General features: G+C 61.0%; 93 protein-coding genes, 1 tRNA gene, 3 pseudogenes and 1 riboswitch (1 of these 98 running past the window's edge). Of the genes and pseudogenes, 53 read left to right on the top strand and 44 right to left on the bottom strand.

Features of this window, described 5'->3' with window-relative positions; genetic code table 11:
• From FB009_RS15850 to exoR, 4 genes are all read left to right on the top strand, one after another.
• Positions 1 to 473: the 3' portion of a PopZ family protein gene (locus tag FB009_RS15850; protein WP_011975320.1), read on the top strand. 310 nt of this gene lie to the left of the window's left edge; only the last 473 of its 783 coding nucleotides appear in the window; its start codon lies beyond the left edge, outside the window; the stop codon is at positions 471 to 473.
• A 306-nt stretch (positions 474 to 779) separates the two neighbouring features.
• Positions 780 to 3,623 (top strand): valine--tRNA ligase, encoded by a 2,844-nt coding sequence (locus FB009_RS15845; RefSeq protein WP_127580998.1) that lies wholly within the window; start codon positions 780 to 782, stop codon positions 3,621 to 3,623.
• Between the two features lie 430 nt (positions 3,624 to 4,053).
• A complete protein-coding gene (locus tag FB009_RS15840; RefSeq protein WP_011975322.1) occupies positions 4,054 to 5,301 on the top strand; it encodes an OmpP1/FadL family transporter in 1,248 nt (415 codons plus the stop codon).
• Between the two features lie 457 nt (positions 5,302 to 5,758).
• Complete coding sequence (exoR, locus tag FB009_RS15835; RefSeq protein WP_011975323.1) at positions 5,759 to 6,562, top strand: two-component system ChvIG regulator ExoR; 804 nt, start codon at positions 5,759 to 5,761, stop codon at positions 6,560 to 6,562.
• Between the two features lie 34 nt (positions 6,563 to 6,596).
• Here the strand turns inward: exoR and xth are convergent, their stop codons facing one another.
• Positions 6,597 to 7,388 (bottom strand): exodeoxyribonuclease III, encoded by a 792-nt coding sequence (xth, locus tag FB009_RS15830; RefSeq protein WP_011975324.1) that lies wholly within the window; start codon positions 7,386 to 7,388, stop codon positions 6,597 to 6,599.
• A gap of 185 nt (positions 7,389 to 7,573) precedes the next feature.
• Between xth and FB009_RS15825 the strand changes: the two genes are divergently transcribed.
• Positions 7,574 to 9,037, top strand: coding sequence for a phospholipase D-like domain-containing protein (locus FB009_RS15825; RefSeq protein ID WP_011975325.1), 1,464 nt, complete (start codon positions 7,574 to 7,576; stop codon positions 9,035 to 9,037).
• 15 nt (positions 9,038 to 9,052) lie between these two features.
• On the opposite strand, the gene erpA is transcribed toward FB009_RS15825, so the two are convergent.
• Positions 9,053 to 9,382 (bottom strand): iron-sulfur cluster insertion protein ErpA, encoded by a 330-nt coding sequence (gene erpA / locus FB009_RS15820; RefSeq protein ID WP_011975326.1) that lies wholly within the window; start codon positions 9,380 to 9,382, stop codon positions 9,053 to 9,055.
• Between the two features lie 215 nt (positions 9,383 to 9,597).
• Here erpA and FB009_RS15815 point away from each other — a divergent pair, with 215 nt between their 5' ends.
• The 15 genes from FB009_RS15815 to FB009_RS15740 all read left to right on the top strand — a co-directional run bounded on the left by FB009_RS15815 (position 9,598) and on the right by FB009_RS15740 (position 27,157).
• Positions 9,598 to 10,815: a deoxyguanosinetriphosphate triphosphohydrolase gene (locus tag FB009_RS15815; RefSeq protein ID WP_011975327.1), complete on the top strand. Its 1,218-nt coding sequence runs from the start codon at positions 9,598 to 9,600 to the stop codon at positions 10,813 to 10,815.
• 98 nt (positions 10,816 to 10,913) lie between these two features.
• Positions 10,914 to 12,671, top strand: a complete 1,758-nt coding sequence (gene argS, locus FB009_RS15810; RefSeq protein ID WP_011975328.1) for an arginine--tRNA ligase — start codon at positions 10,914 to 10,916, stop codon at positions 12,669 to 12,671.
• 63 nt (positions 12,672 to 12,734) lie between these two features.
• Positions 12,735 to 15,635 (top strand): SPOR domain-containing protein, encoded by a 2,901-nt coding sequence (locus tag FB009_RS15805; RefSeq protein ID WP_011975329.1) that lies wholly within the window; start codon positions 12,735 to 12,737, stop codon positions 15,633 to 15,635.
• A gap of 120 nt (positions 15,636 to 15,755) precedes the next feature.
• Entirely contained in the window at positions 15,756 to 16,790 is a 1,035-nt protein-coding gene (gene nagZ, locus FB009_RS15800) for a beta-N-acetylhexosaminidase (protein WP_011975330.1), read from the top strand.
• Positions 16,791 to 16,891: 101 nt separating this feature from the next.
• Positions 16,892 to 17,710 (top strand): segregation and condensation protein A, encoded by an 819-nt coding sequence (locus tag FB009_RS15795; RefSeq protein ID WP_011975331.1) that lies wholly within the window; start codon positions 16,892 to 16,894, stop codon positions 17,708 to 17,710.
• Positions 17,703 to 18,431, top strand: a complete 729-nt coding sequence (scpB, locus tag FB009_RS15790) for an SMC-Scp complex subunit ScpB (protein ID WP_018011134.1) — start codon at positions 17,703 to 17,705, stop codon at positions 18,429 to 18,431. The genes FB009_RS15795 and scpB overlap by 8 nt, the downstream gene beginning before the upstream one ends.
• A gap of 76 nt (positions 18,432 to 18,507) precedes the next feature.
• Entirely contained in the window at positions 18,508 to 19,617 is a 1,110-nt protein-coding gene (locus FB009_RS15785) for an ABC transporter ATP-binding protein (protein ID WP_020487294.1), read from the top strand.
• Between the two features lie 238 nt (positions 19,618 to 19,855).
• A complete protein-coding gene (locus FB009_RS15775) occupies positions 19,856 to 20,062 on the top strand; it encodes a twin-arginine translocase TatA/TatE family subunit (protein ID WP_011975334.1) in 207 nt (68 codons plus the stop codon).
• Positions 20,063 to 20,134: 72 nt separating this feature from the next.
• Positions 20,135 to 20,803: a Sec-independent protein translocase protein TatB gene (gene tatB, locus FB009_RS15770; RefSeq protein ID WP_011975335.1), complete on the top strand. Its 669-nt coding sequence runs from the start codon at positions 20,135 to 20,137 to the stop codon at positions 20,801 to 20,803.
• Positions 20,800 to 21,642 carry a twin-arginine translocase subunit TatC gene (gene tatC, locus FB009_RS15765; RefSeq protein ID WP_011975336.1) on the top strand — a complete coding sequence of 281 codons (843 nt, stop codon included), beginning with the start codon at positions 20,800 to 20,802 and terminating at the stop codon, positions 21,640 to 21,642. Before tatB ends, tatC begins: the two co-directional genes overlap by 4 nt.
• A 131-nt stretch (positions 21,643 to 21,773) precedes the next feature.
• A complete protein-coding gene (gene serS / locus FB009_RS15760; RefSeq protein WP_011975337.1) occupies positions 21,774 to 23,057 on the top strand; it encodes a serine--tRNA ligase in 1,284 nt (427 codons plus the stop codon).
• A gap of 101 nt (positions 23,058 to 23,158) precedes the next feature.
• Positions 23,159 to 23,929, top strand: a complete 771-nt coding sequence (gene surE, locus FB009_RS15755; RefSeq protein WP_011975338.1) for a 5'/3'-nucleotidase SurE — start codon at positions 23,159 to 23,161, stop codon at positions 23,927 to 23,929.
• Entirely contained in the window at positions 23,926 to 24,579 is a 654-nt protein-coding gene (locus FB009_RS15750) for a protein-L-isoaspartate(D-aspartate) O-methyltransferase (RefSeq protein ID WP_011975339.1), read from the top strand. Before surE ends, FB009_RS15750 begins: the two co-directional genes overlap by 4 nt.
• A 162-nt stretch (positions 24,580 to 24,741) precedes the next feature.
• Positions 24,742 to 25,392 (top strand): biotin biosynthesis protein BioC, encoded by a 651-nt coding sequence (locus FB009_RS15745; RefSeq protein WP_011975340.1) that lies wholly within the window; start codon positions 24,742 to 24,744, stop codon positions 25,390 to 25,392.
• Between the two features lie 235 nt (positions 25,393 to 25,627).
• Positions 25,628 to 27,157 carry a LysM peptidoglycan-binding domain-containing protein gene (locus FB009_RS15740; protein WP_011975341.1) on the top strand — a complete coding sequence of 510 codons (1,530 nt, stop codon included), beginning with the start codon at positions 25,628 to 25,630 and terminating at the stop codon, positions 27,155 to 27,157.
• Positions 27,158 to 27,560: 403 nt separating this feature from the next.
• Here FB009_RS15740 and FB009_RS15730 read toward each other — a convergent pair whose 3' ends face one another.
• Positions 27,561 to 28,436: an ATP-binding protein gene (locus tag FB009_RS15730; protein ID WP_145161674.1), complete on the bottom strand. Its 876-nt coding sequence runs from the start codon at positions 28,434 to 28,436 to the stop codon at positions 27,561 to 27,563.
• A gap of 336 nt (positions 28,437 to 28,772) precedes the next feature.
• Between FB009_RS15730 and yajC the strand changes: the two genes are divergently transcribed.
• The 5 genes from yajC to FB009_RS15705 all read left to right on the top strand — a co-directional run bounded on the left by yajC (position 28,773) and on the right by FB009_RS15705 (position 33,632).
• On the top strand, positions 28,773 to 29,105 hold the full coding sequence (gene yajC / locus FB009_RS15725; protein ID WP_011975343.1) for a preprotein translocase subunit YajC: 333 nt from the start codon (positions 28,773 to 28,775) through the stop codon (positions 29,103 to 29,105).
• Positions 29,106 to 29,265: 160 nt separating this feature from the next.
• Positions 29,266 to 31,842 carry a protein translocase subunit SecDF gene (gene secDF / locus FB009_RS15720; protein ID WP_011975344.1) on the top strand — a complete coding sequence of 859 codons (2,577 nt, stop codon included), beginning with the start codon at positions 29,266 to 29,268 and terminating at the stop codon, positions 31,840 to 31,842.
• A gap of 2 nt (positions 31,843 to 31,844) precedes the next feature.
• The gene (locus FB009_RS15715) at positions 31,845 to 32,231 is read left to right on the top strand and encodes an Mth938-like domain-containing protein (protein WP_011975345.1); all 387 of its coding nucleotides are present in this window, start codon (positions 31,845 to 31,847) and stop codon (positions 32,229 to 32,231) included.
• A 21-nt stretch (positions 32,232 to 32,252) separates the two neighbouring features.
• Complete coding sequence (locus FB009_RS15710; RefSeq protein WP_011975346.1) at positions 32,253 to 33,095, top strand: phytoene/squalene synthase family protein; 843 nt, start codon at positions 32,253 to 32,255, stop codon at positions 33,093 to 33,095.
• Between the two features lie 81 nt (positions 33,096 to 33,176).
• The gene (locus FB009_RS15705) at positions 33,177 to 33,632 is read left to right on the top strand and encodes a hypothetical protein (RefSeq protein ID WP_011975347.1); all 456 of its coding nucleotides are present in this window, start codon (positions 33,177 to 33,179) and stop codon (positions 33,630 to 33,632) included.
• A gap of 9 nt (positions 33,633 to 33,641) precedes the next feature.
• On the opposite strand, the gene trmFO is transcribed toward FB009_RS15705, so the two are convergent.
• The 3 genes from trmFO to FB009_RS15690 all read right to left on the bottom strand — a co-directional run bounded on the left by trmFO (position 33,642) and on the right by FB009_RS15690 (position 35,758).
• A complete protein-coding gene (trmFO, locus tag FB009_RS15700) occupies positions 33,642 to 35,084 on the bottom strand; it encodes a methylenetetrahydrofolate--tRNA-(uracil(54)-C(5))-methyltransferase (FADH(2)-oxidizing) TrmFO (protein WP_018011009.1) in 1,443 nt (480 codons plus the stop codon).
• Between the two features lie 91 nt (positions 35,085 to 35,175).
• Entirely contained in the window at positions 35,176 to 35,319 is a 144-nt protein-coding gene (locus FB009_RS15695; protein ID WP_003529520.1) for a DUF1127 domain-containing protein, read from the bottom strand.
• A gap of 295 nt (positions 35,320 to 35,614) precedes the next feature.
• Positions 35,615 to 35,758 carry a DUF1127 domain-containing protein gene (locus FB009_RS15690; RefSeq protein WP_003529522.1) on the bottom strand — a complete coding sequence of 48 codons (144 nt, stop codon included), beginning with the start codon at positions 35,756 to 35,758 and terminating at the stop codon, positions 35,615 to 35,617.
• A gap of 1,001 nt (positions 35,759 to 36,759) precedes the next feature.
• Here FB009_RS15690 and FB009_RS15680 point away from each other — a divergent pair.
• Positions 36,760 to 36,844 (top strand) — tRNA-Leu (locus FB009_RS15680).
• Positions 36,845 to 37,019: 175 nt separating this feature from the next.
• On the top strand, positions 37,020 to 38,495 hold the full coding sequence (tig, locus tag FB009_RS15675) for a trigger factor (protein ID WP_011975350.1): 1,476 nt from the start codon (positions 37,020 to 37,022) through the stop codon (positions 38,493 to 38,495).
• Between the two features lie 389 nt (positions 38,496 to 38,884).
• On the opposite strand, the gene gcvP is transcribed toward tig, so the two are convergent.
• The 3 genes from gcvP to gcvT are packed head-to-tail and all read right to left on the bottom strand — an operon-like array spanning position 38,885 to position 43,267.
• Complete coding sequence (gcvP, locus tag FB009_RS15670) at positions 38,885 to 41,749, bottom strand: aminomethyl-transferring glycine dehydrogenase (RefSeq protein ID WP_011975351.1); 2,865 nt, start codon at positions 41,747 to 41,749, stop codon at positions 38,885 to 38,887.
• Entirely contained in the window at positions 41,749 to 42,111 is a 363-nt protein-coding gene (gene gcvH / locus FB009_RS15665; protein ID WP_011975352.1) for a glycine cleavage system protein GcvH, read from the bottom strand. The genes gcvP and gcvH overlap by 1 nt, the downstream gene beginning before the upstream one ends.
• 16 nt (positions 42,112 to 42,127) lie before the next feature.
• Positions 42,128 to 43,267 carry a glycine cleavage system aminomethyltransferase GcvT gene (gene gcvT, locus FB009_RS15660; RefSeq protein WP_011975353.1) on the bottom strand — a complete coding sequence of 380 codons (1,140 nt, stop codon included), beginning with the start codon at positions 43,265 to 43,267 and terminating at the stop codon, positions 42,128 to 42,130.
• Between the two features lie 142 nt (positions 43,268 to 43,409).
• Positions 43,410 to 43,497: riboswitch (glycine riboswitch) on the bottom strand.
• A gap of 154 nt (positions 43,498 to 43,651) precedes the next feature.
• Between gcvT and FB009_RS15655 the strand changes: the two genes are divergently transcribed.
• Together FB009_RS15655 and FB009_RS15650 are read left to right on the top strand one after the other, a co-directional pair.
• Positions 43,652 to 44,044 (top strand): hypothetical protein, encoded by a 393-nt coding sequence (locus FB009_RS15655; RefSeq protein ID WP_011975354.1) that lies wholly within the window; start codon positions 43,652 to 43,654, stop codon positions 44,042 to 44,044.
• Positions 44,045 to 44,132: 88 nt separating this feature from the next.
• Positions 44,133 to 45,116, top strand: coding sequence for a DUF1775 domain-containing protein (locus FB009_RS15650; protein WP_011975355.1), 984 nt, complete (start codon positions 44,133 to 44,135; stop codon positions 45,114 to 45,116).
• 94 nt (positions 45,117 to 45,210) lie between these two features.
• On the opposite strand, the gene FB009_RS15645 is transcribed toward FB009_RS15650, so the two are convergent.
• Both FB009_RS15645 and FB009_RS15640 read right to left on the bottom strand, forming a co-directional pair.
• A complete protein-coding gene (locus FB009_RS15645; RefSeq protein WP_024311826.1) occupies positions 45,211 to 45,576 on the bottom strand; it encodes a hypothetical protein in 366 nt (121 codons plus the stop codon).
• A 1,098-nt stretch (positions 45,577 to 46,674) separates the two neighbouring features.
• Positions 46,675 to 46,836, bottom strand: coding sequence for a hypothetical protein (locus tag FB009_RS15640; RefSeq protein ID WP_011975357.1), 162 nt, complete (start codon positions 46,834 to 46,836; stop codon positions 46,675 to 46,677).
• Positions 46,837 to 47,011: 175 nt separating this feature from the next.
• Between FB009_RS15640 and FB009_RS15635 the strand changes: the two are divergent.
• Positions 47,012 to 47,649 (top strand): annotated as a pseudogene (locus tag FB009_RS15635) (glutathione S-transferase family protein).
• 93 nt (positions 47,650 to 47,742) lie between these two features.
• Here the strand turns inward: FB009_RS15635 and FB009_RS15630 are convergent.
• From FB009_RS15630 to uvrA, 3 genes are all read right to left on the bottom strand, one after another.
• Positions 47,743 to 51,534 (bottom strand): vitamin B12-dependent ribonucleotide reductase, encoded by a 3,792-nt coding sequence (locus FB009_RS15630; RefSeq protein ID WP_011975395.1) that lies wholly within the window; start codon positions 51,532 to 51,534, stop codon positions 47,743 to 47,745.
• 700 nt (positions 51,535 to 52,234) lie between these two features.
• Positions 52,235 to 53,038 (bottom strand): DUF72 domain-containing protein, encoded by an 804-nt coding sequence (locus tag FB009_RS15625; RefSeq protein ID WP_011975396.1) that lies wholly within the window; start codon positions 53,036 to 53,038, stop codon positions 52,235 to 52,237.
• A gap of 131 nt (positions 53,039 to 53,169) precedes the next feature.
• Positions 53,170 to 56,091, bottom strand: a complete 2,922-nt coding sequence (gene uvrA, locus FB009_RS15620) for an excinuclease ABC subunit UvrA (RefSeq protein WP_145161672.1) — start codon at positions 56,089 to 56,091, stop codon at positions 53,170 to 53,172.
• 286 nt (positions 56,092 to 56,377) lie between these two features.
• Between uvrA and FB009_RS15615 the strand changes: the two genes are divergently transcribed.
• Entirely contained in the window at positions 56,378 to 56,890 is a 513-nt protein-coding gene (locus tag FB009_RS15615) for a single-stranded DNA-binding protein (protein ID WP_011975398.1), read from the top strand.
• 72 nt (positions 56,891 to 56,962) lie between these two features.
• Here the strand turns inward: FB009_RS15615 and FB009_RS15610 are convergent, their stop codons facing one another.
• The 4 genes from FB009_RS15610 to FB009_RS15595 form a co-directional block, all read right to left on the bottom strand.
• A complete protein-coding gene (locus tag FB009_RS15610) occupies positions 56,963 to 59,215 on the bottom strand; it encodes a tetratricopeptide repeat protein (RefSeq protein WP_164889854.1) in 2,253 nt (750 codons plus the stop codon).
• Positions 59,216 to 59,414: 199 nt separating this feature from the next.
• Positions 59,415 to 60,428: an HAD family hydrolase gene (locus FB009_RS15605; RefSeq protein WP_011975400.1), complete on the bottom strand. Its 1,014-nt coding sequence runs from the start codon at positions 60,426 to 60,428 to the stop codon at positions 59,415 to 59,417.
• 95 nt (positions 60,429 to 60,523) lie between these two features.
• Positions 60,524 to 62,188 carry an arylsulfatase gene (locus FB009_RS15600; RefSeq protein WP_011975401.1) on the bottom strand — a complete coding sequence of 555 codons (1,665 nt, stop codon included), beginning with the start codon at positions 62,186 to 62,188 and terminating at the stop codon, positions 60,524 to 60,526.
• A 333-nt stretch (positions 62,189 to 62,521) separates the two neighbouring features.
• On the bottom strand, positions 62,522 to 63,151 hold the full coding sequence (locus tag FB009_RS15595) for a MarC family protein (RefSeq protein ID WP_011975402.1): 630 nt from the start codon (positions 63,149 to 63,151) through the stop codon (positions 62,522 to 62,524).
• Positions 63,152 to 63,446: 295 nt separating this feature from the next.
• On the opposite strand from FB009_RS15595, the gene gyrA reads away from it, so the two are divergent.
• Entirely contained in the window at positions 63,447 to 66,242 is a 2,796-nt protein-coding gene (gene gyrA, locus FB009_RS15590; RefSeq protein WP_145161668.1) for a DNA gyrase subunit A, read from the top strand.
• 170 nt (positions 66,243 to 66,412) lie between these two features.
• On the opposite strand, the gene FB009_RS15585 is transcribed toward gyrA, so the two are convergent.
• From FB009_RS15585 to trxB, 7 genes are all read right to left on the bottom strand, one after another.
• Entirely contained in the window at positions 66,413 to 67,426 is a 1,014-nt protein-coding gene (locus FB009_RS15585) for a transglycosylase SLT domain-containing protein (protein ID WP_018010997.1), read from the bottom strand.
• A 45-nt stretch (positions 67,427 to 67,471) separates the two neighbouring features.
• A complete protein-coding gene (locus FB009_RS15580) occupies positions 67,472 to 67,981 on the bottom strand; it encodes a GNAT family N-acetyltransferase (RefSeq protein ID WP_011975405.1) in 510 nt (169 codons plus the stop codon).
• A 35-nt stretch (positions 67,982 to 68,016) separates the two neighbouring features.
• A complete protein-coding gene (locus FB009_RS15575; protein WP_028054097.1) occupies positions 68,017 to 68,811 on the bottom strand; it encodes an aminoglycoside phosphotransferase family protein in 795 nt (264 codons plus the stop codon).
• A gap of 81 nt (positions 68,812 to 68,892) precedes the next feature.
• Entirely contained in the window at positions 68,893 to 70,014 is a 1,122-nt protein-coding gene (locus FB009_RS15570; RefSeq protein WP_011975407.1) for an alkene reductase, read from the bottom strand.
• Between the two features lie 50 nt (positions 70,015 to 70,064).
• A complete protein-coding gene (locus FB009_RS15565; RefSeq protein ID WP_011975408.1) occupies positions 70,065 to 70,355 on the bottom strand; it encodes an ArsR/SmtB family transcription factor in 291 nt (96 codons plus the stop codon).
• A 638-nt stretch (positions 70,356 to 70,993) separates the two neighbouring features.
• The gene (locus FB009_RS15560; RefSeq protein ID WP_011975409.1) at positions 70,994 to 71,890 is read right to left on the bottom strand and encodes a LysR family transcriptional regulator VtlR; all 897 of its coding nucleotides are present in this window, start codon (positions 71,888 to 71,890) and stop codon (positions 70,994 to 70,996) included.
• A gap of 231 nt (positions 71,891 to 72,121) precedes the next feature.
• Positions 72,122 to 73,096: a thioredoxin-disulfide reductase gene (gene trxB, locus FB009_RS15555; protein ID WP_011975410.1), complete on the bottom strand. Its 975-nt coding sequence runs from the start codon at positions 73,094 to 73,096 to the stop codon at positions 72,122 to 72,124.
• A 438-nt stretch (positions 73,097 to 73,534) separates the two neighbouring features.
• Between trxB and FB009_RS15550 the strand changes: the two genes are divergently transcribed.
• The 4 genes from FB009_RS15550 (at position 73,535) to FB009_RS15535 (ending at position 76,984) form a co-directional block, all read left to right on the top strand.
• Positions 73,535 to 74,005 (top strand): Lrp/AsnC family transcriptional regulator, encoded by a 471-nt coding sequence (locus FB009_RS15550; RefSeq protein ID WP_011975411.1) that lies wholly within the window; start codon positions 73,535 to 73,537, stop codon positions 74,003 to 74,005.
• A 97-nt stretch (positions 74,006 to 74,102) separates the two neighbouring features.
• Positions 74,103 to 74,915 (top strand): glycosyltransferase family 2 protein, encoded by an 813-nt coding sequence (locus tag FB009_RS15545; protein ID WP_011975412.1) that lies wholly within the window; start codon positions 74,103 to 74,105, stop codon positions 74,913 to 74,915.
• Between the two features lie 18 nt (positions 74,916 to 74,933).
• On the top strand, positions 74,934 to 75,965 hold the full coding sequence (locus FB009_RS15540; protein WP_011975413.1) for a glycosyltransferase: 1,032 nt from the start codon (positions 74,934 to 74,936) through the stop codon (positions 75,963 to 75,965).
• Positions 75,962 to 76,984 (top strand): glycosyltransferase, encoded by a 1,023-nt coding sequence (locus tag FB009_RS15535; protein WP_011975414.1) that lies wholly within the window; start codon positions 75,962 to 75,964, stop codon positions 76,982 to 76,984. The genes FB009_RS15540 and FB009_RS15535 overlap by 4 nt, the downstream gene beginning before the upstream one ends.
• Before the next feature lie 29 nt (positions 76,985 to 77,013).
• Here the strand turns inward: FB009_RS15535 and FB009_RS15530 are convergent, their stop codons facing one another.
• Together FB009_RS15530 and greA are read right to left on the bottom strand one after the other, a co-directional pair.
• The gene (locus FB009_RS15530) at positions 77,014 to 78,069 is read right to left on the bottom strand and encodes a glycosyltransferase family 4 protein (protein WP_011975415.1); all 1,056 of its coding nucleotides are present in this window, start codon (positions 78,067 to 78,069) and stop codon (positions 77,014 to 77,016) included.
• Between the two features lie 85 nt (positions 78,070 to 78,154).
• Entirely contained in the window at positions 78,155 to 78,631 is a 477-nt protein-coding gene (gene greA, locus FB009_RS15525) for a transcription elongation factor GreA (protein ID WP_003529568.1), read from the bottom strand.
• A gap of 316 nt (positions 78,632 to 78,947) precedes the next feature.
• Between greA and FB009_RS15520 the strand changes: the two genes are divergently transcribed.
• Complete coding sequence (locus FB009_RS15520; protein ID WP_024311834.1) at positions 78,948 to 80,399, top strand: MFS transporter; 1,452 nt, start codon at positions 78,948 to 78,950, stop codon at positions 80,397 to 80,399.
• On the opposite strand, the gene FB009_RS15515 is transcribed toward FB009_RS15520, so the two are convergent.
• The 3 genes from FB009_RS15515 to FB009_RS15505 form a co-directional block, all read right to left on the bottom strand.
• Positions 80,344 to 80,655: a hypothetical protein gene (locus FB009_RS15515; RefSeq protein ID WP_011975417.1), complete on the bottom strand. Its 312-nt coding sequence runs from the start codon at positions 80,653 to 80,655 to the stop codon at positions 80,344 to 80,346. The two genes, FB009_RS15520 and FB009_RS15515, sit on opposite strands and share 56 nt — an antisense overlap.
• 131 nt (positions 80,656 to 80,786) lie before the next feature.
• Positions 80,787 to 84,278, bottom strand: a complete 3,492-nt coding sequence (gene carB / locus FB009_RS15510; protein WP_018010866.1) for a carbamoyl-phosphate synthase large subunit — start codon at positions 84,276 to 84,278, stop codon at positions 80,787 to 80,789.
• 209 nt (positions 84,279 to 84,487) lie between these two features.
• A complete protein-coding gene (locus FB009_RS15505) occupies positions 84,488 to 85,522 on the bottom strand; it encodes a zinc-dependent alcohol dehydrogenase family protein (RefSeq protein WP_011975419.1) in 1,035 nt (344 codons plus the stop codon).
• A 218-nt stretch (positions 85,523 to 85,740) separates the two neighbouring features.
• Here FB009_RS15505 and ypfJ point away from each other — a divergent pair, with 218 nt between their 5' ends.
• Positions 85,741 to 86,676 (top strand): KPN_02809 family neutral zinc metallopeptidase, encoded by a 936-nt coding sequence (ypfJ, locus tag FB009_RS15500; protein WP_145161665.1) that lies wholly within the window; start codon positions 85,741 to 85,743, stop codon positions 86,674 to 86,676.
• A gap of 43 nt (positions 86,677 to 86,719) precedes the next feature.
• On the opposite strand, the gene FB009_RS15495 is transcribed toward ypfJ, so the two are convergent.
• Complete coding sequence (locus tag FB009_RS15495) at positions 86,720 to 87,718, bottom strand: aldo/keto reductase (protein ID WP_011975421.1); 999 nt, start codon at positions 87,716 to 87,718, stop codon at positions 86,720 to 86,722.
• A gap of 117 nt (positions 87,719 to 87,835) precedes the next feature.
• Between FB009_RS15495 and FB009_RS15490 the strand changes: the two genes are divergently transcribed.
• The 3 genes and pseudogenes from FB009_RS15490 (at position 87,836) to FB009_RS15480 (ending at position 91,725) form a co-directional block, all read left to right on the top strand.
• Positions 87,836 to 88,744, top strand: coding sequence for a LysR family transcriptional regulator (locus FB009_RS15490; RefSeq protein WP_011975422.1), 909 nt, complete (start codon positions 87,836 to 87,838; stop codon positions 88,742 to 88,744).
• A gap of 156 nt (positions 88,745 to 88,900) precedes the next feature.
• On the top strand, positions 88,901 to 90,166 hold the full coding sequence (locus FB009_RS15485; protein WP_011975423.1) for a TCR/Tet family MFS transporter: 1,266 nt from the start codon (positions 88,901 to 88,903) through the stop codon (positions 90,164 to 90,166).
• Positions 90,167 to 90,323: 157 nt separating this feature from the next.
• Positions 90,324 to 91,725 (top strand): annotated as a pseudogene (locus FB009_RS15480) (MATE family efflux transporter).
• 225 nt (positions 91,726 to 91,950) lie between these two features.
• On the opposite strand, the gene FB009_RS32725 reads toward FB009_RS15480, so the two are convergent.
• On the bottom strand, positions 91,951 to 92,109 hold the full coding sequence (locus FB009_RS32725) for a hypothetical protein (protein WP_018208578.1): 159 nt from the start codon (positions 92,107 to 92,109) through the stop codon (positions 91,951 to 91,953).
• Between the two features lie 222 nt (positions 92,110 to 92,331).
• Between FB009_RS32725 and coaD the strand changes: the two genes are divergently transcribed.
• The 5 genes from coaD (at position 92,332) to tgt (ending at position 96,263) form a co-directional block, all read left to right on the top strand.
• The gene (coaD, locus tag FB009_RS15475) at positions 92,332 to 92,823 is read left to right on the top strand and encodes a pantetheine-phosphate adenylyltransferase (RefSeq protein ID WP_024311835.1); all 492 of its coding nucleotides are present in this window, start codon (positions 92,332 to 92,334) and stop codon (positions 92,821 to 92,823) included.
• A gap of 24 nt (positions 92,824 to 92,847) precedes the next feature.
• A complete protein-coding gene (locus tag FB009_RS15470) occupies positions 92,848 to 93,438 on the top strand; it encodes a peptidylprolyl isomerase (protein ID WP_011975426.1) in 591 nt (196 codons plus the stop codon).
• A 24-nt stretch (positions 93,439 to 93,462) separates the two neighbouring features.
• Positions 93,463 to 93,972 (top strand): peptidylprolyl isomerase, encoded by a 510-nt coding sequence (locus FB009_RS15465; protein ID WP_011975427.1) that lies wholly within the window; start codon positions 93,463 to 93,465, stop codon positions 93,970 to 93,972.
• 77 nt (positions 93,973 to 94,049) lie between these two features.
• A complete protein-coding gene (gene queA, locus FB009_RS15460) occupies positions 94,050 to 95,132 on the top strand; it encodes a tRNA preQ1(34) S-adenosylmethionine ribosyltransferase-isomerase QueA (RefSeq protein ID WP_011975428.1) in 1,083 nt (360 codons plus the stop codon).
• Entirely contained in the window at positions 95,133 to 96,263 is a 1,131-nt protein-coding gene (gene tgt, locus FB009_RS15455; protein WP_011975429.1) for a tRNA guanosine(34) transglycosylase Tgt, read from the top strand.
• 107 nt (positions 96,264 to 96,370) lie between these two features.
• Here the strand turns inward: tgt and FB009_RS15450 are convergent, their stop codons facing one another.
• The 6 genes from FB009_RS15450 to FB009_RS15425 all read right to left on the bottom strand — a co-directional run bounded on the left by FB009_RS15450 (position 96,371) and on the right by FB009_RS15425 (position 100,461).
• The gene (locus FB009_RS15450; RefSeq protein ID WP_011975430.1) at positions 96,371 to 97,255 is read right to left on the bottom strand and encodes an SDR family NAD(P)-dependent oxidoreductase; all 885 of its coding nucleotides are present in this window, start codon (positions 97,253 to 97,255) and stop codon (positions 96,371 to 96,373) included.
• On the bottom strand, positions 97,252 to 98,037 hold the full coding sequence (locus FB009_RS15445; RefSeq protein ID WP_011975431.1) for a hypothetical protein: 786 nt from the start codon (positions 98,035 to 98,037) through the stop codon (positions 97,252 to 97,254). Before FB009_RS15445 ends, FB009_RS15450 begins: the two co-directional genes overlap by 4 nt.
• 10 nt (positions 98,038 to 98,047) lie before the next feature.
• Complete coding sequence (locus tag FB009_RS15440; RefSeq protein WP_011975432.1) at positions 98,048 to 98,635, bottom strand: protein-S-isoprenylcysteine O-methyltransferase; 588 nt, start codon at positions 98,633 to 98,635, stop codon at positions 98,048 to 98,050.
• A 169-nt stretch (positions 98,636 to 98,804) separates the two neighbouring features.
• Positions 98,805 to 99,389, bottom strand: a complete 585-nt coding sequence (locus tag FB009_RS15435; RefSeq protein ID WP_011975433.1) for a hypothetical protein — start codon at positions 99,387 to 99,389, stop codon at positions 98,805 to 98,807.
• A gap of 160 nt (positions 99,390 to 99,549) precedes the next feature.
• Positions 99,550 to 99,690 (bottom strand): hypothetical protein, encoded by a 141-nt coding sequence (locus FB009_RS33155; protein WP_018010877.1) that lies wholly within the window; start codon positions 99,688 to 99,690, stop codon positions 99,550 to 99,552.
• Positions 99,691 to 99,879: 189 nt separating this feature from the next.
• Entirely contained in the window at positions 99,880 to 100,461 is a 582-nt protein-coding gene (locus tag FB009_RS15425) for a L,D-transpeptidase (protein WP_011975434.1), read from the bottom strand.
• Positions 100,462 to 100,628: 167 nt separating this feature from the next.
• Here FB009_RS15425 and FB009_RS15420 point away from each other — a divergent pair, with 167 nt between their 5' ends.
• The gene (locus tag FB009_RS15420) at positions 100,629 to 101,384 is read left to right on the top strand and encodes an SDR family NAD(P)-dependent oxidoreductase (RefSeq protein WP_011975435.1); all 756 of its coding nucleotides are present in this window, start codon (positions 100,629 to 100,631) and stop codon (positions 101,382 to 101,384) included.
• Positions 101,385 to 101,467: 83 nt separating this feature from the next.
• Here FB009_RS15420 and FB009_RS15415 read toward each other — a convergent pair whose 3' ends face one another.
• Entirely contained in the window at positions 101,468 to 102,634 is a 1,167-nt protein-coding gene (locus FB009_RS15415; RefSeq protein WP_011975436.1) for an MFS transporter, read from the bottom strand.
• Between the two features lie 228 nt (positions 102,635 to 102,862).
• On the opposite strand from FB009_RS15415, the gene FB009_RS15410 reads away from it, so the two are divergent.
• The gene (locus FB009_RS15410) at positions 102,863 to 104,371 is read left to right on the top strand and encodes a winged helix-turn-helix domain-containing tetratricopeptide repeat protein (RefSeq protein WP_028054099.1); all 1,509 of its coding nucleotides are present in this window, start codon (positions 102,863 to 102,865) and stop codon (positions 104,369 to 104,371) included.
• Positions 104,372 to 104,408: 37 nt separating this feature from the next.
• Here FB009_RS15410 and FB009_RS15405 read toward each other — a convergent pair whose 3' ends face one another.
• On the bottom strand, positions 104,409 to 104,801 hold the full coding sequence (locus FB009_RS15405; protein ID WP_018010880.1) for a GFA family protein: 393 nt from the start codon (positions 104,799 to 104,801) through the stop codon (positions 104,409 to 104,411).
• 265 nt (positions 104,802 to 105,066) lie between these two features.
• On the opposite strand from FB009_RS15405, the gene apnL reads away from it, so the two are divergent.
• From apnL to FB009_RS15390, 3 genes are all read left to right on the top strand, one after another.
• Positions 105,067 to 106,881: a D-apionate lactonase gene (gene apnL, locus FB009_RS15400; RefSeq protein WP_011975439.1), complete on the top strand. Its 1,815-nt coding sequence runs from the start codon at positions 105,067 to 105,069 to the stop codon at positions 106,879 to 106,881.
• A complete protein-coding gene (locus tag FB009_RS15395) occupies positions 106,878 to 108,176 on the top strand; it encodes a four-carbon acid sugar kinase family protein (RefSeq protein WP_011975440.1) in 1,299 nt (432 codons plus the stop codon). The genes apnL and FB009_RS15395 overlap by 4 nt, the downstream gene beginning before the upstream one ends.
• Before the next feature lie 230 nt (positions 108,177 to 108,406).
• Complete coding sequence (locus tag FB009_RS15390; protein ID WP_011975441.1) at positions 108,407 to 109,168, top strand: DUF899 domain-containing protein; 762 nt, start codon at positions 108,407 to 108,409, stop codon at positions 109,166 to 109,168.
• A gap of 71 nt (positions 109,169 to 109,239) precedes the next feature.
• On the opposite strand, the gene groL is transcribed toward FB009_RS15390, so the two are convergent.
• Positions 109,240 to 110,868, bottom strand: a complete 1,629-nt coding sequence (groL, locus tag FB009_RS15385) for a chaperonin GroEL (RefSeq protein WP_011975442.1) — start codon at positions 110,866 to 110,868, stop codon at positions 109,240 to 109,242.
• Positions 110,869 to 110,913: 45 nt separating this feature from the next.
• Entirely contained in the window at positions 110,914 to 111,228 is a 315-nt protein-coding gene (gene groES / locus FB009_RS15380) for a co-chaperone GroES (RefSeq protein WP_011975443.1), read from the bottom strand.
• Between the two features lie 272 nt (positions 111,229 to 111,500).
• Between groES and FB009_RS15375 the strand changes: the two genes are divergently transcribed.
• The gene (locus FB009_RS15375; RefSeq protein ID WP_011975444.1) at positions 111,501 to 111,773 is read left to right on the top strand and encodes an usg protein; all 273 of its coding nucleotides are present in this window, start codon (positions 111,501 to 111,503) and stop codon (positions 111,771 to 111,773) included.
• Between the two features lie 96 nt (positions 111,774 to 111,869).
• A complete protein-coding gene (locus tag FB009_RS15370; RefSeq protein ID WP_018208569.1) occupies positions 111,870 to 112,160 on the top strand; it encodes a hypothetical protein in 291 nt (96 codons plus the stop codon).
• A 95-nt stretch (positions 112,161 to 112,255) separates the two neighbouring features.
• Here the strand turns inward: FB009_RS15370 and FB009_RS15365 are convergent, their stop codons facing one another.
• A complete protein-coding gene (locus tag FB009_RS15365) occupies positions 112,256 to 114,349 on the bottom strand; it encodes an oxidoreductase (RefSeq protein WP_011975446.1) in 2,094 nt (697 codons plus the stop codon).
• A 639-nt stretch (positions 114,350 to 114,988) separates the two neighbouring features.
• Positions 114,989 to 115,343 (bottom strand): annotated as a pseudogene (locus tag FB009_RS15360) (ISNCY family transposase); the annotation flags it as partial.

Below are 115,343 nucleotides of genomic sequence, written 5' to 3'. Positions count from 1 at the left end.
CCGAGCGGCAGGCGGTGCATACGCCACAGAGAGAGCAAACAGGGGGAGCGGATGCGCGTTCGCCAGAGGATAGCCCTGTGATTTCACGCGTTGCGGCGTTCCCTTCTTCGGCTGCCCTCGCGTCGAATGCGGCCACAGGAGGTTCTGTGAGCCGCTTCCCGGCGCATGGCGACCCGGCCCCTGCAACCGGGGAGCCGGCAGTGGATGCGCATGCGGCCGCACCGGAAGAGCCAGCCGAGCCGGAAAGCGCGCCAGGCTCGATCGTTTCCCCGGCTGTCAGCCGCCAGGTGGCGCGCGCCTTCGACGAACTGGCGCATGCCGTGGAGAACGGTCCTCGCCGTTCCTTCGACGAAATCGCCGAGGCGATGCTGCGCCCGATGCTGCAGGAATGGTTGGACGACAACCTGCCGACTCTGGTGGAGAGACTGGTGCGCGAGGAAATCGAACGGGTGGCCCGCGGGCCGCGGCGCTGAATCGGTGCATAGCACCTCAGGGCTGGCAAGCCGCCTGTGTGCAAGCTGAATTGACCGTTCGATTTTGCCTGGCGTTTTCGCGCTTGTCATCGGCACCGCCGCGTCTGCTGTGCGAAGGGTTCTTTCAACCAAGGACCTGCGATGGCTGGACGTCCGAACGGAAACCGTTACCATCACTGATCGAAAGTGTTTCAACGAGGAGGCCGCGTTCGCGATGAAAGCGGCTTTTTCCCCGTTCAGGTTGACTCGCCCCGGGCGTTCCGGTTTACAAACGCTGACATCAATCTCCAAAAAATCGGCTGAAGAATGCTTGATAAAACCTACGATTCCGCAGCGGTAGAACCGAAGATCGCCAAAGCCTGGGACGAGGCGGACGCCTTCCGTGCCGGTGCGAATGCGAAGCCCGGGGCAGAGACCTTCACGATCGTGATCCCGCCGCCGAACGTGACGGGTTCGCTGCATATGGGTCATGCGCTCAACAATACGCTGCAGGACCTCATGGTCCGCTTCGAACGCATGCGCGGCAAGGACGTACTCTGGCAGCCGGGTATGGACCATGCGGGTATCGCCACCCAGATGGTCGTCGAGCGCCAGCTCAGGGAACGGCAGCTTCCGGGCCGCCGCGAGATGGGACGCGAGGCCTTCATTGAGAAGGTCTGGGAGTGGAAGGCCGAATCCGGTGGCCTGATCTTCAATCAATTGAAGCGGCTCGGTGCCTCCTGCGACTGGTCGCGTGAGCGCTTCACGATGGACGAGGGGCTTTCCGACGCCGTCATCGAGGTTTTCGTCAGCCTTTACAAGGAAGGCCTCATCTATCGCGACAAGCGCCTGGTCAACTGGGATCCGAAGCTGCAAACGGCGATTTCCGACATAGAGGTAGAGCAGGTCGAGATCAATGGGCATCTCTGGCACCTGCGCTACCCGCTCGAAGATGGCGTGACCTATGAGCACCCGGTTTCCTTCGATGAAGACGGCAATGCGACGGAATGGGAGACCCGCGACTATCTGGTCGTCGCGACCACGCGCCCTGAGACCATGCTCGGCGATACCGGCGTTGCCGTTCATCCCGACGACGCGCGCTACAAAGGGATTGTCGGCAAGCATGTCATTTTGCCGATCGTCGGGCGCCGCATCCCGATCGTCGCCGACGAGTATCCTGATCCGACGACCGGCACCGGCGCGGTGAAGATGACGCCTGCCCACGACTTCAACGATTTCGACGTCGGCAAGCGCAGGGGGCTGCGCCAGGTCAATGTTCTGACAGCGGACGGCCGGATCACGATCAAGAACAACGAGGATTTCCTCGAGGGCCTCGACCATCCGGCTGCGCTCCATGGCGCCTGGGACCAGCTGGAGGGCAAGGATCGCTTCGAGGCCCGTAAGCTCATCGTGGAGATGCTCGAAGAGGCTGGCCTCGTCGACCATATCGAACCACACAAGCATATGGTGCCCCATGGCGACCGCGGCGGCGTTCCCATCGAGCCGCGCCTGACCGAGCAATGGTATGTCGACGCCAAGACCCTGGCGAAGCCTGCCATTGCAGCCGTCAAGGAAGGCAGGACCAACTTCGTTCCGAAGAATTGGGAAAAGACCTATTTCGAGTGGATGGAGAACATTCAGCCCTGGTGTATTTCGCGCCAGCTCTGGTGGGGGCATCAGATTCCGGCCTGGTACGGTCCCGACGGGCAGATTTTCGTCGAGCGAACCGAGGAGGAAGCACTGCATGCGGCGATTCAGCATTATATCGCCCATGAAGGACCGATGAAGGCCTATGTCGAGGACTTGCTCGAAAACTTCAAGCCGGGTGAGATCCTGACGCGTGACGAGGACGTTCTCGACACCTGGTTCTCCTCCGCGCTCTGGCCCTTCTCCACGCTCGGTTGGCCGAAGGAGACGCCGGAGCTCGACAAATACTATCAGACCGATGTGCTGGTAACGGGCTTCGACATCATCTTCTTCTGGGTCGCTCGGATGATGATGATGGGCCTTCATTTCATGAAGGATGCGGACGGCACGCCGGTCGAGCCGTTCCACACGGTTTATGTTCATGCGCTCGTTCGGGACAAGAACGGTCAGAAGATGTCGAAGTCCAAGGGCAACGTCATCGACCCCCTCGAGCTCATCGACGAATACGGCGCCGACGCGCTGCGCTTCACGCTGGCGATAATGGCGGCTCAGGGGCGCGACGTGAAGCTCGATCCGGCCCGGATTGCGGGCTACCGCAACTTCGGAACCAAACTCTGGAACGCAACCCGTTTTGCCGAGATGAACGGTGCAACGAGCAGCGAAGGCTTCATCCCGGAGGCGGCTTCGCTCACGACCAATCGCTGGATTCTGACGGAGCTGTCGCGGACCATCCGCGATGTGAGCGAAGCAATCGAGGACTACCGCTTCAACGATGCGGCCGGAACCCTCTACCGCTTCGTCTGGAACCAGTTCTGCGACTGGTATCTCGAACTCCTGAAGCCCGTCTTCAATGGCGACGACGAGGCGGCCAAACGGGAGTCCCAGGCCTGCACTGCCTATGTTCTGGACGAAACCTACAAGCTCCTGCATCCATTCATGCCCTTCATGACGGAAGAGCTTTGGGACAAGACGAGCGGCCCAGGGCGCGAGCGCGCCACGCTTCTTTGTCACGCCGAATGGCCTGCGGCCTTCTATGCGGATGATGCGGCGGCGGACGAGATCAACTGGCTGATCGACCTCGTCTCGGGCATTCGTTCCGTTCGGGCCGAAATGAACGTCCCCCCGGCGGCGATGGCCCCCCTTGTGGTGGTCGGGGCGAAGGCGCAAACGCGCGAGCGTCTCGATCGGCACGCTTCCGCCATAAAGCGTCTGGCGAGGGTGGAGAAGATCGAACCTGCTGCTGTGGCCCCGCGCGGCAGCGCGCAGATCGTCATCGGCGAGGCGACGGCTTGCCTTCCGCTTGGCAGCCTCATCGATCTCGCAGCCGAGAAACTGCGCCTGGAAAAGGCGATCGCGAAAGTCGACGTCGAGCGGGAGCGGATCCTCGGCAAGCTGGCCAACGAGAAATTCGTTGCCAACGCCAGGCCCGAGCTGGTGGAGGCCGAACGCGAGCGGCTGGTCGAACTCGACGCGCAGAAGGACTCGCTCGGCATTGCTTTGTCCCGCGTTTCAGAAGCGGGCTGAAGGTCACCACGAGGCGAGACCATGATCCGCGGCAGCATTGCCGCGGATTTTTTATAGCGGCTTCCATGTGATTCGGTTGGCCGGAGAGGAAAGACGACAATACACGCATGGGTTTTGCCCGGTCGGATTTCAACGGTGCTTGGGTGACCTAATTTGCAAAAAGCAACATTGTTGTTCCAGCGTCACAGTTCGGTTTGACACTAGGATGCTTTTCTTGCTGGCCTCTGTTTTCCCTCCATTTGAGGAATAAAAATCCGGAATTTACGAATTGCGGCCAAAAGATGAAGGTCTTACGTAAATTTGGCGGAGGTCTCCGCCAAGGCGGTTCGGGGCCCGGCGGTTTGCCATTTCACGCAATCGTGAGGATACTCACCTCAAGCGCGGCACGAGGTGAATGGTCGCATCATTTGGAATGCAGGGGAGGAGCTTTATGGCTCGGATTGGATTGAAGCGGGGTGTTCTGGCTGCGGTTGCCGGAATGCTCGTGGCCTCGGCTGCGCAGGCGGGAGGGCTGGAGCGCAGCGGCTATAATATCGATCTTCTGTTCGACCCGTCGGACTATGCGGCCGAAGCGACGGCGACCTACGTTAATCCGCAGCGTGAGCTGAAGAATGTCGCCGATATCAACCCGGCAAATGGGATCGGCTCCAACGGGATCGGTGGGGGAAGCACAAGCGTTCGGGACACGGAGAGTTATTGGGCGCCCCGTATTGGAGTAAAGGCTGGTCTGGGTGACAGCATTGACTGTATGGCGGACTACTCCCAGCCTTGGGGCGCCCACACCAATCCAGGCAAGAATTGGATGGGTGCGAACGACAACATCGAAACGAAAGTCGAAAGCGACAATTATGCGGCCACCTGCTCCTATAAGTGGGACGTAGGCCCCGGTGTCGTGCGCATCATCGGCGGTGGTTTCTACCAGGAAATCGGCGGCTTCAAAGATAGGCTCGTCGCCCCCGAAATCGCGGTAGCGCCGCTTACCGGTGTTGGCCGACTTGAACTCGAAGGCGAGGCGTGGGGTTGGCGCACCGGTATCGCCTATGAGATTCCGGAATATGCAATGCGGGCAAGTCTCGTCTACAACAGCAAGGTCGACTATGACGATTTGTCCGGATTCATTGACCTGACGCAGTTCGCATTCCCGACGCCAGGTGGACCGATCCGTGGCACCAAATACGATGTTTCGGGTTCCGCCTCGATGCCGGACTCGCTGGAACTAAAGGTGCAGTCCGGTATTGCTCCTGGTTGGTTGGCTTTCGGCTCGGTCAAGTGGACGGACTGGAGCCAATTGCAAGTCCTCGAGTTCTGCCCGGCGACCGCCTCACCGCTTACGCCGTGCACCACCCTTGATCTCCTTTATCGCGACGGTTGGACCGTTACCGGCGGCGTCGGCCATAAGTTCAACGATCAGTGGAGCGGCGCGGTCAGCCTCACCTGGGACCGCGGTACGAGTCACGGCTATGGCACCCAGACCGACACGTGGCTGCTGGGATCCGGCGTCTCCTATACTCCGACGGAGAACGTCGAACTTCGCCTCGCTGGCAGTGTCGGTATTTTGACCAGCGGGAGTTCCGGCCCGGTCAGTTTCAATGGCGAGAGGATCGGCAATGAGGTCACCTACGATTTCGACAACGACTTCGTCGGGGCGATCTCGACATCGCTGAAGGTCAGGTTCTGACCCTCTCGCATCGAGTGCTCTGGGCCCGGCTTGCGCCGGGCCTTTTTTGTATCTGGTAACCAAGCTTATAAGCAGTTCTGAATGTGACGATTCAGCAACACATTTCCTGCTACGTTTTGCTACTGTCCGGGCGGGGTCGATTATGTCCATTTCCCGCCACAAAATGAGAGCAGCGATATAGGGGCGGAAGCGTAGTCGAGTTCCATGCCCCGCGTTGAGGTGAAGTGAGTTTGAGTGCCGTCATGACATCCCCAAGCATTTGGCGCCAGGCGCGCAGCCGGAGCACCGGTGGCGCAGATGCCGGGGCGCGCCTGCGAGGATCGCGCCGGCCGCGTGCGGGGCGATTGACCTGCGTCAACTCGATCAGTTCGCTGGTGACGAGCGGTTGTGCATGGATCGATCTTTGCGACGGTGATGGGGTCGGCTTGGCCGGCTCGAACGAAAGAAACTGATTGTTATGCGCGCGGGTGAAATGAAGTCGCTGAGAGTTGCGGTGCTGGGCCTGTCGATGGCGGTTGGTGCCACGGCCGGCCCTGCACGAGCTTTCGACCCCGGAGCCGGGGTAACGAAGGAGTCTGGTCCCTTCGCGCTCTTCAAGTTCGGTTTTTCGGCCTATAAGGACGGCAGGAAGGACGAAGCAGTCGAGGCCTATCGATATGCTGCCGAGAAGGGTCATACGGGTTCCCGTTGGGCTCTCGCCAATATGTATGCCTATGGCGATGGTGTCGCGGAGAATGACCTCGAGGCATTCAAGATCTACAGCGAAATCGCGCAACAGGGTGTCGAGCCCGGATCGGAAGACACGGGCTATTTCGTCAACGCTCTAATCTCGCTTGCCGGCTATTACCGGCGCGGCATTCCCGATACCCCCGTCGGATCCGACCTGTCGCAGGCCAGGCAGCTGTATTTCCAGGCGGCCTCCACCTTCGGCGTGGCGGAAGCGCAGTTCCAACTGGCGCGCATGCTGCTTTCGGGCGAGGGCGGCAGCGTCAATGTCCAGCAGGCCAAGAAATGGCTGAACCGGGCGCGCAAGAATGGACATGCCGGTGCCATGGGCGTTTTCGGCAACGTCATTTTCCAGGAAGGCCAGACCGCACGCGGTCTCGCTTATATGACCGCCGCGCTCGATCAATGTTCGCCCAAGGACAGGCCCTGGCTTCAGGCGATGCAGGAACAGGCATTCTCGCTCGCAACCGAAGACGACCGCCGCGTCGCGATAACGATGTCCCAGAATATGCATCTGCAGAGCGACGACGATTGAGTCGTTTCGGGTTTCGGGTATTCCCGATACCCCCCTAAGCGATCTCGAATGCGAATTCAGCCGTCACAGGTACGTGGTCGGACGGCTTTTCCCAGGATCGGACGTGCTTCTCGATAGAGGTCGACACGAGCTTGTCGGCCGCCTCCGGCGACAGCATCAGGTGGTCGATGCGGATGCCGAGATTCTTCGGCCAGCAGCCGGCCTGATAATCCCAGAACGAATAGAGCGGCGCCTCGTCGGAGGTCGCGCGCACGGCGTCGGTGAAACCAAGATTGCGCAGACGGCGGAAGGCGGCGCGGGTCTCGGGCAGGTACAGGGCGTCGTTACGCCAGACCTTGACGTCCCAGCAGTCATGAGGCTCCGGAATGACATTGTAGTCACCGGCGAGGATGAGTGGTTCCTCGAGCATGAGCCTTTGTTCCGCAAAGGCGGCGAGGCGCCGCATCCATGCAAGCTTGTAGGGGTATTTTTCCGTCTCTACCGGATTTCCGTTCGGCAAATAGAGGCAGCAGACGCGTAGCGCACCGCCGTTGACCGAGAACACGCCTTCGATAAAGCGTGACTGTTCGTCGGAAGCGTCCCCCGGCAATCCGCGATTGACCTCGTCCGGTCGCAGCTTGGAAAGCAGCGCAACGCCATTGAATCCCTTCTGACCGTGCGTTTCGACATGATAGCCGAGCGACTCGATCTCACCTCTCGGAAATGCGTCGTCAATGGACTTGATCTCCTGCAGACAGGCGATGTCGGGATTTGATTCCTTTAGCCAGCCCACGAGGCCGTCGAGACGCGCCTTGACGCCGTTGATGTTCCATGTGGCAATCTTCATTGGACGGCCTTGCCTCTCATGCGCGTTTTGAGTCTTCCTCGGTGACGTCGTTCTAGCCGCTGAAAATTCTTTTGACAAATCCGGGGTCTGCGACATCGTCGGGCGCCAGGCCGACTGCTTTTAAGGCCTGTATACCCTTGAACACCCGAATTGATTCCGTTCGGCGTCCGTCTATAGTCCCGCGCATGATCGCTTTCGTAGAGAGTTATTGGCCGCATTTTCTGGCACTGCTGTCCATCGCCCTGGGCGTTCCGGCGATCATCCATGCCGCTATGACGAAGGATGACGTGCGTGCGGCCGCCGGCTGGGTCGGGGTCGTCCTCCTGTCACCGGTCATCGGTGCAGTCATCTACGCGGTCGCCGGTATCAACCGGATGCGCCGCTCGTCCATCGGCCTGCAGCGTTCCTTGCTGCGCTCGACGGAGCGGGACCCGTTCGGGCGCTTCGATATCACGCATGATCAGGTGGTGGCGCGCTTCGGGCAGCGTTTTGCGGCAATGAAGATGCTTGGGGACCGGGTCGCACGCTTTACGATGTCAGCCGGAAACCGCATCACCATGCTCGAGGGCGGCGACGCGGTCTATGCGGCGATGCTCGACGCGATTTCGTCCGCCCGCCGAAGTATTCTCATCGAGAGCTATATTTTCGACCGTGATGCCATCGGCATGCGTTTTGCCGACGCCCTGATCGCCGCAGTCAAACGCGGTGTCAGCGTGCGCGTCCTGATTGACGCCGTCGGCGCTCGCTACTCCGTGCCGAGTATCGTGGGCTACCTCAAGGAAGGGGGCGTGCCGACCGCCGTCTTCAACGGCAATATCATCATGGGTCTGAGGCTGCCCTATGCAAATCTCAGGACCCACCGCAAGATCGTGGTCATCGATGGCGCGGTCGCCTTCGCCGGGGGCATGAACATTCGCGCAGGTTTTGCCGCTGAAATCGTAGGCAGCGCGGCTTCTTTCGACACGCATTTCCAAGTAACCGGGCCGGTCGTCTCCGACATCTTTCAGGTTGCCGCGGAAGACTGGCAGTTTTCGAGCGAAGAGGTGCTGGCGGGTGACGCCTGGCGCCTTGCCGACCTCCCGGTTGAGCCGGATGTGGGGTCGGTGCTGATGCGAGCAGTTCCCTCGGGGCCTGACAACACCAATGAGACCAATCACAAGATGCTTATGGGCGCTTTTTCGATTGCGCGAAAGCATATCCGGTTGATGTCGCCATATTTCCTGCCGGACAAGGAATTGGTCAGCGCGTTGGTGACTGCTGCAAGGAAAGGCGTCGAGGTCGACATCATCGTACCCTCCGTCAACAATCTGACACTCGTCGACCGAGCGATGACGGCACAGTTCGACCAGGTGCTGAAAGGCCATTGCCGAGTGTGGAGGGCGAAAGGTGCCTTCAACCATTCCAAGCTGCTGGTCATCGACGATCGCTGGGCCTATGTCGGTTCGACCAATCTGGATCCCCGTTCCCTGCGCCTCAATTTCGAGTTCGATCTCGAAATACTCGACGAAGCCTTCGCCCGTGCGATCGGTGAAAAGGTCTGTGCAATACGAGCGACCGCGGACGAGGTGACGCTTGCAGGTCTGCGCGCGCAGCCGCTCGTCAACCGCCTGGCGAATCGCTTGCTCTGGCTCGGATCGCCATATCTTTAGCGGTGGCGCGCAGTGTCAGACCGAAAAACTTGTCCCACACCCGCAGCTTGCGACGGCGTTCGGGTTTTTGATCTGGAAGGACTGTCCAAGCAGGTTGTCGACGAAATCGATCTCGGAGCCGCCCATATAGACCAGCGAGAGACTGTCGATCAGGACTTTGGCATCATGTTTTTCGAGGATGAGGTCGTCGGCATTTTCCGCGTCAACCAGATCGAACTTGTAGGAGAAGCCCGAGCAACCGCCGCCTTCAACGGAGACGCGCATCGCGCTCTTGTCCTTCTCCGCCTGGAGAATGGCGGCAATGCGCCTCGCGGCCGCATCGGAAAGGGTCACTGTTTCGTGCATTTTCTTTGCCTCCTGCCGGGGTCAAGATCCGGAGAGATTCATCTTCGCTCTCGCGCTACAATCGCATGCTGTGACAGGCGAACTTCGGGCTCGCGGCCAAGCGATGGCTCTGTCCGAGGGGCGGAGTCACTGGCCGGCGTCGCTTTCCTGTAGCGTCTTCTATAGGTATGAAGGCTTGAATGTCCCGTCAATGGGATGAGTCACGCAGGTGTGAAATGACAGTCGACAGGCAGGCCCTTGGTTTCGGTTACGGTGAACATGCAGCGTATGCTTCGAACCCGTGGGCTTCGCGTGGCAGGCTCTATCCCGAGGCGTCGAGCCCGACGCGTTCGGATTTCCAGCGCGACCGCGACAGGATCGTGCATACAACGGCATTCCGGCGGTTGAAGCATAAGACGCAGGTCTTCATTGCCGCCGACGGTGATCACTACCGCACCCGGCTAACCCATACGATCGAAGTCGCCCAGATCGCGCGCGCACTCGCCAGAGCGTTGAACCTGGACGAGGATCTCGCAGAAGGCGTGGCGCTCGTCCACGACTTCGGCCACACTCCCTTCGGGCACACCGGCGAGGACGCGCTTGACGAGGTCCTGAAGCCCTATGGAGGGTTCGACCATAACGCGCAGTCGCTGAGAATCGTCACCAAGCTGGAGCGGCGCTATGCGGAGTTCGATGGCCTCAATCTCACTTGGGAGAGTCTCGAGGGGCTCGTCAAACATAACGGCCCCCTGACGACGGCGGACGGCCAGGGGCTTCGCGGCCCGGTCTCGCAGCCGATCCTCGACTACTGTGCTCTTCACGATCTCGAACTCGCGAGCTTTGCAAGCCTCGAAGCGCAGGTTGCGGCAATCGCCGATGATATCGCCTATAATACCCACGATATCGATGACGGTCTGCGCGCCGGCTATCTCACCTTCGAAATGCTGGAGGAGATACCGTTTCTCGCCCGGTTGATGTACGAGGTTCGCGACCGCTATCCGGGCCTTGAAAGCAGCCGGTTCACGCATGAGATCATGCGGCGGCAGATCACCGCCATGGTGGAAGACGTCATCGGCGTTTCGCAGAGAGGGCTTGCGGACGTCCGGCCCGCAAGCGCAAGGGACGTGCGTTGCGCCGGCAGGGTCATCGCGACCTTCTCGGACGAAATGAGCGAGACGGACCGTCAGATCAAAAATCTGCTGATGACGCGCATTTACCGGCATCCGGAGGTCATGCGGGTACGAGAGGGAGCGGCATCGATCGTGACGGACCTCTACCGTGCCTTCATGGACGATCCTTCGCTCATGAAGGAACACTATTGGATCGATCAGATCGCGGGGATGGAGGAGCCGGCCCGGGCCCGCCATGTGGGGGATTATCTCGCCGGTATGACGGATACTTTCGCGATCAGCGTGCATAGGCGTTTGTTTGACCACACGCCCGATTTGCGCTAGTGACGCCCCCGCGTGGAGGCCGCGGGTTTTCGATTGACCCGGCCTCCTTTTGAATTTGCGCCATTCTCCAGTGTGGCTGGAAAAAGCGGACGGATTAAATGAACCTTTTCACCGACTTCGAAGCGAGAATTAATAGAATTCTGGAATCGATTGATGTTATTCGTGAAAAGCGATCCGAGTTGGACTTTCGGCGCATCAATGTGGAGCCGCCGCGCGATGCGAGTCACGGTGATGTGGCGACCAATGCGGCAATGGTGCTTGCCAAGCCGCTCGGCATGAACCCACGCGCGCTGGCGGACCTTATTGGCGACAAGCTGGCACAGGATCCGGAAGTCGCCGAGGTTTCCGTTGCCGGTCCCGGGTTCATCAATGTCCGCCTGTCGGTTTCCTATTGGCAGAAGCTTCTGGCGGTCATAACGCGCGCCGGCGTCGATTACGGTCGCAGCGCATTAGGCGCCGGCCGCAAGATCAACGTGGAATATGTCTCGGCCAATCCGACCGGCCCTATGCATGTCGGCCACTGCCGCGGTGCGGTCGTCGGAGACGCGCTTGCCAATCTTTTGGCCTTTTCGGGTTTCGACGTAACCAAGGAATACTACATCAACGATGCGGGTTCGCAGATCGAAGTGCTCGCCCGGTCGGCATTCCTGCGTTATCGTCAGGCGCTTGGCGAGGACATAGGCGAGATTCCGGCGGGCCTCTACCCCGGCGACTATCTCGTACCGGCGGGAGAGGCGCTCGCGGACGAGTACGGCACGAGCCTCAGGATCATGCCGGAGGACAAATGGATGCCGCTCGTCAAGGAGCGCGTCATCGACGCAATGATGGCGATGATCCGGGAGGATCTTGCGGCACTCAATGTCAATCACGACGTGTTCTTTTCCGAGCGGGCCTTGCACGACAACGGTGCAGCGCGAATCCGCACGGCGATCAACGATCTGACTTTTAAGGGGCATGTCTACAAAGGCATGCTGCCGCCGCCGAAAGGCCAGTTGCCGGAAGATTGGGAAGACAGGGAGCAGACGCTCTTCCGCTCGACCGAGGTCGGTGACGACATCGATCGCCCGCTTATCAAATCCGACGGCAGCTATACCTACTTCGCAGCCGACGTCGCCTACTTCAAGGACAAGTTCGACCGCGGTTTCGACGAAATGATCTACGTGCTCGGCGCCGACCACGGCGGCTATGTAAAGCGGCTGGAGGCGCTTGCGCGTGCGATCTCTGGCGGATCGGCAAAGTTGACCGTGCTGCTGTGCCAGCTCGTGAAGCTCTACCGCAATGGCGAGCCGGTGAAGATGTCCAAGCGCTCGGGCGATTTCGTGACGCTGCGCGAAGTCGTGGACGAAGTCGGGCGCGATCCCGTCCGGTTCATGATGCTGTACCGCAAGAGCTCCGAGCCTCTCGATTTCGACTTTGCCAAGGTGACGGAACAGTCGAAGGACAACCCTGTCTTTTACGTGCAATACGCCCATGCGCGCTGCCGTTCCGTTTTCCGCCAGGCTGCTGAAGCATTTCCTGACCTGGATCTGTCGTCCATCGATCTCGCCGGCGCGGCGGGCGCTATTGCCGATCCCACGGAAATGCAGCTCGTCGCCAAGCTCGCAGAATATCCCCGTGTAGTGGAGGCCGCAGCATTCTCGCATGAGCCGCACCGAATCGCTTTTTACCTGTATGATCTTGCGGCGGTCTTCCATGGCCACTGGAACAAAGGTAAGGAAAACCCGGCATTACGTTTTGTTAACGATAAGAATAGAGAATTAAGCATTGCCAGACTCGGGCTGGTGCATGCTGTCGCCTCGGTATTGAAGTCGGGCCTGTCGATTACAGGGACTTCGGCACCGGATGAGATGCGGTAAGTAGTGTCACCAATTCCCCACAATGCACTGGCAATTCAACGCAGGCAGTTGTGAGTGGAGAGTATGGCAGACAAACAATTCGCACGAAGCGGACCGGCGGAATTCGATAGGTTAGCCGATGATGATCCGTTGAGCGAACTTGCCCGCATTGTCGGTTACGATGCTCGGCCAGCCGTTCAGCAATTGCAGGAGTTGCAGCGCCATCAGGAGGCGATGCGGCGCGAGCCGGTTTTCGATCTCGAGGAGGAGCTCCTTCGCGCGTTCGACAGTTACGATGCTCCCCAGGCACTGCCCGTCCGGCCCGATAGCGGCCTTGTCGGGCATCCTTCGGACGGCATGTCCGATGATCGGGAGCATGCCGTATTCGAAGAACAGTTCGCTCCGGATTCAGCCGCCACCGATGCCGTTCCGGCCGTCGAAAAGGTCGCCGTCGGTGCCGAGTATGCATCCATCGAGACGCCGATCGAAGAGGCGCCGAGTGACGATGCAGCATTTGCGTCAGAGCGGTATTCCCCTGCATCCAATGCCGATGTGGCCGAACGCGCAATGGCATCGCATCAGGAGCCTGCCGTCGACCTAGAGCGCGAGCTCGAATTGTCGCTGGGCTACGATGCGTCACCTGATGACACGGACGCCGTGCAGTCGGTTGTTGTCCCGGCTGACGCAAACCCTGCTGCCGGCCTAAGTGATGAGCCGGTTTTCGCCGATTGGCAGGAGCCGCTCTCCTCAAAGCTGGCCGTCGCCGGCAAACTCGCCGAGCGGGCCGGGCTGGCGGAACCGGTCTATGTCGACATGGCCGGTCATTTCGAGGGTGTTGAGCGTGCGGATATTGCCGCGGCGCCTGCAGAAATGCTTCCGCAGCAGGCGGCTTCAGCAGACGCCGACCGGCTCCTGGCCGATGTCGAGCGCTTCCCGGTCCCGGCGGCAGCAGAGGCTGCGGCCCCCGTCGTGGCCGAAATTCAGGATCGGCCTGCTCCGGTCGTGAAGAAGAATAACTTCCCCTTTACGCCGACATTCAGCCGCGCGACGCCGGTGGCGTCACCTGGCGGTGTTTCGCAGCAGCGCGCTTTTGCAACGCCGGCTGTCGATGCGGTCATCGCGAGTGCGGCCGCTGTTGGCCCGGTGTCTGCCGTGCCGAGCCAACCCCCGGAAGATGCACGCGCACTGCGTGCGGAAGAGGCGCCTCCGGTGCTTCAGGACAGCTCGCCTGAAGCGGAAGTCGAGCCGAGCTTCGACATCGAAGACTTCGAACTGGAGTTGGCCGACATAGCGCTCGATCTTGCGGACGGCCCTGTTGATGAGGCTCCTGCGAGCGTCGTCGCTGCGCACCCGGCCGTCTCCCACCCGGCGCTCGTCGAAACGCCTGCACAGCCCTATCTGCAGGCTCTGAACATGCCGGGCGATCCGGAGACAATCGTCCGCAGGCCGCAAAACCCGGCGCCTGAGCCTTTTGTGCCCGTGGAGCCCGAAATGAAGCCTGCCGAGGTCGTATTGCCTTTCGACCCGGCGATGATCGGCGAGACGGAGACGGGGGTCGCGCCTATCGCCGAACTGGACGTCCCGCAATTGCCCGCGGTCGAGGCAGAGGGGAAGGCGGCCGGATATCCCGCCGACTACGATCTCGACATCGATGCCGAGATGGCTCAACTGTTCAGTGCGCCTGCTTCCCCCGCCCGGAGCGCCGCAGACCACGCATCCGCGCCTGTTTCGGCGGATAAAGCGGGATCTACATTCGCTTCGGCTGATGATTTCGACGAGTTCGAGAAGGCTATGGAGGAGGATTTCCAGCGATCCATGGCAGAGCGACGGACCTCGGTTCCGGAAGCCGAAGGCATGACGGTGATGCCCCATGCGCAGGCCGAAGAATATGTTGAAGAAGGTTATGGCCGCCGCTCCCAGCGCATGATGATGCTCGCCGCGAGTGTAGCCGGCGTCATCATCATCGGCGGCGCTGCAGTCTACGCCTGGATGGGCGGCAGTCACGCTGTCCTTTCCGGCGATGGTCCGAAGATAATCCTTGCGGATAAGGCGCCGGTGAAGGTCGTACCCGAAGAGAAGGGCGGCAAGACTGTGCCGAACCAGGACAAGGCAGTTTACGACCGCGTTGCCGGTGTCTCGGGCAAGGCGCCGCTCCAGCAGAGCCTGGTCTCCTCGACCGAGGAGCCGATGGATGTGGTGCAACGTACGCTGACCCCGGAGACCTTACCGCTGGAAGGTCGCGCAGAAGAGGGCGCATTGCAGGGTGCGTTGCCCGGCGAGGAGGACGAAGTCGCTCGCCTGCTGCCGGATGGAGATGCCGGCAATGCGACGGCGGATGCAGAGGAGGCGGTTCCAGCCGTTGCGCCGCGCAAGGTCCGCACCATGATCGTCAAGCCGGACGGCACGCTCGTCCCGCGTGAAGAGCCGGCGCAGCAGCCGGAAAGCGTGGCGGTTGCGCAGCCGATTCCGGCTCGTGCCTCCGGCGAAGCCGTTGCGGCCGGCTCACAAGGCGAAGCAACCGTGGCCGGAGCCGGAGCCGATCTTCGGGCAGCCGCGCTGCCGGATCCGTCCAACGCAGCGGCTGACGGGGCGACCCCTGTTCGGAGTGTGAAAACGTCCGCGCTGCCTCAGGCACGCCCGGCCGCTCAGCCGCAAGCGGCTGCCTCCAACGCGACTCCCGCGGAGAACCAGCCCGCCACCGAAACGGCAGCCTCGCCGCTGGCGACGGCTTCGGTTCCGGCCGGCAGCTACGTGATTCAGATTGCTTCTCTGCCTTCGGAGGCCGAGGCGCAGAAGAGCTATAACAATCTTTCCTCCAGGTATGCGAGCGTGATCGGCGGTCGCGGCGTGGACATCCGCAAGGCGGAGATCGCTGGCAAGGGCACGTATTACCGGGTCAGGATACCGGTCGGTACGCGGGAGGAGGCCAATTCGCTTTGCTCTCGCTACAAAAGCGCGGGCGGAAGCTGCCTCGTAACGAAGTAATGCGTAAGCGGGGCAACGAAAACGGGCGCGGCAGGAATGCCGCGCCCTTTCTCGTTGTCAGGAGATTTTCGCTGTGCACGACTCCGTAAAGGCTCAAAGCCGGCTACGCTTCGGGAAAACATGCAGTATGCTTTTCGCATGAGCGAATCAAAAGCATTCATTTCCGGCTGCAAGGGCCTTACGCTGACGCAGGAAGAGCGCGACTTCTTCGCCGGCGAGCGCCCATGGGGCTTCATTCTCTTCGGACGGAATATCGGCGAGGAAGAGCAGATCTGCGACCTGGTGGCGAGCCTGCGCGACAGCATAGGTAACCCGGGAGCACCGGTGTTGATCGATCAGGAGGGCGGCCGTGTTCAGCGCATACGCCCGCCGCTCGTCGCGCAATATCCCAATGGCGCGGCGATCGGCGAAATCTATCGCCGGGATCGTGAACTCGGTGTGCGTGCCGCGTGGCTCATGGGACGCCTGCATGCGTTCGACCTGATGCGCTTCGGCATCACGGTCGATTGCCTGCCGGTACTCGACGTACCGGTTCCCGGGAGCCACGACGTGATCGGCAACCGCGCCTATGGGCATGATCCGGCGACGGTCACTGAGATCGGCCGCGCCATGAGCGAAGGGTTGAAGGCTGGGGGCATGCTGCCGGTCATGAAGCATATGCCCGGTCACGGCCGAACCTTCGTCGATTCGCATCACAGCCTGCCGGTCGTCAGCGCCGGCCTCGATGAATTGAAGAGTAGCGATTTTCTTCCCTTTGCGGCGATGAAGGATGAAGCGATGGCCATGTCCGCGCACATGGTCTTCACTGCAATCGACCCGGACAACCCCGCAACGACCTCCACAAAGGTCGTTCGCGAGATCATTCGAGGCCATATTGGCTTCGACGGCCTGTTGATGTCCGACGACGTTTCCATGAATGCCCTTGCCGGGGACATGGCCGCACGCGCCCGCGGAATAATCGCCGCCGGTCTTGATCTCGTATTGCATTGTCATGGCATTATGGAGGAAATGAAAGCTGTGGCAGATGTCGTTCCGGTCATCTCCGGGGAGAGGCTCCGCCGGGCTAAGGCTGCCGAGGCAGCCTTCCGGGAACCGGACAGTTCGGTCGAAGCTGCACTGCGCACAGAGTTTAACGCAATGTTCGCGCTCGCCTAGGCTGCTGAGCCTGAGTGAATGGGACCGTTGTTGAAAGGGCAAGGGTCGGGGTCGTGACCAATTCGGGCGAAAGGCAAGTACAGTCTTCCGTGAAGGCGCCAATGGAGCCTTTGTGGCAGGACGAGTCTGCGCGTCGCGGATTGCACGAGGACGAGCTCGTCATCGACATTGCCGGTTTTGAAGGTCCGCTGGACCTCTTGCTGCACCTCGCGCGCAGCCAACGCGTCGATCTTTCGCGTATCTCGGTGCTGGCTCTCGCGGAACAATATATCGCCTTTGTGGAGCGGGCACGGTCCATCCGGATCGAACTTGCGGCCGACTATCTCGTCATGGCCGCATGGCTTGCCTATCTCAAGTCTCGCCTGCTTATCCCGCAGCAGGCGAAGGACGAAGGGCCATCGGGCGAGGAACTGGCCTCGGCGCTTGCTTATCGTCTGAAGCGCCTGGAAGCGATGCGCGACGCTGCGACGAAGCTCGTAAACAGGAATCGCCTTGGCCGGGACATCTTCGTGCGCGGCGCCCCCGAGCACATCCTCACGGAAAGAAAGTCAGAATACGAAGCTTCGCTTTACGACCTGTTGACGGCCTATGCGACGCTCAGGCAGCGCGAGGCGATAACCCAGGTCACGATCGAGAGACGGCATGTCTGGTCGCTCGGCGATGCGCGTTTGATCCTGGCGCGGATGGTCGGCAGCCTTGACGACTGGACGGCGCTGGATCACTTCCTGATCCGCTACATGACGAGCCCGCAGGAGCGCGCGACGGCAATCGCAAGCTCTTTCGCTGCATCGCTCGAAATGGTGCGCGAGGGGCAATTGGAAATCCGCCAGGAGGGCGCTTTCACGCCGATTTATCTGCGGCGCGGACCAAATCCGATCGATGCGGCAACCCTTGCGGAGATGGAGGCGGCGCGTGGCTGAAGCCCAGAAGATCCTGCCGGTGTTACCGGATGGAGAGGACGATGCCGAAGAAGCTTCGGTCGCGCCAAGGCTCGAGCGGGAGGCAGAGCGGATCGCCGAAGCGCTCGTCTTCGCCTCCGCTCAACCGGTCTCGGAAACCTATATTGCCGGCCGGCTGCCGCGTGGCACCGACGTCGGAAGCGTTATGGCGCGGCTCAAAAGCCGGTATGCAGGCAGCGGCGTAAACCTCGTTCAAGTCGCGGACCATTGGGCCTTCCGTACCGCCGCGGATCTGTCCTTCGTCGTCCAGACGGAGGAGCAAGAAGTCCGAAAGCTGTCGCGCGCCGCGCTGGAAGTGCTGGCGATCATCGCTTATCACCAGCCGGTGACACGCGCCGAGATCGAGGACATACGCGGCGTCCAGACCTCGAAGGGTACCTTGGACGTGCTGATGGAGGCAGGGTGGGTTCGGTTCCGCGGTCGCAGGCGATCGCCAGGGCGTCCGGTGACTTTCGGGACGACGAGAGATTTTCTCGATCATTTCGGCCTCGAAGAGATCCGCGATCTTCCGGGGATCGAGGAGTTGAAGGGAGCCGGGCTTCTATCGGGACGTGTTCCCTCCAGCCTGAATATTCCGGTTCCCGTCGGCGAGGATGAATTTTCCGATAACGAGGATCCGATAACCCAGATGGACTTGGAAGAGCTGGGCCTCTTGACACCGAAGGCTGAAGAAGACGATTAGAAATCCTGAGTATGGGTATCGTCTTTAGGTCTAGAGCACCGACGGCATGACGTCTTCGGGTCGAGGAATGCAAAGCATGGCTTCAGATGCGCGCAACGGCGCCGTCATGATGACGAGGCGCTCTGGAGTGTCGTTCGCGGCGAATCTTGCATTCGAGAATATCAGCCATCGCTACCATTCCAAGGATACGATAAAGGGCGTCACGCTCAAGGCTGAAGCCGGCGAGGTTCTCTGCCTGCTCGGACCCTCCGGCTCAGGCAAGACAACGCTGTTGCGTATTGCCGCGGGCATCGAGATGCAAACGGGCGGGCGCCTTCTGCTGAACGGGCAGGAGATATCAGGTCCTTCCGTTTTCGTCCCGCCGGAAAAACGCGGCGTCGGATTGATGTTCCAGGACTTCGCGCTCTTCCCTCATATGACCATCCGCGAGAACGTTTGTTTCGGCTTGACCGAACTGCCGAAGAACAAGGCGTTGATGCAAGCCGATACTGCCCTGGAGCGGGTGGGCCTTCTGCACTATGCCGAGCGGTATCCACATGTGCTCTCGGGCGGCGAGCAGCAGCGCGTAGCGCTCGCCCGTGCCCTTGCGCCGCGGCCGGCGGTTCTCCTGATGGATGAACCCTTTTCCGGCCTTGATTCGCGCCTGAAGGATTCCATTCGCGCCGACACGCTTGCGATCCTGCGCGAAACGCGGGCGACCGCCATCGTGGTAACGCATGATGCCGAGGAGGCGATGCGCATGGCTGACCGGATCGCGCTTTTGAGAGACGGCCGGCTGATACAGGTCGGCACGGCTGACGAGCTCTATCGCCGCCCATGCGATCTTTTCACTGCCGGATTCTTTTCGGAGATAAACGTCTTCGACGGTCGCGTGCGCGATGGCCGTGTCGAAACACCGCTGGGAGTTGTGGCTGCGGGACAATATGCGGAAGGCCAGTTGCTGAACGTAGCGGTTCGGCTCTCCGGCATCCATCTTGACGAGGAGGGCGGAGAAATTCCGGCGCGGATCGTGTCCAGGCGCTTCCTCGGGGTCGTTGAGCTTCTGGAACTTGCCGTGCCGCAGTCCGAACGAACGGTCAGGGCTCGCATCCGTGCCGATTTGCTGCCGCAAGGATTGCGTGACATCACGCTTTCCGTTAACGAGCGCGATATATTGGTGTTTGAAAAAGACGCATCAACACCTTAGGGTCCGCCTAGCGCATCGGCCCGAAAATTGGAATCGGTTCGATGCATGGCGCTACTGCATGTTTCCTTCAATCGGATCCGATTGAAGGACAAAACGTGCAGCAGATCAAAGTGCTACAGCGACCTTGGTGCGTCTGATAAGACGCACGGCGCCGTAGAGTGTGGCTGCCCCTGGGTGCGCCTGAAAAATGACAACGTAGCGGGCTCTAATGCGTTTAGGGTCTCGAGGGAGTAAGTGGATGGGTTCCTTTAGTATCTGGCACTGGTTGATCGTCCTTGCGGTGGTCCTGCTGCTGTTTGGCCGCGGCAAGATTCCGGAGTTGATGGGCGACGTTGCCAAGGGCATCAAGAACTTCAAGAAAGGCATGAGCGACGAAGACGCCGCTGCGGCCGATAAATCGATCGACGGCAAGACCGTCGACCACAAGTCTGACGAAGTCCGCTGACGGTCGAAAGTGGCGGAGCCGGGTGCGACAAGCGCCCGGTAGGCCGCATCACGGGTATGTAGGGCGCGTCGGATGCTTGATATCGGCTGGACCGAGCTTGTTGTTATCGCAATCGTCTTGATTATCGTCGTCGGGCCGAAGGACCTTCCGCCGATGCTGCGCGCGTTTGGGCGGATGACGTCCAAGATGCGCGGCATGGCGTCTGATTTCCGGCGACAGTTCGATGAGGCTTTGCGTGAAGCCGATCTCGACGAGGTTCGAAAGACGATCAGCGACGCGCAAAGCCTTAACCCGACGACGGCGTTGCGAGATGCGATGAACCCGCTGCGGCAGCTCGGAAACGAAATCAAGTCCGATCTTCAGAAGGCGACCACGCCCGATAAAGCGTCAGAACCGCCTGCTCCGGAGCCGTTGGTCGAGCCGGCTAGGACCGAGGCGGTCGGCGAGACGGCTGCGAAGGGAACGGATAAAGTGACGGCGGCTGCCGTAAGCTCTGCATCCAGACAGATGGACCGCGCCGCCGAGGCTTCGAAGGCAAGCGAACCGAAAGCTGCCGCCAAGCCCAAAACGGCGTCGAAGAAGTCGGCCGCCCCGTTGAAGAAGCCACGCGCTTCGGCCGCGGCGGACGCCGCTGGCGAGGCGCGCCCGAAGAAGTCGCCGGCGCGCAAGGCGCCGAGCGAGGCGTCTCCCGTGAGCAAAGCGAAGACGCGTGCGGTTTCGCGTAAGAAAGGTGATGCATGAGCCGCGAGATCGAGGACCGGCCGCAGCCGCTTTTGGAGCACCTGATCGAGCTGCGCACACGTTTGATGTGGGCGGTAGGTGCCTTCTTTGGCGCCTTCCTTGTCTGCTTCTATTTTGCCAAGCAGCTGTTCAACCTTCTTGTTCTGCCGTTCAAATGGGCCGTGAGCTGGGCAGGGCTCAGCCATCGGAACGTCGAACTTATCTACACCGCGCCGCAGGAGTTCTTTTTTACCCAGATCAAGGTCGCAATGTTTGGTGCGCTGGTGATCGCGTTTCCCGTCATCGCCTCACAGGTCTACAAGTTCGTCGCACCTGGTCTCTATAAGAACGAGCGCGCTGCTTTCCTTCCGTTTCTCGTCGCTTCGCCGCTCCTGTTTCTGCTTGGCGGCGCGCTGGTCTATTTCTTCTTCACGCCCATGGTCATGTGGTTCTTCCTGGCGATGGAGCAGGGCGGCGGCGAGGGGGAGGTGGCGATCCAGCTCCTGCCGAAGGTATCCGAGTATCTTAGCCTCATCATGTCACTGGTCTTCGCCTTCGGGCTGGTGTTCCAGCTGCCTGTGGTGACGACACTTCTGGCACGTGTCGGCTTCGTCACGTCCCAAGGGCTCGCCGAAAAGCGCAAATACGCGATCGTGATCGCCTTCGTAGTTGCGGCGGTTCTGACGCCGCCGGATCCGGTTTCCCAGATCGGCCTTGCGCTGCCAGCCATCCTTCTCTACGAAATTTCAATCTATACGGCGCGAATCGTTGAAAGGCGACGGGCTGCCGAGGCCGTCGAGCGCGAGGCTGCCACAGAGCAGGAAAGCTCATCCGAGACGGCCGACGCCGCCAAGAGCTGACCGCCGAGTTCTTGCGCCGTTTACTGCAGCGCTCCGCTCCGAACGGGCAGGGCGCGCTGCGGCATTCTGAATGACTGTATGATCTCGTCGATCGACCCGAGGAAATGCAGTAACCAACGCGTGGAACGACTATGCTCGATATCAAATGGATCCGTGAGAATGCAGACGTCCTCGATAGCGCCCTGGCGAAACGGGGTGCGGGGCCATTGTCGGCATCCCTGATCGCTCTTGACGAGCGCCGCCGGACAATTCTGCAGTCGCTGCAGGACATGCAGTCCCGCCGCAATGCCGCGTCCAAGGAAATCGGCGCCGCAATGGCCCAGAAGAACAGCGAGTTGGCAGACAGGCTCAAGGCCGAAGTCGCCGAGCTCAAGACCACGCTGCCGGCCGCCGAAGAGGAAAGCCGACGGATCGAAGCCGAGCTTACCGATGCGCTGTCGCGCATTCCCAATGCACCGCTCGACGATGTTCCCGTCGGAGCGGACGAAAGCGCAAACGTCGTAACACGTGTGGTCGGGGCCAAGCCCACATGGAACCACAAGCCGCTCGAGCATTTTGAGATCGGCGAAGCGCTGGGACTGATGGACTTCGAAGGAGCGGCGAGAATCGCCGGGTCGCGCTTCACGATCCTCAAAGGTCAGCTCGCGCGCCTGGAACGCGCGCTCGGCCAGTTCATGCTCGACCTACACACAGGGGAACATGGGTACATCGAGGTTCAGCCTCCGTTGCTCGTCCGCGACGATGCGATGTATGGCACCGGCCAGCTGCCGAAATTCACTGATGATCTCTTCCGCACGACTGATGGACGCTGGTTGATCCCGACGGCTGAAGTCCCGCTGACGAACATGGTCCGGGAACAGATCCTCGACGGCGAAAAGCTGCCGCTGCGCTTTACGGCCTTGACCCCATGCTTCCGCTCCGAGGCCGGCTCCGCCGGCCGTGACACCCGAGGTATGTTGCGCCAGCATCAGTTCAATAAAGTCGAACTGGTGTCGATCACGGATGCCGAGAGCGCGCTCGACGAACACGAGCGGATGACTGCTTGTGCCGAGGAGGTACTTAAGCGTCTCGGCCTGCATTACCGTGTGATGACGCTTTGCACCGGCGACATGGGATTTAGCGCTCGCAAGACGTACGATCTCGAGGTCTGGCTGCCGGGACAGGACGCCTATCGCGAGATTTCTTCGTGCTCGGTCTGCGGCGATTTTCAAGGCCGCCGAATGAACGCGCGTTACCGCGGAAAAGAAGAAAAGGGGACGAAGTTCGCCCACACGCTGAACGGTTCCGGCGTCGCCCTCGGCCGGGCGCTGATCGCCGTCATCGAGAATTACCTGAATGAGGACGGCTCTATCACCGTGCCAGACGCCCTCATAGCCTACATGGGCGGCCTGCGACGGATCGAGAAGGCTGCTTAGGGCAGGCCCAGCTTTGTGAAATCGAGACCTGCCGGAGCAGAGAACCCGTTAGACGGTTTTCCGGGAAGTGCTCCGGCACCATAAATGGAAGAAGACCGGCAATGCGCATCCTGCTGACGAACGACGATGGCATTCACGCGGAAGGTCTTTCCGTGCTCGAACGGATCGCTCGAACGATAACCGACGATGTTTGGGTCGTCGCGCCGGAAGTGGACCAGAGCGGGCTTGCCCATTCGCTGACGCTTTCGGAGCCCTTGCGCCTGCGCCCGGTTTCAGAACGGCGGTTTGCGCTCCGGGGCACACCGACGGATTGCGTGATCATGGCGGTGAAGAAGATCCTCGACCGAAAGCCCGATCTCGTTCTTTCCGGCGTCAATATCGGCGCCAACCTTGCAGACGACGTAACCTATTCCGGAACCGTGGCGGGCGCGATCGAAGGCACGTTGCAGGGGATTCGCTCGATGGCCCTCAGCCAGGCATATCACTACGCCGTCGGCCGGGAGGTTCCCTGGGATGTGGCGGAGACGCACGCGCCGGCTCTCATCCGCACATTGATGGATGTCGACCTGCCGGATGGAACGCTTGTCAATTTGAACTTCCCGAATTGCGCCGTCGATTCCGTTGCGGGAGTTGAGGTCACATCGCAAGGCAAGCTCGATTTCGGTCTCAGCATCGACGAGCGGACGGATGGACGCGGCTTTCCCTATTTCTGGCTGCGTTTCGGCGAGCGTGCCGGCGATTTCCGTTCCGGCACCGACATTCGGGCGTTGCGGGATAACAAGATATCGGTAACCCCGCTTAAACTAGATATGACCGATCATGCCGTTCAGGATCTTATAGCGCGCGCATTGCGGAAAGGGACGGTCGCTTGAACGCACGGGTTTCCCAACAGGAGGGGTTTGCAGCGATGGTGCTGCGGCTTCGCTCGGGCGGCATCGTCAACCATGAGCTTCTGAAGGCCGTGGAGCAGACGCCCCGGCTGCTTTTCGCTCCGCCGCAATATCAGGACGAAGTCTACTCCAAGCGGCTGATCCCGCTCGATTGCGGTTCCTTCATGGAAGGCTGCGACATGGCCGTCCGGCTTTTGCACTGTCTCAACCTGAAGTCCGGCCAGCGTATACTCGAGGTCGGAACCGGCAGCGGCTTTACGGCGGCCGTTATGGGGCGGATCGCCGAGCGCGTGCTGACGATCGACCGATATCAGACGCTGGTCGCATCGGCGCAAAAGAACCTGGAGAAGGCGGGCATCCGCAACGTCGTCGTCCGGCAGGCGGATGGTAGCGCAGGCGTTCCGGGCGAGGGCACGTTCGACCGCATCCTCATTACCGCTGCGTTCAACAGCCTTCCGCGGATGTTCTCTGATCACCTCGTTTCCGGTGGTACCCTGCTTGTGCCGATCATGATGAGCGAAACGCATTGCCGGATCGTTCGCGTCAACCGCACCGGCAGCCGTTTCGACCGGGAAGATCTGTTCGATGCGCCTTACCTTCCGATCGTCCCCCAGGTAGCGTCGTTCCTTTAGAGCGGCTCGGCGTGTTCAGAACAAGCGCACCATACGATCTTAATAGAATCTTAACTCGCTCCAGCTCCGCGCAAGCTTGCAGTCCTAGGCCGGACAGCATGATCATGTCGCGTGTGGGCATTCCTTCCGCATCGCGCGTCATGCGAACGGCGGAGACGGCATATGCAGGTCGGGAACAGATTGAACGCTGCCGCTGCGGCTGGAGACGGCTTGGGCAATCTCGCCGGGCGGCCGGCCGACCAGACCGGTGCCGCAAGCAAGAGCGAGAGCGGGGCGCAGCTTCCGCCGGCAAGCTTTCTCGATCCAACGCCCCGGATTTCGCTTTCCGCTGATGCGCTGCTTTACCTCGGCCGGACCAAGAGAACGCTCGAGAAATTGCCGCCTCTCACAAAAGACGAGTGGAACAACCATCTTTCGCCGCAGCTTGCGGCGCGCGAACATCAGGCGTTCGGCAAGTTCGCCCAAACCGCTGATTACAGGGCCTATTATAGGGGCTTCATCGACTACTATGACAACCTTCGGCCGGAGGACCAGAATAGCCTGCGCTATTTCGGAACGCGCGAGGCGGCGGTCGCGGGTTTGCGCTCGCTTGAATATGATGTGGAAAGCGGCCTCGATATCGGCGCCAACTTCGAAGGCCTGGTCAGCGTTTTCCTCGAAGAGAATAAGACTGCCCTCTCGCCGGCAACCGCGCCGCCGCCGGCCGAACGCGCGTATTTCGCTTGGGATGCATCCAACATCAGCTATGAGCACGAGGCGCCGGAGCCCAGGCTGATGACCGAAATAGAACGGTTGTATTCCGAGCTGATCTAGAGCACGAACGTGATTGGTTCCAATGGGGGATGCGGGCGGAAAGGCCGCGATATTTTTCTCATCCCGCTCCAGCGTTTCATCTTCGCGTCCTGCGTGCTGCATCTGGCTGGAAAGCGCCTGTTTGGACGCCCTATGGTTAGCATTTCGCCAGAATCGTGCCGCCCTTAACCGGGCGGTAACTCTAATGCGCTTTAATCATTCTACAGCGAGTTGCGTTCGGAGTGGGTAAAGCGTCATGCGTAAATTTGAATCTCCCCAGGCAGGCAAGTCTATGATCCGTCTCTGCGCGGCTATATTGCTTGCGGGTGTAGCGACCGGTTGCAGTTCTGACGCCAGCCGCTTCGGCGGGCTCTTCTCGCGGTCTGACGACATAATGACAGGCTCGATCCCGCAGGGTTCGAGTACGATGCCGAGAGGCGATGTCGCAAGTGGCGATGCAGCGCCCTCCTATGGAAACAGCGCGTCGGTCGGTCAATCCTATCCCGCTGGCGGCGGCTACAATGCGGCAGCGGCGCCGGTCTCCAGTGCTCGTGTCGCATCCACGCCTATGGCCGTCCAGCGTACGAGCCTCGACGAGCCGTCCGCCACATCCGGGCAGCAGCAGGTTCGGACCGCTTCTCTCGACTCGCAGGCCGCCGCCCTTCCGAGGTCGCAGCCGCAGTCGGGGGGCGCCAGGGATATTCCGAGCAAGGGGGGGTGGAGTGCCTCCAACGCGCCGACGATCTTGGTCCGTCAGGGCGACACGGTGACCGTTCTCGCCAGACGGTTCGGCGTCCCCGAGAAGGAGATCCTGAGGGCGAACGGATTGAAATCGTCAAGCCAGGTAGAGCCGGGCCAGCGCCTGGTCATTCCGACGTTTGGCGCCGCGGGCAGCGCCGCGAAGGCGGCTGCATCGGGGTCGATCGCCGACGTGGAAGGTGGTAAGAGGCGCCCGTCGCCGCTGCCGACTGATCAGCGCGAGGTCGCAATCCTCCCCGGTCAGTCCCAATCTCGCGAAAAGAACGAAAGCCGCAGCGATGTGGCCGCAGGCAAGCTCAACAGCGCTGGCGAGGGCGGCGGCACTGGCGGTTATGCGGTCAAGCCGGGCGACTCGCTGAACCGGATCGCCAAGGCGAACGGTGTCTCGGTCGCTGCTCTGAAGCAGGCAAACGGGCTTACGACGGAAGCCATCCGCATCGGACAAAAACTCAATATCCCCAGCGCTTCGGCCAATACGCCAGCGACCGACGCTGTCGTCACGGCTTCTGTCTCGCCCAAGAAGAACGAAGCCAAGGTTGCCGCAACGGAGCAGTCCAAGCCGGCCGAAGCCAAGGCGGCTGCCGCCAAGGAGAGCGTGTCCGAAGTCGCCATCAAGTCGGATGTCAACGAAGATCTCCCGAAGTCGACCGGCATCGGGAAATACCGCTGGCCGGTCCGTGGCGCGGTCGTCGCTGCCTATGGCGCCAATGTCGATGGCAACCGGAATGACGGTATCAACATATCGGTTCCGGAGGGTACGCCTATCAAGGCGGCTGAGAACGGCGTCGTGATCTACTCGGGCAGCAGCCTCAAGGAGCTCGGCAATGCCGTTCTGGTGCGCCACGATGACGGTACCGTAACGGTCTACGGCAATGCTGCCGAACTGAAGGTGCAACGCGGTCAGAAGGTCCAGCGCGGGCAGACGCTCGCATCATCAGGCATGACGGGCAGGGCATCGCGGCCGCAGGTGCACTTCGAGGTGCGCAAGAATGCGACCCCGGTCAACCCGGTGACCTATCTCGAATAGGTATAGCAGGCGCGTATCCCGAACCGTACGGGACTTAAGAGCAAACACGAGACGATCGAAAACGCCGCGCGGCTGACAGGCCGCGCGGCGTTTTCGATCGTTGCAGCCTTGCTACGGCAGCCTTGGTGGCAGCTACCGCTGCATCGATCTGATCGAAGTCAAGTGACCTAAGCCGCTAGCAAAATGCAGTGGCGGACGCACAGCGGAGAGGCGTTCAGGTGACTTTTCCGGATGGTGCAATTGAGGCCATTGCGCGGGCGAACGGTTCGGCTGCCATCGCGACGCGCAATGAGGGTCCGTTCGAAGCCATTGGCATCCGGGCCGTCAATCCATGAAGGGTAGCTTAGTCTAGCGCGGGGTGAGGAAAGGCGGGCGTGGTTCTCTGCCCGCATCCCCGCGTGTATCAGGCCGGCGTGTCGAGCTGCCTGCGCAGGCGGCCGGCCAGATCCTGGATGAATTGCCAGGCGACGCGGCCGGACCTCGATCCCCGTGTCGTCGCCCATTCAAGAGCTTCGGCATGCAGCTTTTCGGGCTCGACCGGCAATTTGAAGTATTGGGCATATCCGTCCACCATCGCCAGATAATCGTCCTGGCTGCATTTGTAGAAACCCAGCCAAAGACCGAAGCGGTCGGACAGCGACACCTTTTCTTCGACGGCCTCCGAGGGGTTGATGGCGGTGGATTGCTCGTTTTCCATCATGTTGCGGGGTAGCAGGTGTCTGCGATTGGATGTCGCATAGAGCAGGACATTTGCCGGACGTCCTTCGACGCCGCCGTCGAGGACTGCCTTCAGCGACTTGTAAGACGTATCGTCATGGTCGAATGAGAGATCGTCGCAGAATACGATCACCGGCACAGGCGCCGCCTTGAGGATTTCCATGAGCACGGGCAGAGTGGCTATGTCCTCCCGGTGCACTTCGACGAGTTTGAGCGCGCTGTCCGCGTCATGTGCGACCTTTGCATGGACTGCCTTGACCAGGGATGATTTGCCCATGCCGCGCGCGCCCCACAAGAGCACGTTGTTGGCGGGATAGCCTTGGGCGAAGCGGAGGGTATTGTCGAAGAGAATGTCGCGTACGTGGTCGACGCCGGAAATGAGTGCGAGATCGATACGGTTCGGCTTCGGTACGGGCTGGAGATGGCGCGTCGCCGGAGCCCAGACGAAGCAGTCGGCCTCATTCCAGTCGTTGACGGCATATGCCGGTCCGGCGATACGCTCCAGCGCCGCCGAAAGCCTGTGTATTTCGTCGAGCAGGACGTCGATTTTGCTTTCGGGCATTTCATACTTCTCCGGCAGGCTGAACTTCAAAATCGGCAGTTGACCCGCGCAATGACGGGCAAGCGCCAGGCTTAGGCAAATTCTTGAAACGCCGCGACATCCGTCTTCCGGTCGAATCCATTGAGGCTGCCCGGCGGCGTTTTTCTCGGTAGCACGGCGGTTTACGCTGGAAAAGACCGGCAGCCTGCAACCAAGGGGTTCTCCTGCTGCGGAATTTGTGCCAGAGGCAGGAGAAACGGGGAAGAGTGCAGGTGATTTGTGTTGCGGCACGGCTTTCCTATATTCCTGCAGGTTTGCCGCGGGGGCAAGCGCGCAATTGAACTCAAGGAGTGATCGATGTTTATTACCGAAGCTTTCGCGCAGACGGCGGCCCCTGGGGGCGGCGGCGCCGATATTCTGATGTCCATCCTGCCATTCCTGCTGATTTTCGTGGTCATGTATTTCCTGATCATCCGGCCGCAGCGTGCACAGATGAAGCGCCGCGAAGAACTGCTGAAGAACATCCGGCGCGGCGATCAGGTCGTCACCGGCGGTGGTATCGTCGGCAAGGTGACCAAGGTCGTCGACGATACCGAACTCGAGGTGGAAATCGCCGAGGGCACTAAGGTCCGCGTCGTCCGCAGCGGCGTTTCCGAAGTTCGCGTGAAGGGCGAGCCCGTCAAGGAATAGCCCGTCGCGGGACTGAGAAGCGTGCGCGGATTTTTCGCCCGCATCCGCGCTTGCTATCGGCATGGATCACGTTTGATTTTGGATCTGTCTGAGGCCAAAATCACCTGATTAGGGCAGGGGTCGCGACCGGCTGAGACCGGCGGATGGAGCATTTCGACGTATGCCCAGGTTTTCGCCGTTCAAGAACATTCTGATTTGGCTGGTCGTCCTGGCGGGCTTTGCCTGTGCGCTGCCAAATCTTCTTTCCAGGGAGCAGCTTGCCGATTGGCCGACATGGCTGCCGCACCGGCAGGTACCGCTCGGCCTCGATCTCAGTGGCGGCTCTCATATTGTCCTGCAGGTCAACCGCGAAGACATCGTTGCGGAGCGCCTGCATTCAACGATCGATGCCATCGCCGATGCGTTGAGGCAGGCGGATATCCACTATACGGGTCTGTCAGGTAGCGGGCGGAGCCTGCAGTTTCGTCTCCGCGACGGAACGAAGGCGCCTGCCGCGCGTGAGGCGTTGAAGGCTTTGTCCGCTCCCGTTCAGCAGGACGGCCTCTTTGGGAAGTCCATCCAGGAATTGGTCTACGAAGAAAGCGCGACCAACGACACGCTTCGGCTTCGCCTGACCGACGAAGGCATCGACTTCAGGGTCTCCGCCGCGGTTGCCCGTTCCGTCGAGGTCGTGCGCCGGCGCGTCGGCGAGGTCATCGCAGTTGCACCATCGATAGAGCGTCGGGAAAATGACCGCCTCAGCGTGCAGGTGCCCGGTTTGGACGAGCCGCAAAGGCTCAAAGATCTTCTTGCCCAGCGGGGCGACGTCGCTCTGAGGTGGCTGGACCTGTCGATGCCGGCACAGCAGGCCGTCGACACCAGGCCGCCGGCAGCTTCCGAGGTCCTCTATTCGCTCGACGATCCACCCATCCCCTACCTCGTGGAGCGACGAGCCTTCGCTGCAGCACCGGACTTCGTCGAGGCACAGCCGGGCTTCGACCCCGCAACGGCCGAACCTGTCGTAGATGTAAGGATCGCGGCGGGCGCAACCGAGCGGATTGCTCCGATCCTGCAGTCGGATCCAAGGAAGCAGTTTGCGATCGTACTCGACGGGCAGGTCATCTCGACCTCCGTTCTGGACAGCGCCGTCTCTGGTGATGCCGTCCGGATTTCCGGAAATCTCTCGGAAGATGGTGCCAACGATCTCGCCGCTTTGATCCGTGCCGGTCCGCTTCCCGTTTCGCTGACCGTCATCGAGGAACGTACTGTCGGCCCGGAGGACGGGGCCGACGCAGTTGCAAATGGCCTCACGGCCGGCCTGATCGCCGCCCTTGCGGTCGCGGCCTGTATGATCGGCTTTTACGGCTTCTTCGGCCTCGTCGCAGTCGTCGCCGTCATCGTCAACGTCGTACTGATAATCGCGGTATTGTCCGTCACCGGCGCCACGCTGACCTTGCCCGGAATTGCCGGGATTATCCTCACGATCGGAATTGCGGTCGACTCGAACGTTCTCATCTACGAGCGTCTCAGGGAAGAGGCACGCAGCAGTGACAAGCCGTTGCGACGGGCGCTGGACGATGGCTTCGAACGCGTCTTGAGAAGCATCGTCGACTCGAACCTTACGATATTCATCGCGGGCGTTATCCTGCTCTCTCTCGGCTCCGGCGCCTTCAGCGGGTTTGCGGTCACGCTTGCCGTCGGCAGCCTTACCACCATTCTAACCGCGCACAGCCTGACGCGCCGGCTTATCCGCGGCTGGTATCGCCGTCGTCGGCCGCACCGGCTGCCACGGGGCATTCGGACGGGATTTTTCAGTCGGGCAGACTTCCGTTTCATGGCGATCCGTAATCCGGTTTTCATTTTGATGACAGCTTTGTCGCTTGCTTCGCTGGTCCTCCTGACAAGCCTCGGGCTCAACATGGGAGCAGATTTCAGAGGTGGCTCCGTTATCGAGCTGCGGGCGCGAACCGGGGTGGCTGACCGTGCCGACATCCGTGCCCGCCTCGACGAACTGAACCTCGGAGAGGTTCAAATCGAGGAACTTGGTTCGGCGCGAGACGTTCTCATCCGTATCCCCTCGCAGGAAGCGGGCGACAATGCCGAGCAGACGGCAGTTGGTCTCGTTCGCGCAGAGCTCGAGGATCAGTATGACTTCCGGCGTGTCGCGGTGGTCGGTCCCGGCGTTTCCGGGGAGCTGACGCGGGCAGGATCGCTTGCTCTTGCTGCTGCGGTGCTGAGCGTTCTGCTTTATGTCTGGCTTCGTTTCGGCCGGCGATTTGCGTTAGGAGCCGTTGTCGCGACCTTGCACGATGTGCTGCTGACCCTCGGATTCCTTGGGCTGACAGGCATTGAATTCAATCTCGCCAGCATTGCGGCGCTGCTGACGATCGTGTGCTATTCGCTGAGCGATACCATGGTGATTTATGATCGAGTTCGGGAAAATCTGGTGCGCTATCGAAGGATGCCGCTTTCAGTCCTGATCGACACGTCGATCAATCAGACCCTCTCGCGAACCGTTCTGACGTCCTTGACGACGATGCTTGCTCTCGTCGCGCTCTATCTGTTCGGGGGCAGCGTTCTTGTTCAGACCTTCAGTGCGACGCTCATATTCGGCGTACTTGTGGGCACAGTCTCTTCGATCTATGTCGCCGGACCGCTGCTCATTCTCTTCAACCGCCGAAACAGTCGGCTTGGTGGCACGGAGGACCCGAACAATCCGGATTCGCCGTCGAAGACAGAAGCAAAGGGTGCCGTCTGATCATGGCAAAAGGGATCGAAATGCGCGAAGCGCACTTTCCGGGACGGGCGCCTGTCGACGCTTACGGCAATGGCGGGTTCCGCTTCGCCGACATGTCGCATCGCGGCTCCGTTCTGATGCTGCCTTCCGGTATCTACGCCTGGGGCGTGGCCGAAGGCGATCTGCTTGCGGTCGCGAAGTTCCAGCGTGTTTTCGATGAGGCGCCCGGAATCGAGGTGCTGCTCGTCGGAACCGGCCTGGAAATCCGCCCGTTGCCGGTCGAGCTGAAAGCGGCGCTTAGGGCCGCCGGCATCTCGTCCGATCCGATGAGCACGGGTGCGGCGGTGCGAACCTACAACGTGATGCTGGCGGAATCGCGCGCCGTCGCCGCGGCATTGATCGCGGTGTGAGGCGTTCCAAGGAAACTCGGCGTGCAACAGTCCGATGACCAAATTCTCGCGACCCTGCGGGACACCGACCGCGATCGTTACCTGGCCTGTCTGCTTTCTCCGGTAGAGAAGCGGCATTCGCTCGCGGCACTTTATGCCTTCTACGCCGAGATCGCCCGCGTCCGTGACATGGTCAAGGAGCCGCTACCCGGTGAGATCCGGCTGCAGTGGTGGCGCGACATTCTCGAAAACGAAAAGTCGGACGGCGGGGGGCATCCTTTAGCCGAAGCGCTCCTGCGATGCGTTCGCGAGCATCAGCTGCCTGTTCGCGTTCTGCAGGACATGATCGACGCACGCATTTTCGATCTTTACGAGGATCCGATGCAGGACAGGGCGGCGCTCGAAGGCTATGCCGGTGAAACCGCATCGGCGCTCATCCAGCTCTCTTCGCTGATCCTCGACCCGGTCAACGCGGCGGAATCCGCAGACGCGGCCGGTCATGCCGGTGTCGCTCAGACGATCGCCGGTCTCCTGCTTCTTCTGCCTGTTCATGTCGGGCGTGGCCAGGTCTATTTGCCTGCTGAGATTTTGAGCGCAACGGGGCTCGACAGGGAGGCTCTCCTTGCGGTGAACGACGAGGGCGCCGTCGAAAACGCCATCCGCGCATTTTGCGGTCTCGGCCGCGATCATCTTGCCAGGGCGCGCAAGAGTGCCAGTTCGATTTCGGCCCGGAATTTCTCCGCCTTCATACCCGTCGCCCTGGCCGAACCTGTGTTCGACCGTGCCGAGGCCGCCGGAGCGCGAATCCTTCGTCAGCCACTGCAGGCACCGCAATGGCAGCGGCAATGGCGGATGTGGCGGGCGAGCCGGCGTCGGAAATTTTAGCGGATAGCCGTTCGGCCGTCATCCTGGCGCAAGTCTCCCATTGTTCTATCGGATTCCCGTCGCTCTCAAGGGACCCACGCGATGCTTTGGTTACTGTTCCCGGCTGCGATTGCCGCCGTCTGCGTGTTTTATATCAGGATGAACGCACGCGCCGAGCGCGATGCAGACAATCCGGACGCGGGTTCGGCGATCGTGGAATTCGGCCGGGCATTTCCCGACGAGGCCATCCGGGCGCTGCATTCAAGCGTTGACGGAACAGCGATCTTCCTGCGTCTCCATGACGGTAAGGCGGGCTTCATACAGTCGCATGGCACGCATTATGTCTGTCATGTCGTTCAACCGGACAAGGTGCGGGTCAATACATCAGACAGTGGGCGCGGGTTGATCGTCCACTTCCCGGATTTCGCCTATCTCGACAATGCTTTCGAATTTCGGACCGCGGCCGAGGCGGCCGAGGTCTCGCTATGGCTGCTCGGCAGTTTCAGGACGAAACTCGAGAAGGAAGCGTCGGGCAACGCGGCGCCTGGACCGGATTGACCGTTGACGTCAACGGGTCGCTGCCCCGCCGATCAATAGATTTTTGTCGAGCCAGGTTGCACAGTCGCTCAGCGCTCGTGAGGCCATCGCCTGCTTCTTGGCGCTTGCCTTTTCCTTGCCGCGAAAGCGCTTCGCCCCCTCCGGCCTTGTGAGGGCCCCGGGATCGAGCGGCGGAAACAGCCCGAAATTGACATTCATCGGCTGGAAGGAGCGCTTGCCCGGTTCATCGTCGGAGACGATGTGCCCTCCGGTGATGTGATTGAGGAGAGCGCCGAAGGCGGTCGTCACTGGCGGAATGGCGGGAGAGGCGCCCTTGCGTTCCGCCGCGGCGAAGCGGCCGGCCAGAAGTCCGATACTCGCGCTTTCTACATAGCCCTCGCAGCCGGTGATCTGGCCGGCGAAGCGCAGTCCCGCACGCGATTTGAGGGTCAGCGACTGGTCGAGCAGGGTCGGCGAATTGATATAGGTATTGCGGTGCAGACCGCCGAGTCTTGCAAACTCTGCCTTCTCGAGCCCCGGGATCATCCGGAAGACCTCTCCTTGCGCGCCATATTTCAGTTTCGTTTGAAAGCCGACCATGTTGTAGAGCGTGCCGAGCGCATTGTCCTGCCGAAGCTGTACGACCGCATAGGGCTTGACCGACGGATTATGGGCGTTGGTAAGCCCCATCGGCTTCATTGGCCCGTGACGCAGGGTCTCACGTCCGCGTTCTGCCATCACTTCGATTGGAAGGCACCCGTCGAAATAGGGTGTGCCTTCCCATTCCTTGAAGCCGGTCTTGTCGCCGGCGATGAGCGCATCGACGAAGGCGTTGTATTCCTCCTGCGTCAGCGGACAGTTGATGTAATCCTTGCCCGTGCCGCCGGGGCCTACCTTGTCGTAGCGCGACTGATGCCAGCAGATATCCATGTCTATCGTATCCGCATGGACGATCGGCGCGATGGCGTCGAAAAAGGCGAGGGCGTCAGCGCCGGTTTCCGCCCGGATCGCGTCGGCGAGATCCGGTGCCGTAAGCGGACCGGTCGCAATGATGGCGAGATCCCATTCCTTCGGCGGCAGGCCGCGGATTTCCTCCCGCAGGACGGTGATCAGCGGATGGGCCGCGATCGCCGCGCTGACAGCCTCGGCGAAGCCTTCGCGATCAACGGCCAGCGCGCCGCCGGCAGGAACCTGATTGAGATCGGCGCATCGCATGATAATCGACCCCGCGAGGCGCATCTCCGCATGAAGAACGCCGACGGCATTGCTGGTCGCATCGTCGGAACGGAAAGAATTGGAGCAGACGAGTTCGGCAAGGCTGTCGGTCTTGTGAGCGTCCGTGCCGCGCACGCCGCGCATCTCATGCAGGATGACCGGGACGCCCGCTTCCGCGATCTGCCAGGCGGCTTCCGATCCGGCAAGGCCGCCGCCAATAACGTGGACGGGGGAATAGGAGGATGTGAGTTTGTTCATGCGCGGCTTCCTACCACAGCCGATCTTCGCTTCCAAGAAACGAAAACGGCGCCCGAGGGCGCCGTTTTCAAGCTGTGCAATGCTCGTCCAGTTAACGGAAGGAGCGGGCCGCGATGTTGCGGATATCGTAGCGAGTGATGCCGATATCGTTCAGGGCGTGGTTCGAAAGGCTGCCGAGTTCGGCAACGGTGCGGCGGTAGTTGATCCAGCTCTTTGCAATGCGAATCGGGTTCATGGTCGTTTCCTCAAGAAGATCGCTCGCGACAGTGATTGTCTGCGTCGTTGAGGTTCTTATACGCCTGTCTAATTGGGAGATGGAGTGCAAAGTAGATGCATCTGCTATGCATTTGTGCAGTGCATCGATCATTTGATGAGCATGAATACAGCCTCGGCTGAAAATGCGCCATCGCTTGAGATTCAAACTCCCGGGGTCACTGCATGAGACCAGAAAGCAGCAGATAAAGAAAAACGCCCGCCGGCAGAGCCGGAAGGCGTTTGAAAGGCCAAGATCTGGCGAAAAGCTATTCTGCTTACTTGATTGCCTGACGCGCAACGTAGGGAATGTCTGCCCGGCCGATGCCGAGGTCAGTCAGTTCCCGATCGCTCATGCGGCCGAGTTCGTTGCAGGTCTGACGATACTTGCGCCAGTTGTTGAAAGAACGTGCGAGGTTCATGATCCTATTCCTTTCTAGGTCGTTCGCCAGCGCTCTATCTCTCTTGCTGGCCATCATCTGATGACCCGGAATATAATCGATTTGACCCAAAATTACAGAGATAATGCTGCATCGCACCCATGCATGTCTTGCAAAGCTTTGTCCGATATTAATTCCGACTTAACCTTTTGGTGCCGGTCCGCCTTCCAGATTTTTGCAGCGAGCTTTTGCGCGCTTCTGAGAGGCGCCGCGTTTAGCGCAGATGCGCGGTGTAGCTGTAATGGAATAAGAAAGCAGAAATAAACAACGCCCGCTGGGGGAGGAGGTCCAGCAGGCGTCGCTTGTTCTGATTGGCAACTGGGAGGAGGAGTGCTGCCAATCCGTATCGGGTGCGCTGGGAGGAGGAGTGCGCTGCCCGATCGATGAGTGGAATATAGGCAGCATACCCGTAGCTTGGTAGGGGTCTCTCCGAATGGCACCTATGCGAACAGTGCATAGCTAAGGAGCCGGAAAGTGAACATGTGCCAAAATAGTAGGCAGGTGGATCACTTGAAGAGTGCAGTGCGGGAGAGGAAGAGAACGCCCGCCGGGGGAGGACCGGCGGGCGTCACAAAGGCGATTGGCAACCGGGAGGAGGAGTGCTGCCAATCCTATCAAAGCGGCGCTGGGAGGAGGAGTGCGCTGCTTCGAATTCCATGAGGTGAATATAGGACGCTTAAATCGATTTGTGCAGTGCAATGTCCACATGGAAGATATGCAGTTTGCGCAACGCATCGGCATGCGCCGCCGCATCGCGTTTCTGTCGGCACCCGGCTGTAAAGAGGGCAATCCTCCCGTTCGGAGACAAGCCGGATAAGGGCAACGGGCGCGAGCATTTTCCCTTTGATCCGATGAAAACGAGTGATATAGAGACGCCGCGCTCGGGAAGCCCCTGAACCTTTCGCACGGCCCAAGAAATATCTGCGGCATTCCGCTGGTGAGATCTTGTGAGGAATGCGATTGGGCGGTGCGATCGTCTGAATGCGGGTATGGTGAAATTGGTAGACACGCCAGATTTAGGTTCTGGTGCCGCAAGGCGTGGGAGTTCAAGTCTCTCTACCCGCACCAGGACGATATAGCAGTCACGCGTCGTTTTCGGCGCTGAGGAAGGCCGGCAAGGCGCCATTTTGCTTGCAAAGCGGTCGGAATTGCGTAAAGCCACTCCCGGCAAATGGATCGGCTCACGTGCTCGCCTAGCCTTATCAAGGGAAGAGCACCGTCAACGTGAAGTGAAGGTTTGAACATGCAGGTTATCGAAACGCTCGCTCAAGGGCTGAAGCGCGAACTCAAGGTCGTCATTCCGGCCGACGAAATGGAAGCTCGGATGAACGAGCGTCTCGTCGAGGTGAAGGATCGTGTTCGCATCAATGGCTTCCGCCCCGGCAAGGTGCCGGTTGCGCATCTGAAGAAGGTTTACGGCAAGTCGATCATGGCCGATCTCGTCAACGAGATCGTTCGTGAAAAGCCGACGGAAATCCTCACCAGCCGCGGCGAGAAGTCTGCGACCCAGCCGGAAATCGGGATGACCGAGGACGAGGCGGAAGCTGACAAGATCCTGAAGGCCGAAGCGGATTTCGAATTCACCGTCGCCTACGAAATCATTCCGCCGATCGAACTCAAGGACGCGAGCGGCATCAAGGTCACTCGCGAAGTCGTTGATGTCGGCGAAGACGAAGTCAACGAGCAGATCGAGCGCATCGCTGAAAGCGCCCGTACTTATGAATCGAAGAAGGGCAAGGCCGCCAATGGTGACCGCGTCACGATCGACTACCTGGGCAAGGTCGACGGCGAAGCCTTTGACGGCGGCAAGGACGAGGATGCGGAACTCGTGCTCGGCTCCAACCGCTTCATCCCCGGCTTCGAAGAGCAGCTCGTTGGCGCGAAGGCCGGCGATGAAAAGACCATCACGGTCACGTTCCCGGCCGACTACCCGGCAGCCAATCTCGCCGGCAAGGAAGCAACCTTCGACGTCACGGTGAAGGACGTCGCTGCCGCGGCTCCGATCGAGATCAATGATGAGCTGGCAACGAAGCTCGGCCTCGAATCCGTCGACAAGCTGAAGGAAATCGTTCGCGGCCAGATCGAAAGCCAGTTCGGCTCGATAACCCGCCAGAAGGTCAAGCGCCAGCTTCTAGACCAGCTCGACGAACTCTACCAGTTCGATACGCCCGAGCGCCTCGTCGACGCCGAATTCGAGAACATCTGGCGCCAGATCAACACCGATCTGCAGCAGGCCGGCAAAACCTTTGCCGATGAAGACACGACGGAAGAGGAAGCCCGCGCCGAATACCGCAAGCTTGCCCAGCGTCGCGTCCGCCTTGGACTGGTTCTCTCCGAAATAGGCGAGAAGGCCGGTGTCCAGGTCAGCGATGACGAGATGCAGAATTCACTGTTCCAGCAGCTGCGTCAGTTCCCCGGCCAGGAAAAGGAAATCATCGAATATTTCCGCAATACGCCCGGCGCTGCCGCCTCTCTGCGCGCACCGCTCTTCGAGGAGAAGGTCGTCGACCATCTGCTCACCGAGGTCTCGGTGACCGACAAGAAGGTGTCCAAGGAAGAGCTGACCGCGGAAGACGACGCCGACGAAAAACCGGCCAAGAAGACGGCTTCCAAGAAGAAGGCAGCTGCCAAGGCCGATGCCGCCGAGGGCGAAGAAGCCGCAGCGCCGAAAAGGAAGGCTCCGGCCAAGAAAAAGGCTTCGGACGAGAGCGCCGAGTAAATCGAGTGTCTTGCAATGAATTGAAAAAGCCGCCCTCCGGGCGGCTTTTTCTATGCGCTGATGCCGGGCGCCAACCCTGACGTTCGCCCAACCCTGACGTTCGCCGCGCTTGCTGGGAGCTCTCGCGCCGTCGACGCGCTGAACTGATGTGGAGCGAACGCCCCTCATCCGCCTGCCGGCACCTTCTCCCCGCGAGCGGGGGGAAGGGACAAGCGGCATGCTCCTGTTGCTTCCGAGCCGTTGCGGAGTATTGAGCGGTTGCGGCAAGTCCCTTCTCCCGATGGGAGAAGGTGCCGGCAGGCGGATGAGGGGCCGAACGCGCCTGGTGTCCTCTACGCCAAGAGACGATCGTCGAGCCGGACGCCTGACCAGCGCCCGGTCCGATCATCTCATTCAGCAGCTTCCGCATAGCTTTCGATCGGCGGGCAGGTGCAGACGAGATTGCGGTCGCCATAGACATTGTCGACGCGGTTGACCGGCGACCAATATTTGTCGACGCGGAATGCGCCGGGCGGGAAGCAGGCTTGCTCGCGCGAATAGGGCCGGTCCCAGTCGCCGACGAGGTCCTCGACCGTATGCGGGGCGTTCTTCAGCGGATTGTTGATCTTGTCCATCCGGCCTTCCGCTATGGCGCGGGCTTCCTCTCGGATCGCCAGCAAGGCATCGCAGAAGCGGTCGAGCTCGGCCTTGGTCTCCGATTCCGTCGGCTCTATCATCAAGGTTCCGGCAACCGGCCAGCTCATCGTCGGCGCATGGAAACCGCAGTCGATCAGCCGTTTGGCAACGTCGTCAACGGTCACACCGGCGCTCTCGGCAAGGGGGCGGGTATCGATGATGCATTCATGCGCAACGCGGCCTTTGGCCGACTTGTAGAGCACGTCAAAGGCACCCTTCAGCCGGGCGGCGACATAATTGGCATTGAGGATCGCCACCTTGGTCGCTTGCGTCAGGCCTTCGCCGCCCATCATCAGGCAATAGCTCCAGGAGATAGGCAGGATCGAAGCCGACCCGAACGGTGCGGCGGAAACGGCGCCCTTATGTTCGCCGCTTTCCGGATGCCCCGGAAGGAAGGGTGCGAGGTGGGCTTTGACCCCGATCGGACCCATGCCGGGCCCGCCGCCGCCATGCGGAATGCAGAAGGTCTTGTGCAGGTTCAAGTGGCTGACATCCGAGCCGATATCGCCGGGACGGGAAAGGCCGACCATCGCATTCATGTTGGCGCCGTCCAGGTAGACTTGGCCGCCATGCTTATGGACGATCTCGCAGACCTCGCGCACGTTCTCCTCGAATACGCCGTGGGTCGAGGGATAGGTGATCATGCAGCAGGAGAGCGTTTCCGCATATTGCTCGGCTTTGGCGCGGAAGTCGTCCATGGCGATCTCGCCGGCGTCGCTCACCTTGACGACCACCACCTTCATGCCGGCCATCTGCGCCGAGGCGGGATTGGTGCCGTGCGCCGAAGTCGGGATCAGGCAGACGTCACGATGTTCGTTGCCATTGGCAATATGGTAGGCGCGGATAGCGAGCAGACCTGCATATTCGCCCTGGGCGCCCGAGTTCGGCTGCATGGAGATCGCGTCGTAGCCGGTGATCGCGCAGAGTTTCTGCGACAGGTCTTCGATCAGATGGTGATATCCCATCGCCTGGTCGGCGGGCACGAACGGGTGGATCTCCGAGAATTCCGGCCAGGTTATTGGCAGCATCTCCGCCGTCGCGTTGAGCTTCATCGTGCAGGAGCCGAGCGGGATCATTGCCCGATCGAGCGCAAGATCGCGATCGGCGAGGCGTCGCATGTAACGCGTCATCTCGCTTTCAGCCCGGTTCATGTGGAAGATCGGATGGGTGAGATAGTCGCTGGTGCGCAGCAATTCCTTCGGCAGGCGGTAGTCCGGCTCGAACTGATCGACGCTGAAATCGCCGCCGAAAGCCCGCCAGACGGCCTCGAGGGTGATTGGCCGGGAGCGCTCGTCGAGACTGATGCCGATCTTCGTCGTCCCGATCTTGCGAAGGTTCACGTCCTCGGCGACGGCAGCCTTGAGGATGATGCCTTGTAGTTTGCCGACCTCGACGGTGATCGTATCGAAGAAGACGTCCGGCTCGACGGTATAGCCGAGTTTTTCGAGGCCGAGCGCAAGGCGGACCGTCTTCTGGTGGACGCTCTGGGCGATCGCCTTGATGCCCTCGGGCCCGTGGAAGACGGCATACATGGAGGCCATGACGGCAAGCAGCACCTGCGCGGTACAGATGTTGGATGTCGCCTTTTCGCGCCGTATATGCTGCTCCCGCGTCTGCAGCGAAAGCCGATAGGCGCGGTTTCCGCGCGCGTCGACCGACACGCCCACGAGACGGCCGGGCATCGAGCGCTTGTAGGCGTCCCTGACCGCCATGTAGGCGGCGTGCGGCCCGCCATAGCCCACCGGAACGCCGAAGCGCTGGGTTGAGCCGACGGCGATGTCTGCGCCCATCTCACCCGGCGACTTCAAAAGCGCCAGCGCCAGCGGATCGGCTGCGACGGCGGCGATTGCGCCCAGTTCGTGGAGCCTGGCGATCAGGCCCGAGAAATCGCGAACATGACCATAAGTGCCGGGATACTGGAAAATCGCGCCGAAAACGATTGCGGCGTCCAGATCCTCGAAGGGATTGCCGACGACGATCTGCCAGCCGAGCGGCTCTGCCCGGGTCTTCAACAGTGCGATCGTCTGGGGGTGGCAGTTCTCGTCGACGAAAAAGGCCTTCGCTTTGGACTTTGCGACGCGCTCCGCAATGGCCATCGCTTCCGCCGCCGCCGTCGCCTCGTCCAGCAGCGAGGCGTTTGCGACGTCAAGTCCGGTCAGGTCGCAAACCATCGTCTGAAAATTGAGCAGGGCTTCGAGACGCCCCTGGCTGATCTCCGGCTGATAGGGCGTATAGGCGGTGTACCAGGCGGGATTCTCGAGAATATTACGCTGGATGACCGGGGGCGTGATGGTTCCGTAATAGCCCTGGCCGATCAGAGAAACGACCTTCCGGTTGCGGTTCGCCGTCTCGCGCAGCTTGTCGAGCGCCTCGCGTTCCGTCATCGGCGCACCCCAGGCGAGTGGAGTCTGCTGCCGGATCGACGGCGGAACGGTGTCGTCGATGAGCGCATCGAGGCTCGGATAGCCGACGACCTTCAGCATTTCGTCCATTTCGGCCGGCGAGGGGCCGATGTGACGGCGATTGGCGAAGTCGTAGGGCTTGTAGTCGGTAAAGGTAAAGTCCTTGGGCATGCTCATCAGGCGACGAGCTCCTTATAGGCCGCTTCGTCCAGGAGCGCCTTGGCGGCGTCCGGATCGGCGAGTTTCAGCTTGAAGAACCAGGCAGCGCCTTGCGGATCGCTGTTGACGAGTGAGGGGTCGTCGACGATCGCCTGGTTGGCCTCGACGATTTCGCCGTCAAGCGGACAATAGACGTCCGATGCCGCCTTGACCGACTCGACGGTCGCTGCCGTATCGCCCTTGGAGAAGGTGCTCCCGGCTTCCGGCAGTTCCACGAAGACAAGATCGCCGAGCTGGCCCGCTGCATGCTCGGTGATGCCGACGGTCGCGACATCGCCATCGATCTTCAGCCACTCATGTTCCTCGGTGAATTTAAGCATATGCAGGTTCTCCTGATCAGCGTTTATACGTTTGTTTGATGAAGGGCAGGGCGGAGACGGCGACCGGCAGAAACTTGCCGCGCACCTCCGCAAACAGTCTGGTACCGGTTTCCGCGTGTTCGGCGTCGACATAGCCCATGGCAATCGGTCCATCGACACTCGGGCCAAAACCGCCGGAGGTGACCGTTCCTGCTGCCGTGTTGCCTTCCGCATCGGCAAATAGCCGCACGCCACCTCGAACGGGCGCACGGCCCTCGGGCTTCAAGCCGACACGCCGCCTGGAAACCCCGTGGGTGAACTCGGCCAGAATTCTGTCGGCGCCGGGAAAGCCGCCTGCGCGCTCACCGTCGGCGCGGCGGCTTTTCTGGATTGCCCATTCGAGTCCCGCTTCGATAGGGCTGGTGCTCGTGTCGATATCGTTGCCGTAGAGACAAAGGCCCGCTTCGAGGCGGAGCGAGTCGCGCGCGCCGAGGCCGATCGGCAGGACGTCGGGGTGTTCGAGAAGACGTTGAGTGACATCAACGGCCGCTTCGGTGGGAATGGAAATCTCGAAGCCATCCTCGCCGGTGTAACCGGAGCGGGATATGATGCAGCTTACGTCGTGAAGGTCGGCTTCGGCGACATCCATGAAGCGCATCGACGCGACGTCTGCCCACAGTTCGCAGAGAACCGCCCCCGCCCGAGGGCCTTGAAGGGCAATCAGGGCGCGGTCGGTCAACATGGTCACGTCGCAGAGACTGCCAAGACCATTCTTGAGATGCGCGAAATCGGCGTCCTTGCAGGCTGCATTAACGACGAGGAAAAGATGATCGCCGCGATTGACGATCATCAGGTCGTCGAGAATGCCGCCTGTCGCATTGGTGAACAGGCCATAGCGTTGCCGGCCTTCCGCGAGGCTGAGCACGTCCACCGGCACGAGCTTTTCCAGAGCCAGTGCCGCGTCCTCGATCTTTCCGGACTTCGGCCGCACGAGGATCTGACCCATGTGGGACACGTCGAAAACACCGGCCGCGGTACGGGTATGAAGGTGTTCCTTCAGCACGCCCTCCGGGTACTGAACCGGCATGTCATAGCCGGCGAAAGGCACCATTCGCGCCCCGCGCGAAAGATGCAGCGCGTGCAGCGGCGTGTGTTTCAGGGGGGAAACGTCTTCCAAGTCCGGCCTCCAGGTCTGGCGCGTCGTCGCGCCGGCTCACAATACCGGCGTCATGCGCCGACAAATTCGAGCCCCCTCTGTCCCTTTGCCTGAGATTGTTATCCCTTCGGCGAGCGCGAACGCTTCTCTCCAGAGTCCTACCGGCACCTTGCTGGTCCTTTGGCCTGAGAGTTTCCGGGGCGGTTGCTCCTTCGGCACCGGATCGAACCGGTTTCTCCCAACAAGGTCGTCTCCAGATAACGGCGAAGGCCGGATCTTGGCAAGGGCCTATGTCGCGACCGAACATCTTTTTGTCGCCCTGGCTTCATCCACCGTCATGCGTGCGGCAAATCGGCCTTTGCAATTTGGTTGGGCAGCCGCTAGGAAAACCTGCGAGAGGTGACGATGACGGGGCGCGAGCGGAAATGGGGAATTGCGGTGCGGCTGCTTGCAGCATTCGCACTCGTATTCCTTTCCTTTGCCCACCGGCCAGCCTTGGCAGAGGGGATCAGCCCGGCGGTCGCGGCCGAATACGTTCTTCCCGACGGCACTTTCGCCGATATCTGCTTCGGCGCGGACGGCGTCGATCTTGATACCGGCCACGGCAAACTGTCCTTCGCTCCCGTTTGCGAAGCCTGCCGGCTTGCCGCCTCCGTGCTGCTGCCGGTGGCGCCCGATGAGAGCCTGCCTGCACGCAACGGCAACTGGGCTGCCGGCACACCGATCATCGTAACCGAGGCCGTCCTTCTGCCCCTGCGTCTGGTGCCGCCGCCGCGCGGTCCGCCAGCTCAATCGTAATCCTCCTGAACCGATTGCAGAATTCATTCCGCCGCTCAGCGGCGTTGACCCACAAAGCCGATTGAGGCGCGTGGTTGGAGATTACGACATGAACAAGATCAGACTTTCTCTTCTTACGGCAGGGCTGACGCTTTCCGCCGCGGGCTTCGCCCATGCGCATGCGACATTCGAGAAGGGCAGTGCTTCCGCCGGAGAAACCTTCAACGCCACCCTTCAGGTGCCCCATGGCTGCGACGGCAAGGCGACGACCGAAGTGCGGGTGCGGCTGCCCGAGGGTTTCGTGTTCGCCAAGCCTCAGCCAAAGCCGGGTTGGGAACTTGAGATCATTGAGGGCGACTACGGGAATACGTACGACAACCATGGCACCAAGGTCTCGGCCGGTCCCGTCGAGATCCGCTGGAAAGGCGGCAATCTGCCAGACGCGTACTACGACACCTTTGTCGTACGCGGCAAATTCGCGGGCTTCGAAAAGGAGACCGTGCTCGCCTTCCCGACGACGCAGCTTTGCGGCGAGGACGGCAAGGTGGTCTGGGATCAGGTGCCGGCAGAGGGCCAGGACCCCCATTCCCTCGATCAGCCTGCACCGACCATCACGATCACAATGGCCGGAGGCGACGATCCGCATGTCGGCCACGGGAGCCTGCCTCAATCCGCGGCCGAAACGGTCAAGCTCGGCGATCTCGATATCTCGGGAGGAGCTGTGAAGGCTATGTTGCCCGGCGCCAAGGTCGGCGGCGGCGGCTTCCTCGTCAAGAACAACGGCAGTGTCGACGACCGCCTGATTGCCGTCGAGAGCCCCGCTGCCGGCCGTGTCGAACTCCATGAAATGACGATGGAGAACGACGTCATGAAAATGCGCAAGCTCGACGAAGGCATTGCCGTCCCCGCCGGCGAAACGGTCGAACTGAAAAATGGCGGCCTGCATCTCATGTTCATGGAGGTGGAGAAGCCCTTTGCCGAAGGCGACACCGTGCCGGTGACGCTTACCTTCGAGAAGGCCGGGAAGGTCGAATATGTCCTGCCCGTCGGCACCGCAGCGGGCGGCGCTCATTCCGGGCACAGCCATCAATAAAGCACGTCCAGGAAAAGTGCGTAGCCGTTTCGATGCGGACATACGCAGTTCGAAAAGTTGAGGATTGAGCTTCGCGGGATCGCGGCGGCGCCGCTCAACTTCCCTGGATGATCCGATCGAGCATTTCGGCGATCTCGCCTTGCTCTGTTTCATCGCCGGCAGAGTTGTCGTCCTGCCGGCGATCCTCTCTGCCGTCGTCGCCATCCCCGTTCTCCAGATACCGGCGTAACGTTTCGGCCTGCGTCTGTTGCGGCAGGCGACGCTCTGCACCGATCAGCATGAGGTGCAGCGGCAGCAAACTTCCGATTTTCGAAGGCATCGTGATCCGTTCCAGCCGACCGGCGGAGAGAAGCGTGATTGCCTCGTCGACGAGCCCACCGCCACGCATGTGCGTGGACGGCTTCGCTGCTTCCGCCGCATATGCCGCCGTCGTCGCGGAAATGGTGACGACCTGGGTCAAACTGTCAGTCCTTGGGCACGATAGTGCATTCCTGTGCCAGACGTCGCTTTCGATCGGGTGAAAACGGGCGATCGGATTTTAAGAGAATGCTAACGATTCGACTGTGCAGAACTGAGAGCCGCGCAATTTTGTGTACCGTCGGTTGAACGGCATGTACAATCATGGCCGTAATGAAGAACCGATGCAGTTGCTGCGTCGACAGATACCGCATTCATGAAATTCATATTGAAGACAATTTCACTCACGAAAGGACGTAATCTATGCGCGCGATCGTATTGTTGTTGGCGATCTCTGTCCTTAGCGCGTGCTCGCAAACAGCCAGGCCCAGCGCCGAACGGTATTATGCGGGAGAAGGGCAATATTATTCCGGGGTCGTACCTCCAACGCCTTTCTGACGCAGGCCGGCTCAAGCCCATGTCGGTTTGAGAAGACATGCATAAGCAAAACTCTGAAGTGAGGCGCGTGGACCGGTTTCAGTCGCGATGCCCATGGGTTGTCGCCGTGTGGTTCAGGGGGCATTTGTAAACCGCCATCCTCTACCTGCCGGTGATGACAACGGGTCGTTGCGCTGAAGCAGCGCTATAGACTCTGCCGTCATTCCCGGACGAAGCCTGAATATGACTTCCGGAGCGGAGAAAGTGATCAACCAGATCCTCCACCAGACAATAGAGCAACGAACGACACGTAGCCGTCTGGGGCCAGCACGTTTACGCCTCAGAAGTTGCAGATCGGCAGGTTGGGAATTGATCCTGCGCGAATGGCAGAATATCAATGGCCGTCAAATCGTTAGGAAAGGTACGGGGCCTATGCGCAAGATCGTGATGTTGCTTGCACTCGCAACCCTCGCGGCGTGCTCGCACACGGGAGACCGGGTGGTCGGAGGAGATGGGGACTACTATTACGGCCTTGTTCCGCCGAGGTGACCTTCACCATCGCGGCGGCAAAGTCTGTTGCGTGCCGGTACCGGCGTGTGGACGCGCATAACGGACGGCGAGGCGCGTCGCGTATGCGCCGCCCTCGTCGAACTCAACGTCTCGACGGACAGCCTTCGCCGACGAATGCGGCCGGCCCCCTCAGATCTCGCGGGTGTGCCGGTGCCTAATAGCCTACGCGCACGCCGCCGGGGCTTGTTGCGCTGAAGTTCGGTACCGGATTCGGCCCGTACCACTGAGCATAGGTCGTGTTGTTTGCGCCGGTGCTGGAGCACCCGGACAGAACGACAAGCGCCAACATGGTGGCGGCCAGATATTTGATGGGCATGAACTCTCCGATTCTGCTTCCTCAGATACGCGTAAATTGCGGTATCCTGAGCCGCCAGTCCATCGCTTTCACATTGACTCTTTTGCTTTTTCTTTCGGGGTGACAAGCAGCGCCCCGGGCCATTTGATGGGTTTGCATCGGCAGGTCGAGATCTCCAGGGACCAGGAGGGCCTCAATGACGGAAAAACCGCGACTGTTCGGAGCGGACTACAGTGTCTATGTCCGGATCGTTCGGCTGGTGCTGGCAGAAAAAGGAATCGACTGCGACCTCGTTCCCGTCGACATCTTCGCGGAGAGCGGTCCTCCGCCCGGATACCTGGACCGGCATCCCTTCGGTCGCATTCCCGCATTTGAACATGAAGGCTTCAGGCTTTACGAGACCGGCGCCATAGCGCGCTATATCGATGAGGCATTTCCTGGAATCAGTCTTCAGCCCCCGAAGCACGGGAGCGCGCCCGCTGCAATCAACTGATCAGCATCGCCGACAACTATGCCTATCCCATTTTGGTCTGGGGAATTTACGTCGAGCGCGTTTCAAAGCCGGCAAAGGGCGCCATCGCCGACGAAGCCGCGATTGGCGGAGCGCTGCCGAAGGCGAGAACGTGCCTGAAGGCCATTTCGGAAACAATGGGTACTGCGCCGTGGCTAGCCGGGGAGAGCATTTCCCTCGCCGATCTCTATGCTGCGCCGATTTTCGACTATTTCCTGACGGCGCCGGAAGGGCAGGAGATATTCCGGGATCATGAAAACCTGGTGGCGTGGCGGTCACGCATTTCGGCGCGGCGGTCGATGAGGGACACGCTGCCTTTATAGCCTTGGCCTCTAATGCAATGCCGGGCCCGAAGTGTCCTTCGGGCCCGGCATTGTTCTTGTCTGTGTTTCGTCACCGTTTGTGGCCCGCCTACCTCACGAGCACCCGCTCGTCGCACCGCACGTGTCGCACTTCTCGCACGTCCCGTTCCTCACCATCGTGAAGTTCTGGCATTCGGAGCACATGTTGCCGGTATAGCCCTGCATGATCGAGCGGGCGCGGCGCTCGGCTTCCACCTTCTTTGCCTCCGACTTTGCCGCAGCGGCCTCTGCCGCAGCCTTGTCGGAGAAGAGGGCGGTCACTTCCTGTTCCGCTTCTTCGGCGATCTCCTCGGCGAGTTCGACGGCTCGTTCCTCGTAGTCGCGCTTGAAGGCGACGACTTCGGAGGAGGCGGCGGCGATTGCCGGCTCCAGCTTGCGCACGGCATTGCCGGAGATCGAGGTTACCGACGCGCCGCCGGAGGCGCGGGCGGGGGCGGCGGTTGCGGCACCCTTCGGCTCGGAGCGCTCGCCCGTGCCACCGACGATCGACGGCTTGTAGCCGCGGGTCCAGCCGGTCGAGACGAGGTTGGTCTTGCCTTCCTGAATGCCGCGGCCGAGCGCGGTGTTGCTGAAGTCGGAGGTATCGACATGAGCAAGGTCGTGACGGCCGAGATAAGACACGGCAAGTTCGCGGAAGACGTAGTCGAGGATCGACGTCGCGTTCTTGATGGCGTCATTGCCCTGGACCATGCCGGCCGGCTCGAATTTGGTGAAGGTGAAGGCCTCAACATATTCCTCGAGCGGCACGCCATATTGCAGGCCGAGCGAGATGGCGATGGCGAAGTTGTTCATCATCGCCCGGAAGGCCGCACCTTCCTTGTGCATGTCGATGAAGATCTCGCCAAGGCGCCCGTCGCCGAATTCGCCGGTGCGCAGATATACCTTGTGACCGCCGACGACCGCTTTCTGGGTGTAGCCCTGACGGCGGTTCGGCAGCTTCTCGCGGGCACGCACCACCCTCTCGATGACGCGCTCCACGATCTTCTCGGTGATGGCGACGGCCTGGGCGGCGGCCGGTGCCTGCATCAGGTCTTCGATCGCATCCTCGTCTTCCTCGTCCTCGATCAGCGAGGAGTTGAGCGGCTGCGAGAGCTTGGAGCCGTCGCGGTAGAGCGCATTGGCCTTCAGCGCGAGCTTCCAGGAAAGCATATAGGCGTTCTTGCAGTCCTCGACGGTCGCCTCGTTCGGCATGTTGATCGTCTTGGAGATTGCGCCCGAGATGAAGGGCTGGGCAGCCGCCATCATGCGGATGTGGCTTTCGACTGAAAGATAGCGCTTGCCGATCTTGCCGCAGGGATTGGCGCAGTCGAAGACAGGCAGGTGCTCCGCTTTCAGGAAGGGTGCGCCTTCGAGCGTCATCGCGCCGCAGACATGGATGTTGGCGGTTTCGATGTCCTTCCTGGAGAAGCCCAGATGCTCGAGCAGGTTGAAGTCCACCGATGCAAGCTGCTCATCGCTGACCTGCAGCGTGCCCTTGAGGAAATCTGCACCCAGCGTCCACTGGTTGAAGACGAACTTGATGTCGAAGGCAGCCTTCAGTGCCGCGTTGACGGCTTCGATCTTCTCGTCGGTGAAGCCCTTGACCTTCAGCGTCGTGGGATTTATGGCCGGTGCCTGGTTGAGATTGCCGTGGCCGACGGCATAAGCCTCCATCTCGGCGATCTGGCTTTCCGAATAGCCGAGCGTGCGCAGCGCCTCGGGAACCGCACGGTTGATGATCTTGAAGTAGCCGCCGCCGGCGAGCTTCTTGAATTTCACCAGGGCGAAATCGGGTTCGATGCCGGTCGTGTCGCAATCCATGACGAGCCCGATCGTACCGGTCGGCGCGATCACCGTGGCCTGGGCGTTGCGGTAGCCGTGCTTCTCTCCGAGCTCGACCGCCTGGTCCCAGGCGCTCTTTGCATGGGCGATCAGGTCCTGGTCCGGGCAATCGCCATGGACGAGCGCGACCGGGTTGACGGACAGGCCCTCATAACCGGCGGTCTCGCCATAAGCGGCGCGCCGGTGATTGCGCATGACGCGCAGCATGTTGTCGCGGTTCGGCGCAAATCCGGGGAAGGGGCCGAGCTTTGCGGAAATCTCGGCCGAGGTGGCATAGGCGACACCGGTCATGATCGCGGTCAATGCGCCGGCGATGGCGCGGCCCTCGGGCGAGTCATAGGGAATGCCGGACGACATCAGAAGGCCGCCGATATTGGCATAGCCGAGGCCGAGCGTGCGATAGGCATAGGAAAGTTCGGCGATCTCGCGGGAGGGGAACTGAGCCATCATCACCGAGACTTCGAGAACGACCGTCCAAAGGCGGACGGCATGCTCGTAGTCGCCGATATTGATCCGCTTGTTCGCGGCATCCTTGAACTGCATCAGGTTGAGCGATGCGAGATTGCACGCCGTGTCGTCGAGGAACATGTATTCCGAGCACGGGTTCGATGCGCGGATCGGCCCCGCAGCGGGGCAGGTGTGCCAATCGTTCATCGTCGTGTTGAAGTGCAGGCCCGGATCGGCGGAGGCCCAGGCGGCATGCGAGATCGACTCCCAGAGGTCGCGCGCCTTCAGGGTCTTCATGACGCGGCCGTCCTTGCGGGCGGTCAGGTGCCAATCGCCATCCGCTTCCACGGCGCGAAGGAAATCGTCCTTGATCGAGACGGAATTGTTGGAGTTCTGGCCGGAAACGGTGAGATAGGCCTCCGAATCCCAATCCGTGTCGTAAGTCTTGAATTCGATGTCCTTGTAGCCCTGGCGCGCGAACTGGATGACGCGCTTGACATAGTTCTCCGGTACCAGTGACTGCTTTGCGGCGCGGATCTCGCGCTTCAGCGCCGGGTTCTGCTTCGGATCGAAGCAGGCATCGTCGCTGCCGTCGCAATTGATGCAGGCCTTCATGATCGCCTTCAGGTGCTTGGCGACGATCTTCGAGCCGGTGACGAGGGCGGCAACCTTCTGCTCTTCCTTGACCTTCCAGTTGATATATTCCTCGATATCCGGGTGGTCGATGTCGACGACGACCATCTTGGCCGCGCGACGTGTCGTGCCGCCCGACTTGATGGCGCCCGCGGCGCGGTCGCCGATCTTCAGGAAGCTCATCAGGCCGGAAGACTTGCCGCCGCCCGAGAGCTTCTCGCCCTCGGCGCGCACATAGGAGAAGTTGGAGCCGGTGCCGGAGCCGTATTTGAAGAGGCGCGCTTCGCGCACCCACAGATCCATGATGCCGCCCTCGTTGACGAGGTCGTCTCCGACGGACTGGATGAAGCAGGCATGCGGCTGCGGATGTTCGTAGGCGGACTTCGACTTCGTCAGCTTGCCGGTGAAGGGATCGACATAGAAATGTCCCTGGCCGGGGCCGTCAATGCCATAGGCCCAGTGGAGGCCGGTGTTGAACCATTGCGGCGAATTCGGCGCGACGCGCTGGGTAGCGAGCATATAGGCGAGCTCGTCGCGGAAGGCGCTGGCGTCTTCTTCCGTGTCGAAATAGCCACCCTTCCAGCCCCAATAGGCCCAGGTTCCGGCCAAGCGATCGAAAACCTGGCGAGCATCCGTTTCGGAGCCGTACTGTTCTTCTTTCGGAAGCGCCTTCAGCGCGTCGGCGTCCGGAACCGAACGCCAGAGAAAGGACGGCACGTCGTTTTCCTCGACCCGCTTCAGCTTTGCGGGCACGCCCGCCTTGCGGAAATACTTCTGGGCGAGGATGTCGGCCGCGACCTGCGAGAACTGCGCGGGTACGTCGATATCCGCGAGACGAAAGACCACCGACCCGTCCGGGTTCTTGATCTCACTCGTCGCCTTGCGGAATTCTATTTCGGCATAGGCGGATTGCCCGGCCTTCGTGAATCGACGCTCGATCCTCATTGTCCCGTCCTTTGTTGTCATGCGCCAAAGCGCAGTTAACCCAGCCCGGCCGCGATGGTTCTCGCAGCCAGCTTCAAATTTCTTTCGATGCGAGGAAACCCAGCACGTGGGTAATCCTGTATCTTGTGGTGATGCTGGCTGCAAACACTAAATATAGTATTAACAGGCTCTTTACGCCAGCCCGAAATGCCACTTAGGCGCCCGAATCTCGCGCAAAATTCCGCCACTGCAGCCGCTCGGGGTTATCCGCTCAGGCCGCATATCGGAACCGACGATTTAGGGGTTTGAACCGGCCTCAAAACTTCCCGGTCCGCCGCCGTCGCAACGTGAAATCCATTAACCGTGAATCGCCCGTGGGCGTCAAGGGGTGGTTTGTGACGGAAGTTTGAGCGCTATATCTTGTGTGGATGGACTGTGGAAAACGGGGACATCGCTCAAGCCATTGAAAATCAGGGACTTCCAACACTTGCCTGCCAAGCCGACGCAGCGGCAGGCGGAAATTCAAATTTTTTATGGATGAAAAAGCGGGTACGAGACGGTATTGGGTGCCACCCGCGATTGCGAATGGCGCCGCGATGTGACTGCTCGAGACCGATTCGGATTGGTTGATCGCCCGACCGTGGTCGGCCGGAGTGCCAGGCCTTATGTTATGGCAAGTTTCGAGCGGGCGCATGCACCCACGTCCTGCCTGCCGCAGGGCCTAGTCCACGCGCTTCTGCAATTCCCTTGCTCCGTTCGGCGCATTGATCTTGCCTGAGGTGATGAAGAAGGCAAAGACGTCGCGAGGCGTCTTCTCCGGCTTGCGCGCCGGCGCGCTTTTCTCCAGATCCCCCGGCTCGTCACCGGCGGCAAAGGCCTTCAGTCGCTTGGCCCAGTGGTCGAGGTCCTTCGGCGGGTAGCAGCTCTTCACCTCGTCGCTCCCCTTCTGCAGACGCGCATAGATGAAATCGGTGGTGACATCGGCAATCATCGGGTAGTCCGCGTGCTCTGCGAGCGCGACGGCCACCTTGTATTTTTCGAGGAGCTGCACGAACTCCGGCGCCTGGAAACTGGGATTGCGAACCTCGACCACGTGGCGAAGCTTCAGGCCGTCCTGCTTGTCCGGCAGGAGCTTCAGAAATCCCTCGAAATCCTCCGCATCGAACTTCTTGGTCGGCGCGAACTGCCAGAGGATGGGCCCGAGGCGGTCGCCGAGTTCGGTAAGCCCCTGCGTCAAAAACCGCTCCATCGATTCGCCTGCTTCCGAGAGAATCTTGCGGTTCGTCACGAAGCGACTGGCCTTCAGGGAAAAGATGAAACCGTCCGGAACCTCCGCCGCCCATTTGGCAAAGGTCGCCGGCTTCTGCGAACTGTAATAGGTGCCGTTGACCTCGATCGTCCGCAGTTCCTTGCCGGCAAATTCGAGCTGCCGTTTCTTCGGAAGGCCATCCGGGTAGAAGCTGCCTTCCCAGGGTTCGAAATTCCAACCGCCGATACCGGCACGGATCCTACCCGAACTTGCCATGCTTTTCCTCCTCGAAGCTTTCTTTCAGCGCAGTGCTTTATCAGTCACGCGAACGTCGCGCAGGATCATGCCGCAGAGCTTGGCCAAATCGAACCGGAAACACCACCCGCTTTGCGCAGCACGGCGAAGCATCACTCCGCCGCCACCACCTTCTTGACCGGCCGGCGCTCCAGAAGTTCCTTCAGGAATTGTCCCGTATAGGAACGCGGCTCGTTCACGACCTCTTCCGGCGTCCCCTGCGCGATGACTTCGCCGCCGCCATCGCCGCCTTCCGGGCCGAAATCGATGATCCAGTCGGCCGTCTTGATGACCTCGAGATTGTGCTCGATCACCACGACGGAATTCCCCTGATTGACAAGCTCATGCAAAACTTCAAGTAGCTTCGCTACATCGTGGAAATGCAACCCTGTTGTGGGCTCGTCCAATATGTACAGCGTGCGTCCGGTGGAGCGTTTCGACAGTTCCTTGGCCAGTTTCACGCGCTGGGCCTCGCCGCCCGAAAGCGTATTCGCCTGCTGACCGATCTTGATATAGCCGAGGCCCACCTGATTCAGCGTTACCAGCTTGTCGCGCACGGCTGGAACGGCTGCGAAGAACTCGACGCCTTCTTCCACCGTCATGTCGAGCACGTCGGCAATCGACTTGCCCTTGAAGTGCACGTCGAGCGTTTCCCGATTGTAGCGCTTGCCGTGGCAGACGTCGCAGGTGACGTAGACATCCGGAAGGAAGTGCATCTCGATCTTGATGACCCCGTCACCCTGGCAGGCCTCGCAGCGGCCGCCCTTGACGTTGAACGAGAAACGGCCGGGCTGGTAGCCGCGGGTTTTTGCCTCCGGCAGACCGGCGAACCAGTCGCGAATCGGCGTGAAAGCCCCCGTGTAAGTCGCCGGGTTCGAGCGCGGCGTGCGCCCGATCGGCGACTGGTCGATGTCGATGACCTTGTCGATATGCTCGAATCCGTCGATGCGGTCGTGCTCGGCCGGATTTTCGCGCGCGCCCATCACGCGGCGGGCGGCAGCCTTGTAGAGCGTCTCGATCAGGAAGGTGGATTTGCCTCCGCCCGAAACGCCGGTGACGGCGGTGAAGACGCCGAGCGGAATCGATGCCGTCACATTTTTCAGATTGTTGGCCCGTGCCCCTACGACGGTCACTTCCTTTTTCTTTTTCGGCTTTCGCCTTTCGCCCGGGACAGCGACGGACAGTTCACCGGAGAGATATTTCCCCGTCAGCGACTTCGGATTGGACATGATATCGGACGGGGCACCCTGCGCGATGACCTCGCCGCCGTGAATGCCGGCCGCCGGGCCGATATCGACGACATAGTCCGCCGTCAGGATCGCATCCTCGTCGTGCTCGACAACAATGACCGTGTTGCCGATATCCCGCAGGTGCCTCAGCGTATCCAGAAGGCGGGCATTGTCGCGCTGATGCAGGCCGATCGAGGGCTCGTCGAGAACATAGAGGACGCCTGTCAGCCCGGAGCCGATCTGCGAGGCAAGCCGGATGCGCTGGCTTTCTCCACCCGACAGCGTGCCGGAGTTGCGCGACAGGCTCAGATATTCCAGCCCCACATCGTTCAGGAAGCGCAGGCGCTCACGGATCTCCTTGAGGATGCGCACCGCAATCTCGTTCTGATTCGTATTGAGGTGCCGCGGCAGATCCTCGAACCAGTCGCGTGCGGCGCGGATCGACATTTCGGTGACTTCGCCGATATGCAGCGCGTGGATCGTGACCGCAAGCGCCTCCGGCTTCAGCCGGTAACCCGCGCAGGCGGGGCAGGGCGCCGCTGACATATAGCGCTCGATCTCTTCGCGTGCCCAGGCGCTGTCGGTCTCCTTCCAGCGGCGTTCGAGATTGGGCACGATGCCTTCGAACGTCTTCGTCGTGTTGTAGGAGCGGGCGCCGTCCTGATAGTGGAAGGCGATCTTGTCCTCGGTGCCGTGGAGGATCGCGTCTTGCGCTTCCGCGGAAAGCTCGCTCCAGCGGCTCCCGAGCTTGAAGCCGAATACCTTGCCGAGCGCCTCCAGCGTCTGGTTGTAGTAGGGCGAGGTGGATTTTGCCCAGGGCGCGATGGCGCCGTCGCGAAGCGTGCGGTTCGGCTCCGGGACGATCAACGCCTCATCGATCTTCTGCTGGCTGCCGAGGCCGTCACAGGTCGGGCATGCCCCGAAAGGATTGTTGAAGGAGAAGAGCCGCGGCTCGACCTCGGGGATGGTGAAGCCCGAGACGGGACAGGCGAATTTTTCCGAAAACAAGACGCGCTCATGCGTCTCGTTCAGCGATTTGTTGGCCGAGCCGCCGGCCGACGTCTCCTCCGGGGGCAGGGGCCGGTCGGCGAATTCGGCGATCGCCAGTCCGTCGGCAAGCGTGAGGCACGTCTCGAGGCTGTCGGCAAGGCGTGTGGCGAGATCGGGCCGAACGACGACGCGGTCCACGACCACATCGATGTCGTGCTTGTATTTCTTGTCGAGTGCCGGCACGTCGGCAATCTCGTAGAACTGGCCGTCGACCTTTACGCGCTGGAAGCCCTTTTTCATAAGCTCGGCGAGTTCCTTCCTGTACTCGCCCTTACGGCCGCGCACGAGCGGCGCCAGAATGTACAGGCGCGTACCTTCGCCGAACTCCAGCACCCGGTCGACCATCTGGCTGACGGTCTGGCTTTCGATCGGCAGGCCCGTGGCCGGTGAATAGGGCACGCCGACACGCGCGAAGAGCAGGCGCAGATAGTCGTAGATCTCGGTAACGGTGCCGACAGTCGAACGCGGATTGCGCGACGTCGTCTTCTGCTCGATCGAGATTGCCGGCGAGAGCCCGTCGATCTGGTCGACGTCGGGCTTCTGCATCATTTCGAGGAATTGGCGGGCATAGGCCGAAAGGCTCTCGACATAGCGCCGCTGTCCCTCGGCGTAGATCGTGTCGAAGGCAAGCGAGGACTTCCCGGAGCCGGAAAGGCCGGTCATCACGATCAGCTTGTTGCGCGGCAGGTCGAGGTCGATGCCCTTGAGATTGTGCTCGCGGGCGCCGCGAATGGAGATGGTCTTGAGTTCGCTCATCGGAAGGCCAGCTTTGAATGTCGGTTGAATGCCCCTATGTAATGACGGCTGCGCCCATGTCGAGGCGCAATCGGCAAAAGAGGCGGCTCAATTGCGATTCGGTTGACAGAATAATAGAGAGATACTAGAACAAAAAAAGAACAAAGTCAGCTTCGTCCAAGCCAAATCAACTGTGGATATTTGCGCGAAGCGGGGCGTATCGGCGGCAGCGGGCCGCTAAGGTGTTCGCTCGTGAGACATTGGAGAGCCGGGCTCGCGGTCCGGCGGCAAAAACGGGAAAAGCGACATGGCTGGTAGCGTCAACAAGGTGATCTTGATCGGAAATGTCGGGGCCGACCCGGAAATCCGGCGCACGCAGGATGGCCGGCCGATTGCCAATCTCAGAATTGCCACCTCCGAAAGCTGGCGCGACCGTAACTCCGGCGAGCGCCGGGAGAAGACGGAATGGCATACTGTCGTCGTCTTCAACGAGGGTCTTTGCAAAGTCATCGAGCAATATGTGAAAAAGGGCGCCAAACTCTATATCGAAGGCCAGTTGCAGACCCGCAAATGGCAGGACCAGAACGGCAATGACCGCTATTCGACCGAGATCGTCCTGCAGGGCTTCAATTCGACGCTGACGATGCTAGACGGCCGCGGCGAGGGCGGCGGTGCGAGCCGCGGCGGCAGCGATCTCGGAGGCGGCGGATACGAGGAATACGATCAGTCGCGGGGGCAATCGTCAGGCGCCCGGTCGGGCGGCCAGTCGAACCAGGGCGGCAACTTCTCGCGCGATCTCGACGACGACATTCCGTTCTGATCGACGACGGCAGCAACGCTGCGATCATCGGCCCGCTTCGTTGCGGGCCGACGACGTCCGCGAGGAAGCCACTTATCTGCCCTGTCGAACTGCATCCTGTAATTGCCTGACGAGTTCTGCGGTCCGCGGGTCATGGGGCCGAAGCTGGGCGAGCGCTTCGGCAAAAGCGAGCGTCTCGGCATAGCGTCCAAGTTTGAGCCCGATTTGAATGGCAGTGCCGAGCAGATCGGCATCTGTCGTACCACCCGCATCGGCCGGATCGAACAGTCCGAAAGCGTCCTCCGTTCGGCCGACCGCATCGAGCGCGATGGCCGCCGTCATCCTGTATCGAGTATTGGCGGGTTCCAGACGCACTGCCGCTCCCAACTCCTCGATCGCTTCCTGCATGGCCTTTTGACGGACAAGCGACAGGCCATGTCCATAGCGAAGGTCTGCCAGATCCGGATTGGCCGCGACTGCTTCGGCGTAAGCCTGTTCCGATTTCTCGTTGTCGCCGCTGGCGCGATAGAGCTCGGCAAGGTTGATGCGCGCGCCCGAAAACGTCGGATCAAGGGTGATCGCCTGCCGGAATGCCTTTTCCGCCTCGTCCGTGCGCCTCTGCTCGAACAGGAACGACCCGTAGGTGCCTTGCGCCTCGGCGCTGTCCGCGTTGGCCTGGACAAAGCCGCGCAAGTCGCCGGCGGCGGCCTCGAAGGCCCGCCGTCGATCGCCGAGAAGCTCCAGTGAGGGAGTGGCGCCAAGGACCCTGATGGCGGCCACCCGGACAGCTCGGGTTTCGTCGCCAAGCAGGCCGCCGATCACGTCTGGCCGCAGCTCGGGCGGCAGGTTGGCAGCCGCCTCGGCTGCTCCCAGCCGGACGAGCGGATCGGGGTCCGCCGCGGCCACTCTGACGTCCGCGGCCGCGGCTGCCCCATCGAGCCTTGTCATTTCTCCGATTGCGCTGCCCCTGACGATGCCCGGTTGCTGGCGGTCGGCCAGAAATCCGCGCAGCTTCTCTATTGCGGCAGCATCATCCCGCGCCGCTGCTGCGAAGGCATGGGCGATTGTCGGGCGTTCACGCCATCCCTTTCCATACCATTCGTCCATACTCTCGGACGCCCACGCATTCGTTTTGCCGACATGGCATGCGATGCATGCATTCGGGGTGCCGTAGATCGCGGAAAGGTCGGGGCGAGGGATCACGAAAGAGTGGTCGCGCCGGGGGTCCACCTTCATGTAGGTACGTTCCGGCATGTGGCAGTTGGCACAAAGAGCGCCAGCTGAGCCTTCGGGGTGATGCGTGTGTGCGGGCGTATCGAACGCGCCGCTCGGATCGTTGCTGGCAAAACGCTCCGGCGCGGTCTCGGCGTGACATTGGGTGCACAGCGCGTTACCGGCGGCCTTTACGGTACCTTCGTGTGCCCTGTGGCAGTCGAAACAGGTGACGCCGGCCTTTGCCATCTTGCTCTGCTGGAAGGAGCCGTATTCGAAAACCTCGTCGAGGATCTGTCCGTCCGGGAAATATAGGTCGCTGCGAAGCAACGCGGGGGAAAAATGGTCGAGAAAGGCTCCTCCCGGCCGGTAGCCGTCGACAAGTCTGGTGCGCCGCGCGTGGCAGGCGAAGCAGGTGTTCACGTCGACCTTCGCCAGGCTTGGATCTGCCATGTCCGCCGAGACACCTCCCGCTTTGGTCTTGGCCCATTCGACGTGCTTTGCGCCGCCGCCATGGCAGGACTGGCAGCCGATGCCGGTCGCCACATAGGACGACTTGTACTCGTTCGCCTGCGGCTGGAAATTGGCCCGTGGGTCGGTGGAATGACAGTCGATGCAGGTGCGGTTCCAGCGGTAGAACGGCCCCGTCCAATGAAATGTGGAGCCCGGTTTTGCCGCGCTGCCTTCGCCCAGCCAGAACCAGGTCTGCTTTCGCGTATCCCAGGCGATGTCGAGAGCCTGCAGCCTGCCGCCGCCGAGATCGATCAGGTACTGCTGTAGAGGCTCATAGGCGAATGTATATTTGACTTCGTAATCCGATTGCCTGCCATCCGGCCCTTCGGTGCGGACGAAGAAGCGGTCATCTCGGCGAAAGAAGTCCGCTGCGATACCGACGTCCTCGAACCGGGTGCCGTTGAAGTCTGCCCGTACCGACTGTTCATCGGCGACAGCCATCGCCCTCGCGTGATGCGACGCGGCGAAAGCGGCCGCCTGTTCGGCATGACAGGATGAGCAGGTTTTCTCGTCCGCGAAGCCGTCATGAATTGCGATCAGCGGGTCGCCCGGAGCCTTCCTCTCTTCTGCCGCAGCCGCAGTTCCGAAGAGCGTAAGCACGCAACAGAGCGCCAAAGCCATCCAACGAAGCGCCGCACGTCGAAGGCACAAATGCGGGCGGAGGACTCGGATGCCGAGTTTTGGCAGATAGCGGATAGCGCCCGAAAAGACGCGACGGAAAACCTCGGCCGGAGACGTGGCCGACATCAGCGGCGGTTTCGTCGAACCTGCGCTCACCAATGCTCCCTTCGTGAAAGCGCCGAGCCTTCGGCCCGCAACCTTATTTGTCTGGAAAGACTTGCTTCCAGTCCGCCTTCATGTCGACAACGGTCCATTTGTTTATCGCCGCCGCATCAAGCGCCTTGTCCAGACGTCCGAACTCGGTGTCCCGATCGTAAGCGTATTCGCGATCTGCGTCAGTGTGGTGAATGATCATGCCGAAGCGGGCGGTTTCGCCTGCCAATGTCGTCCATTGCAGCATTTCGAGGTCGCCGTCGGAATTGCCGAAGGCGGCGATCGGGCGGCGGCCGATATGCGCGTTGATGCCGACCGGCTTGCCCGCTTTGTCGTCGATGAAGTTCACTTCAGGCAGGCGGAACAGGGTCGGGGTGCCGTTACGCATCTCGAACTGCGTCTTTATGGATGAGCCCAGCACCTGCTCGGGAGGCACGCCGTAGACCTGTTCGACCCACGGGCGCATGAACTCGATGCCCCCTCCGGACACGATATAGGTCTTGAAACCGTTGGCGCGCAGATAGGTGAGCAGTTCAAGCATCGGCTGGTAGACAAGCTCGGTATAGGGCTTCTCGAATCTGGGGTCGCGCGCGGTCGCGATCCAGTCGGAAACGACCTTCTGGAACTCGTCGCTGGTCATACCCGCATGGGTCGCCATGATAAGCTCGACAAGGCCCTTCTCGCCTGCTGCAGCAAGGGCCTTCATGTCGCCCTCGAGTGCCGCCTTGAAGGGTTGAGTGTCTTTCCACTCCGGATGCGCTGGTGCCTCGGCCTTGACCCGGTCGAGCGCGAAGGCGAACTGTGTGTAAGCCGGATGCTCGACCCACAGCGTGCCGTCATTGTCGAAGACGGCGATGCGCTCCGATTCCGGAACGAAGTCGGGCGAGCTTTCCATGGTCACCTTTTCGACGAAAGCGACAATCGCCGCCTTCGGAGCGGTGTCGTTCCACGAGGGCAGGGGATCCGACTGTGCATGCAAAGGCGCAAGGGCAAGAAGGTAGATCGCTGCGCCGGCCGTGGCACGGCGAGCCAGTTGAAAGAAATTATACGCCGAAAACATTGCGGGCACCTCCATTGGCGATCGGCGCGGTCTTGCGACCGTCGCCCGGACGACGAAACGGCCCCGGCTTCTCGCCGGGGCCGTGGTTGGACGGATCAGTTGCCTGTCGGTAGCGGGATGTTCACGCCTTCCTTCCCAAGTTGCTGGCGCGCCCACTCAAAGCGCTGGTAACTGGTGATCGTAAGCGGTCCGCTGTAAGATTCGCTCTGCAGCTTGCGCGGCGGATGCTGCACATAGGTCTTCATCAACTCCTCGATGGCGTTGCTGATGCTCACCATCGTCCAGGTGTGCTCCGTATAGTTGTTCATGAAAATGTCGTAGCGTTCCTGCGGATCCTGCCAGAGATCAAAGACCTGCGGGACTGTCGCCACATAGCTCTCCGCCCCCTTCCAGCCGAGATTGGAATCGACTGCCAATCCTCCGGTCGATTGCCCGTTGTCACCCCGCAGGTTGAACACCGCCTTGTAGTTGCCGACACGGGCGGCGCCCGGCGTCAACTCGTTCTCGGTGAAGTAGAACCAGGACTTGCGCGCCGACTTGCCGGTGCCGAGAAGAACCGGCGACATGTCGTAGCTGTCGAAGACGATCGGCTTGTCTTCGCGGTCCTTGTCAGGAAGCGGGACGCCGCCGGCTGCCGCGAACGTCGCCATCAGGTCAAGGCCGCCGACGATGTCGTGATTCTTCGAACTCGGCTTGATCTTGCCGGGCCAGACCGCGATGGCGGGAACGCGATTGCCGCCCTCGCGCACGGTGCCCTTGGTACCGCGAAACGGCGTATAGCCGGCGTCGGGATAGACGTCCTGCCAGGCCCCGTTGTCGGTCGTGTAGAAAACCAGGGTGTTCCTGTCCATGCCGGTTTCACGCAGCTTGTCCAGGATCCTGCCGATGCGCGTGTCGAGCTCCACGACGGAGTCCGCATATTTGGTCTTTGACAAGGACTTATGCTGGAACTCCGGGGCAGGAAGATTCGGCTGGTGCACCTTCATGAAGTTCACGTTGATGTAGAACGGCTGATCCGGCTTTTTGGCGGCGGCATCGAGGAATTCGATTGCCGCCTTTTCGACATAGCCGTCGAAGAACGGGATCCCGACGACACCGGGCTTACCGTCGATCACGGGAGTGTCGACGTATTGTCCGTTGATTTTGAAGTCCTCCGTCACCTCCCCGCCGGCTTTGCCGGAAAGCGAGCCTTTCGTCACTTTCTGGAACATGGCCCTGAGTTCCGGGTCCATGTCCGGGAACCAGGTTGCGTCCGCATAAGTGTAGGCATTGAGATGATAGAGGCCGACATATTTCATTTCATCGTAGCCCTGTGCGATCGGCAGCGCGTAGTCTGCCTCGCCGAGATGCCACTTGCCGGTGAAATAGGTCTGGTACCCGCCGCGTTTCAGCACAGACGCCAACGTCCATTCGGCTGCCGGCAGCCCACCGCCCTCGCCCTGGAAGGCGACCGTGGTCATGCCGCTGCGGTTCGGAATGCGCCCGGTCTGCATGGCAGCGCGGCCGGGCGTGCAACTTGGTTGGGCGTAGAAGGAAAAGAAGGTCATGCCTTCATCCGCCAGCTTGTCGATGTTCGGCGTAGGCATGCCGCGGCCCTCGCCGCCGCCGTAAGGGCCGAGATCGCCGTAGCCGGTATCGTCGGACACGATGAACAGGATGTTGGGCTTTCTCGTCTCCTGAGCTTGCACTGGGGCAAGCGCGCCCCAAAGGACGGTGGAAGCAGCCAATGCTCCAACGCCGCAGATAATTCTACGATTCATTTCAGAGTCCTCCGTTGAGATCTCCGGCCGAACGGTGATTCACTCAGGCGCACGGCGGAATTCAATGGGCGCCGGTCGCGTATTCAATCTGAAATCAAGAAAACAACTGAAGCGATAATAATGCGATGCGAAACCTTTCGGTCGGCAATAGGGTCCAGAGCGTCCGTCATGGATTGCGAGCGGCACTCATGGCGAGCAATCTACCGCATGGCGAGCCGCAGCGATATTGCGCCTTGGGGCAACTATCGCGCCGCAGCTTTGGCATCTCTCGATGAGCTTCTCGGGGCATCGTTACCGGCTGCTGCATCCAGGGCGTGAATGGTGGCGCTTCGTTCAGACCTGAAACGCCGAGCGCACGCCATCCACGACGAATTGTACGGCGAGTGCCGCAAGGATGACGCCGAGGAGGCGGGTGAGGATCGCGCGCCCGGTCACGCCGAGGAACCGGTCGATACGATCGGCGATCACCAGCGCCAGGAACAATATGGCCATCGATGCCGCAAGGACGACGATAAGCTGCATTCGCTCGACCGCCGAGGGAAAGGAGCTTCCGAGGAGCATGGTTGCCGAAATCGCCCCGGGTCCTGCAATCAAGGGCAGCGCCAGCGGAAAAACCGCAATGTTGTGAAGGTGGTCCTTCGTGATCGCCGTCTCCCCGGCCTTTTCCTTTCGCTCCTGACGCTTCTCGAAAATCATCTCGAAAGCAATCCAGAAGAGCAGCATGCCGCCGGCAATGCGGAAGGCGCCGATCGAGATGCCGAGCAGGCCGAGGATGCCGTCACCGAAGAGAGCGAAGGCGGCGAGGATGAAGAAGGCGATGAGCGAGCCACGGGTCGCCACCTGAAACCGTTGCTGCCGATTCAGGCCGACGGTCAGGCTCAAGAAGATCGGCGCAAGGCCGGGCGGATCGAGCGTGACGAGCAGCGTCGTCAGCGCATTGATCAAGAGATCGACATCGAACATCCGTGTCCCCTTCCGGATTTTTGCCCCGGCTTTTCCCGGTAGCGTGCCCGCATTGTTAGGCAAGCGCGGCAAGCTTGGAAAGAGCGGGTAGCCAAGTGCTGCGCAATGGCTTAAACCAGCGCGACCCCAAGGCACGCAGCTTTCTTTGCGCGCTCTTCCCAATTCACTGCCGCTGCCCTAGAAAAGCCCGCTCCAGCGGCAAAAGACTGTTCAAAACACCGGCCGAAAATTGGCGCTGCGAGCCGCATTCGGCTATAAAAACCCGACTGATTCTGAACAAAGATCGTGATCGCCATTGACTGAGCAAAGCACCCCCGGCGGCGGAAAAAATCCGCCAGGCATCGAGCCGATTTCCATCATCGAGGAAATGCAGCGGTCGTATCTCGATTACGCCATGAGCGTGATCGTGTCGCGCGCGCTTCCCGATGTGCGCGACGGTCTCAAACCCGTTCACCGCCGCATCCTTTATGGGATGAGCGAGCTCGGCATCGACTGGAACAAGAAATACGTAAAATGCGCTCGCGTCACCGGTGACGTGATGGGTAAATATCACCCGCACGGCAACGCGGCGATTTACGACGCGCTGGCACGCATGGCGCAGGATTGGTCGCTGCGGTTGCCGCTGATCGACGGCCAGGGCAATTTCGGCTCGGTCGACGGCGATCCGCCGGCGGCTGAGCGTTATACCGAATGCCGGCTGCAGAAGGCGGCACATTCGCTGCTCGACGACCTCGACAAGGAAACGGTCGATTTCCGGGACAACTACGACGGCACCCTGCACGAGCCGGTCGTCGTTCCGGCAAAGTTCCCGAACCTGCTCGTCAACGGCGCTGGCGGCATCGCCGTTGGCATGGCGACCAATATTCCGCCTCATAATCTCGGCGAAGTCATCGACGCCTGTATCGCATTGATCGACAATCCCGCCATCGAGCTGCCGGAGCTGATGCAGATCATCCCAGGGCCGGATTTTCCGACCGGAGCCCTGATCCTCGGCCGTTCGGGCATCCGTCAGGCCTACGAGACGGGCCGCGGCTCCGTTATCATGCGCGGGCGCGCCCATATCGAGCCGATGCGCGGAGATCGCGAACAGATCATCATCACCGAGATTCCCTATCAGGTGAACAAGTCGACGATGATCGAAAAGATGGCAGAGCTCGTTCGCGACAAGCGGATCGAAGGCATTTCCGATCTTCGCGACGAGTCCGACCGCCAGGGCTATCGCGTCGTCGTCGAACTGAAGCGCGATGCCAATGCCGAAGTCATCCTCAACCAGCTTTACCGCTACACGCCCCTGCAGACCTCGTTCGGCTGCAATATGGTCGCGTTGAACGGCGGCAAGCCGGAGCAGATGAGTCTGCTCGACATGCTGCGTGCCTTTGTCTCCTTCCGCGAGGAAGTCGTCAGCCGGCGTACGAAATACCTGCTGCGCAAGGCGCGCGAGCGGGCGCATGTGCTGGTCGGTCTTGCGATCGCCGTCGCGAATATCGACGAGGTGATCAAGCTGATCCGCCAGGCGCCGGATCCGCAGACCGCGCGCGAACAACTGATGGAACGCCGCTGGCCGGCCCACGACGTCGATGGGCTCATCCGGCTGATCGACGATCCGCGGCACCGGATCAACGACGACGCTACCTACAACCTTTCCGAGGAACAGGCCCGCGCCATCCTCGAACTCCGCCTGCAGCGTCTGACGGCACTCGGCCGCGATGAGATCGGGGACGAGCTCAATAAGATCGGCGATGAGATCAAGGATTACCTCGATATCCTTTCGTCGCGGCTCCGCATCATGCAGATCGTCAAGGACGAGCTTACTTCCGTCCGTGACGAGTTCGGCACTCCGCGCCGCACCGAGATCGCCGAAGGCGGTCCCGACATGGACGACGAAGACCTGATCGCGCAGGAGGACATGGTCGTGACCGTGTCCCATCTCGGCTACATCAAGCGCGTGCCGCTCACGACCTATCGCGCGCAGCGCCGCGGCGGCAAGGGCCGCTCCGGCATGGCCACCCGCGACGAAGATTTCGTTACCCGGCTGTTCGTGGCCAATACTCACACACCGGTTCTGTTCTTCTCCTCGCGGGGCATCGTCTACAAGGAGAAGGTCTGGCGGCTTCCGATCGGCACGCCGCAATCACGCGGCAAGGCCCTGATCAATATGCTGCCGCTGGAGCCGGGTGAGCGCATCACCACGATCATGCCGCTGCCCGAGGACGAGACGACCTGGCAAAACCTCGACGTCATGTTCTCGACGACCCGCGGCACGGTCCGCCGCAACAAGCTCTCCGACTTCGTCCAGGTCAACCGCAACGGCAAGATCGCGATGAAGCTCGAGGAGGAGGGCGACGAAATCCTGTCGGTCGACACCTGCACCGAGTTCGACGATGTGGTGCTCACGACAGCACTGGGCCAGTGCATCCGCTTCCCCGTCGCCGATGTGCGCGTCTTTGCCGGTCGCAACTCGATCGGCGTTCGCGGTATCTCGCTCGGCGACGGCGACCGGATCATCTCCATGGCGATCGTCGCTCATGTCGAAGCCGAACCTTGGGAGCGTGCCGCCTATCTGAAACGGTCTGCCGCAGAGCGTCGCGCCGTGACGGGTGAAGAAGAGGAAATCGTCCTTGTCGGCGAGGAAGTCACCAATGGCGGCGAACTCACCAATGAGCGTTACGAGGAATTGAAGGCGCGCGAGCAGTTCATCCTCACCGTCTCGAAGAAGGGCTTCGGCAAGCGCTCCTCGTCCTACGACTTCCGTACGTCCGGCCGCGGCGGCAAGGGCATTCGCGCCACCGACACGTCGAAGACGGCGGAAATCGGCGAACTCGTCGCGGCTTTCCCGATCGAGCACAACGACCAGATCATGCTCGTCTCGGATGGCGGTCAGCTCATCCGCGTGCCGGTGGAAGGCATTCGCCTCGCGAGCCGCGCCACCAAGGGTGTGACCATTTTCTCGACCGCCAAGGACGAGAAGGTCGTTTCGGTCGAGCGGATCAGCGAGCCGGATGGCGACGAGGAGATTGAGGCCGTAGGCGCCGAAGGCGTTATGGCGCAGCCGGAGCTCCCACCGGAGCCCACGTCGACGCCGGAGGAGTGATCGGGCCGGAAGATGAGTTTCAGGCCCGCCGCTGGTCCAGCGGCGGGCCTCTTTTTATGGGCCTGCGCGCCTGTCGCGCTTCCGGGAGAGGAGCCTTGTAAACCAACCGATATAGCCGTTATGACGCTTCTCGGTTGCCTCCGCTAGGCAAGGCACAGGAATCGGGCCCGTCAGTTCTTGAAGACGATGCAGGCACCGCCGCTCTTGCGGATAGCGGCGCAAAGCTGATCGGCTTCGGCACGTGTCTGCCGGCCGATGCGGGCGGCGTAGCGGCGTCTGCCTCCGAAACTGCCGTTGCGCTCCCGAACAAGAACCGCCTTTTCGCTGTTGATCGGCGCTGGCAATCTTTTCACGGCATTCATGAACAAGCGTTGCGCCACGGATTTCTGGTAGTGCGCCGAAAGTTGAATCCCCCAGGGCGCCCAGACGGCTTCGTCGGCGACCACCAGCTCGCGCAGGCGCCGCGTGTCGGCGAGTGCAACGCAGCCGTCGAGAAAGCTTTTTTCCTTGTCGAGTTCGATATTGAGCGATTTCGGTGGATTGTCGCGCCAGTCCTCGACCGAGTAGGCCGTGATCGCCAGCACGTAATCCCGCGTTTCATAGGGCAGCCGGTCTTTTTCGAGGAAGCGCTCGAGGCCGGCCTCGCCAGCATTATAGGCCGCCGCCGCAAAGCCAAGATTGCCGTAACGCGACTTGAGCTCGCTTAAATATTCCGCCGATTTGCCGAGGGCCGCCACAGCGTTGAAACTGTCCGACAACCCGCGCAGCTTTGCCGTCCCGGGCATGAACTGGGCAATCCCCTCCGCGCCCTTCGGGCTGATGGCGTCGGGCTGGAAAAGGCTTTCGCGCCAGATCAGCCGGGCAAAGAAAGGGGCAGGCAGGTCGTTCGCCTTGGCATAGTGTTCAATAATGGTGCAGACGTCGCGAGAGAAATTATCGGGGCTGATGCAGAGACGAAGGGATGGGTTTTCTGACGACACTCCCGAATACAAGCATTTTTTCGGCGGAGCTGGCGCGTCGGTGCGAGCCTCGGCGAGCCGATATTGATCGGCGAAGATCAGCGCCGCGGCAGAGAACATGGTTGCGGCAAAGCGCAGCAAACGCTTGTTTCGGATGCTCCAGATGCTGATTGTACCTGTGTTTTCGTGCCCGATCATGCGGCCCTCAGCGACGAACGATTGCACATAGATAGCATTTCCGCTGCGGGCGAGAAATCGTCAGTTCTGGCTTCAATCAGGTGAGCCGCTGCTCAGGATCAGCTGCATGAAGGTAAGGTCGAGCCAGCGGCCGAACTTCGTGCCCACCTCCTTCATATGCCCGGTCTGCCGAAAGCCCAATTGCTCATGGAGGCGGATCGACGGCAGGTTTCCCGATTCTATCCCCGCGATCATTACGTGTTTGCCAAGCCCTTCGGCCCGGCCGATGAGTTCAAGCATCAGCGCCCGGCCTATGCCGCCCCCGCGCTGGTCCAACCGGACGTAGACCGAGTGCTCCACGGTGTGCCGGTAGCCATCAAAGGCACGCCACTCGCCGAAAGAGGCATAGCCGACAACTTCGCCCGTGCCGGACAGCGCGACAAGCACGGGCAATCCGGCAGAGTTGCGCGCGTCAAGCCATGTGGCTCGATTGGCGACATCGACAAGGGTCTCGTTCCAGATCGCCGTCGTATTCGCCACGGCATCATTGTAGATGGCGCAAATTGCCGGGAGGTCGGTCTCAATGGCGTCCCTGATTTTCATATCGGCCTCCTGACGGCGATTTTCTCCGTTGTCGCCTAGCCGTGCAGCTCCGCGGCGGCAATCTCGGCGATGGTCAAAGTGCTCTCTGGGTTTTCGCCGTCACCAAGAAACCAGGCGGCGGACAGGCCGGCATAGGCGACTATCCAATGCAGGAGCCTCCTCGGCTCAAGGCGCGCCTCATGGGCGACGACCGCAAGCTGCCCATGCAGACGCCCTGGAAAAGTTCCGAGCGGAAGCTCCGGATTGCAGAAGAGATTGGCGTAATCGAAACCGCGTTCGCCGAGGAGCCCTTTCGGATCGATGGCGAGCCAGCCCCGGTCATCGAAATCGAGAATATTGCCGTGGTGAATGTCGCCATGCAGGACGACCGGCGCACCGGGAGCGGAAAAGAGAAACCGCGCAGCATCCGCGCAGGTCCCGAGAACGCCCCCGTGGATGCGGGCTGCGGGGGCAAGCGCCTGGAACCAGCGTTCGAGCGGTGCTAAACCCGCCGGCGGCGATGGACGTGGTGCATGCAGCGAGGCAACCGTCCTGCAGATGATCCGGGTCACGGCATCGTCGCTGCCGGTCATCGCCATGTGAAAAAGCGATCGTCGGCTGTCAGATCGCTCGATAAGGATCGCGTTGTCGGTTGCGGCGTAAACCCTTGCGGCACCGTGGCCATCCCACCATTTCATCAACCGCCCACCGGATATCTCCTCCGGCTCGTCTGCCACCTTGAGCATGGCCGGCAAGCCACGCCAACGAACGGGCAGCAGGCGGCTCGTCCGCGTGAGGATGGGCTCACCGGCGGGGTCGAGAGCCCATTTATCAATGAAGGATGTGAACATCCGTGCAGCATAATCGATTCGCATCGTGAAGGGCCCGCCTGCTGAGCGGGCCCTTTCCTCATGGCGATCTCTCAATCGATATCAGGCGACGTTTTCGAGCGACGGATAGTCCGTGTAGCCTTTGGCACCGCCGCCATAGAAGGTTGCCTGATCCGGTGCATTCAGGGCCACATTGTCTCTAAGCCGGCGTACGAGGTCCGGGTTGGCGATGAAGGGTTTGCCGAATGCAACGAGGTCGGCTTCGCCGCTTTCGACGGTCCTCAGCGCCAGATCGCGATCGTAACCGTTGTTCGTCATCCAGGCCGCCTTACCCCCGGCTGCTGCATAGGCGTTACGCAGGGCTGCGTAGTCGAAGGGCCGATCGCCCTGCTGGTGATCGCGTGCTCCGCCCGTGGCGCCTTCGATGACGTGCACATATGCGAGCGGGTAACGAGCCAGTCCTTCGACGACATAGGTGAAGAGGGGCTGCGGATCCGGATCGAAAGCGTCGTTTGCAGGGGTCACGGGAGAGATGCGGATTCCCACCCGACCGGCGCCGATCTCCCCGGTAACGGCGTCTACGACCTCGAAGAGGAAGCGGGCGCGGTTCTCGATCGAGCCGCCATAGGCGTCCGTGCGTTCGTTTGAGCCGGAGCGCAGGAACTGGTCGATCAGATAGCCGTTGGCAGCATGAATCTCGACGCCATCGAAGCCCGCCTCGATCGCGGCGCGGGCGGCCTTGCAATAATCCTCGACGATGCCGGGGATTTCCGCCAATTCGAGCGCTCGCGGTTCGGAGGTTTCGGCAAAGGTCCCGGTTCCATCGGGGTTGATCAGATAGGTCTTCGATTTGGCACGGATGGCCGACGGCGCAACAGGCTTGCCGCCCTGCGGCTGAAGCGACTCATGCGAGATCCGCCCGACATGCCACATCTGCACGACGATCCTGCCGCCGGCTTTGTGAACGGCATCGGTGATCTTGCGCCAGCCGGCTAGGGCTTCCGGCTTGTAGAGGCCCGGCACGTCTGCGTAGCCCTGGCCCTGGTGACTTATTGCCGTCGCCTCGGTGATCAGCAGGCCGGCGGATGCGCGCTGCTCGTAATAGGCGACGTTGAGATCATTGGGCACGGCCTGGGGCGAACGGTTCCGGGTCAGAGGTGCCATTACGACGCGGTTCTTGAGTACGATGTCACCGATCGAAATCGGGTCAAAGAGAGAGGCCATGGATTGTCCTTTCCGTAGCGGATTGAGGCTTTGGGGGGAAAAAGGGTTGATCAGAGATTGCCGATCGTCTTTAGAAATTCGGCGATCGTCTCCTCATTGCGCTTGTAGAAGACCCACTGGCCGACGCGGCGGCTCGACACCAGACCAGCGCGCTGCAGCACAGCCAGGTGCGACGAGACCGTAGACTGCGAGAGGCCGCACCTCTCGAACTGCCCGGCACACACGCCCATGTCGAACGGATGCTCCTGGCCCGAGAAATGAGCCTGCGGCTCCTTCAGCCAGGTTAGAATCTCCACGCGCGTCGGATGCGCCAGCGCTTTTAGAATTTCATCTCTATCCATCGTATTTCGGTATATTTGGTTTAATCGAAATATATATCGGTAAATTCCGATATGAAAAGTCACAACGCTGTGATTGCAGCATGGACCACCACGGAGGCCGGGAAAAACGTGCAAAAAAAGAGGGCCACAAGAAAACTTGGGCCCTTTCAGTTGTGAAGGTTTCAAACCTCCAGAGGGGAACAGCTGCTGCAGCGGCTGGGGAGGAGAAAGCCGCTATATGCACCAGCTGAAACTGATATGGGCAGGGCCGTGGTCGCTTTCAATAGCCGCCTCCAATATTTTATCAACTGAGGGATGTGAGGCATTCACAAGGAAAAAAAGAGGGCCACAAGAAGAACTTGGGCCCTTATAGTTGTGAAGGTAATTTAAACCTCCAGAGGGGAACAGCTGCTGCGGTGGCACTGGGAGGAGAAGCCACCAAGATGCATCAGCTGAGTTCGGTATGCTGTTTTTTTGGGCTGCCGGCAATCATTTAATATGCATGACAGCCATGCCGTTTGCGCATCCCTGCCTGTTTTTGCGGCTCTCGACAATCAAAGCTCTCGACAGAATCGATCATCCTGGAAAATAATACAGTCGTAACAGCGCGTTAGCGCGGATTATGGCAATTGCCCGAAATTCGGGCAATTGCCAAACCGTCAAAAGTTCCAGTTTCTCGCTTTGGAAACGATGTAGTCGCGGAAGACTTTCAGCTTCGCCGCGTTCTTCAGCTCGTCCGGGTAGCAGAAATAGGTATCGAAGGATGGAATGTCGGCGCTGATCGGCAGTTGAATGAGGCCCGGATCGCGGCCGACGATGTAATCCGGAAGCATCGCGATACCGATGCCGAGCAGGCAGGCCCGCTTGATCGACGTCTGGCTGTTGATCTGCAGGTGCGATATGCGCGGATTATCCGAGTCGCGTCCGGCAATCTCAAGCCAGTTCACATCGAGCAGGTAGTTCGGCGCCGGTTCGCCGAAGGTGATGATCCGGTGATTGTCGAGATCGTCAAGAGATTGCGGCTCGCCGAACTTGTTGATGTAGGACGGTGCGGCATAGACGTGCATGTGCACGGTAAAGAGCTTGCGCTGGATGAGATCCGATTGCTGCGGCTGCCGCAGCCTTATGGCGCAGTCCGCATGACGCATGTTCACGTCCAGCTCTTCATTGTCGAGGATGAGCTGCACCTGGATCTCCGGGTACAAGGACATGAATTCCTGGATCTTGTCGGTCAGCCAGCCCTGGCCGAGCCCGACGGTGGTCGTGATGCGCAACTTGCCGCTCGGCTTGTCGGTCGTTTCGCTGAGCTGGGCCTTGACGCTTTCGAGCTTCATCAGCACGTCGTGAGCCGTGCGATAAAGCATTTCACCCTGTTCAGTGAGGATCAGGCCGCGGGCATGCCGATGGAAGAGCTTGATGCCGACGTCCTGCTCGAGCGAACTGACCTGACGGCTGATTGCCGACTGTGATAGATGGAGTTTGTCTGCCGCGTGCGTGAACGAGCCAGCTTCAGCCGCCGCATGAAAAATGCGAAGTTTGTCCCAGTCCAGCGACATAGAGTCCCCCATAAAGGCTCGGCCGGAGAGAGCTGCCAGGTTTCTCCGGAGACGACCGATGCATCTGTTCCCTGGATCACGTCGATTTAGGTCGGAGACCCAAATCATGAACGCGATCGTTTCTAATTGGTCAGGGCGGGATGCGGGCGGAAAGACCGCCCATACTTTCCTCATCCCGCGCCCAGCAGAGCCCACGCCCCCAATCCTGGCGCGCGCTCTGATTCGCAACTTCTATTCGGCTGCGATTGCGACGGGCATATGACCCGCCAGATATTTCTCCGCTTCAAGCGCCGCCATGCAACCCATGCCGGCCGCTGTAACGGCCTGACGATAGATATCGTCGGTGACGTCGCCGGCGGCGAAGACGCCGGGCACATCGGTCGCCGTCGAATCCGGCGCGGTCCAGAGATAGCCGTTGGGCTTCTGGCGAAGTTTACCCTTGAAGAGCTCGACGGCGGGCGCATGACCGATCGCCACGAAAACCCCGTCGATGACCATTTCCGATGTTTCGCCGGTCTTGGTGTTACGAAGCTTTACACCGTTTACCGAGGCCGGCATCGGGGGCTTTGCCGGCGTCCCGAGATATTCCAGAACCTCGTGATCCCAGATCACCTTGACGTTCGGCTTCGAGAACAGGCGCTCCTGCAAAATCTTCTCCGCGCGAAAAGCGTCGCGCCGGTGAACCACGGTCACCGTCTTGGCCAGGTTGGAGAGATACAGTGCTTCCTCCACCGCCGAGTTGCCTCCGCCCACGACGATGACATCCTTGTTGCGGTAGAAAAACCCGTCGCAGGTGGCACAGGCGGATACGCCGAAACCCATGAAGGTCGGTTCCGTTTCGATGCCGAGCCACTTCGCTTTGGCGCCGGTGGCTATGATCAACGCGTCTGCCGTCCAATCCGTGCCGCTATCCGTTCTTATGCGGAAGGGGCGGACGGAGAGGTCGACGTCGGTTACGAGATCGTTGACGATCTCCGTGCCGACATGGATCGCCTGTTTCAGCATCTGCTCCATCATCCAGGGGCCTTGGACCGGATCGGCATAGCCGGGATAATTCTCCACGTCGGTGGTGATCATCAGCTGGCCGCCTTGTTCCATGCCGGCGATAAGCACCGGCGAAAGCATGGCCCGCGCCGTGTAGATGGCGGCGGTATAACCGGCAGGGCCGGAACCGATAATCAGCACTTTCGTGTGGCGCGCAGTCATGCTTTTGTCCTTCGTCCGCCGGGTTGGCCGGGCAGCCTCGTCCGGTGCAATCCAATCATGCAAATATTGCCTTACTTTAGGTATTCACAACGCGCACTTTCAAGGGCGCGCGATCTGATACACACAAGTGGTTGCGTGGGCAGCGTCGATTTGACACCAGATCGGGCATATTTGCATCGGTTTTGAACCGCCCAACCGCCATAAGACGCGACCGCGCGGGACGGCACAAGGATTTTGTGCATGCAGATGCGAGCGCTCTCGTTTCGGTATTCGATTACGTGCTACCCAAGGGAAGGAGACAGCGCCCGGATCAGGCGCCGCTGACGCGGCGCCTTCGGCGCGAAGGGATCGGCGCTACGGTATCGTACCGTCGTCCATCGATCGGCGGACAAAAGGCCTTTGCCGCAAGCAAGGCCGACATGATTGGGGATATGGGCAATGGTCGTACGCGTCGAGCTCGATGCCATCGATATGAAAATACTGCGCGAACTGCAGGATAACGGCCGTATGACGAATGTGGAACTGGCCGAGAGGGTGGGGATTTCGGCACCTCCCTGCCTGCGCCGGGTTCGCAAGCTCGAGGAGGCCGGCGTCATCCGGGGCTATCGCGCGCTTCTGAATGCCGCCGCGCTTGGATATGATCTCGTTGCCTTCTGCATGGTCGGTCTGAAGCACCAGTCCGACGCCAATCTGAAGGCCTTTGCCGCCCGCACCGCCTCATGGCCGCTTGTTCGCGAGGCCTGGATGGTGTCCGGAGAGTCGGACTTTCTGCTGCAGTGCGTGGCCGAGAACCTTGCGAGCTTTCAGGATTTCGTTATTGAAGAACTGACCGCCACCGAGAATGTCGATACGGTGCGGACGATGCTGACGATCCGGCAAGTGAAGGACGCATGTCAGGTAGAAATCTGAGGTGCAGAGCGGGTTCCCACCCGGCACCACAAGCCAAGGTCTTGCGGACTGCCGTTTCGACCGGCTTCCAGGACGAGAGCGAATGCGGGACGGCCCTATGACAGCTAAGCTTCCGCTTTCAGCCTTCATCATCTGCCTGAACGAAGAGGCCTATCTCGGCAACTGCATCGAGAGCCTCGAACAATGCGCCGAAATCGTGATCGTCGATTCCGGATCGACGGACGGCACTGCCGCCTTGGTGCAGTCTTATATCGACGCGGGTTGGCCGATTCGTTTCATGCACGAGCCCTGGCGCGGTTATGCCGGACAGAAGCAGTTCGCGCTCGAGCAGTGCAGTGAGCCCTGGTGCTTCAATATCGATGCGGACGAGAGGCTGGACGGGGCGCTGCGAAATCTGCTGCCCGAACTGCTCGCAACATCAGACGAGATCGTCGGCTGGCGCGTGGCGCGTCGCCCCTATCTGATCGGCTATGGCTATACCCCCGAAAACGTGCGGGAGCGGCGGAATTTGCGGCTGATCCGGCGTGGCAGGGGGGGCTACGATCTTAGCCAGAAAGTCCATGAAGGCATCGTGCCCGATGGAAACGTCGGCAAAGCGCGCACCGGCAGCCTCCTTCATTTCCGTCCGCTGGTCATGGACGAACAGATCCTGAAGGAAAACAAATATTCGACGTTGAAAGCGGACCAGCAGGTCGAATCCGGCAAGCGACCACGGTTCTACAAACTCGTCTTCGCCCCGCCGATCTACTTTCTGAGGCTCTATTTCCGCAACGGTCTCTGGCGCTGCGGTCTGTCAGGCTTCATCGAAGCTATGACCGGAGCGGTCTATGCCTTTCTGACGGCAGCGAAGATCTATCAGCGGCACGCCCTGGAGGCGCGCCCGAATGTCGACGACGCGCTTTCGCGCTGATCGATCAAAGGATTCAGCATGAAAATTATGCATATTCACTTCGGCAAGGAAGGCGGAGCTGAGCGCTTCTTCGTCAATCTCGTCAATGCACTGCATGAGAGGGGCGTCGAACAACGGGCGCTGATCCGGCCGGACCGCAGCTGGCGCAGGGACATAGAAAAGAGCGCGACGATCTATGAAGGCGTTTTCCGGCGCATTTCGCTGTCTCGTTTCCTTTTGAAATGGAGGTTGAACCAGGTTCTTCGCGAGTTCAAACCGGACATCATAATGGCGTGGCAGTTGCGGGCCAGCCGGTTCATGCCGGCCCATGCCAAGGCCTATCGCATATCTCGGCTGGGAGATTATCCCGAACATCTCGGTTACTACACCAATGTCGAGACCCTCGTTTGCATCACGCCTGATATTGCCGCCAAGGTTCGCGATTTTGGCTGGAACCGCGACATCGAGGTGATCGCTAATTTCACCCGCGCAGAGCCTGTCCCGCCCGTTGCGCGGGCCGATTTGCAGACGCCGGAGGATGCCTTCGTCGTGGTCGGAATGGGACGCTTCGTGAAGCGAAAGGGCTTCGACGGGCTTATCCGAGCAGTGAAACAAGTGGAGAACACCTATCTGTGGCTCGTCGGGGACGGTCCGGATAGAGAACAGCTCGAACGGCTCACAGACGAACTCGGGCTTCGCGATCGCGTCCGCTTCACCGGTTGGCAGACAAACGCCTATGGTTTTCTGTCGGCCGGCGACGCCTTCGTCATCAATTCATCGCATGAGCCTCTCGGCAATGTCTGCTTCGAAGGATGGGGCGCCGGAAAACCCACGATAGCCGCACGCGCGGAGGGCCCGTCCTGGGTTATGACGCATGATGGTGATGCTCTCATGGTCGATTGCGGTGACGACAGAGGGCTTGCCGAGGCCATCCGCCGGCTGCGCGATGATCCTGCGCTTCGCGAGCGACTAAGCGCCGCCGGCCGCGAAACCCTGCGGGCGCGCTTTTCCGAAAAGGCAATCACCGACGCTTATCTCGATCTTTTCGCCAGGAGCGTCGCACGGCGATGAAGGTCAGCCATTTTCATTTCGGCAAGGATGGCGGTGCCGAACGGTTCTTCGTGCATCTCGTCAATGCGCTTGCGGAACGTGGAGTGGAGCAGACAGCAACCATCCGTCCTGGACGCAGCTGGCGGCGCGACATCGAAGGCGTCGCGAAGATCAGGGAAAGCCATTTCCGCAATCTCTCACTCGATCGAATTCTTCTGCCCTTGAAGGTGAAGCATATGGCGCGGCGCGAGAAGCCCGATGTCCTGATGGCCTGGGCGCCGCGGGCAAGCGAGCTGATGCCAAACTATAGAGGCGCATTCAAGATCTCGCGTCTCGGCGATTACCCGACTCGCCTCAGTTACTTCCGAAACACGGACTGTATCGTCTGCAATACACCGGGCATTGCCGAGCGCGTGCGTGATCTCGGCTGGACGAGGGAAGTCAGGGTCATCTCCAATTTCACCGCGACCGGGCGTGTCGAGGCGGTAGACCGGGCGAAACTGGACACGCCGGCCGATGCGCCCGTCGTGATGTCCATGGGACGTTTCGTCGAACGCAAGGGGTTCCATACGCTGATCGAAGCGGTGGCCAGACTGCCGGGCGTCTATCTTTGGCTGCTCGGCGACGGTGAGGAGGGCGACAATCTGCACAAGCTCTCGTCTGACCTCGGCGTATCCGACCGGGTTCGCTTCGCCGGCTGGCAGAAAGATACGAGGCCCTATCTCGCTGCCGCCGATATTTTTGCGATGTCGTCCAGTCACGAACCGCTTGGCAATGTTATCCTCGAGTCCTGGGCACAGGGGACGCCCGTCGTATCGACCCGATCCGAGGGGCCGAAATGGTTCATGCGCGACGGCGAAAACGGCGTGATGGTCGAGATCGGCGATGCGGAGGGCTTTGCACACGCCATCGGGCAGATCGTCGCCGACCCCACACTCGGCACGCGCCTTGCCGAGCGTGGACACGAGACGCTCATCCGCCAGTTTTCGAAGGAAGCAATCACCGACGCCTATCTGCGGCTCTTTGCTTCGAAGACGTAGGCCAATCCATTTCCTGGGATTGCTTCGGATCAGCGCGTAAGACTGTCGTAAACCGCGCCGATCGCGCGTGCTTCCCCTTCGATGGCGAAGTTCTTTGCCGTCCGCGCAAGACCATTGGCGCCGGCGGCCGCAAGCCGCGGCAGGTCGTCCATGTAGGCGGCTGCCGCGCCGACCATTGCGGTGAGATCGTCGGCTGCAACGATGAGGCCGGTTTCTTCGTTCCCGACTGTTACGAGTTCCGAAAAGGCGCCGACATCGGTTGCCACCACCGGCACCCCGGTCGCCATGGCTTCCAGCGGCGTGAGGCCGAAGCCTTCCCATCGCTGCGGTGCGATGAAGAGGTCGAGAGCGCGGTACCAATCGGGAATATTCGTATGCTCGCCGACAAAGAGGATTCGGTCGGCGAGTCCGGCCTTTGCGACGCGTTCCTTCAGTTCGGTTTCGAAGGCCGCGTGGGGACCGGTGGCACGGCCGGCAACGATTGCACCCCAGCCCGGACGGCCGGGCAGGAGGGCGATCATGCTGTCGACGAACAGGTCTGTTCCTTTCTGGCGGCGTACGCGCCCGAAGCATCCGACGAATTTCTTCGCAGGATCGAGGCCGAGCGCCTGCTTCGCCTCCGCCTTGTCGAAAGGCGGTTGAAAGCGCTGCGTATCAATTCCATGCAGGATAACGGTGTTCGGCACTTCGAGATAGGCGGCCGTCCTGGCACTGGTGGCGATAACCGCGTCCATGCGGCCGATAAGGAACTTGCTCCATCCGGTATGCCGGCGCTGCGAAGCGGAGGTAAAGACGATCCTGATCTTCATCCGCAGCAGGTCGCGGAGGAGAACGGCCGGCAGCATCTCGACATTGCGGCGCGCATGCCAGACTCGGCACCGCCGTCCCGGCGGCCTCTTCCAGAGGCGGATCAGATCGCGAAAGCGAACCGACGGCAAGCTCTTTGGAAGTCCAGGCCCGAGAACCGCGATCTTCTGCCCAAGGGCACGCTGCACAGGCACCAGCTGGATGATTGACGAGGTAACGCCGGAAAGGCGCCGCTTGAAGTTCGGCGCGATCACCTCGACGTCGCGGATATCCACCACCTGTGCGCGCTCCTTGCGCCTGCGACCATCAACCTTAGGGGAGGAGGGGCAGCGCGGCGGGACCGGCGCACCCCCGAAAAGCAGGTCAGCCCCATTGGACGGCGAGAATCTCATACGCCTTGGAACCACCAGGAGCATTGACTTCGATCGAATCGCCGACTTCCTTGCCGATCAACGCGCGGGCGATCGGAGAAGAGATGGAAATGCGTCCCTGTTTGACGTCTGCCTCTTGATCGCCGACGATCTGGTAGGTCTTTTCTTCTTCCGTATCCTCGTCGACGAGCTTCACCCTGGCGCCGAACTTGATCTTCGATCCGGACATTTTCGAAAGATCGATGACTTCGGCGCGCGCGATCAGGTCCTCGAGTTCGGAGATCCTGCCCTCGTTATGGCTCTGCGCTTCCTTGGCCGCATGATATTCGGCGTTCTCCGACAAGTCACCATGGGCGCGGGCCTCGGCGATCGCCTCGATGATGCGCGGGCGTTCTTCCTGCTGGCGCCAACGCAGCTCCTCCTGCAGATTGACGAATCCACCCTGTGTCATGGGCACTTTGTCGACCATTTCATTATCCTTCATCAAGCACGCGGCGCCGCCTTTCGGCAGCGCCAGCGCAAAAGAAAACGGCCTCCGGAGCGCAAGCACCGGAACCGTTCAAACAACCGAACCGACCTTATAACAGAAACGGCAGTTCGAAAGCCAGATTTTTCGATCCTCGCGCGGCGGATCAGCGCCGGACGCCGGACTCCAGCCCGTACTTGTAAAGGTGAAATTCGGCGGGGAAACCTCTTTACCTCAACCGTGATTGAGGTCGTATCAGTGCTGGTCCACGGAAATCGATAGGGACCGAATCATGAGTTTAGCCGAAGAGAAATCGTCAATGGCCGATCCGGCGCAGCAGACTGTTACCAACGCGGAGGATGGGCGCTGGAGCGAGCTGCTGCAGCCGCGTCACTTGGCGGCGACGGTGACACTGTGCCTTGGCGTAGCGCTTTTTGCCTTCAACGAGTTCTTCGTGTCGACGGCGCTGCCCACAGCCGTTGTCGAGTTCGGGGGAGCCTCCCTCTTGTCCTGGGCGTTCACGCTGTATCTCGTTTTCGCCATCGTCGGTGGCGCGCTGGCGGCGAATCAGAAAGCTCGATTCGGCGCACGCAACACACTGGTTGCGGCGGCACTCGTCTTCGCTACGGGCACGATCATCGCTACGATGGCGAGCAGCATGCCTCAGGTTCTTGCCGGGAGGGTTCTCCAGGGGCTGGGCGAGGGCGTCATTGCAGCTCTATGCTACGCGCTGATACCGGAGCTTTTCCCGCAACGGCTGGTGCCCAAGATCTTCGGAGCGGAAGCGATCGTGTGGGCTGGTGCCGCCTTCGGCGGCCCGCTCATATCCGGTTTGCTGACGGAATACTGGTCGTGGCGCGCGGCCTTCTTCGTCAACATACCTGCGGCCGCAATCTTCGTTGTGCTCGTCGTCGCGATCGTGCGCCAGCCGGCGCAAAGCCCGGGAGGGTCTGCCGGATCGATTCCCCTGCTGCGTCTGGTGACTTTCGGCGTCGGGATCTTGCTAGTCTCGCTTTCAAGCACGGCGACCAACGATTATGCGATGGCGGGTTTGCTGGCGGCAGCGATCGCTGTGTTCGTCAGCACGGTCCGACTCGACCGCCGATCGCGGCAGTCTATTCTTCCTTTCGGAGCCTTTTCGCCCACCCACTCGCTCGGGGCCGGGCTCTGGGTCATCCTTCTGATGCCGCTGGCGCAAGCCTCGGGCTCCGTTTACCTCGTCTACGCCCTGCAACAGCTATGGGGATTCGGCCCGACTGCGGCTGGCTTCTCGAACGCCTTGATGGCCATATCCTGGAGCCTGACGGCGATACTCATCGCGAGCCTCCGCTCTCATGAGATGCGCGTGCAGATCGTCTGGACCGGTCCGTTGATGCTATGCCTCGGCCTCGTTGGCTTGGCGCTGGCCGTCGGAACCGGCGAATACAAGCTCGTCTTCATCAGCCAGGCTGCAATCGGAGCAGGTTTCGGCCTTTGCTGGGGGACGCTGAGCCAGCTGCTGATGAACGTCTCGACCATAGAGGAACGCGACAAGACCTCCGCGCTGCTTCCGACGCTGCAATCGGCCGGTTACGCGATCGGCGCGGCGGTCTTCGGAGCCGTGGCCAATGCCGGAGGTTTCGATGAGGGCGCCAGCAATCGGGTGATATCGGCGGCATTACTGGGTGTCTTTGCAGTTGGCGCAACTCTTGCGGCAGCATCGGTCTTCTTCGGGATCACGACCCTGCGGCTGGCCCGATGCGAGGGCAAGGTTCACCAAAATATGCCGTAGCGGCAAGGGAGCGGTTGCGGCCGAGAAGGGCATCCTGTTCGACGCCGCGGCCTTGGGATGGCGTGAGTGCCGCAAGCATCACGCCCGCCTCCGACCTTACCCTGACCTTCAGCGAGCCGTAATCCACGTCGCGGCCGATTCGGTCGGCGATACGCTGGCCGTAATAGAGCGCCGAACCTTCGTCGAAATGGAGGATACCCTCATCGTCGGCGAAACACTCGTCATCCCAATGGAGATCGAAGAAATAAAGCTGCATGTCATGCCCCAATCCGGTGCGTCCCAGGCCTTACCGCCTTGCGCGCGTCCTGGAACATGGAACCATGCCGCCTAGGAACGCAGCCTGAACCGAGCGTTCAGACTGCGTTCAGAAGAATGAAGCTGTCCCGTTCAGGTCTCGAAATAGCTCTGCAACGGGCGCACTTCGAGGTTGCCGGCCTTCAGCGCCTTGATGGCGAGTGCCGCCGCCTCGGCGCCCGCCATGGTGGTGTAATAGGGCACCTTCTGCATCAGGGTCGCACGGCGCAGCGACTTCGAGTCGGAAATCGCCTTGTTGCCATCCGTGGTGTTGATCACGAGCTGAACCTGCCGGTTGCGGATGGCGTCCTCGACATGGGGTCTGCCTTCCAGGACCTTGTTGATCTTGGTCGCCACCATTCCCCGTTCACCGAGAAAGCGGGCCGTGCCGCCGGTCGCCATGACCTTGAAGCCGATGTCGGCGAGAATGCGGATGGCGGGAAGCACCCGCTCCTTGTCCTCGTCGCGAACCGAAACGAAAACAGTTCCGTCGCGCGGCAGATCGACGCCGGCGCCGAGCTGTGACTTCGCAAAGGCCAGTGCGTAATCGGTGTCGAGCCCGATGACCTCGCCGGTCGAGCGCATTTCGGGGCCAAGCAGCGTATCGACGCCCGGGAAGCGGGCGAAGGGGAATACTGCCTCCTTGACTGCGATATGTTTCAGATTGCGCGGATCCGGCTTCTTGCCATAGGCGCCAATCGCGTCATCGAGCCCTTCGCCGGCCATGACGCGTGCTGCGATCTTGGCGATTGGCGCGCCGATCGTCTTGGCCACGAAGGGAACGGTGCGCGAAGCGCGGGGATTGACCTCGAGAACGTAGATCGTGCCGTCCTTGATCGCGAACTGCACGTTCATCAGACCGCCGACGTTCAGCGCCCTGGCCAGCGCTGCGGTCTGCCGCTCCAGTTCGTCGACGAGGTCATCGCCGAGCGAGTGAACCGGCAGCGAGCAGGCCGAGTCGCCCGAGTGGATGCCGGCCTCCTCGATGTGCTCCATGATTCCGCAAACGAAGACATCCTTGCCGTCGCAAAGGCAATCGACATCGACCTCGATCGCATTCGTCAGATAGCTGTCGAAAAGGAGCGGGTTCTTGCCGAGCAGGGTGTTGATCTGACCCGTCTTGTCGTTCGGATAGCGCTGCTTGATATCTTCAGGCACGAGGCCCGGAACGGTATCGAGCAAGTAGCTCTGAAGCATGCTTTCGGAATGGATGATCTGCATGGCGCGGCCGCCGAGAACGTAGGACGGGCGAACCACCAGCGGGAAGCCGATTTCTCCGGCGACGAGGCGTGCCTGTTCGACGGAGTAGGCAATGCCGTTGTTCGGCTGGTTGAGGTCGAGCTTCATCAGAAGCTTCTGGAACCGGTCACGGTCTTCGGCGAGGTCGATCGCATCGGGCGCGGTGCCGAGGATCGGGATGCCGTTCTTTTCGAGCGCTTCCGCGAGCTTCAGCGGCGTCTGGCCGCCGAACTGCACGATGACGCCGTGCAGAGTACCGTTCTCCTGCTCGGCGCGCATGATTTCGATCACGTCTTCCGCCGTAAGCGGCTCGAAATAGAGCCTGTCGGAGGTGTCGTAGTCGGTCGAGACGGTCTCCGGGTTGCAGTTGATCATTATCGCCTCGTAACCGGCGTCCTTCAAAGCGAAGGCGGCATGGCAGCAGCAATAGTCGAACTCGATGCCCTGACCGATCCGGTTGGGGCCGCCCCCGAGAATGACGACCTTCTTGCGGTCCGAGACCTGCGCCTCCGAGCGGGCGGTACCGACGAAGGGCGTCTCATATGTCGAATACATGTAGGCGGTCGGCGAGGCGAACTCGGCCGCACAGGTGTCGATGCGCTTGTAGACGGGGCGGACGTTCAGAGCGTTGCGGAGCTCCGCGACCTCTTTCGGGCGTTTGCCGGTAAGCGTCGCAAGCCGCGCGTCGGAGAAGCCCATCGCCTTCAGCATGCGCAGGTTCTCGGCGTCCGCCGGCAGGCCGTGTTCGCGGATCCGCGTCTCCATGTCGACGATCGCCTTGAACTGCGCGATGAACCACGGATCGATCTTGCAGGCTTCATGCACCTCGGCTTCGCTCATGCCGAGACGAAGAGCCTGGGCGACCATGCGCAACCGGTCCGGCGTCGGCGTTCCGAGCGCGGCGCGGATTGCGTTGCGGCCGTCGCCATTCTCGTCGGAGTCAGGAATCTCGATCTCGTCGAGCCCGGTCAGCCCGGTCTCGAGACCGCGAAGTGCCTTCTGCAATGATTCTGCAAAGGTCCGCCCGATCGCCATGACTTCGCCCACCGATTTCATTGCGGTCGTAAGCGTCGGCTCGGCACCCGGGAACTTCTCGAAGGCGAAACGCGGGATCTTGGTGACTACGTAATCGATCGACGGCTCGAAGGATGCTGGCGTGGCGCCCCCGGTGATGTCGTTTTCCAGTTCGTCGAGCGTATAGCCGACTGCAAGCTTGGCGGCGATCTTGGCGATCGGGAAGCCGGTCGCCTTCGATGCCAGCGCCGAGGAGCGCGACACGCGCGGATTCATTTCGATGACGACGAGGCGACCGTTTTCAGGGTTGACTGCGAACTGGACGTTCGATCCGCCCGTTTCGACGCCGATCTCGCGCAGCACCGCGATAGAGGCGTTGCGCATGATCTGATATTCCTTGTCGGTCAAGGTCAGCGCCGGCGCGACGGTGATCGAATCGCCCGTGTGCACGCCCATCGGATCGATGTTCTCGATAGAGCAGATGATGATGCAGTTGTCCGCCTTGTCGCGGACGACCTCCATTTCATATTCCTTCCAGCCCAGGACCGACTCTTCGATCAGGACTTCGGTGGTAGGCGAGGCATCGAGGCCGCTTCCGACGATCTCGAAGAACTCCGAACGGTTATAGGCGATGCCGCCGCCGGTGCCACCGAGCGTGAAGGACGGCCTGATAATCGCGGGGAGGCCGACATCGTCGAGCGCTTGCGCGGCGATCGCCATCGCGTGGTTCACATAGCGCTGCTTGCGATCGCCTTCGCCGAGGTTCCACTTGTTCTCCAGTTCGTCCAGGGCCTTGTCGAGATCGTCGCCGGAAAGCTTTGCCTTGAGCGCGGAGCGTTGCGCCTCGTGGGTCTTGCGGTCGTGGTCCTTGATGTCCGTGGCGTTCGCCAGGCGCGATTTCGGCGTTTCCAGGCCGATATGGGCCATCGCCTCCCGGAACAGGGCACGATCTTCCGCCTTGTCGATCGCCTCCGGCTTCGCACCAATCATCTCGACATTGTAGCGATCGAGCACGCCCATGCGGCGCAGAGACAGTGCGGTGTTGAGCGCCGTCTGTCCACCCATGGTCGGAAGGAGCGCGTCGGGACGCTCCTTGGCGATGATCTTGGCGACGACCTCCGGCGTGATCGGCTCGACATAGGTCGCATCGGCGAGTCCCGGATCGGTCATGATCGTTGCCGGATTCGAATTGACCAGGATGACCCGGTAGCCTTCCTCCTTCAGCGCCTTGCAGGCCTGAGTGCCGGAATAGTCGAACTCGCATGCCTGACCGATGACGATCGGCCCCGCGCCGATGATGAGGATCGATTTGATGTCTTGGCGCTTCGGCATGGGCAATCATCCGTTCTAGCTGCGCGAAAAACCGGCCAGGTTGGGAGGTCACCGGCCGGGTCGCGCATTGATGGTCTTTTCAGGCTAGAAGCGGCTTATAGGCAAATGTTTTCGCCAGCGAAACCCCGAAAATTCCGGAATCGACAAGAATGCGCAGATATTTGGCAGCGCTTTCGAACCAAGGTCCGCGAGCTTGGGCGCTATTGCTGCTACGCCGGCTCGCGCGACGGGATGACCAGTACCTTCACCTCGCCGGCAGCGGCGGGATTCGAGATCGCGTGCGGCGCTTCGTCGAGGGATATGCGCCTCGAAATCAAGCGGTCGATTTCGATCGCGCCGGAGGCCACGAGGTCGGCAGCGCGGCGATGGACGAAAGGATTGATGAAGGAACCGAGCACGCGAAGCTCACGAAAGAGGATGTCGAAGGGCTCGATTTCGACCTTTTCTCCTTGCGGCAGCACGCCGAGGATGACGACCGTGCCGCCGGCCTTGGCGAGGCGCGTCGACTGTCTCACGGTTTCCGCAACGCCCGCGCACTCGATAACGACGTCGACGCCCCCGGGGACGAGGCCTGCCGGACCAGCGATAGCCTCGACCACGTCGCCGGCCGAGGGGTCTACCGTGGCGGTGGCGCCGATCTCTTCAGCCAGACGGCGCTTCGATGCCTGTCTTGTCGAGAGAACGACCTTCGCTGCCCCGGCAAGCCTGGCGAGCTGAACCGTCAGCAGGCCTATGACGCCGCCGCCCAGGATTGCCACGGTCGAACCGACTTTGATCCCCGATACGTCGATGCCATGCAGGCAGCAGGCGAGGGGCTCGCAGAAGGCGCCATGGGCGGGATCGAGCGTAAGCGGAATTTCGAACGCCTGCTTCCGCGGCACCAGCACGTATTCGGCAAAGCCGCCATCGCGATGAATGCCGATCGCGCGCAAGTTCCGGCAAAGATTGACCCGGCCCGCTTCGCACTGGGGGCAGCGTCCGCATGAGATATTGGGATCTCCGGTGATCCTCGCACCCGGTGCGATGTCTTTGACAGCGCTCCCCGCTTCCATGACGATCCCGCAGAACTCGTGTCCGAGCGTGACCGGGGGTGTCGACGGAAACTCGCCATGCAGGAGGTGGCGATCGGTACCGCAGATGCCGCAAGCTTCCACCTTGACGAGCAGATCGTCAGGTCCGGGCTTGGGGATGTCGACATTTCGCACCGAGATAGCGCCCACCGACTCCAGACGCAATGCCTTCATTCTTGGTCCTCCCATTCTCAGCATTCCATTGGACCGGAACAGGATGAAAGCGTCAATCCTGCCCGGCTGCCCTTGGGAGGCTTGCATGATCGGCCCGACAAAACGATGCGCTGCATGCAACCGCGTGACCGCGATTGCGTTTTACAAGGATTGCCGCCCGGGCTTATAAAATCACTCAGCGCGCTAAAGTAGAGGCGACGCCTTCTGGAGGACAGATCATGGAATGGAAGGGCCGCCGCCAGTCTGGAAACATCGAGGATCAGCGCGGAGCCGGCCCGCGCGGAGGAGGCAACCCCTTCGGCCGAGGCGGTGGATTCCGCCTGCCGGGCGGCGGCGGCATGCGCCGCGCCGGCGGCGGCATGAGTTTCGGCACGCTCATATTCCTCGTTATTCTCTATTTCGTTCTGAAGGCGATGGGTATCGACATGCTGCAGGTGCTTGAAGGCGGTGGCCCGGCGAACATGCCGGGCTTCGAGCAGAGCGACGGGTCCGGAGCGCCGCAGGGCACGGCCGAGGAAGAAGAGATGAAAGCCTTCATGGCCACGGTGCTTGCGGAAACGGAAGACACCTGGAACGGCATTTTTCAGGCGAGCGGCGAGCAGTACGAGGAACCTCGGCTGGTGCTGTTCAGCGGCTCGGTCCGCTCGGCCTGCGGCTTTGCCTCTTCCGCCTCGGGTCCGTTCTATTGCCCCGGCGATCGTAGGGTCTATCTCGATATGGGCTTCTTCGACGAGCTGGCGCAGAAATTCGAAGCCTCCGGCGATTTCGCCCAGGCCTACGTGCTAGCGCACGAGGTTGGTCATCACGTTCAGAACCTGATCGGCGTATTGCCCAAATTCAACGAGATGCGGCAGCGCATGAGCGAGGCCGAGTCGAACCAGATGTCGGTTCGCGTCGAGCTGCAGGCGGACTGCTTTGCAGGAATCTGGGGCAAATACACGGAACAGAAGGGCCTTCTGGAGCGCGGCGATCTGGAGGAGGCATTGAATGCCGCCACCCAGATCGGCGACGATACTTTGCAGAAGCGCATGCAAGGTTATGTCGTCCCGGAGAGTTTCAACCACGGCACGTCCGAACAGCGGAGGCGATGGTTCAAGCGCGGTTTCGACAGCGGCAAGATGTCGGATTGCGACACTTTCTCCGGCGGTGTCTGACCGCGTGGCCGAACCGGGGCCATCCCCGGTCCGGCGCCGCTGTTCATTTCTGCCGCTCGCTGTCCATGTGTACAAGCTGCGCTTCCGGATAGCGCGCGCCGGCAGCGGCGTTCTTTGGCACGGCGCTTTCGATCGCAGAGATGTCGCCGGCATCCAGGTCAACTGCCTGGGAACCGAGTGCTTCGGCGAGACGATCCCGGCGGCGCGCGCCGATGAGAGGCACGATGTCCTCTCCCTGGGCGGCCACCCAGGCAATGGCGATTTGCGCGACGGTGACGCCTTTGGCATCGGCGATGCGCCGGAGCGCCTCCACCAAGGCGAGGTTCCGCTCGACATTTCCTTCCTGGAATCGGGGGCTCATCGCACGGAAGTCGCCGCTCTTCGCATCACCCCTCTGCCAATGGCCGCTGATCAGGCCTCGCGAAAGCACGCCATAGGCAGTGACGGCGATGCCGAGCTCGCGGCACACCGGCACGATTTCATCCTCAATGCCGCGTGAAATCAGGGAATATTCAATCTGCAGGTCCGAGATGGGGTGAACGGCGGCAGCGCGCCTTATCTTTTGCGGGCCTACTTCGGAGAGACCGATATGGCGCACGTAGCCGGCCTTCACCAAGTCCGCGATGGCGCCGATGGTATCCTCTATGGGTACATCGCTATCGAGGCGGGCCGGGCGATAGACATCGATATAGTCGACTCCCAGGCGCTGCAGCGTATAGGCGAGAAAGTTGCGCACCGCCTTGGGCCGTGCATCGTAGCCGAGCCATGTGCCCGACGCATCGCGCAATGCGCCGAACTTGACACTCAACTGGACCTGGTCGCGAAGACGTCCCTTCAGCGCCTCCCCGATCAGCATCTCGTTATGCCCCATGCCGTAAAAGTCGCCGGTGTCCAACAGGGTGATGCCCGCATCGATTGCCGCATGAATGGTGGCGATGCTTTCGGCGCGGTCCGATGGACCGTACAGATCCGACATGCCCATGCAGCCGAGCCCGATCGACGATACCTTCTGGCCGGAATTTCCGAGCGGAATCATACGCATCTCATTTCTCCTTAGTTGAGGCCGTGCCGTGGCCGCTTGCGTCGGTAGATGTTTACTTCGAACGGCGCTGTGCGATAATCACCGGCAAGCCAAACGGCTTGTTCTGGTTTTCGCACAATGAACGACCTGCCTCTTGCCGATCTCGATGCTTTCGCCGCAGTTGCACGCGAGCGCAGCTTTCGCACGGCCGCGCGCAAGCGCGGCGTTTCCGCTTCTGCGCTCAGCGAAGCCTTGCGGCGGCTGGAGGCAAAACTCGGCGTCCGATTGCTCAACCGCACCACGCGCAGCGTCACGCCGACGGAAGCGGGCAAGCGCTTGCTCGAACGTTTGACGCCTGCGCTCGGCGAGATTGCCGGGGCGCTCGACCAGGTCGCGAGCGAGCGCGACAGCCCCGCGGGCACATTGCGGCTGAACGTTCCGACCATCGTAGCAAGGGTTATTCTGCCGCCGCTCGTCGGCCGCTTCATGAAAGCGCATCCGGCGATCACGCTGGAGGTGACCGCCGAGGATGGCTTCATCGATGTCCTTGCCGCGGGGTTCGACGCCGGCGTGCGATACGAAGAGCGGGTCGAGAAGGATATGATCGCAATTCCCCTGGGGCCGCGCGTACAGCGCTACATCACTGCGGCGGCCCCGGATTATCTTGCCCGCCGAGGCGAACCGCAGCATCCGCGTGATCTCCTCGAGCACGCAACCGTGCGCCATCGCTTTCAGAATGGCGTGATGCTGCCATGGGAGTTCGGCGAGGGAGACGCGACAATAATCATCGCGCCACCCTCAACCGTACTCGCCAACACGATCGAGCTCGAAATCAGCGCGGCTGTGGACGGACTGGGGGTGATCCGCACATTCGAAGAATTCCTGAAGCCGGAAATCGAGGCCGGGCGACTGATTACGGTCCTTGACGCCTGGGAAACGAGTTTTCCCGGGCCGTTTCTTTATTATGCGGGTCGCAGACATCTGCCGGCACCTCTCCGCGCCTTTGTGGATTTCTTGAAGTCCGAGCAGCGGCAGGCGGGGCGGTGATGGAGTGCCGGCGAATACGAAATATCAGCGCGCTCGATCGTCACGATCAAATACTTTGAGATGTTCACGTATTGTTTCGGCTCAGGCAAGTTGTTACACCTAAACTGGTAACTTTGTTCACGGTCTGTCTCCGCTCCGGCAGACAGGGGGGAGCTCATGATCGACCAGAAATTTGTGAAGCGCGGTCTTTTCCTCGTCTTTATGATCCTCTTCCTCGATATTATGGGTATCGCCATCATTGTCCCTGTATTGCCGAGCTATCTCGAGGAATTGACGGGGGCGGATGTTGGTGAAGCGGCAATCGACGGCGGCTGGCTGCTGCTCGTTTATTCGGCGATGCAGTTCTTCTTCGCGCCGCTCATCGGGAATCTGAGCGACCGATTCGGGCGCCGGCCGATCCTTTTGGCCTCCGTGCTGACCTTCGCTATCGACAACCTGATCTGCGCGCTTGCGACGAGCTACTGGATGCTTTTCATCGGGCGCAGCCTTGCCGGGATCAGCGGCGCGAGTTTCGGCACCGCGTCCGCTTACATCGCCGATGTCAGCAATGACGAAAACCGCGCCAAGAACTTCGGGCTGATCGGCATTGCCTTCGGAACCGGTTTTGCACTGGGCCCGGTCATAGGAGGTGTCCTTGGGGAACTGGGACCAAGGGTGCCCTTTTATGGTGCCGCAGCGCTGTCGTTCCTCAATTTCGTCATGGGTGCCTTTCTCCTGCCGGAAACGCTCGATCCGGCCAATCGGCGTCGCTTCGAATGGCGCCGGGCCAATCCGTTCGGCGCGCTCAAGCAGATGCGTCATTACCCGGGTATCGGCTGGGTGGGCCTCGTCTTCTTCCTCTACTGGCTGGCGCACGCCGTCTACCCCGCCGTCTGGTCCTTCGTCGCTTCCTATCGCTATGGGTGGAGCGAAGGGCAGATCGGGCTTTCATTGGGGATTTTCGGCGTCGGCGGCGCAATCGTCATGGCGCTGGTACTGCCGCGCGTCGTCCCGGCATTGGGAGAAAGGCGAACGGCCGCGCTCGGGCTTACATTCACGGCTCTCGGAATGGCCGGCTATGCTGCTGCCTGGGAAGGCTGGATGGTATATGCTGTGATCGTCGCGACCGCGCTTGAAAGCCTTGCCGATCCGCCGCTCCGCAGCATAGCGTCGGTCCATGTCCCGCCCTCCGCACAGGGCGAATTGCAAGGCGCGCTCACCAGTATATCGAGCATGACGACGATCATCGGACCTCTGATGTTTACGCAGATTTTTGCCTATTTCACTAACCCCGCCGCCACCTATGCCTTTTCCGGGGCTCCCTATGCGGTGGCCGGCTGCCTGATCATCGCCGCATTGCTGATATTCCTTGCCAAGGTCCGCACCGGACGGGGTGGCACCTATCGGGATGGGGTGCCCGGCATAGCGGAGGCATCATCCTGATTTCATGCCTTCAGATTGATCAATTATGTTGATCGATCGATGAAAAATTGAGCAGCCGCGCCATTACCGCTGGCGCAAGTCCCGGTGGTGCTCTAATTCGATCGTTCTTCTTGCTTTACCTATTTTGTCCACTGCCGCTGCAGAGCCAGGATTCTTCATGCTGACTGCGACCAAAGATCTCGTGCTTCCGCAGGGCGACAATTCGTGGGCCACGCATTTTCGTGCGAGCCTTTATCTGGGTGTGCCCTTCATCGGCGCGCAGCTCGCGCAGCTGGCGATCAATACCACGGACGTGCTCATGGTCGGTCAGTTGGGGGCGACCCAGCTTGCATCGATCATCCTTGCGACCCAGGTCTTTTTCACGATCTTCATCTTCGGCAGCGGGTTTGCCAATGCAGTGGTCCCGATGGTCGCTCAGGCGCAGGGGCGGGGCGACCATATCTCCGTCCGGCGTTCGGTGCGGATGGGCATGTGGGTGGTGCTGCTTTACGGCGTACTGACGGCGCCGATCCTCTGGATGGCCGAGCCGATCCTCCTCTTTGCCGGACAGGAACCCGAAGTCGCGGCTTGCCGGGGAATATCTCCATATAGCCCAGTGGGCGATCTTCCCGAGCCTTCTGTTCATGGTGCTCAGAGCATTCCTGAGCGGCCTCGAACGGGCGGGGGTGATCCTCTATGTAACGCTCGTGACCCTGGTTCTGAATGCCGCGCTTTGTTACGTTCTCATTTTCGGCCATTTCGGCTTTCCGGAACTGGGGATCTTCGGCGCGGCCGTTGCCGCCCTTGGCGTAGCGCTGCTCGGCGCGGCCCTGACGATCGGCTATATCCGCCGGCAACCGGAACTTCACCGCTATGAGCTTTTCGTCCGCTTCTGGCGACCGGACTGGCCGGCCTTTGGCGAGGTGATCTATCTCGGCATTCCGATCTCGATTACAATTCTCGCCGAAGTGAGCCTCTTTACCGTCGCCTCGCTGCTGATGGGCACGATCGGCACCATAGAACTGGCAGCCCATGGCATAGCGCTCCAGTTCGCCTCCATCGCCTTCATGATCCCTCTTGGGCTGGCACAGGCCGGAACGGTGCGGATCGGCTTGGCCTATGGCAGCGGCGACATGGTCGGCGTGAAGCGTGCCGCGGTTGCGGTGCTAACGCTCGGCATCGGCTTTGCTGCCGTCGGCAGCACGATTTTCGCGCTGTTTCCGCATGATCTCGCGTCGCTCTATCTCGATACGAGGCGACCGGATGCTGCCGAAGTTCTCGCCTTTGCCGGACCGCTGATCGTCATTGCCGGCGCCTTCCAGCTCGTAGATGGCCTTCAGGCGATCGCCGCTGGTATGCTGCGCGGGTTGAAGGACACAACAGTGCCGATGATCCTGGCGATGATCGCCTATTGGCCGATAGGCTTCTTCTGCGCCTGGATCTTTGCTTTCCCGCTGAATTTCGGCGGTGTCGGCGTGTGGTTCGGCTTCGTCCTTGGCCTTGCATCGGCGGCGCTCTTGCTCAACTGGCGCTTCTTTCGACTGCTTCGATCGGTCAGCAGGGTGCCGGCTGCGTCTTAGATCATGATGTTTTCAGGTCGGATCGGCCGTGTGAGAAGCGTTTGGCGGTTCATGATCGCTTGAGGCAGACCTCTGCTCGAGGCAGTCGCAATGCTGCATCATTGAAGAAAAAGAAAGCCGGACGGGCAGGGGAGACCGTCCGGCTTACAGAGCGATCACATCAGGGGAAGAAATGGGATCGCTTATTTTGAAACTTCCGGCGAGAAGTTTCCTGGAGGCATTGGTTCAGCGTGGCAAACGATGATGATTCGACTGGTTGCGCCTGCGGCGCGCGGCCACCGGCAACAGAACGGTTGCACGGTCACGGGTCTCATCTCGCAACGCATTGATCGTTGCAGCGACCATCGCGATGAACATCGCCATCGAAAACAGAGCAAGTCCCATGGCCGTCTCCTTTCGCCGATTTAAACGGCGTATACTCGAAAAAGTTCCCGCTACTTGGTTCGACATTACCGCTTGCCGCGTAAAACCTTCTTGAACGTTGCGTTCATCTAGCATTCAGCCCTTTGCCGCCGCTGTTTCCCAAGGAACAAGAGCAGGATAGTACAACCCTTGCGGTTCGGCGCCGTCCATGACAAAAGGCTTCACCAAACGGAAACTGGCGCGATGACCACGGCTTTCTATCCCGGCTCCTTCGATCCGATCACCAACGGGCATCTCGATGTACTCGTACAGGCATTGAACGTCGCAGCGAAGGTCATCGTCGCGATAGGAGCCCATCCCGGCAAGGCGCCGCTTTTCTCCTTCGATGAAAGGGCGGACCTCATTCGTGCGGCCCTCGTGGAAACGCTACCGGAGAGGGCAGTGGACATTTCCGTCGTATCCTTCGACAATCTGGTGGTCGATGCTGCGCGAAAGCATGGCGCAAGGCTGCTCGTTCGAGGGCTTCGTGACGGAACCGACCTTGACTACGAAATGCAGATGGCGGGCATGAACCGGCAGATGGCTCCCGACATTCAGACCCTCTTTCTGCCGGCGGGTACTGCCTCCCGGCCCATTACGGCCACATTGGTTCGGCAGATCGCGGCCATGGGCGGTGACGTCAGCGCTTTCGTCCCCGGCGCGGTTCATCAGGCGCTTCAGGCCAAGCGCAAGTAAGCTTACATCACGCAAGGAGTTCCAATGAAGATCCTCCAATTCGCTGTTGCCGGAGCCTTGGCGCTCGCCACCTTCACGGGAGGCGCCTTCTTTGCGGGAGGTGCCGTGGCGCAGTCTGGCGAAAACATTCTCACCGTTCAGCTCAAGGACGGCCCCGTCGTCATCGAGCTGCGTCCGGATATCGCTCCGAAGCACGTGCAGCAGATCAAGGAACTGGCCGCCGCCGGCGAATATGACAATGTCGCGTTTCATCGCGTCATCAAGGGCTTCATGGCCCAGACCGGCGACGTCGAGTTCGGCGACATGAAGGACGGTTACCAGGCTGATCGCGCCGGGACCGGTGGTTCGTCCAAGCCCGACCTCCCGGCCGAGTTCTCCGACGTTCCTTTTGAGCGCGGTACGGTCGGAATGGCCCGAGCGCAGGACCCGAACAGCGCGAATTCCCAATTCTTCATCATGCTCGCACCCGGCGACTTCCTCAATGGCCAGTACACGGTCGTCGGCAAGGTGGTGGAAGGCATGGAGAATGTCGACAAGATCAAGCTCGGCGACGACGCCAATAATGGTGCGGTTGCCGATCCAGACCGCATAGTCAGCGTTAAGGTCGGCAGTTAGATCGAAAACAGAAGGAGTAGAATCATGGCCGAGATCAAGGATCCGGAAAACACGATCATAATGGAAACCACGAAGGGCAGGGTGGTGATCGAGCTGCTGCCGGACGTGGCTCCGGGCCATGTCGCCCGAATCAAGGAGCTGACACGCGAAGGCGCCTATGACGGTGTGGTCTTCCACCGCGTAATCGACGACTTCATGGCGCAGACCGGTGACGTGCAATACGGCAAGACCGGTGGCGAGCAGTTCAATCCGGCGCGCGCCGGCATGGGCGGTTCCTCCAAGCCGGACCTGAAGGCCGAATTCTCCGACGTTTCTCATGTACGCGGGACATGCTCGATGGCTCGCAGCCAGATGCCGAATTCGGCCAATTCCCAGTTCTTCATCTGCTTCACCGACTCTCCCTGGCTCAACAAGCAGTATTCCGTCTGGGGTCAGGTCGTCGAAGGAATGGAGAATATCGACGCCATCAAGCGCGGCGAACCGGTCCGCGATCCGGACTCCATCGTCTCGATGCGGGTTGCCGCCGACGCCTGATTTGCGCTAATGCACTGACACGCCCGCCCCAGTCGCGCGAGCCGCCGGGGCGGGTTTGCTTTTGGCTGATATTCTAGATGCGCGTAGACCTGTTTGATTTCGACCTGCCGGAGGATTCCGTAGCGCTGAGGCCCGCAAGCCCGCGCGATAGCGCCCGCATGCTCGTCGTTCGTCCCGGTGGCGAACCGGTTCTCGAGGATCGTGGCGTCCTCGATCTGCCGTCGTTCCTGCGGCAAGGCGATGCGCTGGTCTTCAATGACACCAAGGTCATACCGGCGCAGCTCGAAGGCGTTCGCTACCGGGGTGAGCATATCAGCACGCCCGTGTCGCTGACGTTGCATATGCGTGTTGCGCCTGATCGCTGGAAAGCTTTCGCGCGTCCGGCCCGCCGGCTGAAACCCGGAGACCGGGTCAGCTTCGGGCATGGCGGCAATGCCTGCCTGCTCGGCTCGCTGGACGCCATGGTCGAAGAGAAAGGCGATGCCGGCGAGGTGACGCTTCGCTTCGATCTCTCGGGTCCTTCGCTTGATGAAGCGATCATGTCCGTCGGGCACATCCCTCTGCCGCCTTACATTGCGTCCAAGCGTGCCGACGATGCGCGGGACCGGACCGATTACCAGACTGTCTATGCGCGCGAGGAAGGCGCGGTGGCGGCGCCGACTGCGGGGCTGCATTTCACCGATCGCCTGTTCGCCATGCTCGACGAGGCAGGCATTGAGCGGCATTTCGTCACGCTACACGTCGGGGCCGGTACATTCCTGCCGGTCAAGGCGGACGATACCGACGATCATGTGATGCATGAGGAAATCGGCCATGTCGATGCAGTAACCGCGGCGAAGCTCAATGCAGTGCGGGAACGCGGGGGCCGTGTCGTCTGTGTCGGCACGACATCGCTTCGGCTGGTCGAGAGCGCAGCCGCCGAAGACGGCACTATACATGCCTGGTCGGGCGCAACCGGCATTTTCATCACCCCGGGCTACCGCTTCCGCGCGGCCCACATGCTGATGACCAATTTTCACCTGCCGAAATCGACCCTGTTCATGCTGGTCTCGGCCTTCGCGGGGCTCGAAACAATGCGCGACGCTTATGCCCATGCGATCGCAACGGGGTACCGTTTCTATTCCTATGGCGATTCGAGCCTGCTCTTCCGGAAAGACTAAATGACCGAAGCGTTTCAATTCAAACTGCTTTCAAGTGACGGCAATGCACGCCGCGGCGAGGTCTTGACGCCTCGCGGGACGATCCGCACGCCAGCCTTCATGCCGGTCGGCACCGTCGGCACCGTCAAGGCGATGTATCTCGACCAGGTCCGCGAGCTGGGTGCGGATATCATTCTGGGCAATACTTATCACCTGATGCTGCGCCCGGGGGCCGAGCGCGTCGCCCGGCTCGGCGGTCTGCACAAGTTCATCCGCTGGGATAGACCGATCCTGACCGACAGCGGCGGATTCCAGGTCATGTCGTTGTCGAGCTTGCGCAAGCTCAACGAACAGGGCGTGACCTTCAAGAGCCATGTCGACGGCGCGCTCTATCATATGTCGCCGGAACGCTCGATCGAAATACAAGGCTTGCTCGGCAGCGATATTCAGATGCAGCTCGACGAATGCGTCGCGCTGCCGGCAGAACCCGGCGAAATCGAGCGCGCCATGGAGATGTCGCTGCGCTGGGCCGAGCGCTGCAAGGTCGCCTTCGGCGACCAGCCGGGCAAGGCGATGTTTGGCATCGTTCAGGGCGGCGATATCCCCAAGCTGCGTGAACGCTCGGCGTCGGCGCTCAACGAGCTCGACCTCAAGGGCTATGCGGTAGGCGGCCTCGCCGTCGGTGAGCCGCAAGAGGTGATGCTCGATATGCTCGACGTGACTTGCCCTGTCCTGCCGGCCGACAAACCACGCTACCTTATGGGCGTCGGCACCCCGGACGATATCCTGAAGTCGGTCGCCCATGGTGTGGATATGTTCGACTGCGTCATGCCGACCCGCTCCGGCCGTCACGGCCTCGCCTTCACTCGCTACGGCCGTATCAACCTGCGTAATGCCCGACACGCGGAGGATGCGCGCCCACTCGACGAACAGTCCTCCTGTCCGGCGGCGCGCGACTATTCGCGCGCTTACCTGCACCACCTGATTCGTTCAAACGAATCGCTTGGCGGGATGCTGCTAAGCTGGAACAATCTGGCCTATTATCAGGAGCTGATGGCCGGTATCCGCAAGGCGATCGAGGAAGGGCGCTATTCCGATTTCATGGCGGAGACCATCGAAGGCTGGCAGCGCGGCGATCTCGCCCCCGTGTAATCATGTAAAATCAAGGTCGTATGGAGATTACTTAATCTTCATACATAGCCCGTCGCAACGCGCGCCTGAAAGGCAACTGCTTTACGCCCGGGGTTCTGGATGCCCCGCTATCCGCTTTGCGTTGAGATGTCGCGAGAGCTGCCGCGAGCGCCGCAGCATGCCGTGTAGCTCCTACCCGAACCGCAGGGGCAAGGATCCTTGCTCCTGCGCTGCAGCCGGCCGATCAGGGGGAGCATGATTGCCGAGGGCACCAGCGTAGCCAACAGAATCGTCAGCTTGGCCGAGAGGCCGGGTATCACCAGACGGCGGCCTGCTTTGAAACCGCGCCAGGCCCTTTCAGCGACATAGCCCGGCTCGAGCTTGGGCAAGATCTTGAACAGTGCGACGCGATTGGCGCCGGAGGTCGACAGAAACTCCGTTGCGACCGGACCGGGAGCCACGCATGTGACGGTCACACCGGTGCGGCGCAGTTCCTGGTGCAGCGCTTCTGAAAACGAGCGAACGAAACCCTTGCTGGCGTAGTAGAGCGCCATGTAAGGGCCGGGCGTAAAGCTTGCGACCGAGCCGAGGTTGATGACGCCGCCGCGCCGGCGCGCGACCATTCCCGGGAGGAGGCGCAAGGTGAGCTCTGTCAGGGCGCGAATGTTGAGATCGACGAGACCGAGCTGCTCTTCGAGCGGCAGGACCGCCGCGCCTCCGCGCAGGCCAAAACCGGCGCTGTTGACGAGCACGTCGCAGAACAGGCCGTTTGCGGACAGGAAGTCGTCGACACCGCCGGCCGCATTTTCAGCCAGCAGATCCAGCGAGAGTGTATACGCCTCGCCTCCGGCCTTTCGGATATCGTCAGCGGCGGTGGCGAGCGTCTCGGCCGAACGCGCCACCAATACGACCGGCGCGCCATCCCTGGCGGCCACGTCGGCAATGGCCTTGCCGATTCCGCGCGACGCACCGATGACGACGACAGCGGGGCGATCTTGACCAGGCGCCGTCATCGCGCCGTTCCGGACGCCGCTGCAGCGGTGATCTCACGTCCGCCTTCGAATGCTTCCAACTCTGTGGTGACTTCCCCGTTCAGTATCCGTTCGAACCTCTCAAGGGCACGCGCGACATTCGCGCCGTCCATGACTCTGTGGTCATAGTGGATCCGCACGGTCACCCCGCCGTCCACGTCGATCGGGCCGTAATTGAGAAGGGAGGTCAAAGGCGTCAGGGGATTAAGTGATTCGGCCCCCAGGCCCGAATAGACCGAGAGCTGAAAGGTGCCGAATCGGCGCGCTCTTTGCCGACCGATATTCAAGCCGAGCCACATGAGAAGCCATCTGATCGGGCCGGGGAGGCGGGCGATCTTCAAGGCGCGGCGGAACTCCTTGACCTCTAGCACCGGACTGGTTCGCGCGGCCTGCATCAACGCCCCCAGTTCGGCGATCGAACGCCGCTCGGGGTTTTTGATCGTCGTCAGCAGGACGACCCGCTCGCCCTCGTATTCCCGTTCATGCGCAATTGATGCCACACTTCCCGGATACTCATAGAGCTGCGGTTTGGGAAATTTGACGTAGGCCCGCCGCAATTCAGGAGTCTCCTGAGCGAGAAGGGCGTATCCCTTGAGGAAGAGCGCTGTCCAGGACGGCCTCGTCTCAAGCGATGCTCGGGCCTTGAGCAGCGGTCCGAGTTGCATCCGCCGCTGCACGCTCACCCGCGGCACCTTCATCGAAAACCGCATCAGATCCCCGACGAGGCGCCGAGACGCTGAAAGCTTGAGGGCTCGGCCGCGCATCATGCCACCTCTAGTAAATATACGGAATGATTCGTTTGGTCGTTCCCATGTAGTCCCGATACTCGGCGCCAAACATCTCCAGCATCATGCGTTCCTCCTTGTCCACTCTTAGAAGGAAGAGGACTGCGAAACCGGCCAATCCGGCGAGCCCCGCTACCCAGTTCGGCAACAGGAAAGCCTGGCCCATGCCCATCAGCAGGAACGAAGTATACATGGGATGGCGGACCAGAGCATAAGGACCGCGGCGAATCAGCTCGTGCTTGTCGCGGATCTCAAGTGTGATCGACCAGTTTCGACCCAATTCCTTATGGGTTCTGCGAAAAAACCACAGGGCCAGGCAGAAAACCGCAGCGCCGAGCACGATAGCCCAGATGCGGGCAGGGCGGTCGGCTCCCTCCGGAATGCCTGTGGCTACGTAAAAGGCGGGAATGATCGCAAGGCCGAGCAGCGCCGCCGACAGCCCCAGCATCTCGGAGGTCGAACGGCGGTGGCTGACGACACGCACGCGCTTCGCCCGGCGTTCGTAAGGGCGGCGAATGAAGTACCAGGCGACGATTCCAAGCACCCAGGCGATCTCGCCGGTGGAGGATAGCGACATATTCAGTTCCCAAGTCCTTGGATCACAGTGGCTTTAAGGCGGATCTTTCTAAGATCATGAACGTGATCTGGCGTCAACGATCGGCCGGGAACTCTCTTTACCGATGCTGCCCTGCGTGGTTCGGCTTGAACGGGAGCCCGCTTGGGATTGCGAGCGCTGCGCCGTCACCTCACCCGCCGTTCATCTCCCGAAGCCTCGTAATGAATTCCTGCGGCCTGAGCCAGATGCCGGGTGTCTTATAGCCCATGGATCGGGCGATTTCCGCGACGAAGGCATTGCAGTTGTAAAGCGACGCGTGCCAGACTTTCGACCGCGCTTTCAGTTCTTCGATGAAAGCCACGACTTCGTTGTATTCCGCCTGGCTCAGCATCACACGCCAGCTAGCCGAGCGGTACTCTTCCTCAAGATCGCCGTCGCTCGCGCCGGTTTCAGCCGGAACCGGCACGAAGTGACCGAGGACATAGGGCGTGGGGTCGAGCGTAGCCGGCGCAAGGCCGGCCACTGCCCGCTGTACCACCGCGCCGGCTTTGTTCGTGCGCCCATAAATGACGTAGGTATGCCCGTAGCTCAGCGCGTAGCGGGAGCGAAATTCGATGAAATATCCCTGGCTTCTCGCTTGCGATTCGAGTGTCGCCGGCCCATGAAGGCTGCTGGAAACATAGCGAGGTTCGGGATTTTTGTCCTGTGTCTGGCATGCTGCCGCCGCCAGCGCGACCAGGATCACAAGGAATATGCGGCCTCGTGCAAGCGTCATCACATCACTCAGATTATCTTCCGAGCTCTGACGATTCAGACCCCGGGCCGGTTCTCGCGAGTTCTTGGCTCAGTAGGCGCCAGTCTCACAGCCGGTCTAGCCCTGAATAACGTGCCGTGGGGAAGCACTTATCGAGCGTCCCCACGGCACAAAGTCAGTCTTACTTGTATACAGGTGCCGGCTCTACGGTTTCTACGGCAGCGGGCGGTGGGGCCTTACCCTTACCCTTGCCGATCGTATCACACGCGGTGAGGCCGGCGACAGAAAGCAACGCAATCATTACTACTAGAATTCGGCTCATCAAGAAGTCCTTTCCTCAATAGTCGGAATGGGTTATCGAAGGCAACACTTCAAGTAATAGTGGCGATTCGCGCCGGGGCCTAGTGCAGAAAGGACACAGTTGATAACCGCTTTATGGTTACTGGGTTATCAACTGTGTCGGAACACACGGCGCGTAGTCATTTATACCGAATTATTAGGGGAAACGCCATCAAACGATCAGTACCGCCGTGCCCACCGGGGTACGGCTGTAAAGATCGACGATATCCTCGTTCGTCAAACGGATGCAACCGCTCGATACGGCCTGGCCGATGCTCCAGGGCTCGTTCGTTCCGTGCAGCCGGAACATGGTGTCGTTTCCGCCGCGATAAAGATAGAGGGCGGCGGCTCCGAGCGGATTGTGAAGTCCACCGCTTACGCCGCCGGCATATTGCGCCAGATGCGGCTTGAGGCGAATCATATTCGCGGTCGGCGTCCAGGAAGGCCATTCTGCCTTGCGGCCGATCTTCGCCCTGCCTTTGAGCGTGCGGCCTTCCTCCCCTACGCCGATGCCGTAGCGAATCGCCGAGCCTCCTCCTTGAACGTAATAGAGATATCGTTCCGCCGTATTGACGACGATCGTTCCAGGGGCTTCGCCGCCAGGATAGGCGACTTGCTGCCTGCGGAATCGCGGATCTATACGGGTCCTGGCCGTTTGCGGCCTGTCGGCCGTTCGCAATGAGCCACAGCCAGAGGCCAAGAGGGCCAGGCTACCCAGCACGAGTACCCGGCGCGTGATGCGATCGTTCTCCATTGTCACCTGCTGAGTAATTTGTGAGTCCCTACGATTTCGTGTTTAACACCGGTGCGCGTGTCGGCCAAGCCTTACAACGGACACGACCGCAAGGATGAATCCTCTTGCGACCGGAACGGGCCTCTGCTCGACTGGTCCGTGGAAAAAAAGAGATAAGGAGCGGCACGATGAAGCTCGGCTTGGAAGAAAAGATCGCAATCGTGACCGGCGGAGGGTCCGGCATCGGCGCCGCAGTGTCAAGACAGCTTGGCGGTGAGGGCGCTGAAGTCATCGTTGCCGACCGCGACGCCGATGCGGCGCGCACCGTCGCAGCCGAGATTCGCTCGAATGGGGGGAAGGCTCGGGATTTCACCGTCGACGTTGCCGATTCGGCAGCGGTGGAGCAAATGGTCGCTTTCGCCGTGCGGGAATGCGGCGGCTTGCATCTGGCGGTCAACAATGCCGGCGTCGAGGGCCCACGCAGAGCGACCGCGGACTATCCGCTCGAGGATTGGCGCAGGCTGATCGAAGTCAATCTGAATGGGGTGTTCTACTGTATGAAATACGAGATCGCCGCCATGCTCGGAAAGGGAGGCGGGGCCATCGTCAACATGTCCTCGATTCTGGGCGCCGTCGCATTGCCAACCGCGTCCGCCTACACGGCAGCCAAGCATGGGGTCGTGGGGCTCACCAAGGCGGCCGGTATTGAGTATGCGAGAATGGGCATTCGCATCAATGCGGTCGGCCCGGGCTGGATCGAGACGCCGCTCCTGTCGGAGCACTCGGAACTTGCGAAAACGCGGCGCCTCGAAGCACTGCAGCCGCTCGGCCGGCGCGGAAAACCCGAGGAGGTCGCGTCACTCGTCTGTTTCCTGCTGTCGGAGCAGGCGAGTTTCATTACCGGCAGCTATCACCCGGTCGACGGAGCTTTCACGGCCCATTAGGGAAGGTTGATTCCAGGCGGAAAACCGTCCGCACTTTTCCCGCTCCGCTCTAAGGCTGCAGCGCATGCAGATGGAGGCTGCGATCAGCTCCGCCATCTGTCCGCCAGCAGCAATACTATCAGGACACAGCACAGCAGGCCGAGCGACAATGGCAGCCCCTGGTACCCAATCAGTTGCATTGCCAGTCCTGTCGCCGGTGAGCCCGCAATGCCGCCTATACCCCAAACGAAGGCGAAAGCCGCGTTCCCCGCGATAAGGGCCTGCCCGGTAAACCGTTCTCCGAGCTGGATGAGCGACATGGTGTAGATGCCGAACGAGACGCCGCCCCAGACGAGCACGAGTGGCCAGATGAGCCAGGAACCGAACATCAAGGGCAGCAGCAGGCATCCCGCCAGCGAAGCCATGGCGCAGAACAACATGGTCCGCGTCGACCCGAACTTTTCGGCCGCGTGGCCCAGCAATATCTGCAGCACGGCGTTGCCGGCTATAAAACAGGTTATAAGTGAGGCGATGCGCTCCTCGGCGCTGCCGAGAGCGGCGCCGTAGACCGCGAACAGGGAAAGCAGGATCTGCTCGAAGGCTGCTGCAGCGAACACCGCGAACAGAAGGAGCGGCGCCAGCGCGAAGAAGCCGCCGACCGATGTCGCCTGGCCTTCCTGCGGCATCTTCGGCAGCCGCGGCACGACCGCAAGCACGATAAGGCCGCAGAGAAGGAAGGCGACGATTCCCACCAGGAAGGGCGGCCAGCCTTCGGTGCCGGCCATGCCGAGGGAAAGCGGGCCGATGGCAAAGCCAGCCGAAACAATCGATGAATAGAGCCCCATGACACGGCCTCGGCGTGAGGCGGGCGTGATCGTGATCAGCCATGTCTCGCTGATCACGTAGAGCGGATTGGCAAAAAAGCCGAGCAGGAAGCGTAGCGGCATCCAGGCCCAGACCTCCTGCGTCCACGCAATCGCGACCAGGGTGGACGCGGCCAGGGCCGAACACAGGGTCGCGAACCGGGCCGCGCCCACGCGCCCTGCCAGTGCCGGAATGAAGGGCGCGGAGATGATGAAACCCAGCGGAGTCATCGCCGCCGACAAGCCGATCAGGCCGGGGGTCGTGCCCTGCCGCTCCAGGATGAAGCTGAGGAGCGGATAGGTGAGACCCTGTGCCAATGCGAACACGGTAACCGTCGCGACAATGCCCGCCATCGCGGCCAAGGGGATTCGATCGTCTTGCGGGGATGTCGTGGTTTCGGCGGTCATTTCGCGGTCCACCTCACCATGAATCGCAGAATATCCAGGCTGCTATGCGGATGCGGCACTTTCGCCGTTCCGGTTTGGAAAGTATCATTCATGGTAACCTCCTTAATGGCTTGGGCCCGCGGGCCCGTCACCGGAAAGTGCATGAATTCTGCCGGACGCGAACGGCGTAGTAATTAAGCCGCGCCAAAAAATTTTCAAAAACATCCAAACGGATTATAGATGCGCCCTATGCCCCGCATGCGCTTTGCCTTCGGTCCCTTCGTGCTTGATCCGGGTGCTGGAACGCTCCTTCGGAACGACGATCATATTGCCGTCGGCTACCGCGGAGTGAAGCTGCTTGCAGCGCTCGTCGGACAGCCCGGAGAAATCCTGAGCAAGGCCGAGCTGATCGAGGCGGCATGGCCGGGCAGGGTTGTCGAGGAAGGCAACCTCACTGTCCAGATTGCCCTGCTGCGGAAGCTGCTTGGCCCTGCCGCCGACCGCGGTGAATGGATCGTCACGGTTCCGCGCGTCGGCTATCGCTTCGCGAAGTCCGTCGAACAGCTCGGCGGGGCGAAGCGAGAAGCCCTGCCGCTGCCCGAGAAACCGTCGATAGCCGTGCTGCCCTTCGTCAATTTGAGCAAGGACCCTGATCAGGAGTCCTTCGCGGATGGTTTGACCGCGGACCTCATCACCGACTTGTCCAGGACTCCGGGCCTGTTCGTCATCGCACGCAACTCGGTCTTCGCCTACAAGGCAAAGACGATGGAAGTTCGCGAAATCGCACGGGATTTGGGCGTCCGTTACCTGCTGCAAGGCAGCGCAAGGCGCGCCGCGGGCCGCGCACGCATCAACGCCCAGCTGGTCGACGCGATGAGTGGGGAGCATCTATGGGCCGAGCGCTACGACCGCAGCCTGGATGATATCTTTTCTGTACAGGACGAGGTCACCGGCAAGATCGTGAAAGCACTGCTTGGCCGGCTGCGCGCGCCAACGCCGCGCAACCGGCCAAAAAATGTCGAGGCTTACGATCTTTGCGTCAGAGCACGCAAGCTGATGGATGATTCGCCTCAGACGGCGCGGGAGGCGCATCTGATGCTGACGCGCGCGGTTTCGCTCGATCCGGAATATGCCGAGGCCTATCGCTGGCTTGCCATAAACCACTGGATGGGATTGGTACATTCCGGCGGACCGACCGTGTCTTCGCGTGGCATCGCTTTGGAACTGGCGCGCAAGGCCGTTGCAATCGACCCCGGCGATGCCGGCTGTCGCTGGGTCCTGGCTTACCTTCTTGCCTATGACCAAAGGTTTACCGAAGCGGACGCGGAATTCGCCAAAGCGGTCGAACTCGACCCGAACGAGGCAGACGCCTGGGCGGCTCTATCCGACATCACCGTTCTGGCGGGTCAGGTCGAGGAAGGCCTCGATCACATCCGCAGGGCGTTCCGGCTGAACCCTTTTCCGGCGAGTTGGTACTATCTGACGCTCGGTCAGGCACAATACGCGGCCGGCGAATACGAGGCCGCTGTCGAGACGCTGCGCAGGGACGAGACTTATCGTACAAGTTCACGCCGTTTCCTGGCGGCAAGCCTTGCTCAACTCGGCCGGCTCGACGAAGCGCGGGCCGAGGTCGAGCTATTCCTCGTCGGCAATCCGCATTTCACAATCCGCCACTGGGCTGCGACGGAGCCATTCCGCGATGCGGCAACACTCGAGCATTTCGTCCTCGGCTATCGCGGGGCCGGTTTGCCAGAGTGACGCGCCGGCGCGCGCTCCCACCGCTCCTTTCGGCGGCCTACTCCTCGAAACGACTCGTGTCGGTTCGATCGCCTTCATATAGTTTCGAGAGCGGAAACGGCGGCAACCAGGACTCGCGACGCGCAGTCCAGAGTTCGTAGGTCGGTCTCAACTGATCTGGGGCGTCAAGGGATCCGAGGTTCACTTCGATTTCATCGCCGGAGCGCCCGAAAACGGGCGAACCGCAGCGGGGACAGAAAAACCGATTGGCATAGCCGCGTGTTTCGCCGTCGATCGTCACCGCATCCTGAGGGAATATCGCGGAAGCGTGAAAAAGGGCGCCATGATGCTTGCGGCAGTCGAGACAGTGGCAAATGCCGACCCGGTACGGGGGGCCTATCGCCACGATCCGGACTTTCCCGCACAGGCAACCGCCCGTGTATCGGTCCATGCTGCGTCTCCTAGAGGGTCATGACATGTTGGTCGGATCGACCTAATTCGTGAATGTCGTCGGTTTAGAGCGGGATAAGCTCGCTCTAAGCTGTTGGATTTTTACACCGAAGGACACGGTCAGTGCAATTGCGTCACGAGGACTGGAATGAGTCGAGAACGCGCCTAAGGTACGATCATTGACTCATCATACCAGTTCGGTTACTCGAATGAGCAAGACGGCTGGAGGAGGTCCAAATGACATCGAGTGCGATGGATGGGGTGGCATGACCGAAATTGCCGCAAATCAGGTACGTGCTCCTGAGCGAATTCTTACAGCCGGCCCGCTTTCCGCAGAATTGGTGGCGGGCAACTTGCGAACGATCCGATGGCACGGTCACGAAGCGATCCGCGCCATCGCATATCTCGTGCGTGACGAGAACTGGGGCAATTATCCACTGCGGATCTCCGGACTGGATGTCGATGAGCAAGGCGACAGTTTCGTCGTATCCTACCAAGCGGAAGCGGTCTCCACGGCGGGTGCGCGGCTGGCGATCAGCGTCCGGATAGCCGGCAGTTCCGGAGGCAAGCTCGTCTTTGAAGCCGATGCCGTAGCGGATGCCGACTTCGGAACGAATCGCTGTGGTTTTACGATTCTGCACCCGATCGTCGGCGTTGCCGGACAGCCAGCGACGGTGGAACATACGGACGGCACGGTCCGCGAGTCGCGTTTCCCCGATTTGATCGAACCGTCACAGCCTTTTCTGGATATGCGTGCGATCACGCATGCCATCGCTCCCGGCGCCAGCGTCGAGTGCCGCATGGAAGGCGACACATTCGAGATGGAGGACCAGCGGAACTGGACCGATGCGTCCTACAAGACCTATGTCCGGCCGCTTGCGCTCCCTTGGCCCTATGTAGTGCCGGCGGGTGCCGCCAACAGGCAGGCCATTACCCTGACCTTTTCCGGGCGGCCGGCGGCCGTGATCTGTGCCGCGGAACGCAGCGCGCCGGTTCGCCTGTCGCTTGGACCGGAGGCTGGCCGGGTCCCGGCTTTCGGTCTCGGCATCCGTCCCGAGGACCTTCCGTCGACATTCGCGTCCCTGGACGCCTTACGCGAAATCGCCCCCCAGCATCTTGTGCTGAATTTCAACCCGCTTGCGGGTCATGATTCGACGGCGCTGGAGGCCTATGCGAAGCTATTGTCCGTCTATCGCGCCGCGGCCACACTGGAATTGGTGCTGCCATGCAGGCAGGCGCCGGATGCTGAGATGCGCGAGGCGGCTGCCGCGGTTGAAAGGGCCGGCCTGGTCCTTTCTGCGATTGCCGTCAGTCCGGCGCCGGATCTCAAATCGACGCCGCCCGGCAGTGCCTGGCCGGAATGCCCGCCACTGGACGAGGTTTACGCGGCGGCGCGAAAGGCCTTCCCAGGTCTGCCGCTCGGTGGTGGCATGTTCAGCTATTTCACCGAATTGAACCGCAAGCGTCCCCCGGTCCATTTGCTGGATTTCATCACCCACACGACCTCGCCCCTCGTGCACGCCGCGGACGATCGCAGTGTCATGGAAACACTCGAGGCTCTGCCTTTCGTCACCCGCTCCGTTCGCGATTTTGCGGAACGGCTGCCCTATCGTATCGGCCCGTCCTCGATCGGCATGCGCAGCAACCCCTACGGGGCTGCGCTGAATCCCAATTCGAACGGGGAACGGATGACCATGACGGCCCACGATCCCCGCCAGACGACGGCTTTCGCCGCTGCCTGGATGGTCGGCTATGCGGCGGCCGTCGCTAGTGCGGGTCTCGACGTCCTAACGCTCGGTTCGCTGGCGGGACCGTTCGGCGTCGTCGGTGAGGGAATTCGCTATCCGGCGTTCAGGGCGGCATGCCGCCTGTCCCGGTTTGCCGGAACGCGGGCTCGTCTGGTCGAAAGTTCCGACCCGGTTCGGGTCCTGGCGCTTTGCGGCGGAAACACCGTTCTGGTTGCGAATATTTCGCCGGAACGCCTCGAAGTCGTGCTTGACGGGGCAAGTGCCGACGAAGCGCTCCCGGTTGTCATCGAAGCATATGGGATTTACGAGTTCGACGTGAAGGCGCGCGGATGAGCAAGCCTCTGCTGACCTATTATGGCGACGACCTCACTGGTTCCACGGACGTGATGGAGGCGCTCGCCACGCGCGGCTGCCCGACCGTGCTTTTCACCGACATTCCAGGTGAAGAATTAGCGGCGCGCTTCTCCGACCGGCAGGCGATTGGGATCGCAGGAACCAGCCGCAGCGAAACGCCCGAATGGATGGACAGGAACCTGCCGCCTGTCTTCGAGTGGATGAAGCAGTCAGGGTCCGTCCTTTGCCATTACAAGGTTTGCTCGACGTTCGATTCCAGTCCCAAAGCCGGAAGCATCGGCCGCGCTCTCGATATCGGCGCGGCGGTCTTCGATCAGGCTTCGACCCTTCTGGTCGTCGGCGCGCCGGAGTTGAAGCGCTATACGGCCTTCGGACATCTGTTTGCGCATTTCGGGCCGGACATCTTCCGGATCGACCGGCATCCCGTCATGGCCCGCCATCCGGTGACGCCGGCGGACGAGGCTGACCTGCGGCAGCACCTGATGCGCCAGACGAGGAAAACGGTAGGACTCGTCGATTTCGTGCAGTTGAAGAGCCAAACCGCAATCGAAGAGCTGAAAGCCGTTGCAGTGCGGAATCCCGTGGCGCTCGTAGATGTGCTGGACGAAGAGAGCAAGGTCCGGGCCGGACAACTCATCTGGGCCTCGCGCGACGTTTCGCCGTTCATCGTCGGCTCCTCGGGAGTGGAATATGCGCTCGTGGCGGAAGCGGCCGGAACGCCGCTTGCGGGAGTGCCCCGCAATATTTCTCCGCCGGGAAGCCGTGGACCGATCGCGGTTGTTTCAGGCAGTTGCTCGCCTACCACCGAACGGCAGATCCGCCATGCGATGCAAAACGGCTTCGAAGGCATTCACGTCGACCCCCGCAGCCTGGTTGAAGACCAGGAATCGACCGTCGCGAATGCGCTGGTGACCGCGGGTGATGTGCTCGCCAGCGGGAAAAGCCCGCTGTTCTACACGGCGATCGGCCAGGCGGATTACGGCGGCGCGGCGGAAAGCGGCCATGCCATCGGCTCAGGGCTCGGTCGAATCCTTGCCGAGATTGTCGGGCGCCATGGCTTGCGCCGCGCGGTGGTTGCCGGCGGCGATACCTCCAGTCACGCGATTCGGCGGCTGGCAATCCAGGCGCTGGAGCTGCTGGTTCCGCTGCCTGGCTGTCCCGGATCACCGCTTTGTACGGCTTCCACGGAGGCCGGCACCAGGACACTCGAAATCGCGTTCAAGGGCGGTCAGGTAGGCACGGATGCCTATTTCACGATCGTTCGAGACATCTGACCGCACCGCAAGCAGTCAAGGCGCGTATACAAATAGCTCACGCGTTCGTGGATGCGCACGTGCGATATCCGACGGAACCGCCTCCGGCGGAATGCCGTCAAATTTGTTACTCTCACAGACGGCTTTCCGATGCCAGACTGGCTCAAGACAGAAACAAGCCAGTAAACGAGCAGCGATTGGGACGCGCCAAATGAGGCGCGGCAGCGCGCGCAAACCGGAGGTGTCAAGCCATGGCAAGATCAATGCATATGCCACCCGTCATTCCGCCCCAGGCGTGGGAGGCCGCCCGCCAAGAACTGCTGCTAAAGGAAAAAGCGCTCACGCGTGCCCGAGATGCCTTGGCTGCCGAACGCCGTCGGATGCCATGGATGGCGGTGGAGAAAGAGTATACCTTTGAAGGCCCCGCGGGGCCGGTCAGTCTTGTCGACCTGTTCGAAGGTCGTCGTCAGCTGATCGTCTACCGTGCCTTCTTCGAGCCGGGCGTGTTCGGCTGGCCGGACCACGCGTGCCGAGGTTGCTCGATGGTGGCCGACCAGGTGGCGCATGTTGCGCATCTGAACGCCCGGGACACTACCCTCGTCTTCGTCTCGCGTGCGCCGCAGTCGGAAATAGCACGGCTGAAGGCACAGATGGGCTGGAAGATGCCGTGGTTCACGCTTACAGACGGCTTCGATGCCGACTTCGGCGTGGATGAGTGGCATGGAACGAATGTGTTCTATCGCGACGGCGATCGCGTGTTCCGTACCTACTTCGTCAACAATCGCGGCGATGAGCAGATGGGAAGCACGTGGAATTACCTCGATATCACTCCGCTAGGGCGTCAGGAGGTATGGGAAGAGTCGCCGGAGGGCTACCCCCAGACGCCGGCCTACAAGTGGTGGAATTGGCACGACAGCTATGTGAAGGACGCCGAGCCGGACAAGAAGTGGGTCGAAGTGTCCGACGCGGGAGAGGCCGCCTTCCGGAATCAGGAGACAAACCCCAAGCCGTGAGTCGGGTTCCCTCCTCGAACTGAACGGGGGGAGACCCGCCCCTGGGGCAGGGCGGGTCCAGGGTCGATCGCTTAAAAGTCCATGCCGCCGCCGGCCGGAAGCGCCGGCGTCGATTCCTTCTTGGGCTTCTCGGCGATCATGGCTTCAGTCGTGACGAGAAGACCGGCCACCGACGCGGCATCCTGAAGCGCCGTGCGGACGACTTTAACCGGGTCGATCACGCCCATGGTGTAGAGGTCACCATATTCATTGGTCTGGGCGTTCCAGCCATAGGAGAACTCGACCTTCTCGCGCAGCTTGCCGACGATGATCGAGCCTTCCGCTCCGGCATTTTCGGCAATCTGGCGGACGGGAGCTTCAATCGCGCGGCGCACGATCTCGATTCCCACGCGCTGATCGTCGTTGGCGGTCTTGAGACCGTCAAGAGCATTGACGGCCCGCAGGAGCGCGATGCCGCCGCCGGGCAGGATGCCTTCCTCGACTGCCGCGCGGGTCGCATGCAGGGCGTCGTCCACGCGGTCCTTCTTCTCCTTCACCTCGACTTCAGTCGAGCCGCCCACTCGGATGACTGCAACGCCGCCAGCGAGCTTGGCAAGACGTTCTTGCAGCTTCTCGCGGTCATAGTCCGAGGTGGTTTCTTCGATCTGCGCGCGGATTTGTGCGGTCCGCCCCTCGATCTCGGTTTTCGAACCTGCGCCATCGATGATGGTCGTGTTCTCCTTCTCGATGGAGACCTTCTTGGCCCGGCCGAGCATTTCGAGCGTGACGTTTTCCAGCATGATGCCAAGGTCTTCCGAAACCACGGTTCCGCCGGTCAGGATGGCAATGTCTTCCAACATGGCCTTGCGGCGGTCGCCGAAGCCGGGAGCCTTGACGGCAGCAACCTTGAGGCCGCCACGCAGCTTGTTGACGACGAGGGTGGCGAGCGCCTCTCCTTCGACGTCCTCGGCGATGATGAGCAGCGGCTTGCCGGATTGGACCACGGCTTCAAGCACCGGCAGTATCGACTGCAGATTGGAAAGCTTCTTCTCGTGGATGAGGATATAGGGATCCTCCAGCTCCACCCGCATCTTGTCCTGATTGGTGACGAAGTAAGGCGAGAGATAGCCGCGGTCGAACTGCATGCCCTCGACGACCTCGAGCTCCGTATCGGACGTCTTGGCTTCCTCAACCGTGATCACCCCTTCATTGCCGACTTTCTCCATCGCCTCGGCGAGATAACGCCCGATCTCGGTATCGCCATTGGCGGAAATGGTGCCAACCTGGGCAATCTCGGAATTCTGGGAGATTTTCCGGGCGTTGCTCTTCAATTCTTTCACGACCGCATCGACTGCGAGATCGATGCCGCGCTTCAGGTCCATCGGGTTCATGCCTGAGGCAATGGCCTTGGCGCCTTCCCGAACGATCGCCTGAGCGAGTACCGTGGCGGTCGTCGTTCCGTCTCCCGCCAGATCGTTGGTCTTGGATGCAACTTCGCGCAGCATTTGCGCGCCCATATTCTCGAACTTGTCCTCAAGTTCGATTTCCTTGGCGACGGACACGCCGTCCTTAGTGATCCGCGGCGCACCGAAGGATTTGTCGATGACGACGTTGCGGCCCTTCGGGCCAAGGGTTACCTTTACGGCATTGGCAAGTACATCGACACCTCGCAGCATGCGCTCGCGCGCGTCGGCTTGAAATTTGACTTCTTTCGCAGCCATTTCTTCACTCCTCAACAGGCAGCTTTTTGACTGTGTATCGCATCATCAGGCGGCGATCTGCTCGGCAGGCTGCGCCTCGATGATACCCATGACATCGCTTTCCTTCATGATCAGCAGGTCCTCGCCGTGGATCTTGATCTCCGTGCCGGACCATTTGCCGAACAGAATGCGATCACCAGCCTTGACATCGAGCGGCTGGACCTGGCCCTGCTCGTTGCGCGCTCCAGGACCCACAGCGATGACTTCGCCCTCCTGGGGTTTCTCCTTGGCAGTGTCGGGAATGATGATGCCGCCTTTGGTCTTTTCTTCGGACTCGACGCGTCGGACGAGAATACGATCATGAAGCGGTCGGAACGCCATGTTTTCCTCCGTGGACAAACATTGATGATCTAGCTCCCCGACCCGGACCGGATGACCAATCCAGGCGGGTGCGAAGCCTCGCTTGAGCACTTCGCGCGGGATGATCTGGTTGGGCCGGAAACTGATTTCAAGAGGTCCTCGAAAAAAAATAGCAGCGCTTCTGTCTGGCTGCTAACAGGCTGGAAAGGAACAAGAAATTCGCATTGGCGTTAGGGTAGGCCGGAGCCGACATGACCAGCGGCGATCGGCAGACCACATGACGGAGATCTAGCATGCGATTTTCATCGGATTTCGAGCGTCAGCTCAACGGCTATGGCCTGACAACGGCGCACATTCTTTACCGCATTCCCGACTTCGAATCCGTCCTGCAGACCTATGTATGGCAGGACTACGACGTCGCCCCGGAATTCCCCCAGATGCGCAGATTTCTCGACTTCTGGCAGGCCAATCTGGACGGGCCGCTCCACTCTGTGCGCTTCACCCACAAGAGCCTGATCGGCCCGAGCGAGTGGCGGCAGCTCGATGGCGAATTCCACGTCCACTGACCTTGAAAGACAGATTATGGCTTCTTAGCTGCTACCGGCAGCCGAGGCTTGGAACGCTCGGCTCGTCACAATGTCTGGTTTAGAGTGGGTGACCAAATGGAAGCAGAAAGAAAGTCGATCCGGAACCTCAGCGTCGAAGAACGCGAGGAGATTTTCGCCAACGTCGCCAAGGTGCTTGAAGGCACGGCTCGCGAAGCCTTTGCCGGTGGCGACGGCCGCTATGCAGCACTGTCGAGCAATATGGCGGAGGCAATTCTCGTCCATGCCGACGAATTGGCGCGCGATCAACTGGATGCGGCCGAGCGCGTCCTGGAACAGGCAGCCGCAATGATTTCGCAATTCAGGGCCGTGAACCCGTACCCGATGGTGAGCACGGCCGTGCATTAGAGCGAGATGCGTTCCCGCCCGCGTCTGGTCCAAAGTGCAACGATGGGCACAGAGGGTAGGGGACCTGCTTGCGCGCTGACTTAAGGCCCCCGGTTCTACGCCGAGCGAAGATTATATAGTCTTGCAACATCTTCCCGCATGAATGGAACCTGATCTCTATCGACCTGTTCCTGAAAGTTTCGCGCATATTGATGGCCGGAATAGACCGCGGCGGCGATCAGGCCGGGCGCGAGACAGTCGCCGAGGCGGGTCACGGTTTTGACGCCGGCGTCAGCCCACTCTTCTTCGCGTGCCTTGAGCTCCAGCCACAGAGTTTCGTAGGGCAGGCGGGCAGTGACCGGGACGAGGGTGGCGCAATCGACCGGACGGGTCCTGCCGCTGTAGACGCACGACAGTTCCAGCTGATCTTTCGTGCGTCCGGCAAGAGCCATGGCCGTGACGATCTCGACCCCGAGTTCGATGAGGCGCTTTTGAACACGTTCCTGTTCCAGCGTGTTTTTGCTCCAGGGGGAGACCTGGGATTCCGGCGTGATGAAGGTGACCATGCGGCCGGCCTTGGCGAGCAGTTCGGCGAGCACGCTGCCCATATAAAAGCAATCGTCGTCGAAGACGATGACAGGTCCACCGGCCGGCACCGCCTGCGGCCCATCGGAAAGGATGGTGTCGGGAGAGACGAGGGTGCCTTGCGAGAGAAACTCGAGTGGTACTCTGTGTGTCCGGCCGACGCCGTCGATGCGCCAGCGCGCGCCAGTCGCGATCGCTACATGGGGAATACCATATTGCAGCACATCGGAGGCGGAGAGGCGGCTGTGCAGGTAAAGTCCGGCGTTGACGCGGGTGCTGAGTTGGCCGATACGCCAGTCGCGCACGCGGCCCCAGGTCGAAAGGCCGGGCAAGCGACACTCGCGCGCAACGCGACCGCCCCATTCGCCGCTGCCTTCCGCCAGCACGACATCGACGCCGCGCTGGGCAAGCGCCCGTGCCGCTTCGAGACCTGCCGGACCGCCACCGATGATGAGGGCAGGTTCGGGAGCGACGGAGATTGCGATGGTTTCCGGATGCCAGCTCTTACGCCATTCCTCGCCGATCGTCGGGTTCTGTGTGCAGCGCATCGGCACATTCGTGTTGTCGCCGGAGGTGCAGATGTTGCAGCCGATGCATTCGCGGATGTCATCGATGCGGCCTTCCTCGATCTTCTTCGGCAGGTAGGGATCGGCAATCGACGGGCGCGCGGCGCCGATGAAGTCGACGATGCCCTGCTTGACAACCCGAACCATACTGTCCGGTGATGTATAGCGGCCGACGCCGACCACCGGCTTGGTCGTGACGGATTTGACGAAGCGTATATACGGCTCCTGGTAGCCTTCCTCGGAGAAGCGGGCCGTCTGGCTGTCGTTCGACCAGCCGGACAGGTTGACGTCCCAGAGATCGGGGAACTCTGCGAGCGCCGAGATGATGTCTTTTCCTTCCCCTTCACAGGTGATGCCGGAGGGACCCATGAGCTCGTCGACGGCAAGGCGCACGGCAAGCGCGCAGCTGTCGCCGATCGCCTCGCGCACGTCATCCAGAATCTCCCGGAACAGACGGAGCCGGTTTTCGAAGGAGCCGCCATATTCGTCGCTGCGGTCGTTGTGGCGGCGGGAGAGGAAGTGCTGCAACACGCTCATGTCGTGGCCGGCATAGAGATAGACGATGTCGAATCCGGCCCTTTTTGCGCGTAATGCGGCACTGCGATACCAGCCGCGCATGTCGGCGATGTCGGTCTTGTCCATTGCGCGCGCCTGGACCGGGTCGAGGCTGTCGCTAATTGCATGTGAGGGCGCCAGTGGGATCATCCGGCTGAAGCGGTTGGCGACGTGCAGGCCGTTATGCACGAGCTGTATGGCGGCAAGACTCCCATGGGCGTGGATGCGCTCCGTAACGGCGTTGAGCGCCGGCAGGTCGCCGTCGTCCCAGAGTCGAGCTTCGTTGGCCGGTGTCAGGTCCGATGTCGGATGAATCTCCGCTTCCTGGGTGGAGACGACGGCCCAACCGCCTTCCGCCTTCATGCCGCGCAGATGGGCTTCCGCATTGGGGTAGCGGTAGCCCATGCCGGAACAGTGGGGCACCTGATAGAAACGGTTGCGTGCCGTGACGGGGCCAATCTTGACGGGCTCGAAGAGAATATCGAAGCGGGGATCTCGGGACATGTCCTGCCATCCTGAAAGGAGTTGCGGACCGCAGCATGGGCGCGGCCGTGGGGTGGCCGCCAAAATATCGTGAACCTTCCGCGACGCAAGTGTATTGTTATACGGTCGTATAATATCAGACGCGCGCTTGACGATCACTCGGATCAAGCACCCGAGCTGGGATAAAATCGTCGTCCCGCCCTTGGAATGGGCAATGAAATCAGCTCGTTGGCGATCTACGCTCTATCGTGAGCTGAAGCGCAATACCTTTCATGCTGCCGAGTTTTCCTGAATACAGCGGCGATTACGTTCGAGAAGCTGATGAGCGCGTCGGCGATCGAGAAGGGTGAATTGCAAATAGCAAAGCGACATCCAAAAATCTCCAAGGCGAAGCCTTTGTTTTTATTGGAATGTCGCACTTCATCCTTGAACCCACCCGGCTACATGGAGTGTGGCGGCCATGTTGAACTGTCCGCCGTTGGGCAAAGTTGAAATGTCACTTTGGGTGCCTCACCAACCATTTAGAAATGCGACACGCGACATCCCCACTGGCACTGAGCCAAGCCCCCGACCGGACCGGCTGGGCCGGGTTGCAAGGGAAGGGAGGGGGCGGGTGAAGGGCACCCCTTCGGCTTTAGCTTTGACAGTTGCAGCAGCCAGTCATTCCGCCGCATCGAGCTCAGAGAGCGCTTGTCGCCGTCGGGCAATGACCGCTGGATCGTTGGTGAAATCCGTCCGCTTGCCCGGCTTGCGGCCACGCGGTCGGTAGCCGATCTTCTCGCTGTTGGTCTTCACCTTCGGCGCCGGCCGCTCGTCCTGGCGCGCCTTGATGTAGGCCAGGACATCACCGAGCCGCTTGTTCTCGGTGATCGCCGCATGCGTCACCCGCTGGTCCTTGTCGAATACCCGGTAGGGCAGGCAATGGCCTTTCCACCGCACATCGAGCCGGCCGTCGGCATAGGCGTAGGTCTCGACATAGCGACCGACCAGCCCGCGCGTCACCTCGGTCTCCTCA

The sequence above is a fragment of the Sinorhizobium medicae genome (assembly GCF_007827695.1).
GTDB lineage: Bacteria > Pseudomonadota > Alphaproteobacteria > Rhizobiales > Rhizobiaceae > Sinorhizobium > Sinorhizobium medicae.
This window is presented reverse-complemented; position numbering and strand designations above follow the sequence as displayed.

Excerpts from the sequence above, each read along its gene's own strand:
- FB009_RS15845 (WP_127580998.1), top strand. The coding sequence starts at position 780 with ATGCTTGATAAAACCTACGATTCCGCAGCGGTAGAACCGAAGATCGCC.
- FB009_RS15840 (WP_011975322.1), top strand. The coding sequence starts at position 4,054 with ATGGCTCGGATTGGATTGAAGCGGGGTGTTCTGGCTGCGGTTGCCGGA.
- exoR (WP_011975323.1), top strand. The coding sequence starts at position 5,759 with ATGCGCGCGGGTGAAATGAAGTCGCTGAGAGTTGCGGTGCTGGGCCTG.
- xth (WP_011975324.1), bottom strand. The coding sequence starts at position 7,388 with ATGAAGATTGCCACATGGAACATCAACGGCGTCAAGGCGCGTCTCGAC.
- FB009_RS15825 (WP_011975325.1), top strand. The coding sequence starts at position 7,574 with ATGATCGCTTTCGTAGAGAGTTATTGGCCGCATTTTCTGGCACTGCTG.
- erpA (WP_011975326.1), bottom strand. The coding sequence starts at position 9,382 with ATGCACGAAACAGTGACCCTTTCCGATGCGGCCGCGAGGCGCATTGCC.
- FB009_RS15815 (WP_011975327.1), top strand. The coding sequence starts at position 9,598 with ATGACAGTCGACAGGCAGGCCCTTGGTTTCGGTTACGGTGAACATGCA.
- argS (WP_011975328.1), top strand. The coding sequence starts at position 10,914 with ATGAACCTTTTCACCGACTTCGAAGCGAGAATTAATAGAATTCTGGAA.
- FB009_RS15805 (WP_011975329.1), top strand. The coding sequence starts at position 12,735 with ATGGCAGACAAACAATTCGCACGAAGCGGACCGGCGGAATTCGATAGG.
- nagZ (WP_011975330.1), top strand. The coding sequence starts at position 15,756 with ATGCAGTATGCTTTTCGCATGAGCGAATCAAAAGCATTCATTTCCGGC.
- FB009_RS15795 (WP_011975331.1), top strand. The coding sequence starts at position 16,892 with ATGGAGCCTTTGTGGCAGGACGAGTCTGCGCGTCGCGGATTGCACGAG.
- FB009_RS15785 (WP_020487294.1), top strand. The coding sequence starts at position 18,508 with ATGGCTTCAGATGCGCGCAACGGCGCCGTCATGATGACGAGGCGCTCT.
- FB009_RS15775 (WP_011975334.1), top strand. The coding sequence starts at position 19,856 with ATGGGTTCCTTTAGTATCTGGCACTGGTTGATCGTCCTTGCGGTGGTC.
- tatB (WP_011975335.1), top strand. The coding sequence starts at position 20,135 with ATGCTTGATATCGGCTGGACCGAGCTTGTTGTTATCGCAATCGTCTTG.
- tatC (WP_011975336.1), top strand. The coding sequence starts at position 20,800 with ATGAGCCGCGAGATCGAGGACCGGCCGCAGCCGCTTTTGGAGCACCTG.
- serS (WP_011975337.1), top strand. The coding sequence starts at position 21,774 with ATGCTCGATATCAAATGGATCCGTGAGAATGCAGACGTCCTCGATAGC.
- surE (WP_011975338.1), top strand. The coding sequence starts at position 23,159 with ATGCGCATCCTGCTGACGAACGACGATGGCATTCACGCGGAAGGTCTT.
- FB009_RS15745 (WP_011975340.1), top strand. The coding sequence starts at position 24,742 with ATGCAGGTCGGGAACAGATTGAACGCTGCCGCTGCGGCTGGAGACGGC.
- FB009_RS15740 (WP_011975341.1), top strand. The coding sequence starts at position 25,628 with ATGCGTAAATTTGAATCTCCCCAGGCAGGCAAGTCTATGATCCGTCTC.
- FB009_RS15730 (WP_145161674.1), bottom strand. The coding sequence starts at position 28,436 with ATGCCCGAAAGCAAAATCGACGTCCTGCTCGACGAAATACACAGGCTT.
- yajC (WP_011975343.1), top strand. The coding sequence starts at position 28,773 with ATGTTTATTACCGAAGCTTTCGCGCAGACGGCGGCCCCTGGGGGCGGC.
- secDF (WP_011975344.1), top strand. The coding sequence starts at position 29,266 with ATGCCCAGGTTTTCGCCGTTCAAGAACATTCTGATTTGGCTGGTCGTC.
- FB009_RS15715 (WP_011975345.1), top strand. The coding sequence starts at position 31,845 with ATGGCAAAAGGGATCGAAATGCGCGAAGCGCACTTTCCGGGACGGGCG.
- FB009_RS15705 (WP_011975347.1), top strand. The coding sequence starts at position 33,177 with ATGCTTTGGTTACTGTTCCCGGCTGCGATTGCCGCCGTCTGCGTGTTT.
- trmFO (WP_018011009.1), bottom strand. The coding sequence starts at position 35,084 with ATGAACAAACTCACATCCTCCTATTCCCCCGTCCACGTTATTGGCGGC.
- FB009_RS15695 (WP_003529520.1), bottom strand. The coding sequence starts at position 35,319 with ATGAACCCGATTCGCATTGCAAAGAGCTGGATCAACTACCGCCGCACC.
- FB009_RS15690 (WP_003529522.1), bottom strand. The coding sequence starts at position 35,758 with ATGAACCTCGCACGTTCTTTCAACAACTGGCGCAAGTATCGTCAGACC.
- tig (WP_011975350.1), top strand. The coding sequence starts at position 37,020 with ATGCAGGTTATCGAAACGCTCGCTCAAGGGCTGAAGCGCGAACTCAAG.
- gcvP (WP_011975351.1), bottom strand. The coding sequence starts at position 41,749 with ATGAGCATGCCCAAGGACTTTACCTTTACCGACTACAAGCCCTACGAC.
- gcvH (WP_011975352.1), bottom strand. The coding sequence starts at position 42,111 with ATGCTTAAATTCACCGAGGAACATGAGTGGCTGAAGATCGATGGCGAT.
- FB009_RS15655 (WP_011975354.1), top strand. The coding sequence starts at position 43,652 with ATGACGGGGCGCGAGCGGAAATGGGGAATTGCGGTGCGGCTGCTTGCA.
- FB009_RS15650 (WP_011975355.1), top strand. The coding sequence starts at position 44,133 with ATGAACAAGATCAGACTTTCTCTTCTTACGGCAGGGCTGACGCTTTCC.
- FB009_RS15640 (WP_011975357.1), bottom strand. The coding sequence starts at position 46,836 with ATGCCCATCAAATATCTGGCCGCCACCATGTTGGCGCTTGTCGTTCTG.
- FB009_RS15630 (WP_011975395.1), bottom strand. The coding sequence starts at position 51,534 with ATGAGGATCGAGCGTCGATTCACGAAGGCCGGGCAATCCGCCTATGCC.
- FB009_RS15625 (WP_011975396.1), bottom strand. The coding sequence starts at position 53,038 with ATGGCAAGTTCGGGTAGGATCCGTGCCGGTATCGGCGGTTGGAATTTC.
- uvrA (WP_145161672.1), bottom strand. The coding sequence starts at position 56,091 with ATGAGCGAACTCAAGACCATCTCCATTCGCGGCGCCCGCGAGCACAAT.
- FB009_RS15615 (WP_011975398.1), top strand. The coding sequence starts at position 56,378 with ATGGCTGGTAGCGTCAACAAGGTGATCTTGATCGGAAATGTCGGGGCC.
- FB009_RS15610 (WP_164889854.1), bottom strand. The coding sequence starts at position 59,215 with ATGGCTTTGGCGCTCTGTTGCGTGCTTACGCTCTTCGGAACTGCGGCT.
- FB009_RS15605 (WP_011975400.1), bottom strand. The coding sequence starts at position 60,428 with ATGTTTTCGGCGTATAATTTCTTTCAACTGGCTCGCCGTGCCACGGCC.
- FB009_RS15600 (WP_011975401.1), bottom strand. The coding sequence starts at position 62,188 with ATGAATCGTAGAATTATCTGCGGCGTTGGAGCATTGGCTGCTTCCACC.
- FB009_RS15595 (WP_011975402.1), bottom strand. The coding sequence starts at position 63,151 with ATGTTCGATGTCGATCTCTTGATCAATGCGCTGACGACGCTGCTCGTC.
- FB009_RS15580 (WP_011975405.1), bottom strand. The coding sequence starts at position 67,981 with ATGAAAATCAGGGACGCCATTGAGACCGACCTCCCGGCAATTTGCGCC.
- FB009_RS15575 (WP_028054097.1), bottom strand. The coding sequence starts at position 68,811 with ATGTTCACATCCTTCATTGATAAATGGGCTCTCGACCCCGCCGGTGAG.
- FB009_RS15570 (WP_011975407.1), bottom strand. The coding sequence starts at position 70,014 with ATGGCCTCTCTCTTTGACCCGATTTCGATCGGTGACATCGTACTCAAG.
- FB009_RS15565 (WP_011975408.1), bottom strand. The coding sequence starts at position 70,355 with ATGGATAGAGATGAAATTCTAAAAGCGCTGGCGCATCCGACGCGCGTG.
- FB009_RS15560 (WP_011975409.1), bottom strand. The coding sequence starts at position 71,890 with ATGTCGCTGGACTGGGACAAACTTCGCATTTTTCATGCGGCGGCTGAA.
- trxB (WP_011975410.1), bottom strand. The coding sequence starts at position 73,096 with ATGACTGCGCGCCACACGAAAGTGCTGATTATCGGTTCCGGCCCTGCC.
- FB009_RS15550 (WP_011975411.1), top strand. The coding sequence starts at position 73,535 with ATGGTCGTACGCGTCGAGCTCGATGCCATCGATATGAAAATACTGCGC.
- FB009_RS15545 (WP_011975412.1), top strand. The coding sequence starts at position 74,103 with ATGACAGCTAAGCTTCCGCTTTCAGCCTTCATCATCTGCCTGAACGAA.
- FB009_RS15540 (WP_011975413.1), top strand. The coding sequence starts at position 74,934 with ATGAAAATTATGCATATTCACTTCGGCAAGGAAGGCGGAGCTGAGCGC.
- FB009_RS15535 (WP_011975414.1), top strand. The coding sequence starts at position 75,962 with ATGAAGGTCAGCCATTTTCATTTCGGCAAGGATGGCGGTGCCGAACGG.
- greA (WP_003529568.1), bottom strand. The coding sequence starts at position 78,631 with ATGGTCGACAAAGTGCCCATGACACAGGGTGGATTCGTCAATCTGCAG.
- FB009_RS15520 (WP_024311834.1), top strand. The coding sequence starts at position 78,948 with ATGGCCGATCCGGCGCAGCAGACTGTTACCAACGCGGAGGATGGGCGC.
- FB009_RS15515 (WP_011975417.1), bottom strand. The coding sequence starts at position 80,655 with ATGCAGCTTTATTTCTTCGATCTCCATTGGGATGACGAGTGTTTCGCC.
- carB (WP_018010866.1), bottom strand. The coding sequence starts at position 84,278 with ATGCCGAAGCGCCAAGACATCAAATCGATCCTCATCATCGGCGCGGGG.
- FB009_RS15505 (WP_011975419.1), bottom strand. The coding sequence starts at position 85,522 with ATGAAGGCATTGCGTCTGGAGTCGGTGGGCGCTATCTCGGTGCGAAAT.
- ypfJ (WP_145161665.1), top strand. The coding sequence starts at position 85,741 with ATGGAATGGAAGGGCCGCCGCCAGTCTGGAAACATCGAGGATCAGCGC.
- FB009_RS15495 (WP_011975421.1), bottom strand. The coding sequence starts at position 87,718 with ATGCGTATGATTCCGCTCGGAAATTCCGGCCAGAAGGTATCGTCGATC.
- FB009_RS15490 (WP_011975422.1), top strand. The coding sequence starts at position 87,836 with ATGAACGACCTGCCTCTTGCCGATCTCGATGCTTTCGCCGCAGTTGCA.
- FB009_RS15485 (WP_011975423.1), top strand. The coding sequence starts at position 88,901 with ATGATCGACCAGAAATTTGTGAAGCGCGGTCTTTTCCTCGTCTTTATG.
- FB009_RS32725 (WP_018208578.1), bottom strand. The coding sequence starts at position 92,109 with ATGGGACTTGCTCTGTTTTCGATGGCGATGTTCATCGCGATGGTCGCT.
- coaD (WP_024311835.1), top strand. The coding sequence starts at position 92,332 with ATGACCACGGCTTTCTATCCCGGCTCCTTCGATCCGATCACCAACGGG.
- FB009_RS15470 (WP_011975426.1), top strand. The coding sequence starts at position 92,848 with ATGAAGATCCTCCAATTCGCTGTTGCCGGAGCCTTGGCGCTCGCCACC.
- FB009_RS15465 (WP_011975427.1), top strand. The coding sequence starts at position 93,463 with ATGGCCGAGATCAAGGATCCGGAAAACACGATCATAATGGAAACCACG.
- queA (WP_011975428.1), top strand. The coding sequence starts at position 94,050 with ATGCGCGTAGACCTGTTTGATTTCGACCTGCCGGAGGATTCCGTAGCG.
- tgt (WP_011975429.1), top strand. The coding sequence starts at position 95,133 with ATGACCGAAGCGTTTCAATTCAAACTGCTTTCAAGTGACGGCAATGCA.
- FB009_RS15450 (WP_011975430.1), bottom strand. The coding sequence starts at position 97,255 with ATGACGGCGCCTGGTCAAGATCGCCCCGCTGTCGTCGTCATCGGTGCG.
- FB009_RS15445 (WP_011975431.1), bottom strand. The coding sequence starts at position 98,037 with ATGCGCGGCCGAGCCCTCAAGCTTTCAGCGTCTCGGCGCCTCGTCGGG.
- FB009_RS15440 (WP_011975432.1), bottom strand. The coding sequence starts at position 98,635 with ATGTCGCTATCCTCCACCGGCGAGATCGCCTGGGTGCTTGGAATCGTC.
- FB009_RS15435 (WP_011975433.1), bottom strand. The coding sequence starts at position 99,389 with ATGACGCTTGCACGAGGCCGCATATTCCTTGTGATCCTGGTCGCGCTG.
- FB009_RS33155 (WP_018010877.1), bottom strand. The coding sequence starts at position 99,690 with ATGAGCCGAATTCTAGTAGTAATGATTGCGTTGCTTTCTGTCGCCGGC.
- FB009_RS15425 (WP_011975434.1), bottom strand. The coding sequence starts at position 100,461 with ATGGAGAACGATCGCATCACGCGCCGGGTACTCGTGCTGGGTAGCCTG.
- FB009_RS15420 (WP_011975435.1), top strand. The coding sequence starts at position 100,629 with ATGAAGCTCGGCTTGGAAGAAAAGATCGCAATCGTGACCGGCGGAGGG.
- FB009_RS15415 (WP_011975436.1), bottom strand. The coding sequence starts at position 102,634 with ATGACCGCCGAAACCACGACATCCCCGCAAGACGATCGAATCCCCTTG.
- FB009_RS15410 (WP_028054099.1), top strand. The coding sequence starts at position 102,863 with ATGCCCCGCATGCGCTTTGCCTTCGGTCCCTTCGTGCTTGATCCGGGT.
- FB009_RS15405 (WP_018010880.1), bottom strand. The coding sequence starts at position 104,801 with ATGGACCGATACACGGGCGGTTGCCTGTGCGGGAAAGTCCGGATCGTG.
- apnL (WP_011975439.1), top strand. The coding sequence starts at position 105,067 with ATGACCGAAATTGCCGCAAATCAGGTACGTGCTCCTGAGCGAATTCTT.
- FB009_RS15395 (WP_011975440.1), top strand. The coding sequence starts at position 106,878 with ATGAGCAAGCCTCTGCTGACCTATTATGGCGACGACCTCACTGGTTCC.
- FB009_RS15390 (WP_011975441.1), top strand. The coding sequence starts at position 108,407 with ATGGCAAGATCAATGCATATGCCACCCGTCATTCCGCCCCAGGCGTGG.
- groL (WP_011975442.1), bottom strand. The coding sequence starts at position 110,868 with ATGGCTGCGAAAGAAGTCAAATTTCAAGCCGACGCGCGCGAGCGCATG.
- groES (WP_011975443.1), bottom strand. The coding sequence starts at position 111,228 with ATGGCGTTCCGACCGCTTCATGATCGTATTCTCGTCCGACGCGTCGAG.
- FB009_RS15375 (WP_011975444.1), top strand. The coding sequence starts at position 111,501 with ATGCGATTTTCATCGGATTTCGAGCGTCAGCTCAACGGCTATGGCCTG.
- FB009_RS15370 (WP_018208569.1), top strand. The coding sequence starts at position 111,870 with ATGGAAGCAGAAAGAAAGTCGATCCGGAACCTCAGCGTCGAAGAACGC.
- FB009_RS15365 (WP_011975446.1), bottom strand. The coding sequence starts at position 114,349 with ATGTCCCGAGATCCCCGCTTCGATATTCTCTTCGAGCCCGTCAAGATT.